The sequence below is a fragment of the Kocuria sp. MNB10 genome, from assembly GCF_054073685.1.
Window position 1 is genome coordinate 806,070 of sequence record NZ_CM133411.1, and the last position, 114,978, is coordinate 921,047.

General features: G+C 69.4%; 97 protein-coding genes, 1 tRNA gene and 4 pseudogenes (2 of these 102 running past the window's edge). 55 read left to right on the forward strand and 47 right to left on the reverse strand.

Features of this window, described 5'->3' with window-relative positions:
- The 5 genes from ACW9PK_RS03545 to ACW9PK_RS03565 form a co-directional block, all read right to left on the reverse strand.
- Positions 1–493: the start of an ABC transporter substrate-binding protein gene (locus ACW9PK_RS03545; protein ID WP_331253939.1), read on the reverse strand. The gene continues 1,115 nt to the left of window position 1, outside the view; 493 of the gene's 1,608 nt are visible here — the first part of the coding sequence; its start codon is at positions 491–493; its stop codon lies off the left edge, out of view.
- A 436-nt stretch (positions 494–929) separates the two neighbouring features.
- A complete protein-coding gene (locus ACW9PK_RS03550) occupies positions 930–1,829 on the reverse strand; it encodes a glycerophosphodiester phosphodiesterase family protein (protein ID WP_457016543.1) in 900 nt (299 codons plus the stop codon).
- The gene (locus ACW9PK_RS03555) at positions 1,822–2,691 is read right to left on the reverse strand and encodes an HAD family hydrolase (RefSeq protein WP_167318853.1); all 870 of its coding nucleotides are present in this window, start codon (positions 2,689–2,691) and stop codon (positions 1,822–1,824) included. The genes ACW9PK_RS03550 and ACW9PK_RS03555 overlap by 8 nt, the downstream gene beginning before the upstream one ends.
- Positions 2,692–2,694: 3 nt before the next feature.
- The gene (locus tag ACW9PK_RS03560) at positions 2,695–3,216 is read right to left on the reverse strand and encodes a YbhB/YbcL family Raf kinase inhibitor-like protein (protein WP_457016545.1); all 522 of its coding nucleotides are present in this window, start codon (positions 3,214–3,216) and stop codon (positions 2,695–2,697) included.
- Between the two features lie 71 nt (positions 3,217–3,287).
- On the reverse strand, positions 3,288–4,220 hold the full coding sequence (locus ACW9PK_RS03565; RefSeq protein WP_457016547.1) for a carbohydrate kinase family protein: 933 nt from the start codon (positions 4,218–4,220) through the stop codon (positions 3,288–3,290).
- A gap of 204 nt (positions 4,221–4,424) precedes the next feature.
- Here ACW9PK_RS03565 and ACW9PK_RS03570 point away from each other — a divergent pair, with 204 nt between their 5' ends.
- Entirely contained in the window at positions 4,425–5,840 is a 1,416-nt protein-coding gene (locus ACW9PK_RS03570; RefSeq protein WP_098055803.1) for a glyceraldehyde-3-phosphate dehydrogenase, read from the forward strand.
- A gap of 92 nt (positions 5,841–5,932) precedes the next feature.
- On the opposite strand, the gene ACW9PK_RS03575 is transcribed toward ACW9PK_RS03570, so the two are convergent.
- The 3 genes from ACW9PK_RS03575 to ACW9PK_RS03585 form a co-directional block, all read right to left on the reverse strand.
- Positions 5,933–7,372 (reverse strand): M18 family aminopeptidase, encoded by a 1,440-nt coding sequence (locus ACW9PK_RS03575; RefSeq protein ID WP_457016550.1) that lies wholly within the window; start codon positions 7,370–7,372, stop codon positions 5,933–5,935.
- Entirely contained in the window at positions 7,362–8,696 is a 1,335-nt protein-coding gene (locus ACW9PK_RS03580) for a CPBP family intramembrane glutamic endopeptidase (protein ID WP_457016552.1), read from the reverse strand. The genes ACW9PK_RS03575 and ACW9PK_RS03580 overlap by 11 nt, the downstream gene beginning before the upstream one ends.
- 218 nt (positions 8,697–8,914) lie before the next feature.
- Positions 8,915–9,649: a glutamine amidotransferase gene (locus tag ACW9PK_RS03585; RefSeq protein ID WP_085108798.1), complete on the reverse strand. Its 735-nt coding sequence runs from the start codon at positions 9,647–9,649 to the stop codon at positions 8,915–8,917.
- Positions 9,650–9,988: 339 nt separating this feature from the next.
- On the opposite strand from ACW9PK_RS03585, the gene ACW9PK_RS03590 reads away from it, so the two are divergent.
- The 3 genes from ACW9PK_RS03590 to ACW9PK_RS03600 all read left to right on the forward strand — a co-directional run bounded on the left by ACW9PK_RS03590 (position 9,989) and on the right by ACW9PK_RS03600 (position 14,676).
- A complete protein-coding gene (locus ACW9PK_RS03590) occupies positions 9,989–10,162 on the forward strand; it encodes a hypothetical protein (RefSeq protein ID WP_206069149.1) in 174 nt (57 codons plus the stop codon).
- A 146-nt stretch (positions 10,163–10,308) separates the two neighbouring features.
- The gene (gene aceE / locus ACW9PK_RS03595; protein ID WP_457016555.1) at positions 10,309–13,047 is read left to right on the forward strand and encodes a pyruvate dehydrogenase (acetyl-transferring), homodimeric type; all 2,739 of its coding nucleotides are present in this window, start codon (positions 10,309–10,311) and stop codon (positions 13,045–13,047) included.
- 294 nt (positions 13,048–13,341) lie between these two features.
- On the forward strand, positions 13,342–14,676 hold the full coding sequence (locus ACW9PK_RS03600; RefSeq protein ID WP_457016557.1) for an aminotransferase class V-fold PLP-dependent enzyme: 1,335 nt from the start codon (positions 13,342–13,344) through the stop codon (positions 14,674–14,676).
- Between the two features lie 58 nt (positions 14,677–14,734).
- Here ACW9PK_RS03600 and ACW9PK_RS03605 read toward each other — a convergent pair whose 3' ends face one another.
- Complete coding sequence (locus ACW9PK_RS03605; protein WP_035964809.1) at positions 14,735–15,496, reverse strand: IclR family transcriptional regulator; 762 nt, start codon at positions 15,494–15,496, stop codon at positions 14,735–14,737.
- A 202-nt stretch (positions 15,497–15,698) separates the two neighbouring features.
- On the opposite strand from ACW9PK_RS03605, the pseudogene ACW9PK_RS03610 reads away from it, so the two are divergent.
- Together ACW9PK_RS03610 and aceB are read left to right on the forward strand one after the other, a co-directional pair.
- A pseudogene (locus ACW9PK_RS03610) lies at positions 15,699–16,639 on the forward strand (malic enzyme-like NAD(P)-binding protein); the annotation flags it as partial.
- Between the two features lie 111 nt (positions 16,640–16,750).
- Entirely contained in the window at positions 16,751–18,358 is a 1,608-nt protein-coding gene (gene aceB, locus ACW9PK_RS03615) for a malate synthase A (RefSeq protein ID WP_131333490.1), read from the forward strand.
- A gap of 179 nt (positions 18,359–18,537) precedes the next feature.
- On the opposite strand, the gene ACW9PK_RS03620 is transcribed toward aceB, so the two are convergent.
- A complete protein-coding gene (locus ACW9PK_RS03620; protein ID WP_457016559.1) occupies positions 18,538–18,924 on the reverse strand; it encodes a GtrA family protein in 387 nt (128 codons plus the stop codon).
- Between the two features lie 209 nt (positions 18,925–19,133).
- Positions 19,134–20,180 (reverse strand): NAD(P)-dependent alcohol dehydrogenase, encoded by a 1,047-nt coding sequence (locus ACW9PK_RS03625; RefSeq protein ID WP_368844894.1) that lies wholly within the window; start codon positions 20,178–20,180, stop codon positions 19,134–19,136.
- A gap of 213 nt (positions 20,181–20,393) precedes the next feature.
- Here ACW9PK_RS03625 and ACW9PK_RS03630 point away from each other — a divergent pair, with 213 nt between their 5' ends.
- Both ACW9PK_RS03630 and ACW9PK_RS03635 read left to right on the forward strand, forming a co-directional pair.
- Complete coding sequence (locus ACW9PK_RS03630; RefSeq protein WP_457016562.1) at positions 20,394–21,764, forward strand: NAD-dependent succinate-semialdehyde dehydrogenase; 1,371 nt, start codon at positions 20,394–20,396, stop codon at positions 21,762–21,764.
- Positions 21,765–21,801: 37 nt separating this feature from the next.
- Entirely contained in the window at positions 21,802–22,239 is a 438-nt protein-coding gene (locus tag ACW9PK_RS03635; protein WP_052160891.1) for a DoxX family protein, read from the forward strand.
- A 27-nt stretch (positions 22,240–22,266) separates the two neighbouring features.
- Here the strand turns inward: ACW9PK_RS03635 and ACW9PK_RS03640 are convergent.
- A pseudogene (locus tag ACW9PK_RS03640) lies at positions 22,267–22,870 on the reverse strand (aspartate/glutamate racemase family protein); the annotation flags it as partial.
- Positions 22,871–23,055: 185 nt separating this feature from the next.
- The gene (locus ACW9PK_RS03645; protein ID WP_457016564.1) at positions 23,056–23,724 is read right to left on the reverse strand and encodes a hypothetical protein; all 669 of its coding nucleotides are present in this window, start codon (positions 23,722–23,724) and stop codon (positions 23,056–23,058) included.
- A gap of 105 nt (positions 23,725–23,829) precedes the next feature.
- On the opposite strand from ACW9PK_RS03645, the gene ACW9PK_RS03650 reads away from it, so the two are divergent.
- From ACW9PK_RS03650 to ACW9PK_RS03675, 6 genes and pseudogenes are all read left to right on the forward strand, one after another.
- Entirely contained in the window at positions 23,830–24,615 is a 786-nt protein-coding gene (locus ACW9PK_RS03650; protein WP_457016566.1) for a hydroxypyruvate isomerase family protein, read from the forward strand.
- A 178-nt stretch (positions 24,616–24,793) separates the two neighbouring features.
- Positions 24,794–25,924, forward strand: coding sequence for a glycerate kinase (locus ACW9PK_RS03655; RefSeq protein WP_167318863.1), 1,131 nt, complete (start codon positions 24,794–24,796; stop codon positions 25,922–25,924).
- A 152-nt stretch (positions 25,925–26,076) separates the two neighbouring features.
- Positions 26,077–27,208, forward strand: a pseudogene (gene allB, locus ACW9PK_RS03660) (allantoinase AllB); the annotation flags it as partial.
- Between the two features lie 50 nt (positions 27,209–27,258).
- Complete coding sequence (locus ACW9PK_RS03665) at positions 27,259–28,521, forward strand: M24 family metallopeptidase (RefSeq protein ID WP_144931548.1); 1,263 nt, start codon at positions 27,259–27,261, stop codon at positions 28,519–28,521.
- 4 nt (positions 28,522–28,525) lie between these two features.
- Entirely contained in the window at positions 28,526–29,809 is a 1,284-nt protein-coding gene (locus ACW9PK_RS03670; protein ID WP_144931550.1) for an aminotransferase-like domain-containing protein, read from the forward strand.
- A 59-nt stretch (positions 29,810–29,868) separates the two neighbouring features.
- Entirely contained in the window at positions 29,869–31,083 is a 1,215-nt protein-coding gene (locus tag ACW9PK_RS03675; protein WP_457016570.1) for a M20 family metallopeptidase, read from the forward strand.
- 9 nt (positions 31,084–31,092) lie between these two features.
- Here ACW9PK_RS03675 and ACW9PK_RS03680 read toward each other — a convergent pair whose 3' ends face one another.
- A complete protein-coding gene (locus ACW9PK_RS03680; RefSeq protein WP_457016572.1) occupies positions 31,093–32,493 on the reverse strand; it encodes an MFS transporter in 1,401 nt (466 codons plus the stop codon).
- Between the two features lie 179 nt (positions 32,494–32,672).
- Between ACW9PK_RS03680 and ACW9PK_RS03685 the strand changes: the two genes are divergently transcribed.
- On the forward strand, positions 32,673–33,335 hold the full coding sequence (locus tag ACW9PK_RS03685; protein WP_064847449.1) for a GntR family transcriptional regulator: 663 nt from the start codon (positions 32,673–32,675) through the stop codon (positions 33,333–33,335).
- A gap of 12 nt (positions 33,336–33,347) precedes the next feature.
- On the opposite strand, the gene ACW9PK_RS03690 is transcribed toward ACW9PK_RS03685, so the two are convergent.
- From ACW9PK_RS03690 to ACW9PK_RS03700, 3 genes are read right to left on the reverse strand one after another with little or no spacing between them, the layout of a single operon-like run.
- On the reverse strand, positions 33,348–34,838 hold the full coding sequence (locus ACW9PK_RS03690) for an NAD-dependent succinate-semialdehyde dehydrogenase (RefSeq protein WP_400698759.1): 1,491 nt from the start codon (positions 34,836–34,838) through the stop codon (positions 33,348–33,350).
- Between the two features lie 53 nt (positions 34,839–34,891).
- Entirely contained in the window at positions 34,892–37,915 is a 3,024-nt protein-coding gene (locus ACW9PK_RS03695) for an FAD-binding and (Fe-S)-binding domain-containing protein (RefSeq protein ID WP_457016575.1), read from the reverse strand.
- Positions 37,912–39,201 (reverse strand): aspartate aminotransferase family protein, encoded by a 1,290-nt coding sequence (locus ACW9PK_RS03700; RefSeq protein WP_457016577.1) that lies wholly within the window; start codon positions 39,199–39,201, stop codon positions 37,912–37,914. Before ACW9PK_RS03700 ends, ACW9PK_RS03695 begins: the two co-directional genes overlap by 4 nt.
- 63 nt (positions 39,202–39,264) lie before the next feature.
- On the opposite strand from ACW9PK_RS03700, the gene ACW9PK_RS03705 reads away from it, so the two are divergent.
- The 7 genes from ACW9PK_RS03705 (at position 39,265) to ACW9PK_RS03735 (ending at position 45,422) form a co-directional block, all read left to right on the forward strand.
- On the forward strand, positions 39,265–40,374 hold the full coding sequence (locus ACW9PK_RS03705) for a D-2-hydroxyacid dehydrogenase (protein ID WP_457016579.1): 1,110 nt from the start codon (positions 39,265–39,267) through the stop codon (positions 40,372–40,374).
- Positions 40,375–40,655: 281 nt separating this feature from the next.
- Positions 40,656–40,949 carry a peroxiredoxin gene (locus tag ACW9PK_RS03710; RefSeq protein ID WP_457016581.1) on the forward strand — a complete coding sequence of 98 codons (294 nt, stop codon included), beginning with the start codon at positions 40,656–40,658 and terminating at the stop codon, positions 40,947–40,949.
- Positions 40,950–41,105: 156 nt separating this feature from the next.
- Complete coding sequence (locus ACW9PK_RS03715) at positions 41,106–41,330, forward strand: hypothetical protein (RefSeq protein ID WP_144998457.1); 225 nt, start codon at positions 41,106–41,108, stop codon at positions 41,328–41,330.
- Between the two features lie 71 nt (positions 41,331–41,401).
- Entirely contained in the window at positions 41,402–42,181 is a 780-nt protein-coding gene (locus ACW9PK_RS03720; protein ID WP_457016584.1) for a hypothetical protein, read from the forward strand.
- Between the two features lie 559 nt (positions 42,182–42,740).
- On the forward strand, positions 42,741–43,676 hold the full coding sequence (locus tag ACW9PK_RS03725; protein WP_457016586.1) for a VOC family protein: 936 nt from the start codon (positions 42,741–42,743) through the stop codon (positions 43,674–43,676).
- An 84-nt stretch (positions 43,677–43,760) separates the two neighbouring features.
- The gene (locus ACW9PK_RS03730; protein WP_457016588.1) at positions 43,761–44,723 is read left to right on the forward strand and encodes an aldo/keto reductase; all 963 of its coding nucleotides are present in this window, start codon (positions 43,761–43,763) and stop codon (positions 44,721–44,723) included.
- Positions 44,724–44,867: 144 nt separating this feature from the next.
- A complete protein-coding gene (locus ACW9PK_RS03735) occupies positions 44,868–45,422 on the forward strand; it encodes a type 1 glutamine amidotransferase domain-containing protein (RefSeq protein WP_457016590.1) in 555 nt (184 codons plus the stop codon).
- 240 nt (positions 45,423–45,662) lie between these two features.
- Here ACW9PK_RS03735 and ACW9PK_RS03740 read toward each other — a convergent pair whose 3' ends face one another.
- From ACW9PK_RS03740 to ACW9PK_RS03765, 6 genes are all read right to left on the reverse strand, one after another.
- Positions 45,663–46,754, reverse strand: a complete 1,092-nt coding sequence (locus ACW9PK_RS03740; RefSeq protein ID WP_270451654.1) for a pyridoxal-phosphate-dependent aminotransferase family protein — start codon at positions 46,752–46,754, stop codon at positions 45,663–45,665.
- A 188-nt stretch (positions 46,755–46,942) separates the two neighbouring features.
- A complete protein-coding gene (locus ACW9PK_RS03745) occupies positions 46,943–48,172 on the reverse strand; it encodes an MFS transporter (protein WP_457016592.1) in 1,230 nt (409 codons plus the stop codon).
- Positions 48,173–48,441: 269 nt separating this feature from the next.
- Positions 48,442–48,906 carry an SRPBCC domain-containing protein gene (locus tag ACW9PK_RS03750; protein WP_085106507.1) on the reverse strand — a complete coding sequence of 155 codons (465 nt, stop codon included), beginning with the start codon at positions 48,904–48,906 and terminating at the stop codon, positions 48,442–48,444.
- On the reverse strand, positions 48,899–49,843 hold the full coding sequence (locus ACW9PK_RS03755) for a glycosyltransferase (RefSeq protein WP_085106508.1): 945 nt from the start codon (positions 49,841–49,843) through the stop codon (positions 48,899–48,901). The genes ACW9PK_RS03750 and ACW9PK_RS03755 overlap by 8 nt, the downstream gene beginning before the upstream one ends.
- On the reverse strand, positions 49,840–51,174 hold the full coding sequence (locus ACW9PK_RS03760; RefSeq protein WP_457016595.1) for a PIG-L family deacetylase: 1,335 nt from the start codon (positions 51,172–51,174) through the stop codon (positions 49,840–49,842). The genes ACW9PK_RS03755 and ACW9PK_RS03760 overlap by 4 nt, the downstream gene beginning before the upstream one ends.
- Complete coding sequence (locus ACW9PK_RS03765; protein WP_260850635.1) at positions 51,171–52,265, reverse strand: acyl-CoA dehydrogenase family protein; 1,095 nt, start codon at positions 52,263–52,265, stop codon at positions 51,171–51,173. The genes ACW9PK_RS03760 and ACW9PK_RS03765 overlap by 4 nt, the downstream gene beginning before the upstream one ends.
- 92 nt (positions 52,266–52,357) lie before the next feature.
- Here ACW9PK_RS03765 and ACW9PK_RS03770 point away from each other — a divergent pair, with 92 nt between their 5' ends.
- Positions 52,358–52,726 (forward strand): GntR family transcriptional regulator, encoded by a 369-nt coding sequence (locus tag ACW9PK_RS03770; protein WP_068468289.1) that lies wholly within the window; start codon positions 52,358–52,360, stop codon positions 52,724–52,726.
- A gap of 44 nt (positions 52,727–52,770) precedes the next feature.
- Here the strand turns inward: ACW9PK_RS03770 and ACW9PK_RS03775 are convergent, their stop codons facing one another.
- Genes ACW9PK_RS03775 through ACW9PK_RS03795 form a run of 5 tightly spaced genes read right to left on the reverse strand, consistent with a single transcriptional unit; the run spans position 52,771 to position 61,044 of the window.
- Positions 52,771–53,994 carry a nitrate/nitrite transporter gene (locus ACW9PK_RS03775; protein WP_368835821.1) on the reverse strand — a complete coding sequence of 408 codons (1,224 nt, stop codon included), beginning with the start codon at positions 53,992–53,994 and terminating at the stop codon, positions 52,771–52,773.
- A 42-nt stretch (positions 53,995–54,036) separates the two neighbouring features.
- Positions 54,037–54,858, reverse strand: coding sequence for a respiratory nitrate reductase subunit gamma (gene narI, locus ACW9PK_RS03780; protein ID WP_368835820.1), 822 nt, complete (start codon positions 54,856–54,858; stop codon positions 54,037–54,039).
- Positions 54,855–55,550, reverse strand: coding sequence for a nitrate reductase molybdenum cofactor assembly chaperone (gene narJ, locus ACW9PK_RS03785; RefSeq protein ID WP_368835819.1), 696 nt, complete (start codon positions 55,548–55,550; stop codon positions 54,855–54,857). Before narJ ends, narI begins: the two co-directional genes overlap by 4 nt.
- Positions 55,550–57,310, reverse strand: a complete 1,761-nt coding sequence (gene narH, locus ACW9PK_RS03790; RefSeq protein WP_145011151.1) for a nitrate reductase subunit beta — start codon at positions 57,308–57,310, stop codon at positions 55,550–55,552. The genes narJ and narH overlap by 1 nt, the downstream gene beginning before the upstream one ends.
- Complete coding sequence (locus tag ACW9PK_RS03795) at positions 57,310–61,044, reverse strand: nitrate reductase subunit alpha (RefSeq protein ID WP_368835818.1); 3,735 nt, start codon at positions 61,042–61,044, stop codon at positions 57,310–57,312. Before ACW9PK_RS03795 ends, narH begins: the two co-directional genes overlap by 1 nt.
- A gap of 409 nt (positions 61,045–61,453) precedes the next feature.
- Between ACW9PK_RS03795 and ACW9PK_RS03800 the strand changes: the two genes are divergently transcribed.
- The 3 genes from ACW9PK_RS03800 to ACW9PK_RS03810 are packed head-to-tail and all read left to right on the forward strand — an operon-like array spanning position 61,454 to position 63,869.
- Positions 61,454–61,843, forward strand: a complete 390-nt coding sequence (locus ACW9PK_RS03800; RefSeq protein ID WP_239321675.1) for a hypothetical protein — start codon at positions 61,454–61,456, stop codon at positions 61,841–61,843.
- 3 nt (positions 61,844–61,846) lie between these two features.
- A complete protein-coding gene (locus ACW9PK_RS03805; RefSeq protein WP_368835817.1) occupies positions 61,847–62,455 on the forward strand; it encodes a molybdenum cofactor guanylyltransferase in 609 nt (202 codons plus the stop codon).
- Between the two features lie 22 nt (positions 62,456–62,477).
- A complete protein-coding gene (locus tag ACW9PK_RS03810) occupies positions 62,478–63,869 on the forward strand; it encodes a molybdopterin molybdotransferase MoeA (protein ID WP_457016601.1) in 1,392 nt (463 codons plus the stop codon).
- 285 nt (positions 63,870–64,154) lie between these two features.
- Here the strand turns inward: ACW9PK_RS03810 and ACW9PK_RS03815 are convergent, their stop codons facing one another.
- Positions 64,155–64,658, reverse strand: a complete 504-nt coding sequence (locus ACW9PK_RS03815) for a DUF456 domain-containing protein (RefSeq protein WP_457016603.1) — start codon at positions 64,656–64,658, stop codon at positions 64,155–64,157.
- A gap of 245 nt (positions 64,659–64,903) precedes the next feature.
- On the opposite strand from ACW9PK_RS03815, the gene ACW9PK_RS03820 reads away from it, so the two are divergent.
- Entirely contained in the window at positions 64,904–67,651 is a 2,748-nt protein-coding gene (locus tag ACW9PK_RS03820; RefSeq protein WP_457016605.1) for a multicopper oxidase domain-containing protein, read from the forward strand.
- Between the two features lie 53 nt (positions 67,652–67,704).
- Here the strand turns inward: ACW9PK_RS03820 and ACW9PK_RS03825 are convergent, their stop codons facing one another.
- Positions 67,705–72,786, reverse strand: a complete 5,082-nt coding sequence (locus tag ACW9PK_RS03825) for an NAD-glutamate dehydrogenase (protein ID WP_457016607.1) — start codon at positions 72,784–72,786, stop codon at positions 67,705–67,707.
- A gap of 353 nt (positions 72,787–73,139) precedes the next feature.
- Between ACW9PK_RS03825 and ACW9PK_RS03830 the strand changes: the two genes are divergently transcribed.
- The gene (locus ACW9PK_RS03830) at positions 73,140–73,973 is read left to right on the forward strand and encodes a formate/nitrite transporter family protein (RefSeq protein ID WP_085106519.1); all 834 of its coding nucleotides are present in this window, start codon (positions 73,140–73,142) and stop codon (positions 73,971–73,973) included.
- Positions 73,974–73,986: 13 nt separating this feature from the next.
- On the opposite strand, the gene ACW9PK_RS03835 is transcribed toward ACW9PK_RS03830, so the two are convergent.
- Positions 73,987–74,532, reverse strand: a complete 546-nt coding sequence (locus tag ACW9PK_RS03835; protein ID WP_167318881.1) for a histidine phosphatase family protein — start codon at positions 74,530–74,532, stop codon at positions 73,987–73,989.
- A gap of 196 nt (positions 74,533–74,728) precedes the next feature.
- The gene (locus ACW9PK_RS03840; RefSeq protein ID WP_064845575.1) at positions 74,729–75,175 is read right to left on the reverse strand and encodes a YsnF/AvaK domain-containing protein; all 447 of its coding nucleotides are present in this window, start codon (positions 75,173–75,175) and stop codon (positions 74,729–74,731) included.
- Positions 75,176–75,280: 105 nt separating this feature from the next.
- Here ACW9PK_RS03840 and ACW9PK_RS03845 point away from each other — a divergent pair, with 105 nt between their 5' ends.
- The 3 genes from ACW9PK_RS03845 (at position 75,281) to ACW9PK_RS03855 (ending at position 77,697) form a co-directional block, all read left to right on the forward strand.
- The gene (locus ACW9PK_RS03845; protein ID WP_368844870.1) at positions 75,281–75,916 is read left to right on the forward strand and encodes a tetratricopeptide repeat protein; all 636 of its coding nucleotides are present in this window, start codon (positions 75,281–75,283) and stop codon (positions 75,914–75,916) included.
- The gene (locus ACW9PK_RS03850) at positions 75,913–76,962 is read left to right on the forward strand and encodes an aldo/keto reductase (protein WP_457016611.1); all 1,050 of its coding nucleotides are present in this window, start codon (positions 75,913–75,915) and stop codon (positions 76,960–76,962) included. Before ACW9PK_RS03845 ends, ACW9PK_RS03850 begins: the two co-directional genes overlap by 4 nt.
- A 183-nt stretch (positions 76,963–77,145) precedes the next feature.
- The gene (locus tag ACW9PK_RS03855; protein WP_064845577.1) at positions 77,146–77,697 is read left to right on the forward strand and encodes a DUF2617 family protein; all 552 of its coding nucleotides are present in this window, start codon (positions 77,146–77,148) and stop codon (positions 77,695–77,697) included.
- A 33-nt stretch (positions 77,698–77,730) separates the two neighbouring features.
- On the opposite strand, the gene ACW9PK_RS03860 is transcribed toward ACW9PK_RS03855, so the two are convergent.
- A complete protein-coding gene (locus ACW9PK_RS03860; protein ID WP_085106522.1) occupies positions 77,731–78,207 on the reverse strand; it encodes an acyl-CoA thioesterase in 477 nt (158 codons plus the stop codon).
- Between the two features lie 117 nt (positions 78,208–78,324).
- Between ACW9PK_RS03860 and ACW9PK_RS03865 the strand changes: the two genes are divergently transcribed.
- From ACW9PK_RS03865 to ACW9PK_RS03875, 3 genes are all read left to right on the forward strand, one after another.
- Positions 78,325–78,963, forward strand: a complete 639-nt coding sequence (locus ACW9PK_RS03865; RefSeq protein ID WP_457016613.1) for a YdcF family protein — start codon at positions 78,325–78,327, stop codon at positions 78,961–78,963.
- Between the two features lie 288 nt (positions 78,964–79,251).
- Positions 79,252–80,115, forward strand: coding sequence for a metal-dependent hydrolase (locus ACW9PK_RS03870; protein WP_144931586.1), 864 nt, complete (start codon positions 79,252–79,254; stop codon positions 80,113–80,115).
- Between the two features lie 119 nt (positions 80,116–80,234).
- Positions 80,235–80,318: transfer RNA gene (locus ACW9PK_RS03875), tRNA-Leu, on the forward strand.
- A gap of 178 nt (positions 80,319–80,496) precedes the next feature.
- Here ACW9PK_RS03875 and ACW9PK_RS03880 read toward each other — a convergent pair.
- From ACW9PK_RS03880 to ACW9PK_RS03890, 3 genes are all read right to left on the reverse strand, one after another.
- Positions 80,497–80,709 (reverse strand): DUF2087 domain-containing protein, encoded by a 213-nt coding sequence (locus ACW9PK_RS03880; protein WP_064845580.1) that lies wholly within the window; start codon positions 80,707–80,709, stop codon positions 80,497–80,499.
- Positions 80,710–80,877: 168 nt separating this feature from the next.
- A complete protein-coding gene (locus ACW9PK_RS03885; RefSeq protein WP_457016616.1) occupies positions 80,878–82,341 on the reverse strand; it encodes a hypothetical protein in 1,464 nt (487 codons plus the stop codon).
- A 236-nt stretch (positions 82,342–82,577) separates the two neighbouring features.
- Complete coding sequence (locus tag ACW9PK_RS03890; protein WP_457016618.1) at positions 82,578–83,417, reverse strand: arylamine N-acetyltransferase family protein; 840 nt, start codon at positions 83,415–83,417, stop codon at positions 82,578–82,580.
- A 129-nt stretch (positions 83,418–83,546) separates the two neighbouring features.
- Between ACW9PK_RS03890 and ACW9PK_RS03895 the strand changes: the two genes are divergently transcribed.
- Complete coding sequence (locus tag ACW9PK_RS03895; RefSeq protein ID WP_368844637.1) at positions 83,547–84,290, forward strand: hypothetical protein; 744 nt, start codon at positions 83,547–83,549, stop codon at positions 84,288–84,290.
- Between the two features lie 88 nt (positions 84,291–84,378).
- On the forward strand, positions 84,379–85,518 hold the full coding sequence (locus ACW9PK_RS03900; protein WP_368844638.1) for a trans-acting enoyl reductase family protein: 1,140 nt from the start codon (positions 84,379–84,381) through the stop codon (positions 85,516–85,518).
- Here ACW9PK_RS03900 and ACW9PK_RS03905 read toward each other — a convergent pair.
- Positions 85,496–86,626 (reverse strand): DUF808 domain-containing protein, encoded by a 1,131-nt coding sequence (locus ACW9PK_RS03905; protein WP_144998483.1) that lies wholly within the window; start codon positions 86,624–86,626, stop codon positions 85,496–85,498. The two genes, ACW9PK_RS03900 and ACW9PK_RS03905, sit on opposite strands and share 23 nt — an antisense overlap.
- Positions 86,627–86,755: 129 nt before the next feature.
- Positions 86,756–87,226: a MarR family winged helix-turn-helix transcriptional regulator gene (locus tag ACW9PK_RS03910; RefSeq protein ID WP_368844639.1), complete on the reverse strand. Its 471-nt coding sequence runs from the start codon at positions 87,224–87,226 to the stop codon at positions 86,756–86,758.
- A 295-nt stretch (positions 87,227–87,521) separates the two neighbouring features.
- Here ACW9PK_RS03910 and ACW9PK_RS03915 point away from each other — a divergent pair, with 295 nt between their 5' ends.
- From ACW9PK_RS03915 to ACW9PK_RS03925, 3 genes are read left to right on the forward strand one after another with little or no spacing between them, the layout of a single operon-like run.
- The gene (locus tag ACW9PK_RS03915) at positions 87,522–88,034 is read left to right on the forward strand and encodes a carboxymuconolactone decarboxylase family protein (RefSeq protein ID WP_206479094.1); all 513 of its coding nucleotides are present in this window, start codon (positions 87,522–87,524) and stop codon (positions 88,032–88,034) included.
- On the forward strand, positions 88,031–89,041 hold the full coding sequence (locus tag ACW9PK_RS03920; RefSeq protein WP_457016622.1) for a pirin family protein: 1,011 nt from the start codon (positions 88,031–88,033) through the stop codon (positions 89,039–89,041). Before ACW9PK_RS03915 ends, ACW9PK_RS03920 begins: the two co-directional genes overlap by 4 nt.
- A gap of 29 nt (positions 89,042–89,070) precedes the next feature.
- Positions 89,071–89,418, forward strand: a complete 348-nt coding sequence (locus ACW9PK_RS03925; RefSeq protein ID WP_206479861.1) for a GNAT family N-acetyltransferase — start codon at positions 89,071–89,073, stop codon at positions 89,416–89,418.
- A gap of 33 nt (positions 89,419–89,451) precedes the next feature.
- On the opposite strand, the gene ACW9PK_RS03930 is transcribed toward ACW9PK_RS03925, so the two are convergent.
- A complete protein-coding gene (locus ACW9PK_RS03930) occupies positions 89,452–90,057 on the reverse strand; it encodes a class I SAM-dependent methyltransferase (protein ID WP_167318892.1) in 606 nt (201 codons plus the stop codon).
- 120 nt (positions 90,058–90,177) lie between these two features.
- On the opposite strand from ACW9PK_RS03930, the gene ACW9PK_RS03935 reads away from it, so the two are divergent.
- From ACW9PK_RS03935 to ACW9PK_RS03980, 10 genes are all read left to right on the forward strand, one after another.
- Positions 90,178–91,509: a DUF2254 domain-containing protein gene (locus ACW9PK_RS03935; RefSeq protein WP_457016625.1), complete on the forward strand. Its 1,332-nt coding sequence runs from the start codon at positions 90,178–90,180 to the stop codon at positions 91,507–91,509.
- A 167-nt stretch (positions 91,510–91,676) separates the two neighbouring features.
- Positions 91,677–92,288: a hypothetical protein gene (locus ACW9PK_RS03940; RefSeq protein WP_457016627.1), complete on the forward strand. Its 612-nt coding sequence runs from the start codon at positions 91,677–91,679 to the stop codon at positions 92,286–92,288.
- Between the two features lie 330 nt (positions 92,289–92,618).
- Entirely contained in the window at positions 92,619–92,921 is a 303-nt protein-coding gene (locus ACW9PK_RS03945) for an urease subunit gamma (protein ID WP_035964916.1), read from the forward strand.
- A 13-nt stretch (positions 92,922–92,934) separates the two neighbouring features.
- Entirely contained in the window at positions 92,935–93,258 is a 324-nt protein-coding gene (locus ACW9PK_RS03950; protein ID WP_085106537.1) for an urease subunit beta, read from the forward strand.
- Positions 93,255–94,982, forward strand: coding sequence for an urease subunit alpha (gene ureC / locus ACW9PK_RS03955; RefSeq protein WP_144931617.1), 1,728 nt, complete (start codon positions 93,255–93,257; stop codon positions 94,980–94,982). Before ACW9PK_RS03950 ends, ureC begins: the two co-directional genes overlap by 4 nt.
- Before the next feature lie 146 nt (positions 94,983–95,128).
- Positions 95,129–95,614: an urease accessory protein UreE gene (gene ureE / locus ACW9PK_RS03960; RefSeq protein ID WP_368844643.1), complete on the forward strand. Its 486-nt coding sequence runs from the start codon at positions 95,129–95,131 to the stop codon at positions 95,612–95,614.
- On the forward strand, positions 95,614–96,435 hold the full coding sequence (locus tag ACW9PK_RS03965) for an urease accessory protein UreF (protein WP_368844644.1): 822 nt from the start codon (positions 95,614–95,616) through the stop codon (positions 96,433–96,435). The genes ureE and ACW9PK_RS03965 overlap by 1 nt, the downstream gene beginning before the upstream one ends.
- Positions 96,436–96,469: 34 nt before the next feature.
- A complete protein-coding gene (ureG, locus tag ACW9PK_RS03970; protein ID WP_085106540.1) occupies positions 96,470–97,081 on the forward strand; it encodes an urease accessory protein UreG in 612 nt (203 codons plus the stop codon).
- A 113-nt stretch (positions 97,082–97,194) separates the two neighbouring features.
- Positions 97,195–98,079: an urease accessory protein UreD gene (locus tag ACW9PK_RS03975; protein ID WP_457016632.1), complete on the forward strand. Its 885-nt coding sequence runs from the start codon at positions 97,195–97,197 to the stop codon at positions 98,077–98,079.
- An 18-nt stretch (positions 98,080–98,097) separates the two neighbouring features.
- Complete coding sequence (locus ACW9PK_RS03980) at positions 98,098–99,159, forward strand: HoxN/HupN/NixA family nickel/cobalt transporter (protein ID WP_457016634.1); 1,062 nt, start codon at positions 98,098–98,100, stop codon at positions 99,157–99,159.
- Here ACW9PK_RS03980 and ACW9PK_RS03985 read toward each other — a convergent pair.
- Positions 99,120–100,135, reverse strand: a pseudogene (locus ACW9PK_RS03985) (urea transporter). The gene ACW9PK_RS03980 and the pseudogene ACW9PK_RS03985 sit on opposite strands and share 40 nt — an antisense overlap.
- A 149-nt stretch (positions 100,136–100,284) precedes the next feature.
- On the opposite strand from ACW9PK_RS03985, the gene ACW9PK_RS03990 reads away from it, so the two are divergent.
- Positions 100,285–101,034: a TSUP family transporter gene (locus ACW9PK_RS03990; RefSeq protein WP_457016636.1), complete on the forward strand. Its 750-nt coding sequence runs from the start codon at positions 100,285–100,287 to the stop codon at positions 101,032–101,034.
- A 79-nt stretch (positions 101,035–101,113) separates the two neighbouring features.
- On the opposite strand, the gene ACW9PK_RS03995 is transcribed toward ACW9PK_RS03990, so the two are convergent.
- The 3 genes from ACW9PK_RS03995 to ACW9PK_RS04005 form a co-directional block, all read right to left on the reverse strand.
- The gene (locus ACW9PK_RS03995; protein ID WP_368844650.1) at positions 101,114–102,337 is read right to left on the reverse strand and encodes an MFS transporter; all 1,224 of its coding nucleotides are present in this window, start codon (positions 102,335–102,337) and stop codon (positions 101,114–101,116) included.
- A complete protein-coding gene (locus tag ACW9PK_RS04000) occupies positions 102,334–102,945 on the reverse strand; it encodes a GntR family transcriptional regulator (RefSeq protein WP_064845601.1) in 612 nt (203 codons plus the stop codon). Before ACW9PK_RS04000 ends, ACW9PK_RS03995 begins: the two co-directional genes overlap by 4 nt.
- Before the next feature lie 261 nt (positions 102,946–103,206).
- Positions 103,207–103,734, reverse strand: a complete 528-nt coding sequence (locus tag ACW9PK_RS04005) for a rhomboid-like protein (protein ID WP_368844651.1) — start codon at positions 103,732–103,734, stop codon at positions 103,207–103,209.
- Between ACW9PK_RS04005 and ACW9PK_RS04010 the strand changes: the two genes are divergently transcribed.
- The 3 genes from ACW9PK_RS04010 to ACW9PK_RS04020 are packed head-to-tail and all read left to right on the forward strand — an operon-like array spanning position 103,711 to position 105,922.
- Entirely contained in the window at positions 103,711–104,112 is a 402-nt protein-coding gene (locus ACW9PK_RS04010) for a hypothetical protein (protein ID WP_368844652.1), read from the forward strand. The genes ACW9PK_RS04005 and ACW9PK_RS04010 overlap by 24 nt on opposite strands.
- Before the next feature lie 44 nt (positions 104,113–104,156).
- Positions 104,157–105,386, forward strand: a complete 1,230-nt coding sequence (gene manD / locus ACW9PK_RS04015) for a D-mannonate dehydratase ManD (RefSeq protein ID WP_457016640.1) — start codon at positions 104,157–104,159, stop codon at positions 105,384–105,386.
- A gap of 5 nt (positions 105,387–105,391) precedes the next feature.
- Positions 105,392–105,922, forward strand: coding sequence for a gluconokinase (locus ACW9PK_RS04020; RefSeq protein ID WP_239321268.1), 531 nt, complete (start codon positions 105,392–105,394; stop codon positions 105,920–105,922).
- A 167-nt stretch (positions 105,923–106,089) separates the two neighbouring features.
- Here ACW9PK_RS04020 and rlmC read toward each other — a convergent pair whose 3' ends face one another.
- Positions 106,090–107,229 (reverse strand): 23S rRNA (uracil(747)-C(5))-methyltransferase RlmC, encoded by a 1,140-nt coding sequence (rlmC, locus tag ACW9PK_RS04025; protein WP_457016642.1) that lies wholly within the window; start codon positions 107,227–107,229, stop codon positions 106,090–106,092.
- Positions 107,230–107,353: 124 nt separating this feature from the next.
- Here rlmC and ACW9PK_RS04030 point away from each other — a divergent pair, with 124 nt between their 5' ends.
- Positions 107,354–108,307 (forward strand): serine/threonine-protein kinase, encoded by a 954-nt coding sequence (locus tag ACW9PK_RS04030; protein WP_240505614.1) that lies wholly within the window; start codon positions 107,354–107,356, stop codon positions 108,305–108,307.
- 215 nt (positions 108,308–108,522) lie between these two features.
- Positions 108,523–110,274 carry an alpha/beta hydrolase gene (locus ACW9PK_RS04035; protein WP_085106549.1) on the forward strand — a complete coding sequence of 584 codons (1,752 nt, stop codon included), beginning with the start codon at positions 108,523–108,525 and terminating at the stop codon, positions 110,272–110,274.
- A 162-nt stretch (positions 110,275–110,436) separates the two neighbouring features.
- Here the strand turns inward: ACW9PK_RS04035 and ACW9PK_RS04040 are convergent, their stop codons facing one another.
- The 3 genes in view from ACW9PK_RS04040 to ACW9PK_RS04050 are tightly spaced (at most 5 nt apart) and all read right to left on the reverse strand, a layout consistent with a single transcriptional unit that may run on beyond the window.
- A complete protein-coding gene (locus ACW9PK_RS04040; RefSeq protein ID WP_457016645.1) occupies positions 110,437–113,205 on the reverse strand; it encodes a hypothetical protein in 2,769 nt (922 codons plus the stop codon).
- 5 nt (positions 113,206–113,210) lie between these two features.
- On the reverse strand, positions 113,211–114,317 hold the full coding sequence (locus tag ACW9PK_RS04045; protein ID WP_368844658.1) for a DUF1839 family protein: 1,107 nt from the start codon (positions 114,315–114,317) through the stop codon (positions 113,211–113,213).
- Positions 114,314–114,978, reverse strand: the 3' portion of a protein-coding gene (locus ACW9PK_RS04050; protein WP_085106552.1) for a class-II aminoacyl-tRNA synthetase family protein. The gene runs 277 nt beyond the window's last position; the window shows 665 of its 942 coding nt (coding positions 278–942); the start codon falls outside the window, past its right edge — the gene reads right to left on this strand; its stop codon occupies positions 114,314–114,316. Before ACW9PK_RS04050 ends, ACW9PK_RS04045 begins: the two co-directional genes overlap by 4 nt.

Consider the following 114,978-nt stretch of genomic DNA (forward strand, 5'->3'; position numbering starts at 1 on the left):
CCAGCCCGGACGCGCCCGTCTTGGGGTCCTTCGGGTCGGTGACCCGGTCGTATGTGGCCACGACGTCCCGCGCGGTGAACGGACGCCCGTCGTGGAATACCACGCCCTTGCGCAGCCGCACGAGCCACTCGCGCCCGCCGTCCTGCGGCGTGGCCGACTCGGCGAGCACGGGCACGGGGACGTAGTCGGCGTCGAACTCGTAGAGCCCGTCGTAGAGGTTGATCACGCGCCCGGCATCCGCGGTGCCCACCGGGACGTGGGCGTCCACGCTGTCGGACGCACCGCCGCCCGTGAGACCCACACGCAAGATGCCCCCGCGCTGCGGTGCGCCCGTGGCGCGGATCGCCGCCGCGCCCGGCTGCTCGCCCGCAGCGCAGCCGGCCAGGGCGAACGACGCCGCCGCGGCGCCCAGTCCCATGAACCCGCGCCGGGAGAACGCGCCGTACCGCGCGGATCCACCACCGGGACCCCGCGCCGCAGGGACCCCGGCCACCGGGGCCGACGGCGGGCAATCGGGTGGAGGTAACTCGGACGGTGCGGTGCGGGGTGGACGGAGTGACGGTCGTGGGTTCATGGTTCCTCGCAGGGGTGAACGATCCCGGGCACGCAACAGGGCGGCGACGAGCGTGACGCTCGGAGGGTGTCGCGGGACGCGCGACACCGATTGAGGGGCGAGCTTCGTCCAGCTACGGGATCTTGCTCAGGCGGGGGGCCATGATCCGGCGCCCGGCCGGCACGCATTGCGATGTCAGATGACGCAGCACGGACTTGCGGAACAGAGCGGACATGTTGGACGTGCGTCGCATACTTCCTCCCTGTGATCGAGGCCGACGGGTCGGTTCACCCGGCGGGAACGGCCCACCGGTGCTCTGGATCACATTCAACCTACCCCGGAACGGCGCACAAGGGTGCGCGATCCGGGGTAGGTGTCACAGTGGGTCGGGCGGCCATTGACCCCGGCATTGCAGGACGTCCTTGAGCAGATCGGCCCGATCCGTGATCAGCCCGTCCACCCCCATGTCCAGCAGGCGCTTCATGTCCGCGGGGTCGTTGACGGTCCACACCTGCACCGACAGCCCCGTGCGGTGGGCCAGGTCCAGGAACGCGGGCGTGACGATCCGCAGGGTCAACCGGTGCCCCCCGGGCAAACGCACCGGGTGCTGTTCGGGCAATTGGAGGGTGTCGAACGGTGCCACGAGGCGCGACCACGCCGCGATGTGCGCCCGCCACAGCGCGGGCGCGATCTTCCGGGACACCCGGTCGGTCAGGGGTGCCACGACGGACACGGCCAGGAATCCCGCGGTGCCCAGGGTCCCGGCCGAGGACCGGACCCGTTCACCGGTGAGCCGGGTGATCCCGGCGAGCGCGCGGCGTCGTCGTGATTCGGAGAAGGACGTGACGCGCAACCGGTGCGCGGCGTGCTCGCGCGCCACGACCCCGGGCAGGGCGGCGACGGACGCCTCGTCCTTGACGTCGATGTTCAGGCACGCCTCGGGCAGCGCCCGCAGCAGCTCGGTGAGCGTGGGGATCTCCTCGGTGCCGCCGATGCGCACTTCCCGCAGTTGCTCCCACGTGAGGTCGTTGACGTTGCCGCTCGTGCCCGTGACGCGCTCCAACGTGGGGTCGTGGAATGCCACGACCACGCCGTCCAGGGTCGTGTGCACGTCTGTCTCGAGCCACACGAAACCGAGCTCCGCGGCGGCCCGGAACGCGGCCAGCGTGTTCTCGTGACCGTCCGGGGAGAACCCACGGTGGGCGAGCGCGGCGGGGTGCCGCCGTGCACCGGGGTCCTGGCGGGCGGCCGGAACGGAACGGGACGACTCAGACATGGCGACCCTCCCGGGCCACGGGAACGATGTGTTCGTGCTCCAGGTAGGCCTCGATCACCTGCGCTACGCCGTCCTCGGTGAACGCCGGTGCGGTGCGTCCCACCGTGGCGACCACATGCGGGTGCCCGTCCGCCATGGCGTAGCCGCGCTCGGCCCACGTGAGCATCTCAAGGTCGTTGGGCATGTCCCCGAAGGCCATGACCTCCCGGTGGGAGATGCCGTGCTCCGCGGCGAAGTGTTCGAGCGTGCGGGCCTTGGTGAGCCCGCGCTGCCCCATTTCCACGAGGGGTGCGGCGGCCACCGAATGCGTCACGGACAACCGCCCCGCCACGATCTCACGGACGTGCTCGAAGTATCGATTGGGATCGGCGCCGTCCAGCTTGGCCAACAGCTTGACCACCTCGGTGCCGGGCGCGAGTGACTCCTTCACGGGCGCTTCGGTGATGTGGCGGATCTCCATACGGTCCGTACGGGACCAACCGTGATCCGTGTAGACGCGCTCCAGGGTCTCCGCGGCGAACAGAGAATCCGGGAACTCGCGGGCCACGTCCGCCATGACGGGCAGGGCCTCGCTCACGTCGAACAGGCTCGCCTCCAGGACACGCTCCGCGCCGGGATCGTAGATCACCGCCCCGTTGGAGCAGATCACGACCCCCACGTCATCGAGTTGTTCGTGCAGGGGGTCCAACCACCGCATGGGACGCCCGGTCACGAAGACCACGTGAATCCCGGCGTCCCGCGCGGCGGTGATCGCGGCGACGGTGCGCGGCCGGAACCGGAAGTCACGGCCCAGCACTGTCCCGTCCAGGTCACTCGCGATGAGCCGGACGGGTGGCTGGTCCGCGGCGTGTTCCGGCGCCACGGGTTACTTCACTTCGTAGACGGGCGTGAGGAACGCGCGTCCCAGGGCGTGCGAGAACAGGTTGAAGTTGACCATTGCGGGGCTCGCGGACTCGTCCACCTCGAGCTCGGGAACGTCCACGGCCGTGACGCAGACGATGTAGCGGTGCGGGCCGTGGCCCTCGGGGGGTGCGGCGCCCAGGTATTCGTCCGTGCCGCCGTCGTTGCGGTGCTTCACGGCGCCCTCGGGCGGGTTCGACGCCGCCCCGGTCGCCAGTTCGGTGACGTCCGCCGGGATGTTGGACAGGCACCAGTGCCAGAACCCGCTGGGGGTGGGGGCATCCGGGTCGAACATCGTGACCACGTAGGAACGGGTGCCCTCCGGGGCACCGCTCCACGACAGCTGCGGGGAGACGTCCCCTCCCCCGGCGCCCATGATCCCGGAGACCTGGGGCGTGTTCATGCTCTCGCCCTCGGCCACGTCCGTGGACGTCACTGTGAACGTGGGCAGTTCGGGCAGATCGGCGTAGGGGTGACGGTCGTACATGGGAGCGTTCCTTTCCTCGTTACGGTCATGACATAGCTGGGGGCCTCGCACGGCCACGGGAAAGCGGCGGATCAGGCGTGGTCGATCAGGTCCGAGCGCGTGGGCAGATCCGCGCCGGAGCGCGAGACCGTGACCCCGGCAGCGGCCGCGGCGTGGCGCAACAGCTCCGTGAGTTGCGCGCTGTCCAACTCGTCGAGGGCGCTCGCCGCAGTGGGGCCCAAGATGTTCCGGTCCGCGAGTCCCGAGAGCAGGGCCGCCATGAAGGAGTCACCCGCGCCCACGGTGTCCGCGACGGTGACCCGGGCGGCGGGGACCTCCACGCCATCGCGTCCGGTGCCGCGACTGACAGCCCACGGCCCCATGACCCCGCGGGTCACGACCACAAGCCGTGCTCCGGCCTTGAGCCACGCACGCGCGGAGTCCTCGATGCTGCGGTGCGGGTAGAGCCACAACAGGTCCTCGTCGGAGGCCTTGACCACGTGGGACAGCGCCACGATCTTCTCCGCGCGGGCGCGCGCGTCCGAGGAGTCCGGGATGATGGACGGGCGGCAATTGGGGTCGTAGGAGATCAATGCGTGGCCGCGAGCGCGTTCGAGTGCCTGGCCCACCACGGTGGCGCCGGGTTCCAGCATGGCCCCGATGGATCCGGCGTGCAGGGCGTCGGTGTCCCGCAGGAGCTCGTCGATCCGCTCCGGGGAGACGTCCAGGGACCAGTCGAGTTGGAAGTCGTAGCTCGCGGCACCGGTCTCATCCAGGGTCGCCTGGGCCACGGAGGTGGGCAGGGCGTCCGCGTCGAACGGCAACCGCACCCCGTTGCCCGTGAGGTGATCGGCCACCTGACGGCCGTACTCGTCCCGGCCGTAGCGGCCCAGGAACTGGACGTCGTGACCCAGCCGGGCCAGTCCCACGGCCACGTTCATGGGGCTGCCACCCACGTGGGCCCGGGGTTCTTCACCCTCGCGGGACACCACGTCCACGAGGGCTTCACCGATCACCGTCAACATGACCCCACGTTAGCAAAGCGTGCGGAGAGTCACCGGGGTTGTCACGACGCCGCACGGGCGGGAGAAGACCCCCGTGCACCGTAAACTTGGGGCCACGACGAGCAGCGCCGCTCCCACGCGCGCCATCACTCGAGTCAGCGCACCGCCGCGCGACCCCCAACACGGCCCTCACGACGACGTCCGGGCCGAGGAAGAAGGATGCTCATGAGCGCCACGTGGTCCGAACGAGAAGCCCTTGCCGAGCAGCTGGTCCCCCTGGTGGGTCAGCTGCACCGCGGCAACAAGGTGGTCACCACGGTGTTCGGCCGTTCCCTGGTCCACAAGTCCGTCACGGAGATCATCAAGGTCCACCGCTTCACGCGCCGCATCCTGGGCGAGGAAATGCCCATCGACAAGACCCTCGAGATCGTCCACACGCTGGGCGAGCTCAACCTCGGCGTGTGCAACGTGGACGTGGCCAAGCTCTACCAGGGCTACACCGTGGCCGGCAGCGGTGACCTGCAGGCGTACCTGCGCGAGGCCCTTGCTCCCGCCGTGGACCAGCGCGGGCGCAACGAACCCGGGTCCCGCGACGTCGTGCTCTACGGCTTCGGGCGCATCGGGCGTCTGCTCGCGCGCATCCTGCTCAACCGCAACGACGGCACCGGACTGAACCTGCGCGCCGTGGTGGTGCGCCGCAAGCCCGGCAACGACCTCGTCAAGCGCGCCTCGCTGCTGCGCCGCGACTCGGTGCACGGCCCCTTCAACGGGACCATCACCGTGGACGAGGACAAGAACGTGATCACCGCCAACGGTGTGCCGATCCAATTCATCTACGCCAACTCCCCGGCGGAGATCGACTACACCGAGTACGGGATCGACAACGCCCTGGTCGTGGACAACACCGGCGTGTGGCGTGACGAGGAAGGCCTCTCCCAGCACCTGCAGTCCAAGGGTGTGGGCAAGGTCCTGCTGACGGCCCCCGGTAAGGGCGACATGAAGAACATCGTGTGCGGCGTGAACGACAAGGACATCTCCCCGGAGGACACCATCCTCTCCGCGGCGTCCTGCACTACGAACGCCATCACACCCGTGATCAAGGTCCTCAACGACGAGTACGGGATCATCCAGGGTCACGTGGAGACCGTGCACTCCTACACCAACGACCAGAACCTGATCGACAACTGGCACAAGGGTGACCGCCGCGGCCGTTCCGCCGCCCTGAACATGGTCATCACCGAGACCGGTGCCGCCAAGGCCGTGGCCAAGGCGCTGCCCGTGATGAAGGGCAAGCTCACCGGTAACGCGATCCGCGTCCCCACCCCGGACGTGTCCATGGCGATCCTCAACCTGCAGTTGGAGAACGCCCCGGAGTCCAAGGACCAGATCAACGAGTTCCTCAAGGACATCTCGCTGAACTCGCCGCTGCGCAAGCAGATCGACTACGTGGACTCCCCGGACGTGGTCTCCACGGACCTCGTGGGCTCCCGCCGCGCCGGCGTGGTGGACGGACTCGCGACCATCGTGAACAACAACTCCGTGGTGCTCTACGTCTGGTACGACAACGAGTTCGGTTACTCGTGCCAGGTGGTGCGCGTGATGGCCCGCATGGCGGACATCTCTATGCTCCAACTCCCGTAAGGATCACGGTCCCGCGCGCCGCTGGTGCGCTCGACGACGACGCCGCCCCGGCCACCTTCCGCGTGAAGGTCGCCGGGGCGGCGTCATTGCGCTCACGGGCGCCAGAACGCCGCGACCGCCCCGTGCAGGGCGTACAGGTCCCCGGTGTGCACGAGTTCGCGCGCCGAGTGCATGGACAGCAGCCCCACGCCCACGTCCAGCGTGCGGATGCCCAGGCGGGTCGCGGTGATGGGTCCGATGGTCGATCCGCACGGCACGGTGTTGTTGGAGACGAACTCCTGGTAGGTCACTCCGGCGCGTTCGCACACCCGGGCCCACTCGGCCGCACCCGTGGCATCGGTCGTGTAACGCTGCTGCGCGTTGATCTTGAGCAGCGGCCCTCCCCCGGGTTCGGGGGTGTTCACGGGATCGTGGTGGCCCTGGTAGTTGGGGTGCACCAGGTGCCCCGCGTCCGAGGACAAGCACACGGAGGCCGCGAGCGAGCGCCGATAATCGTCCGTGGTCTCGCCCCGCGCGGCGCTGATGCGCACGAGCACGTCCTCGAGGAACGGGCCGGCGGCGCCCGAACGGGTGGCCGAACCGACCTCCTCGTGGTCGAACGCGGCGAGCACGCTCACGTGCTCCGCGCTCTCGAGGTCGTGGGCGTGTCCGATCAGGGCGCGCAGGCCCGCGAACACGGAGGTCAGGTTGTCCAGACGGCCGCTCGCGAGCAGCGTGCGCTGCGCGCCGATGAGTTCCGGGGCCTGGGAGTCCGCCACGACGATGTCGTAGCCGAGGATGTCCGAAGCCGTGATCGATTCGGCCACCGCTCCGTCGCCGGCCGCGGCACTCGGCGCACCCGTCACGGTCGTCCGGCTCATTTTGCGCGACTCGTTCGCGGCATCCGCGAGCACGGTCAGGACGTCCGCGTCCTGGGCCTGCCCCACGCCCCACACGGGTTGCACGTGGCGCTGCTTGTCGAGCGTGAGACCCTCGTTCGCGCTGCGGTCCAGGTGGATCGCCAACTGCGGGATCCGGGCCACGGGGTCGGTCGCGGTGAGGACCTGCCGGGTCCCGCCGTCACGGCCACGCACCACGAGCCGACCGGCGAAGCGCAGGTCCCGGTCCAGCCACGAGTTCAACAGCGGACCGCCGTAGATCTCCACGCCGGCCTGGTACCACCGGTGCGTCACGGTGGTGGGGCGGGGCTTGAGCTTGAACCCCGGCGAATCGGTGTGGGCCCCCAGGATCCGGTACCCCGCACCCGGCACGGCACCGGACGGGAGTACCCAGGCGATCAAGGCGCCGTCGCGCACGGTGTAGTAGCCACCCGCGGACAACTCCGACCACGGCCGGGTCTCGTCCAGGGCGGTGAACCCCGCGGCGTCGAGCGCAGCGGCCGCCGTGGCCACGGCGTGGAACGAGCTGGGCGAGGCCGTGACGTACTCGCCCAGTGCACGCGCGAAGCCGGCCTCGGGTGTTCCGGGGCCGGGCTCCGGCGTTCCGTTCGCGGGGTCGGCCGGGGTGGTGGATTCGTGCGAGCTATCCGTCATGACGCCCAGTGTAGGTGGGGGTGTTGTCGCGCTCGCCCGGGCCGGCGGGCGGGGGCGTCGTACCGCGCGGAAGCGGCGTCGTCGTACCGTGCGGGTCGGGGCCGTGGACCCGGGGGCCGCTTTCGTCCGAGGTACTGCCCGAGGGCTCGCCCAGCGCCACGGGGGCGTCGTCGTGCCCCGCGTGCGCGCCGTGGGCGGTACGAGTGTCCAGCAGACCCACGTAGCGGCCCTGCCCGTCCCGCACGGAGTACGGACCGTACTGCGGCGGCAGGACCAGGTAGCGCTGCGTGGCCGGGTCCAGGACGTAGGCCGCCAGGCCCGAGGCGTCCGCGGCCAACCGAGGGGGCCGGTGGCCGAGCTCGGGCAGCCGGGCCGGTTGCGGGGGTGGCGGCAGGACGATCGTGCGGGTCACGGCCACGGACCGGTTGCGGCGCACGAGCCAGAACACGAGTGCCACGTAACCACCGTTGATCAGCGCCACCGCGATCAGGTCCGTGGGCGCCCCGGAGGTGTCGTTCATGTCCGTGAGCCCCACCATGGCCATGAGGGACACCGTCATGTTGTTCACGGCGTGCAGTGCGATCGCCGCTTCCAGACCACCGGTGCGCCACGTGATGATGCCCATGGCCACGGCCATGATCCCCACCGAGGCCTGACCCCAGATGTCGTACGCGTGACCGAGCACGAACAGCGGCACCGGGAGCAGGATGGCCCACGCGGGGTGCTTGAGCCACCGGCCGATGGTCTGGGCCAGGTAGCCGCGGAACACGACCTCCTCCGCCGCGCATTGCAGGGGCACCACGAAGATCACCGAGGCCATGAGCCACCAGAAACCGGGGGCCGGTTGCAAGGACACGGGCCTGCCGCCCGCGGCGAGTTCCAGACCCACGGCGATCGCGTTGATCAGGGCGTAGATCGCGACCGCCGCCACGAAGCACGTGAACAGCCACTTCCACCGGATCCGCCCGGTCACGGAGAAGATCAACCCCAGGGGACGCGGGCCCAGTACCAGCCGGGCCAGCAGGGCGCTCGGGAGCATGAGGACCACGGAGCCGAAGAGGATGAAGAACACCACCGGATCCAGCTGATCCATGGCCAGGATGTCTCCTTCGATCCGTCCCGGGGCCGCGAAGACCATGATCAGGAAGAACCCGATGGTCAGGAGCAGGAGCACGGCCAGCAGGATGAGCCCCTCCACGAGCGGCATCCACCAGCGGTGCCGGGGATCCGCGTGCGCCAGGCGGTGGTAGAAGAGGGTGCAGGTCCGGGGCGGCTCCTGGACGGGGGGCGACGGACGGGACCACGGGGCGCTGGCGTGACTCATGACTCCACGGTAGCCGTCACGGGTGACGCTCAGGGCCCTCTGTGCAGGGCGCTGGCCGTGAATCCGGGGTGGCTCCGACGGGGAACCGGCGAATTCCGACCGCGGTATGAGATGCCAGCCCGGGGCGGATCCGCCCGATGGTACCGGAAGTCCCGGGTGGTCCGCCCCCCGGGGCGTTGACGACCGGGCTCGTGATCAGACGCCTCGACCCGGGCGGGTCAACGCCGGTAACGCTCCACGAACGCCCGTAGGATCCGCGGGGCCTGGTCCACGGCGGGGCCGTTGACCACCCGGTCGATCACGGTGTCTGTGTCCTCGGGCCGGAAGTACCCCAAGTCCTTGTACGCGCGCACGCGGCTCACGAGCCCCTCGGGGTCCAGTTCGGGGTGGAACTGGGTGGCGTAGAGGTTGTTCTTGATCCGGTACATCTGCACGTGGCACGCGGTCCCGGTGGCGAGCAGCACCGCGTTGGGCGGCAGCACACGGGTGCCCTCCTTGTGCCCCACGTACGCGCTGAACTCGCGGGGCAGTTGCACGAGTAGGGGATCCCGAGCCCCCTCGTCGGTCACGCTCACGGTGATGGGACCCACGTCCTCGTGGCACGACCGGTCCACCTTGGCCCCCTGGTGGATCCCCAGGGTGCCCACGCCGTAGCACGCGCCGAGGAACGGGAAGTCTCGGGCCACGACGTCGTCCAGCAGGGCGCTGATCCAGGTCTCAGCGACGCGCTGCGCCCTAGACTTCTCCTCCGGCGGGTCCGAGGAGTTGAACGGCGACCCGCCCACGATGATCCCGCTGTACCTGTCCAGGTCCAGCGCGGGCCACTCACCGGACTCCAGACGGATGCGTTCGAGTTGGTCCTCTTCGAGGCCCCCGAAGTGGGCCACGGCCCGGTATTCCTCGTCCGCGAGGACGTTGTCATCACGGGTGGCCAGCAGCACGAACGGTTTCATGGCTTACACCTATGTCATGGGGGCCTCGGGATGCAAACTGCCCGGGGACGAGGCCGCTTTCCGACGCTTCGATGACACCCGTGGAAGAGTCCGGCGGTTACTCGGAAGAAACGTGGTTCCACTCGGTGACTTACCCCGTGTGACCCAGTTCGCTGTTCCTAAATGAAATTTAGATTTCACATCACAAAATATTTGAGGATGGATCGTGGATTTAACCGAGTTCAACAGCCTCGATCGTGAAGCCGCCGTCGCGGCCGTAGGACCGGCCCTGGACGTCCAGCACTGGATCGAGGAACTCGTGTCCGGGCGCCCGTACGGGTCGAGGCCCCGCCGCGCTTCGTGCCCATCGCATCCATCGAGCACCTCCAGAATCACCTGCGGGAAGGTGACACCGTCAAGGATGGTAAGCTCGTGGACTCCGAGAGCAACGAGATCCCGTGCATTATCGCATCCGGTGAAGTGGTCCCGGCGCCCCTGGACTCCAAGAAGTCCGGGACCGCGGGCGAGCACTGATTTCCCGCCGCCAACCGTGTCCTCACGCGGTGAGCGGAAGGACACGGTTCGCACATATCCTTCACGTGCGGTGGCCGGACCCCCACCCGGGGACCGACAACCGCACGGTCAGAACTGCCCCGCCTCTCATGGCAGGAGAACAACACATGCAGCCTTCAAGCAATCACCACATTTTGAGTGGGTTGACGAATAATCTTCAGGACGCTGATGTTCAGGAGACGCAGGAGTGGATCGAGTCGTTTGACGCGTTGATCCAGGCGCAGGGTACCGCGCGGGCGCAGTACGTGATGCGGGCGTTGTTGCAGCACGCGGGCACGCATTCGGTGGGTGTGCCGATGGTGACGACCTCGGATTATGTGAACACGATCCCGGTGGATCAAGAACCCGAGTTCCCCGGTGATGAGGAGATCGAGCGCCGCTACCGGGCTTTCCTGCGCTGGAACGCGGCGGTGATGGTCCACCGCGCTCAACGCCCGGAAGTCTCTGTTGGCGGGCATATCTCCTCGTACGCGGGGGTGGCGACGTTGTATGAGGTGGGGTTGAACCACTTCTTCCGCGGACCTGGTCATCCCGGGGGCGGGGATCAGGTGTTCTTCCAGGGTCATTCCTCCCCCGGTAACTACGCCCGCGCTTACCTCGAGGGCCGGCTCACGGAGGAGCAGTTGGATGGGTTCCGGCAGGAGAAGACCCACGCCCCCAACGGGTTGCCCTCGTACCCGCATCCGCGGTGTTTACCGGATTTCTGGCAGTTCCCCACCGTGTCGATGGGGATCGGGCCGATGAACGCGATCTACCAGGCCCAGTTCAACCGGTACCTGCACAACCGTGGTATCAAGGACACCTCGGACCAGCACGTGTGGGCGTTTTTGGGCGACGGGGAGATGGATGAACCCGAATCCCGTGGTGTGCTGCAGTTAGCGGCGAATGAGAAGTTGGACAACCTCACCTTCGTGATCAACTGCAACTTGCAACGCTTGGATGGTCCGGTACGCGGGAACGGGAAGATCATCCAGGAGCTGGAAGCGTTCTTCCGCGGTGCGGGGTGGAATGTGATCAAGGTCGTGTGGGGCCGGGAATGGGACGCCCTACTGGAAGCGGATCACACCGGGGAGCTGGTGCGGATCATGAACGAGACCCTGGACGGGGACTACCAGACCTTCAAAGCCGAATCCGGTGGGTTCGTCCGCGATCACTTCTTCGCCCGCTCCGCAGCCACCAAAGAACTGGTGGCCGATTACACGGATGAGCAGATCTGGAACCTCAAGCGCGGCGCCCATGACTACCGCAAGGTGTACGCGGCGTACAAGGCGGCGGTGGAACACACCGGCCAGCCCACGGTGATCCTGGCCCAAGGCGTCAAGGGCTACGGGTTGGGTCCGCACTTCGAGGCCCGTAACGCCACCCACCAGATGAAAAAACTCACCCTCGAAGACCTCAAGGCCTTCCGGGATCACTTACGGATCCCGATCAGTGATGAGCAACTGGACTCGGATCTCTACAACGCCCCCTACTACCACCCCGGACCCGACTCCCCCGAAATCAAGTATTTGTTGGAACGCCGTCAGGAGTTGGGTGGGTTCCTCCCGGATCGCCCCCACACCCAGCAGGCGCTCACCTTGCCCTCGGACAAAGCCTTCGCTTCGGGGAAGAAGGGCTCGGGCAAACAACTGGCGGCCACGACCATGGCGTTCGTGCGGATCCTCAAAGACCTGATGCGGGAGAAGGACTTCGGGCACCGCATCGTACCCATCGTCCCGGACGAGGCCAGAACGTTTGGGATGGACTCCTTCTTCCCGACCGCGAAGATCTATAACCCCAACGGGCAGAACTACCTCTCCGTGGACCGCGAACTGATGCTCGCGTACAAGGAATCCGCCCAGGGTGTGATCCTGCACCCGGGGATCAACGAGGCCGGGGCCACCGCTGCGTTCACCGCCGCGGGCACCTCCTACGCCACCCACGGTGAAACCATGATCCCGGTGTACATCTTCTACTCCATGTTCGGGTTCCAACGCACCGGGGATGAGTTCTGGGCAGCAGCCGATCAGATGGCCCGCGGGTTCGTGATCGGCGCCACCGCCGGGCGTACCACACTCACCGGTGAGGGCCTGCAACACGCTGACGGGCACTCCCCGATCCTGGCTTCGACCAACCCCGCGGTGATCCACTACGACCCCGCCTACGGGTACGAGATCGCCCACATCGTCAAACGCGGGATCGAACACATGTACGGGCACGCGGATGAGGATCACAACGTGATGTACTACCTCACCGTCTACAACGAACCCATCCACCAACCCGCCGAACCCGAAGACGTCGATGTGGACGGGATCCTCAACGGTATCTACCTGCTCAAACCCGCCACCAACGAAGGCCCGCGCGCCCAGTTGCTGGCCTCCGGGGTCGGGGTGCCCTGGGCGTTAGAAGCCCAACGGATCCTCGCCGAGGAATGGTCGGTCTCCGCCGACGTGTGGTCGGTGACCTCGTGGACGAACCTACGCCGGGATGCTCACGCCGCCGAACATGAGGCGTTCCTCAACCCCGGTGAAGGAGCCCGCACCCCCTACATCACCCAAGCACTAGCAGGGGCAACGGGACCGGTGATCGCTACCAGTGATTACACCTCGGCCCTACCGGACTCCGTGCGTCAGTACGTACCCAACGACTGGGCCTCGTTGGGCGCTGACGGATTCGGGTTCGCTGACACCCGCGCCGGAGCACGCCGGTACTTCACCATCGATGCGCACTCAATGGTCGTACGCACCCTGGAAATGCTGGCCAAACGCGGAGAGATCGACTGGTCCGCCCCCACAGAAGCCATCACCCGCTACGACCTCACCAACCCCGCCGCCGGCACCAGCGGTAACACCGGAGGCGACGCCTAACCCACCAACCCACCACCACGACGCCCCCACACCGCGCGGCACAGTGACGTACCGCCGCGCGTTCACCGTGCCCGGGCCGTGATGGGCCGGCGAGAAGCACCCCGTATGACTGCCCGATGAGTCGATTGGTTCGACGACGCAGCCCGCAGGCTAGGGCCCCGCCCGCGTGGCACCGTGATGCGCAGCCGAATTTCATCTGCGGATCGTCCATTGGAAATTTTCAGTTTGACTAGTGGCGATGTCCGGGATCCAGGCTGTGGTGCACATCAGCACACTTCCGGGGGCCTGCACATCATGGAACTCAATCGCCGAAATCTGGTCGCGGGAACAGCAAGCCTGGGCGCGCTGGCGGCGGGCGGCCTCGTCACCTCCCCCGCCCACGCCCACCAGGGTGGGCGCCATGGTCGAGACCCCTCCGGACTGCCCACTGCACCGCGGACCCCCGCAGGCCGCCTGGCCCGTGACGAGAAGTACTGGCGCACCGTCGCACGGCATTTCCGCATGGACATGCCCGTCACCAACTTCGAGAACGGGTACTTCGGAGCGAACCCTCAGAACGTACGAGATGCCTATGCCCACGCCAACCGGACCATCCAGGAACAGAACTCTTGGTTCCTCCGCAACGCGTACGAGGAGCGCATCACAGATGTGCGGGCTCGACTGGCGGAAGCTGTCGGGTGCTCCGTGGAGGAAATCGCCATCACGCGCGGCGCTACGGAGGCGCTACAGGCCCTGATCGGTGGCTACAACAAGCTGAAGCCCGGTGACGCCGTGGCCTACGCCGATCTCGACTACGACTCCATGCAGTACGCCATGAAGTGGCTCAAGGACCGCCGCGGGGTGGACGTGATCGCCACCGCGATCCCGGAACCCGCGACGTACCAGAACGTGATCGATCATTACACCAAGCTGCTCCGGGACAATCCGCGGATCACATTGCTCCTACTGACCCATATCTCCCACCGCACGGGCCTCAAGCTGCCAATCGCGGAGATCAGCCGGATGGCCGCGCAGCACGGGGTCGACACAATCGTGGATGCCGCGCACTCGTGGGGCCATGTGGATTTCAGCGTCAGGGATCTCGAGAGCCCCTTCGTGGGGTTCAATCTGCACAAGTGGATCGGCGCACCGCTGGGCTGCGGCTTTCTCTACATCAAGAAGGATCGCCTTCCCGATATCGATCGTCACTTTGCGGACGAGGACCACGACGCCGATGACGTGCGATCACGGATTCACACGGGAACCGCCAATTCGGCCAACTACCTGGCGGTCCCGGCGGCTCTGGACTTCCACCGAGCCGTGGGAGCCGCCAACAAGTTCGCGCGCCTGCAGTACCTGCGTGATCGCTGGGTGCACCAGGTCTTGGACGTGTCCAATCTGACCATCATGACTCCGGAGGATCGGCGCATGTACGGCGCACTGACGTCCTTCCGGATCGACGGGAACACGACCCGGGAACGCAGCGTGGCCATCACGGACTACCTCACCAGGACGTGGGGGATATTCACGGTGCGTCGCGGCGGTGTGACGAACGGCGAGGTCATTCGTGTGACCCCCGCCCTGTACAACACACCGCAGGACAGCGACCGCTTGGCGCGGGCATTGAGGGCTGCCGCCAGGCGGTTCTGAAGCCCGTGGACCAAACGGTACCGGGACCGACGCGGCGTCGAGACTCGGACGAAGTCGCTCAACCGGCCTGGGCCAGCTGTCCGCACAGCCGCTCGGCGGCCTCGCGCAACAGGGGCACGGCGCGGTCGCCGAAGTCCCAGTCCACGCGGGACGTGGGCCCGGACACCGAGATCGCAGTGGGTGTGGGTGCATCCGGCAGTGCCATGGCAAAGCAGCGCACGCCGATCTCCTGTTCCTCGTCGTCCACGGCGTAGCCGCGTTCTCGGATCTTTTCGAGATCGGCGAGAAGCTCGTCCACAGTCCCGAGGCTCTTCTCGGTGGGGGTAGGCATGCCCATGGACGCCACGATGGACACGACCTGCTGTTCGGGCAGGGTCGCCAGGATCGCCTTGCCCACACCGGTGTCGTGCACGTGGGCGCGCCGGCCCACCTCGGTGAACATGCGCATGGAGCGGGAGGACTGCGCCTGACCCACGTAGACCACCATGTGACCGTCCAGCACCGCCATGTTGGCAGACTCCCCCAGTTCGTTCACGAGCCCCTGCAGGACTGGTTGCGCGTAGGTGCCCAGTTGCAGGCCCGCCGCATAGCCGAGGCGGATCAGTCCGGGGCCCAGCGCGTAACTGCGGTTGGGCAGCTGACGCACGTAGCCCAGCGGGATCAGGGTGCGTAGCAACCGGTGGATGGTGGGCAGCGGAAGATCCGCCCGGGATGCGAGCTCGCTGAGGGAGGACTCCCCTCCGGACGCGGTGATGATGTTGAGCAGGTCGAAGACCCGCTCCACCGATTGCACGCCGCCCGCACTCTTGCCTTCGGCCATGGCCGTTCTCCCTCTGCTGCCGGAGCGATCACCGCCCCGCGTGGGGTCGCGTACGGTGACCGCAATGTGAAACAAGTCTCACGAAGACCTTGTCATGCCTCGTACTCTACGCCTAGGATTCAATTAATGAAATTTATTTTCCACAATACGGATAGGTAGCGGGCCACCGCGGTTCCGCTCGACTCGGAAGGAAACCCGTCACATGGCGGCTCCCCACCCCGGCTACTCCATGGTCCTGCGCATGGAAGCGCCCGCGACCTTCAACTCCACGAGTGAGATCACCACGGCGGCGGCCGCCGCCGCTGCCCAGGTGACCGCACTGGACATCGTGGAGTCCTTCCCCCACAGCGTCGTCGTGGACATCAGCTGCAACGTGTCCAACGCCGAGCACCGGGACGAGGTGCGCGACGCGCTCAACGCCCTGGACGGCGTCAAGGTCCACAAGATCTCCGACCGCACCTTCCTGATCCACCTGGGCGGCAAGATCGAGGTCACCCCGCGCGTGTCCCTGCGCAACCGTGACGACCTCTTCCGCGCCTACACAACGGGCGTGGCCCGCGTGTGCATACCCGTCCGAGAGAGCCCCAAAGACGTCCGGCGGCTGACCGTCAAGCGCAACACCGTGGCCGTGGTCACGGACGACACCGCGGTACCGGGCCTCGGTGACATCGCACCAGCCGCGGCCCTGCCAGCCATGGAGGACAAGGCCGCCCTGTTCAAGGCGTTGAACGACGTCAAGGTGGTCGTCTCCGGCGTGGGTGCCGCGGACGTGTTCATCGGCGTCTCCGCCCCCAATGTCCTGGACGGCAACGACATCGCGACCATGGCCGACGACGCCATCGTCTTCGCCATGGCCAATCCGGATCCCGAGGTCCACCCCCGTGGAAGGTGCCGAGCACGCGACCGTAGTGACTACCGGCCGGCCGGACTTCCCGAACCAGATCAACAGCGTGCTGGCCTTCCCCGGGCTGCTGGACGCGGGCGCTTGCGAGATCACCTCAGAGGTGGTCGCGGCCGCCGCGAGGGCCATCGCCGACTGCGTGCACGAGGACGAGCGCAACGCGAGCTTCATCGTCCCCAGCGTGTTCGACCAAGAACGTCGCCCCGGCCGTGGCCGAGGCCGTGAAGTCCGTGGCGGAGGCCGCCAGGCCGGCTGACGGGAACGACCGGGTGCGGCGGCGTCGTACCGAGTGCAGGGCCTGCCGCACCCGCAATGAGCAGTACAAACTACACCGAAAATCCAGGAGGCAACCCATGAGCATCACCCACAACACACCCGACAACATCCCCGCCGCGAACGAGATCCTCTCATCCGACGCCCTCGCATTCGTGGAGGCGCTGCACGAGAAGTTCGCGGACCGTCGTGAGGAGCTGCTCGGCAAGCGCGAGACCGCCCGCGCGAAGGCCGCCGAGAGCGGCACCATGGACTTTCTCCCGGAGACGCGCGAGGTTCGGGAAGGCGACTGGAAGGTCGCCCCGGCCCCCGCGGCCCTGCAGGACCGGCGCGTGGAGATGACCGGACCGGCGTCGCCCGCGAAGATGGCCATCAATGCCCTGAACTCCGGCGCCAAGGTGTGGCTCGCGGACCTCGAGGACGCCGCCTCCCCCAGCTGGGCCAACCAGGTGGACGCGATCGCCAACCTGCGCGACGCCGCCCGCGGCACCCTGGGCTTCACCTCCCCGGAGGGCAAGGAGTACAAGCTCCGCGAGGACGTGCCCCTGGCCGTGGTGGTCATGCGCCCGCGCGGCTGGCACCTGCCCGAGTACAACATCACGGTCAACGGGAAGACCGGTTCCGGTTCCCTCACGGACTTCGGGCTGCACTTCTTCCACACGGCGAAGCAGCTGATCGAGAACGGCCAGGGGCCGTACTACTACCTGCCCAAGATGGAGTCCTACCTGGAGGCGCGACTGTGGAACGATGTGTTCACGTTCGCGGAGGACTACCTGGGCATCGAGCACGGCACCGTCCGCGCGACCGTGCTGATCGAGACCATCCCCGCCGCGTTCCAGATGGACGAGATCCTCTACGAGCTGCGGGACCACGCCTCCGGGCTCAACGCCGGACGCTGGGACTACCTGTTCTCCATCATCAAGTACTTCCGCGACGCCGGGGAGAAGTTCATCCTGGCGGACCGCTCCGCCGTGACCATGACCGCTCCCCTGATGCGCGCGTACACGGACCTGCTGGTGCAGACGTGCCACAAGCGCGGCGCGTTCGCGATGGGTGGCATGGCCGCGTTCATCCCGTCCCGCAAGGATGAGGAGGTCAACCGGGCCGCCTTCGAGAAGGTCCGCAACGACAAGACCCGCGAGGCCAATGACGGCTTCGACGGCTCGTGGGTGGCCCACCCGGACCTCGTGCCCGTGTGCCAGGAGGTCTTCGACGGCGTGCTCGGCGAGAAGCCCAACCAGGTGGACCACCAGCGCCCCGACGTGGACGTGACCGCCGAGATGCTGCTGGACGTGCCCTCCGCGGGGGACCAGCGCACCGAGAAGGAGCTCAACGCCAACCTGTACGTGGCCATCCGCTACGTGGCGGTGTGGCTGTCCGGCAGCGGCGCGGTGGCCATCCACAACCTGATGGAGGACGCCGCCACCGCGGAGATCTCCCGCTCGCAGATCTGGCAGCAGATCAAGAACGGCGTGGTCTACACGGACACCGACAACACCGCCACGCGCGAGCTCGTCTCCGACGCACTGGACACTCAGCTCGAGGTGCTGCGCGGTGAGATCGACCAGGAGAACTACGAGAAGTGGTTCGTGCCCGCCGGGCGGCTCATCTCGGACATGGTGCTCAGGGAGGACTACCCGGCGTTCCTCACGCTGTCCGCCTACGACCTCATGGAAGGCAGCAAGTAACACCGGCGCACCTGGACGCCACCCCGGCCCCCGCCACGACCGCCCCGCGCGGCGGGGGCCGCCCCCTCTCTGCCAGCGGGCTTCGGTCACCGCGCGGACCTGCTGCTCGCGGGCACGGACGCTGACCTCGCACGGTTCCTCCCCAAGGACTCCGGGACCCGCCAGCCCGTGCACACGTGCTACGTCCTGGCGGACCTCGTCACAGAGCGGACGCCCGCCGAGTGAGGTGCCGCGGCGTCGTCGGCGACCGGGGAAGCGGGTGGTCTTGCGGCCCCGGCTGAGCTCGCCGGGATCGACGCCTCGGTCGCACCCGATCTCGTGGCCCGCGTCCACAAGAAGCTGCGCACCGAACCGGTCGAGGACACGAATGCCTCCGATTCCGGGTGCCTGCTCCCCCGTGAGCTGAAGGCCCACCGTTTGTTCGGCGAGCAGGAGACCACGCTGGCGATCGTGGTGGCGATGAGCAGCGCAGTGGTGGGCTTCTCTTCCAGCACCGTCCACTTGAGGAGGACGTTGATGCCGATGGTGGTGAGGTAGCAGATGCCGCCCACCGTCAGGAACCGCATCTGACGTTTGCCCCGGGTGGTCGAGGTCGATCCGGTGCAGGCGGACTGCGTCGTGGTGCCTTCCCTGTCAACGTGTCAGGCCCGTGTTCAGGAGTGCTTTCAGCGGACGGGAGCGGCTCCACAATCCACACGGGGGCGGGACACGGCCCGTGCACGCACAACGCCCCGGACCGTAGTGGTCCGGGGCGTTGTGCGTGCTGCGCGGTTGCTCAGATGGTCTTCGCGTCGATCACGAAGCGGTAGCGGACGTCCGAGTCCACCACGCGGTCGTAGGCCTCGTTGATGTCCTCGGCGCTGATCAGCTCGATCTCCGCGGTGACACCGTGCTCGGCGCAGAAGTCCAGCATCTCCTGGGTCTCGCGGATGCCGCCGATGTTGGAGCCCGTGAGGGACTTGCGGCCGCCGATGAGCGAGCCCGCGCTGACCTCCAGGGCCTCGGTGGGCAGCCCCAGCAGGACCATGGCACCGTGCGGGCGCAGGGTGGCCATGAACTCCTGCACGTCCACGTGGGCGGAGACGGTGTTGATGATGACGTCGAACTCGCCCTTGTGGTTCTTGAGGGCCTCGGGATCCTCCTTGCGGGCGATCCAGTCGGTGGCGCCGAAGCGGCGGCCGTCCTCCTCCTTGGAGCGGGTCTGGCTGATCACGGTGACCTCCGCGCCCATGGCGGCGGCGAGCTTCACGGCCACGTGGCCCAGACCGCCCATGCCCACCACGGCCACCTTGGAGCCCTCGGTGACGCCCCACGTCCGTAGCGGGGAGTACGTGGTGATGCCCGCGCACAGCAACGGCGTGGTCGCGGCCGGGTCCAGGTTCTCGGGGATGTGCAGCGCGAAGGCCTCGGAGACGAGGATTTCGGTCGAGTACCCGCCGTCGGTGGGGCGCCCGTCGAAGCGGTCCTTGCCGTTGTAGGTGCCCACGGCCTTCGGACAGTTGTTCTCCTCGCCCTTCAGGCACCACTCGCACTCGCGGCAGGAGTCGACCAGGCAGCCGACGCCCGCGCGCTCGCCGACCGAGAACTTCGTGACCTCGGAACCGACCTCGGTGACGCGGCCGATGATCTCGTGTCCCGGGACCATGGGGAACTTGATCGGTCCCCACTCCTCGCGCACGGTGTGGATGTCGGAGTGGCAGATGCCGGCGAACTCGATTTCGATGCGGATATCGTCCGGGCGCAGGTCCCGGCGCTCGATGGTGCCCTTCTCCAGCGGGGCGTCGGAGGCGACGGCCTGGTAGGCAGCAACATTGGTAGTCATGGGCCGTGACTCTAGACCCCCGCCGTGGCCTTGTCACGTCACTCCTTTCACAGGGGACCGTATCCGCAGACAGAACAACATGGACCCGGCCGTTGCTCGCCCAGCCCATCCTCGAATGCCCCACCGTGCGGGGCGTTTCGAGCAGCCGGGAATATCCGCGGGCACCTCCCCGCTGTTATTGATGAGTTTCATCGAGATGAGTGAGGAGTCATCATGGCTTTCCGTACGGAGAATCCCGCCACCGGCATTGTGGAGCAGGAGTTCACCTCGGCCACCGATGCTGATGTCACCCGCGCGATCGAGCGCGCCGACACCGCATTCGCTTCCTGGCGCAAGACCCCGGCCGCTGACCGCGCCAAAGCGCTGGCCGGTGTCGCCCAGGCGTTCCAGGACCGCGGGGACGAGCTCGCGCGCGTGATCAGCACCGAGATGGGCAAGCCCTTCGCCCAGGCGCAGGGAGAGGTCGCACTCTCGGCATCGATCTACCAGTGGTACGCCGACCACGGCGAGAGCCTGCTGGAGGAGGAGACCCTGGACGTGGGTGACGACGCCAAGTCCGTGGTCGTCACCGAGCCCATCGGTGTGCTCATGGGTGTCATGCCGTGGAACTTCCCGCAGTACCAGGTGGCGCGTTTCGCGGCCCCGAACCTCATGTTGGGCAACACCGTTCTGCTCAAGCATGCCTCCATCTGCGCCCGGACGGGTGAGCTGATCGAGGAAATCCTGCACGCCGCGGGTATCCCGGAGGACGCCTACATCAACCTGTTCGTGAGCACCGACCAGGTGACCACGATCATCGAGGACCGGCGGGTGCGGGGCGTGTCCCTGACCGGCAGCGAGGGCGCCGGTGCCGCGGTGGCCACCACGGCCGCGCAGAACCTGAAGAAGAGCGTTCTGGAGCTCGGCGGGTCCGACCCGCTGATCGTGCTCGACGATGTGGACGTGAAAGAGACCGCTACGACCGTGGCAACGGCGCGGATGAGCAACGCAGGCCAGGCCTGCAACTCGCCCAAGCGCATCCTGGTGCCCGCCGGCATGTTCGACGAGTTCGTGCAGACGGTCGTCAAGACCGTCGAGGGCATGCCGGTGGGGGACCCGCTGGCGGAGGGCACCAAGATCGGCCCCCTGTCCTCCGTGCAGGGCCGCGACGACGCCGTGTCCCAGGTCGAGCGCGCGGTGGAGCAGGGTGCGACCCTGCACACCGGTGGTAGGGCTCTGGATAAGGACGGGGCGTGGATGTCCCCGGCGGTGCTGACCGGTGTGACCCGGGAGATGGATGCGTTCAAGGAGGAGATCTTCGGTCCGGTGGCGGTGATCTACTCCTACGACTCGGTGGACGAGGCGGTGGAGATCGCCAACGACTCCGACTTCGGTCTCTCCGGCTCCGTGTGGAGCAAGGATGAGGCGAAGGCTGAGGAAGTCGCGCGTCGTCTGGAGGTGGGCATGGCCTACGTCAACGAGCACGCGACGACGAAGGCGGGCCTGCCCTTCGGCGGCGTGCGCCGCTCCGGCTACGGCCGTGAGCTGGGCCGCTGGGGCTTCACCGAGTTCGCCAACACCAAGCTGGTGCGCGTCGCCGGCTGACACCCGCCCGGCGCCCACCACGAGAGAGGTTTGCACTATGGCTCGCATTACCAAGGCTCTGCAGTCCCTGACCGCACCGTCTCCCAAGCCCACTGCGACGGAGACGGCAGCGCGCCTGGCCCTGGGAGCGTTCATGTCCACCGCGGGCATATCCCACCTGACCTTTGCCCGGGAGGACTTCCAGGCACAGGTTCCGGACTGGTTCCCCATGGACAAGGACACCGTGGTTCTGGCCTCCGGTGTGGTGGAGATCGCCTTTGGTGCCGCACTGTTGGCGCTGCCCAGGCAGCGCGCAGCCGTGGGCGCCGGTCTGGCCGCGTTCTACGCCGCGATCTTCCCCGGCAACATCAGCCAGTACGCCGAGCGGCACGACGCATTCAATCTGGACACTGATGCCAAGCGGCTGGCCCGGCTGTTCGGTCAACCGGCCTTGATCGCCGCGGCCCTCCGGGCCGGGGGCTTCCCCCGGAAGTAGTCGGAAAGCGCAGGACGCGAGCCGACCTCACCGCCCGAACGGGAAACCCTTCAGGTCCTTCGGCAGAGGGTTCGCGTATGTGCGGACCTTGGAGGTCCTCAGCCCCAGCCACACCAGCGACTGCGCCACGGTGACCGCAGCAGCCACGCCGTCCGTCACGTGCACGCCGCACCACTCGAGCACGGCGTGCTCAAGGGCGGCCATCCCGCCGCAGCCGAGGACAACCACCTCGGCTGCGGCCCTGTTCGATGGCCCGCTGCGCTTCAGCGACGATCGTCTCGACCGCCACGTTCTCATCCCGCTCCAGGTCCAGCGCGGAGGTGTTCGACGCCCGCACGGACGCGCAGCGCTCCATCAGCCCGGCCAGCCGCAACCGGTCCTCGATGAGTGGCACAGTGCGGTCCAGGGTGCTCACTCCCGGTGTAGCTGCGCCTCATGAAGATGGCGATGGAAGCGGCCGCCTCGGGATGTCCACGACGGGCTGGTCGAGGAGCTCCTGTAGACCTTCCCGCCGGTGCTCGCCGAACCTGGCCTGGATCACAGGGTTGAAGGGCGGGTCGTAGGTCAGCACCGCGTCCATCACCCCCACCGCGGCGAGGTAGGACTTCACGTTCCCTTCGCACGACGACGCCGTGCTCCACCCTGCGGGGCGAGCGGGAGGCAGCCTGCGGCGGCGTCGTTGGGCGCGATCTCGTGCGAGACGCAGGGTCGGTGCGAAGTGGCGACTACGATGGCCCCACCGTGCTGGTCGCTGCACTCGAGCTCGCGCTTGGCGGTGACCAGGTAGCACCGGGCGCCCAGGTCGGCCCCAATGAACTACGAGAACTCGCCGACGGCCTGGAAGACGGGCAGCAGGGCGACCGCCAGAGAGGCCAGTATCGTGGGGACGAACGCCCCGATTGCCCGGGGGTCACGCCGCCGCGGTAGACGTACTCGCCGTCGTGGGTGTCCATGGGGAGCTGGGGCACGTTCACGCTGGAGCGGCGGATCAGCCAGTAGTCCACCATGATGATCCCGAAGAGCGACCAGAGCAGCGGCACCCAGCCCACCCAGGAAGCACACGATCACCACGGGCGAGGTGTAGAGGTTCCACGGCAGGATCAGCAGCGCTAGGGACGCGAGCACCTGCAGCGCGCCCACACCCAGGACCGTGAGCACCTGCCCCGCACCGAGTCCGAGGGCGAAGAGGCCGATGGCGAAGCCGTAGTTGACCAGGGAGTGCACGTCGTTGGCCCTCATGGTGAAGATGCTGTACGCGCTCCACGTGCGCCCGTAACGGCTGGTGGGAGCGAGGTCCACGTTGTAGAGCCTGTCGCTCGTGTCCGAGCGCGGCTCGTAGGCGACGCCGGGCGGTGCGTGCGGGCGCCCGGGCTCGGGGCGCCCGCCCGCCTGCTCCGTGGTGCGAGGGAAGTCCTGGAGAAAACCGTGAGACGACGTCGCACCGTTCAGCTCCCAAATCTCACACCACGGGTTGACGCGCATCACACCCGGTCGATAACTTTTTCATTCATCAGAACTCGAATTTCACTCCATGGAATCAAAGCGTAAGAAAACAGGGCGGCCGCGCCACCGCCCCGGGGAGGGCCCACCGTGCGGTACACCGTGAATGCCTCGATCATGCTGACCGACCTGCCCGTGCTGGAGCGCCCCGCCGCCGTGGCACGCGCAGGCTTCTCCGCGGTCGAGTTCTGGTGGCCGTTCCCCGCCACCACCCCGTCCGAGAGGGAGATCGAGGACTTCGCCCGGTCGCTGGAGGACGCGAACGTCCAGCTCACGGGCCTGAACTTCTTTGCCGGGGACATGCCTGCCGGTGAGCGGGGAGTCCTCTCCCACCCCACGCGCACAGATGAGTTCCGGCGAGGCGTGGACTCCCTGGTGCGCGTGGCCCGGGCCACGGGCTGCCGGGCCTTCAACGCCCTCCACGGCAACCGCCTGCCGGACGTGCCCGTGGCCGAGCAGGACGACGCCGCCGTCGAGAACCTCCGGTACGCAGCGGACGCGGTCGCGGTCTTCGGCGGGACGGTCCTGGTGGAACCGCTCTCCGGCGCCTCGACGTATCCTCTGCGCACCGCCGCGGACGTCATGGCCGTGCTCGACCGCGTGGACTGCCCGAACGTGAAGCTGCTCGCGGACTTCTACCACCTGGCGGTCAACGGGGAGGACGTCGAGGCCCTGATCGAACGGCACGCCGCGGAGTTCGGGCACATCCAGCTCGCGGATGCTCCCGGCCGCCACGAGCCGGGCACGGGCGATCTGCCGCTGCTCCGGTGGGTGGCCCGGGCCCACGAGCGCGGCTACCACGGACCGGTGGCGCTGGAGTACGTCCCCTCCCAGGACGACCCCTTCGCGTGGCTCCCCCGCGACCGGCGCGCGTGAGCCCGCAAGCCGACCCCACCCACAGAGGCCGCGCGGGTGAGCACCGCGTGGCCGGGCCCCGAGCGGGCGGGCACGCCGGGCGGGTGCCACTTGAACAGGTACCGAGCGAGCGGGTACCGCGCGGGCGGCGTCGTGCTGGAATGGTCCCGGAACCGGACATCCACAGAAGGAGGACACCGTGCGCGTCGTCGTGGCACCGGACAAGTTCAAGGGGTCGGTGACCGCCCACGAGGCGGCGGCCGAGCTTGCGGCGGGCATCGCCGAGGTGCGCCCGGACGCCGTCGTGGAGGTCCTCCCGGTCGCCGACGGCGGAGAGGGGACGCTCGACGCCGCCCTGGACGCGGGCTTCGAGCGCCACGACCTCACCGTCACCGGACCCGCGGGAGGTCCCGTCCCCGCCGCGTGGGGTCGACGCGGAGACGAGGCCGTGGTGGAGATGTCGTTGGCTTCGGGCCTCGCTGTCCTCCCCATCCAGGACGGCCGCCCCGTGCTCGCACCCCGCACCGCCACGAGCCGCGGCACGGGCGAGCTCGTGGCCGCCGCGCTCGATGCCGGCTGCACCCGCGTGCTGCTCGGCGTGGGCGGCAGCGCGACCACTGACGGCGGCGCGGGGATGCTCGCCGCGCTGGGGCTGCGCCTGCTGGACGTGAACGGCCGCGACCTGCCCACTGGCGGCGCGGCGCTCGCCGAGTTGCATCACGTGGATGCGGCACAGCTGCACCCACGCATCCGGGACGTCGAGTTCGTCCTTGCCGCGGACGTCGACAACCCTCTGCTCGGCCCGCACGGTGCCGCCACGGTCTTCGGCCCGCAGAAGGGCGCCTCCGAACGAGATGTCTTGGACCTCGACGCCGCCCTGGCCGTGTTCCGCGACCGCCTCGCGGACGTGCTCGGCGAACCGGCCCGCCAGGCCGCGGATGCCCCCGGCGCGGGGGCCGCGGGCGGCGTCGGATACGCGGGACTCGCGGTGCTGGGGGCGCGGCGCAGGCCGGGGATCGACGTCGTGCTCGACCTTGTGGGGCTGGATGCCGCCGTGGCCGGCGCGGACCTGCTGCTCACCGGCGAGGGCAGCCTGGACGAGCAGAGTCTCGGCGGGAAGACGCCGCTGGGCGTGCTGCACGTGGGGCGGCGCCACGGCGTGCCCGTGGTGGCCGTGTGCGGGCGCACCACCCTGGATGCCGCGACACTTCGCGAGGCGGGGTTCGCCGCCGTCCACGAACTGCGTGCGCTTGCAGCGGACCCAGAAACGTCGATGCGAGAGGCACCTCGCCTGCTCCGGGAGGTCGGTCGCCGCATCGCCTCGCAGTGACGGAGCTTTCCATTTCCACGGGCACTCGAGAGCGAGCAGCCCCTCACGCACCGCACCGCCCGGCCACGAGCGCCGGAACGCGCCAGCGGAAGGGCACCACTTCCATGAATGCCTCCCCGCAGCACGGTTCACCTCAAAAGAAGACCCCCGGCCCGGGGCGACCGCAGACCCGGAGGTCGACGAGGAGCGCGCGAACGAGCGGGTGCGGGCGACGGTGGAGCAGGCGCATGCCCCTGAACTCCGTGCCCGCCACCGTGAACATGCCCGCCTTGGAGTACGAGCGACTGTTCGCGGCGCAGAACGCGTTCGTGGACATCGGCTTCTGGGGCGGCGCCGTCCCCGGCAACAAGGAGGACCTGCGCCCCCCGCACGATGACGGCGTGTTCGGCTTCAAGTGCTTCCTACTGCATTCCGGGGTGGACGAGTTCCCGCACCTGGAGGCGGACGAAATGGAGGAGGCGCTCGAGGAGATCAAGACCTTCGACTCGCTGCTGATCGTGCACGCGGAGGACTCCCGCACGATCGCCAAGGCCCCGCAGCCCAATGGCAACGTGTACGACACGTTCCTGAAGTGACGCCCGCGCGGCGCGGAGAACATCGCGATCGCGGAGAACATCGAACGCACCCGCTGGACCGGGGCGCGCTCGCACATCCTGCACCCGTCCTCCTCGGACGCCATCCCCATGATCCGCTCCGCGAAGAACGACGGCCTGGACATCACCGTGGAGACCCGCCCCCACTACCTCACACTGCTCGCGTAGGAGATCCCGGACGGCGCCACCGCGGGCAAGTGCTGCCCGCCCGTGCGCGAGGTCTCCACCCGGGAGATGCTGTGGGGGGGGTCTGTTGGACGGGACCATCGACTTCATCGTCTCGGACCACTCCCCCTCCACGCTGGACCTCAAGGACCTGGGCAACGGCGACTTCGGCGTGGCGTGGGGCGGCGTGTCCTCCCTGCAGCTCGGGCTGTCCCTGATCTGGACCGAGGCACGACGCCGCGGCGTGGGTCTGGGCCGCGTGTTGCAGTGGATGTCCACGCGCCCGGCCGAGCGCGTGGGTCTGCGCTCCAAGGGCCGGTTGTCCCTGGGGTACGACGCGGACATGGCCGTGTTCGCGCAGGACGAGAGGTTCGTGGTGAACGCCAAGGCCCTCAACCACAAGAACCCCATCACGCCGTACCAGGGCAAGGTGCTCTCCGGGAAGATCCGCAAGACCTTTGTGGGCGGCCAGGAGGTCGACTACCAGACCCCCACGGGTCGTCTACTCGGCCGCGGCCAGGTGTGAGCCGATCGCCGGATTGTTGACAATAGGCGGATTTTTTTCAATCATGAACCATGAACTCGTGGGATGAGACCGAGAATCATGGTTCCCCCGATCCGGTGTCCACGGATGCCGGATCGGGCTCCCCCGACGTCCGTGAGCCCCTCTTCTCCGAGCAGGAATACGCGCACCGTCTGCACCGCGTCCGCGAGAAGATGGCGCACCAGGGACTGTCCGCCCTGATCGTCACGGATCCGGCCAACCTCTTCTACCTCACCGGCTACGACGCGTGGTCCTTCTACGTCCCGCAGATGCTGTTCGTCCCCGCCGAAGGCGACATCCTGTTGTTCCTGCGCGAGATGGACGCCCGGGGCGCCTTTCGCACCTCCTGGCTGCCCGAACACCAAATCATCGGGTACCCCGAACGCTATGTGCAGCGCCCCCACCTGCACCCCTTCGACTGGGTCGCCTTCGCCCTGCGGCGCCGCGGACAGATCGCCCCGTCCGCGCACGGCTGCGTGGGCCTGGAGATGGACGCCCACTTCTTCTCCCCCAAGGGCTACCGGGCCCTGGTCAATGCCATCCCCGAATGGTCGTTGGTCGACTGCTTCGAACTGGTCAACTGGGTTCGCTCCGTGAAGTCGGACGCCGAGATCCACTACATGCACGTGGCCTCGCGGGTGACCACCGCGGCCATGACCGCGGCGATCGACGCGATCGAACCCGGGGTCCCGCAGAACAGGGTGGCCGCCCGCATCGCGGCCGCCCAGGCGGAGGGGGACGGCGAGGCCTGGGGTGACTTCCCGGCCATCGTGCCCATGCTGCCCACCGGTGCGTCCGCGGACACACCCCACCTCACGTGGTCCGACCGTGTCCTGCGCAGCGGCGACGCCGTGGTGGTCGAGTTGAGCGGTGTGCATCGGAGATATCACGTCCCCCTGGCGCGCACCGTGACCCTCGGTCCCCCGAGCGATGCGATGGACCGCTTGGAGGAGGCGGTCGCCGACGGTCTGCGCGCCGTCCTGGACGCGACCGCCGCGGGCGTCCCCATCCGTGAGCTGGCGAGCGCCTGGAACTGGAAACTGGCCTCGTACGGGCTCGAGAAGCCCAGCCGTCTGGGGTACTCCGTGGGCATCGGGTACCCGCCGGACTGGGGCGAGCGCACCATCAGCATCCGCTCCGAGGACGAGACGGCCCTCGAGGAGAACATGACCTTCCACCTCATTTGCGGCATGTGGATGACGGGATACGGCTACGAAGTTTCGGAGACCATCCGAGTGACCAGCACGGGGGTGGAGACCTTCACGTCCTTCCCCCGCCAGATCATCAGGAAGTGAGCTCATGACCACGACCCCGCACGTCACCACCGTCCGGTCCCTGGACCCCTGCCCCACCGCGGGTGTCTCGGGACCGGCCACCCAGGGCCTGCTCCCGCTCGCGTCCCGCTCGGACGGGCTCGTGGGCTCGGTCATCGATTCGTCCACCTCGCTGCTGGCCGCCCAGACCCACGACATCGTGCGTTTCGCGATGGGCGCTCCCGCGGCGGAGGTGATCCCCACGGAGGAGTTCCGACGGATCGCCGGGGAGATCCTCACGGACGCCAGTTTCACGTACGGCGCCACCGAGGGTGAACCGGACCTGATCGACACGGTCGTGAACCACTTCTCGGACAGTGCCTCCGATCCGGAGCGCATCGTGATCACCTCCGGCGGGATGCAGGGTCTGGATCTCGCGTTCAAGCTGTTCGTGGACCCCGGTGACCTGGTGGTCGTGGAGAGCCCCACCTACACCAACGGTTCCGGCACGGCGCTCAGCTACGGCGCGGACGTCCTGGAGGTCCCCGTGGACGACGACGGCATGGACGTCGACGCCCTCGAGACGCTCGTGGCCGAAACGGGCCGCACGCCCCGGATGATCTACACGATCCCCAACTTCCAGAACCCGTCCGGCACCACCCTGAGCGAATCCCGACGGCGCCGCCTGCTCGATCTCGCGCACACGTGGGGCGCCATGATCCTCGACGACGACCCGTACGGCGAGCTGCGCTTCTCCGGCGATCCCGTCCCCGGGTTCCGCGAGCTCAGCCCGGACGACCCCCTGGTCTTCTCGGTGCGCACGTTCTCCAAGATCCTGGCCCCGGGCCTGCGGGTGGGCTGGGTCGACGTCGATCCCCGGCTGCGCGAGCTGCTGATCGCCGGGAAGCAGGCCATGGACACGTGCGCGAACGTCCCCGCCCAGCACATCGTGGCCGAGTACATCGCCCGCGGCGGCTACGACGAGCACCTCGCCGGGTTGCGCACCGAATACAAACGCCGCAAAGAGGCCATGGACGCCTCCATCGCCGCCCACCTGGGCGATCGAGTGCGCACCACGGACCCGGACGGCGGCTTCTTCCTATGGGTCACCCTGCAGGGCGACGACGCACGGGTGTCCTCCTCGCGATTGTTCGAGATCGCGTTGGCCGAGGGGGTCGCGTTCATCCCGGGCCCGGCGCTTTCACCCTCGGGGCGGTTCCAGGACGCGTTCCGGCTGTGTTTCGCCTCGAGCACCCCCGAACGCATCGAGGAGGGACTGCAGCGACTCGCACGGGCCCTGGACATCGCCCGGGGAGAGCTCGACCGATAGCTCCGACCCGGCCACCTCGGCGCAGCGCCACCCATTCGGACTGGATAAGGAGACCCATCATGAGCCGCGACGGCGTGCGGTGCAGCCCGCAGGAGCAGGCCGTGCTCGACCTCATCGACACGGACGAGCTCGTGGACCTCACGTGCGCCCTGGTGAATGCCGCCGGCGAGAACCCCGGGGGCACCGAGGAGGACACCGCCCACGTCCTGGAGCGAGCGGCGAGCGAGCGCGGATTGACTGCTCGCAGCGACGTCGTGTCCCCCGGTCGGCCGAACGTGGACGTGGACCTGCCCGTGGGCGGTCCCGTGGCGGACGGGCCGGGGCTGCTGTTCCTGGGCCACTCGGACGTCGTGCCCGCGGGGCCCGGGTGGATGCGGGCGCCGTACGACGCGGTGGTCGACGGCGACCGGCTGTACGGGCGCGGGGCCACGGACATGAAGGGCGGGCTCGCCTCGGTGCTGTGTGCCATGGACGCCCTGCGCCGCTCGGGTGTGTGCCTGTCCGGACCCGTGAGGCTGTCGTCCACCGTGGACGAGGAGGACCTGGGTCTCGGGATCCGGCAACTCACCGCGCGGGGGCTGGGGCGTGCGTTCCTCGGCTGCGTGGTGGCCGAACCGACCGACCTGCAGACCGTGATCGCATGTCGTGGGGACGCGTACCTCGAGGTCGAGATCACCGGGGTCCCCGCGCACTCGGGGCGCCCCGCCGACGGGCGCAACGCAATCGATGCCGCGGCGGCCCTGCTGCGCCTGATCCGGCGGGACCACGAGGAACACGCCCGCCGCAGCGATCCGCTGCTGGGGTCGCCCACGTGGAACGTGGGCAAGATCGAGGGCGGTCGGGCCACCTCCATGGTGGCGCCGTCCTGTCACGTGTGGTTGGACCGGAGGCTCATGCCGGGTGAGGACCCCGAGCGCATCGTCGCCGAGCTGCGCGCGGCGGTGGACCGTGCGGGGATCACCGGCGACGGGATCTCCCTGGACGTGGAAATCACCATGTCCATGCCGGGTTTCCGCACCGACCGGGAGCACGAACTCGTCACCATCGTGCACGACGCCGTGGCGGACGCGGGCGGCCCAACGTCGATCGGCGGGTGGACGGCCGCGTGCGACGGCGGGTTCATCGCGCGGGACCACGGCGTGCCCACGGTGGTCATGGGACCCGGAGGACTCAACGACCAGGCGCACCAGGTGGACGAGTCCGTGAGCGTGGAAGAACTTTCGCAAGCGGCCAGGGCGTACACCCTGACCGCGTTGCGTCTGCTGTCCCGCTGAACGGACCGGCTACCGCCGGGCGACCACGGGCATCTTGCCCGTCTCCGGGATCTCCGTGCCGCGCAGGGACGCCCCCACGGTCTCCTTCATGAACTTGGCGGCGATCAGGCCGATCACGCATGCGCCCATCATGTAGAACGCGGGGATCAGCGGGTTGCCGGTCGCCTCGATGAGCGCCTCGTTGACCAGCGGTGCGGTGCCGCCGAAGATCGCCGTGGACACGTTGTAGGTGATCGCGAACCCGGCGTAACGCACCTGCGTGGGGAACATCGCCGGGAACGTGGCGGAGATGCACGCCAACTGGGGGATGTAGAGCAACCCCAGCACCGCGAAGCCCAGCAGTGCCCACCAGAAGCCGTTGGCCATGAGCATGTACATGGGGATGGACATCACGATCAGACCGATGAGCGAGAAGTACCACATGGGTTTGCGCCCAAGCTTGTCAGAGAGTTTCCCGGCGAACGGGATCACGAGCATCATGGCGAACTGCGCGATGAACATGATGGTCAGCACCGTCTGCGAGGACATCTCGGTCTGACCCTCGAGGTAGGTGGGCATGTAGCTCAGCAGCGTGTAGTTGACCACGTTCACGGACACGACCAACCCGGCCATGATCAGCATGGGCTTCCAGTAGGTGGTGACCAATTCCTTGAGGGCCATGCCCGCGGATTCCTCCGAGTGGCCGGCTTCCTCGAGCTCCAGGAACACGGGCGAATCCGCCAGCTTGGACCGCAGGTACAGGCCGATCAGGCCCAGCGGGCCGGCCAGCAGGAAGGGGATCCGCCAGCCCCACTCCATCATGGCGTCGTTGCCCAGGGTCACCTCGCCCATCAACACGATCAGTGAACCCAGCGCGAAACCGCCCAGGGTGCCGAACTCCAGGAAGCTGCCCAGGAAGCCGCGCTTCTTGTCCGGGGCGTACTCGGCCATGAACGTGGCGGCACCGCCGTACTCACCGCCGGTCGAGAAGCCCTGGATCACACGCAGCAGCACGAGCAGGACGGGTGCCACGAAGCCGATGGTCGCGTGGGTGGGCAGGATGCCGATGCAGAACGTGGCACCGGCCATCAGGATGATGGTCAACGCAAGGATCTTCTTGCGTCCCAACCGGTCACCGAGCGGGCCCCAGAACAGTCCGCCCAGAGGGCGGACCAGGAACGACAGGGCGAACGTACTCAGAGCCAGCAGCGTGCCGGCCTCCCCCGGGAAGAAGTTCTGGGTGATGTACATGACCGACACGGCGTACACGCCGTAGTCGAACCACTCCGTGGCATTACCGATCGCGGAGGCGGCCACCGCGCGGCGCACGGTACTCGCGTCCGGTTCCGGGTGTGACGACGCCGCGGGGGACGTCATGTCGCGCGGGTCCCGCGATTCGTGGGGCAGATCGGATTGATGTTGCGAATTCATGGAAACCTCCATGGTGCAATCGGTGGGCGTCGGCGCGCCCGGGATCGGTCCGGCATCGAGAGATCATGGAGCCTGGCGGCCCGTGGACCGTTTGATTGTCGACAATCCTACCCATAGGCTGTGCGATACGTAAGACTTGGATGCGCGGACCTTCGGGTCTGCCAGGACCGGAGGCGGCCATGCCCGGCAATCTGCTGCGACCCGTGGTACAGGAAACCACCCCGTCCTTGTTGGCCCGGCAATTGCGTCAAGCCATCGGTGCGGGCGAGCTGGCCCCCGGCCAACAACTCAACGAGATGGAGTTGAGCCGCGCCCTGGGCGTGAGTCGGGGTCCGTTGCGCGAGGCCATGCAGCGCCTCACCCAGGAAGGCCTTCTGCTCAGCGTGCGCAACCGCGGGGTGTTCGTCACGCAGATCACCGACGACGACGTCCGGGACCTCTATCTCGCCCGCGGCGCCGTGGAGCGCGCGGCGGCCGCCCGGGTGATCACGACCGATCCGGAGGCTGCGGCACAGCGTCTGGGTGAGAAGGTCGAGGCGATGTCCCGGGCGATCGATCACGGGGACACCGCATCGCTCACGGAAGCGGACGTGCAGTTCCACGCGTTGCTCGTGGAACTCTCGGGCAGTCCCCGTCTGATCCGCATGCACGACACCCTCATGGTCGAGACCCGCATGTGCATGACCGCTCTGGAAACACGGTACGCGTCGCACAGTTTCCGCCTGGAGGAGCACCGCGAGATCACGGAGGCCATCGGGGCGGGCGACGCTCCCCGCGTGGACGCGCTGCTGCTCGAGCACATGCGCGACGCCGTGATGCGGTTGACCTCGAGCGACGACTGACCCGCCCCCAGCTCAGCCGCGCGGCACGGCCACGTACTTGTACTCGAGGAACTCCTCGATCCCCACGCGCCCGCCCTCGCGTCCGAGCCCGGACGCCTTGACGCCGCCGAACGGTGCCGCGGGATTGGAGACGATGCCCGTGTTCAGGCCCACCATCCCGACCTCCAGGGCGTCGCTCACGCGGAAGCTGCGATCCACGTCCTGGGTGAACAGGTAGCCCACGAGTCCCCACGGCGTGTCGTTGGCCAGTTCGAGCACCTCGTCCTCCGAGTCGAACGGGATCACCGGCGCCACGGGACCGAAGATCTCCTCACTCATCAGTTTGGAGTCCGGGTCCACACCGTGCAGCACGGTGGGGTCGTAGAAGAATCCGGGTCGGTCCGGGCGGGAGCCGCCGCACTCCACGGTGGCGCCGCGGGCCACGGCGTCGTCCACAAGTTCCTGGACCTTGTCGAGCGCCTTGGCCTCCACGAGGGGCCCGACGTCGGTGCCGTCCTGGGCGCCGTCGCCCACCGAGAGTGCCCCTAGCCGTTCGGCGAGCTTCCGGGAGAACTCGCTCATCACTGAGCGGTGCACGAACAACCGGTTGGCCGCGGTGCACGCCTCCCCCATGTTGCGCATCTTGGCCGCCACGGCGCCGTCCACGGCGCGATCCAGATCCGCGTCCTCGAAGACGATGAACGGGGCGTTGCCACCCAGTTCCATCGAGGAGCGCATCACGTGGTGCGCCGCTTGTTCCAACAGCCGCACGCCCACCTCGGTGGATCCGGTGAAACTGACCTTCCGGGCGATCCCGCTGGACATCCACGGGCCCACGACCGAGGACGCCTTCTTGGTGCACACCACGTTGAGCACCCCGCGGGGCAGACCCGCCTCGATCAGGATGTCCACGAGGGCCAGCGAGGACAGCGGGGTGAGGTTGGCGGGCTTGAACACCATGGTGCACCCCGCGGCCACGGCCGGGCCGATCTTGCGGGTGCCCATGGCCAGGGGGAAGTTCCACGGCGTGACCAGGACGCACGGCCCCACGGGCTCCTTGGACACCATGATCCGGTTCTTGCCGTCCCCGGTCATGGTCTGATCACCGCCAATCCGCACGGCCTCCTCGGAGAACCACCGGAAGAACTCGGCGGCGTACGCCACCTCGCCCCTGGCCTCGGCGAGCGGCTTGCCCATTTCCGTGGTCATGACGAGGGCCAGTTCGTCCTGGCGCTGCATGATCAACTCATAGGCCCGGCGGAGGATCTCGCCGCGCTCGCGCGGGGGTGTGGCCGCCCACTGCTTCTGCACGCGTCCCGCGGTCTCGATCGCGCGCTGGGCGTCCTCCGGGCCGCCGTCCGCGACCGTGGCGATGACCTCCTCGGTCGCGGGATTGACGACGTCGAACCGGGCGCCGGAGGCGGCCTCGCCCCATTGGCCGTCGATGAACGTGCCCGTGCTGACCTTGGCCACCGCATCGAGGGCGGCCCGGGAGGTGCGGTGTTGGGTGGTGTGTGCGCTCATGGGATTTCCTTCGTCGGTCGTGGGTACATGTCGGAGGGTGTCGGCGGGCCTGATCACGCGGTGCCCGATGGCTGGGGTCCGGTCGCTGCGGGTCCGGGGTCCAGGATCTGTGCGATGTGCAGGCCGCGAGCGCGGGGATCTACGTGGCCCACCTGCATCGCGCACGAGAACCCGTCCGTGAGAACGGCGGTGTCCGGTGCGGCCGCGCGCAGTGCCGGCGCCAGGGACGTCTCCGCCACGAGCATGCTGACGTCGTAGTGCTCGACCTCGAAACCGAAGTTGCCCGCGACGCCGCAGCACCCGTTCGCCTCGCTCACCTCGGCCACTCCCGCGACGGCCAGGGCCCTGCGCTGGGTCGCGGGGCCGAACACGGAGTACTCGTGACAGTGGGTCTGGACCACGGCGCGCCCCGGTACCGGCGCGGCCGGTGGGGCCATATGACGCTCACCCGCCCACGACGCGACGTAGGCGGCGAAACTCGTGACCCGCCGTGCCACCCGCCGCGCCTGTTCCGTGGGGACGAGTTCGGGCAGGTCCTTGCGCAGTGCCGCGGCACAGCTGGGTTCCACGACGACGATGGGGCGCTCGGACCCGTCGTCCAGCGCGGCCGCGGCACGGGTCAGCAGCTTCTTGGCGGTGCGCAGCTGTCCTGTGGAGATCCAGGTCAGCCCGCAGCACACGTCCGCCGAGCACTCCACCGCGTCCCCCGCCCCGGCGAGGACGCGCGCGGCGGCGCCGGCCACCTCGGGCCGGAAACCGCGGGTGAACGTGTCCACGAACAACACGACGTCCTGCCCACCGGGCGCGTCCGCGACGTGGGCCCCGGCGGGAGCCAGAACACCGGGGCGCTGGGAGGGGACACCGGTGCGCAAAGCGGGCCGAGCGGTGTCGTCGACCTCCCGGCGCCACTGCCCGGAACGGGCGAATCGCGGCAGGGCACGGTGCGGGGTGAGGCCGCCGAGCCGTGCGGCGAGTCCGCGCAGCGGCGTGGCCAGGATCGCATTGACGAGCGGCGCGATCCGCCCCGCGATCCCGAGCCACCGCGGCAGCCAGCCCAGGGAGTAGTGGGAGCGCGGTCGGAGCCGGCGCGCGTAGTAGTGGTCGAAGAACTCGGACTTGTAAGTGGCCATGTCCACCCCCGCGGGGCAGTCCGTCGCGCACGCCTTGTACGAGAGGCACAGGTCCAGGGCCTCGCGCGCGTCGTGGGACCGCCAACCCTCGGCCACGGTCGCGGCGCCGCGGACCATGTCCTGCAGCACCCGGGCGCGCCCGCGCGTGGAGTCCTTCTCGTCCCGCGTGGCCCGGAAACTGGGGCACATCACGCCACCGCTGTCCGCGCGGCACCGCCCCACACCGATGCACCCCTGGACGGCGTGCACCCAGGGGTCGGGCTGGGCGTCCCGCCCCGATTCGCGGGCGGTCTCCGCGGCGCCGACCGGTTGCAGGTCGAAGCTCGTGCGCCACTGCCGGTCCGGGACGCCCTCCAGTGCCAGGTGAGCGTCGATCGGTGCCGGATCCACGATCGAGCCCGGGTTCAACAGCCCCTCGGGATCCCATGCGCGCCGGAACGCGGCGAAGGCCTCGAGCACCTCGGGCGAATACATGAGGGGCAGCAGCGCGGAGCGGGCCCGGCCGTCCCCGTGTTCCCCGGACAGCGAGCCGCCGTGGCGCACCACCAGGCGGGCGGCGTCCCGGGTGAACTCGCGGTACACCTCGCGGCCGCGTTCGGTGCGCAGGTCGAACGTGATGCGGATGTGCATGCACCCGGCGCCGAAGTGCCCGTACATCACACCGTCCAGGTCGTACTCGCCCATCAGGGTGCGCAGCTCGGCGAGGTAGGCGGCCAGGTTCTCGGGGGCCACCGCGGAGTCCTCCCACCCCGGCCAGGACTCACCTCCCGTGGCCAGCCGCGACGAGAGCCCCGCGCCGTCCTCGCGGACCCGCCACAGGTTCGCACGTCCCTCGGGATCCGCGACGGCGATCCCCTCCACCAGGCGGCCGTTCCCACCGAGTCGTGTGAGCAACTCGTCCGCCTGCCCGGCCACGGCTTCGCGCGTGTCACCGTCCAGGTCCACGAACAACCACGCATTGCCATCCGGCAGTCCCGTCACGGAATCCGGTCCGCGCCGCCACCGCATGGTCTCCACGATGGCCTTGTCCGTACCCTCCACCGCTGCGGGTGAGAACTCGAGGATCGTGGTCACGTCACGAGCGGCGTCGACCACGGTGTCGTACCCCAGGCAGACCAGCAGCGCGCTCGCGGGCTTGGGGACGAGCCGCATGCGCGCGCCCACGATCAACGCGCACGTCCCCTCGGACCCCACCAGGGCGCGGGCCATGTCGAAGCCCTTCTCGGGGAGCAGGTTCTGCAGGTGGTACCCGGACACCTGGCGCGGGATCCGGCCGAGCTCGAGCCGGAACGCCGCGAGGTGCTCACGGGCCAGCGCACGCAGCTCGCCGCTCAGCTCGCTCGCCCGCAGCACCGAGGCGCGGTCGTCGGGGTCCGTGGCGCGCAGTCCGGTCGCGGTGGCAGTGAGCCGTGCGCCGTCCGCGGTCACGACGTCGATCTCGACCGTGTGATCGCTCGTGCGCCCGTACCGCACGGAGTGGTTGCCACACGCGTCGTTGCCGATGGCCCCGCCCACCGTGGCGCGGTTCTTGGACGAGGGGTCCGGCGCGAAGGTGAGCCGCTGACCGGTCGCGGCCTCGACCTCGCGGGTGAGGGTCGCAAGGACCACACCGGGTTCCACGGCGACCGTTCCCGCGCCCGGGTCGATCTCCAGGATGCGGTTCATGTGCCGCGAGAAGTCGACGACGACGCCGCTGCCCACCGCATTGCCCGCCATGGACGTCCCGCCGCCCCGACTGACCACGGGGGTGCGGGTGTCCGCGCACGCGCGCACCGTGGCCACGACGTCGTCCACGGTGCGCGGGAACACCACGGCCAGCGGACGCACGCGGTAATTCGAGGCGTCGTAGGCGTACTCGGAGGTGCGGCGCTCGGACGCGTCCACCTCCACACCCGAGCCGCGCAACCGGGAGACCACGGCGTGCTCGGTGACCGGCGCGGCCGTCATCGGCTCCCTCGGTCCCCGGTGGTCGCGCCGGACGGCGACGTGACGGCGGCCAGAGCGGCGCCGAACCGCTCGAGACCCTGCTCGATCTCGCGTCCGGTGACCACGAGCGCGGGGATCAACCGGACCACGTTGCCCGCGGGACCGCACGTGAGGGTGAGGAGGTCCTGGTCCACCGTGGCCTGCTGGACCGCCGCGGCGGTGGCGGCGTCCGGTGACCCGTCCTCGGCGGTGAACTCGATGCCCTGCATCAGCCCCAAGCCGCGCACGTCCCCGATGACCGGGTAGCGGGTCTTGATCTCCTCCAGCCCGGCTCGGAGCTGCTCACCGCGCACCCGGGAGTTCTCGACCAGGCCCTCCTCCTCCACGACCCGCAGGGTGGCCACACCCGCCGCGGCGGAGACCGCGTTACCGCCGTAGGTCCCGCCCTGGGAACCGGGCCACCCCTGGGACATGAGCTCGGTGGAGGCCGCGATCACGGAGATAGGGAAGCCGGAGGCGATGCCCTTGGCCATGATCTGGATGTCCGGGGAGGCGGTGGAGTGCTGGTGCCCCCAGTACTTGCCGGTGCGGCCCACGCCGGCCTGCACCTCGTCGAAGATCAGGAGGATGCCGTGGCGGTCCGCCCGTTCCCGCAGTCCCTCGAGGAACCGCGGGGGCGTGGGGATGTAGCCGCCGTCCCCCAGCGCGGGTTCGATGAGGAACGCCGCGGTGTCCTGGGGCGCGGTACGTGTCATCAGCAGGTAGTCGAGTTCCTGCAACGCGAAGTCCACGGCGGTGTCCATGTCCCAGCCGTAGCGGTAGGCGTAGGGGAACGCGGACATGTGCACGCCGGCCATGAGCGGCGAGAAACCGGCGGAGAACTTGGTCCCGGCGGTCGTCAGGGATGCCGCCGCCACCGTGCGGCCGTGGAACCCGCCCTGGAACACCACGATGTTGGGACGACCGGTGGCCATGCGTGCCAAGCGGATGCCGGCCTCCACGGCTTCCGACCCCGAATTGGCGAAGAAAAGAGAGTCCAACCCCGCGGGCAGCACCTCCCCCAGGCGCTCGGTGAACTCGAGCAGCGGCGGGTGCATCACGGTGGTGTACTGCGCGTGGATCACCTTGCCCACTTGTTCGCGTGCGGCCTCCACCACCCGGGGGTGGCAGTGACCGGTGCTGGTCACGCCGATGCCCGTGGTGAAGTCCAGGTACTCCCGCCCGTCGGTGCCGTGGATCCAACTCCCGGACGCGTGATCGACCACGACGGGAGTTGCCTGCTTGAGAAGAGGGCTCAGGGATGCCATGCGTCACATTCTCCGAGCCGGATCGAATGATTGTCAACAATCAGCGGATTGGCCTAGGGTGCGATGATGACGCAGCAACGGCCACTCGCCCAGCCCTCCCACGACATGCACGCATTCCCCGATGCACCCCGCGCCGAGGCCGGTCGTCCGACTCGCGATCACCGAGGGTCCGGTGACGACGACGCCGCAGCGCACAGGGCACGACGCCGCCCCCGCCTCGTGGTCCTCACCTCCCCCGACGCGCCTCCCCTACCCAATGCTGCACGCATCGAGGACATGGTGGAGGTGGTCTACACGCACGCGGACGATCTCGAGTCCGCGCTCCCCGGGTCCAGGGCGTTGCTGGTGTGGGACTTCTTCTCCACGGCACTGCTGGACGCGTGGCCCGGGGCGACCGACCTCGAATGGATCCACGTGGCCGCGGCCGGCGTGGACTCACTGCTGTTCGACGAGTTGCGTGCCTCGGACATCACCGTGACGAATGCACACGGCGCCTTCGACGTGCCCATCGCGGAATTCGTGCTCGCGTCCGTCCTGGCCCACGACAAACAGCTCCACCGCAGCAAGCGGTTGCAGAACGAGCGGACGTGGCAGCACCGACAGTTGCAACAAACGAGCGGTCAGCGTGCCCTCGTGGTCGGTACCGGCGGGATCGGCCGGGCGACCGCCAGACTCTTGCGAGCGGCCGGCCTGCGAGTCACGGGAGCCGGGCGCACAGCGCGCGAGCACGACGAGGACTTCGGCACGGTGGTCGAGAGCAGTCGACTCGCCGAGCACGTGGCGGACGTGGACCACCTCGTGCTCATCGCGCCGTTGACGGACCGGACCCGAGGACTCCTGAACGGCGAGGTCCTCGCGAACATGAAACCCACGGCGCACGTGATCAACGTGGGCCGCGGAGCCCTCGTGGATGAGGACGCCCTGGTGGAAGCACTGCACGAGGGGCGCATCACGGCGGCATCGTTGGACGTGTTCGACCAGGAACCCCTCCCCCGCGACCATCCGTTCTGGACGATGCCCACGGTGCACATCTCGGCTCACATGAGCGGGGACGTCATCGGCTGGCGGGACACCCTGGCGGAACAGTTCGAGGCTAATCTGGTCCGCTGGCTGCGCGGCGAGGAGTGGGAGAGCGTCGTCGACAAGCAGCTGGGGTACGTGCGGGGACGTTGAGGCGGGGGCCACCCAGACGTATCAATCCTTCGGGAACGCTGGCCACACGGTGATTGCCGCCCCTGCACCACGCCGAGCCCGCCCCCGAACCCGGACCCTCGGACCCCGGATCCCGCAGGACATCGCAGGCACACCACACCGTTGTCATGGCCCGAGAAATTTGCCGTCCACCCCTTGACGCGTGATGTGGATTACAGGAGATTTCATATCTCGCATCTTCGCGCGCTGAACCACGCCTAACCTCAGCGCCGCAGCCCGTCCCCGACCCACGAAGAGCCCAGATGTCACGCGAACTCTCCACCGGAGACCCCGCCCCCACGCTGCGACTGACCGCACACGACGGCAGCACCGTGGACCTTGCCGACGCCACCCGCAACGGCACCGTGGTGTACTTCTACCCCAAGGCCTTCACGCCGGGGTGCACCACCGAGGCATGCGACTTCCGGGACAACCTGGCCGCCTTGAAGGGCCAGGGCTACGACGTCTACGGCGTCTCCGGGGACGACCCCCAGGAGCTCCAGCGCTTCGTCACCGAGTACCACCTGCCCTACACGCTTCTCTCCGACGCCTCCTGAACCGGGACGCGTCCCTCATACTCCGCGCGGGCAGTGGCCTCCTGGTCGCACGGTGACAGCGGCAGCCACCTCCGGGTGGCTGCCGTCCTGTCGTCTCCCGTCGGGTCGGCGCGAGGGCACGCCGCTGGATCACCGCGGGCTCCTGTTCGTCCCGTCATGACGACGACGCCGCGGGCCTGGCGAGGACGGCCCCGCCCCGCTCACGTCACCACGGCGCCGCGTGATCAGGCCCTGCGAGACCATCAAGTCGAACGCGACGTCGCCGGGCACGTGGACCTCGCCTCCTGGGTAGACGCGCTGCTCGCCTTCCTGCTGGGCACCCAGATCGCGGCGGTCCTGGACCCCGCGAACGTCACCCCTGCGCACCTGGAGCGCAGCTGACGGCGCAGCTGGCGCTCGTGCGCGTTTCCGCCGGGGCCACCGGTGGCGGGCAGGTCACGTACCCTACTGGGATGCGCTCGCCCCGCCCGCTTCCCGCCCGCCCCGACGACCACGACGACGGGCCACCGCCCGAGAGCCGCTACCAGCACCTGGACGACCAGGCCGTGCGCGCGTCCGCGGCCGCCCTGCAGCGCCGGATCTACTCCCGCTTCCCCCAGCGCAGCCTGTGGGAGGTCTGCGGTGAGCTGATCGCCCTGGTGGACGAGGTCACCGAGGGCGGTGGCATCAGCCGGCGCCGGATCCGCACCGCCCGCGCCCTGTCCCGGCTGGGCGTCCTGGTGGTGCTGCTCGTCTTCGGCACGGCCATCACCCTGGCGGCGCTGAGCATCTGGGCGGACCCGGACGCCCTCGGCCCGGTGGACTGGCTACCCCTGCTGGAGACGGTGGTCAACGACCTCGTCTTCGCGGGCATCGCCATCTTCTTCCTGCACGCGGTGCCGCAACGCCTGGAGCGCGCCCACGTGCTGCGCGTGGTGCACCGACTGCGCTCGCTCGCCCACGTGATCGACATGCACCAGCTCGTGAAGGTCCCGGAGCGCCTGCCCGCCGCCAGGGTCTACACCGAGGACGCGCGGGAGGACGAACCGGCACTGACGCGCACACAGATGACCCAGTACCTGGACTACTGCACGGAGATGCTCTCGCTCGTGGGCAAGACCGCCGCACTGTTCGCAGAGGACACCACAGACGCAGACGTGCTGGACGCCGTGGAGGGCATCGAGGCCCTCACGTCGGACATGGCGCGGAAGGTATGGCAGAAGATCGCGATCATCCAGGAGCAGGGCGGCTGACCACCCACCGCGGGGGTGCCCGCCCCGCCGTGAAGACCCGTAGAGCCGGGAGCACCGCACAGGCCATGAGGCCCGCGACCGAGGAGCAGACCCCGAAGCCCGGGACGCACGCCAGCAGCACCATCAGACCGATGGCGGGTGCCTCCCTCTCCGATGCCCGCGGCCACGAGCACGGGACGCCCGAATCGACGCAGCGGGCCGCGGGTCAGTGCAAGGCCCAGGGGAAGGACGAGCACGAGGGCGATCACCGTGGCCAGCGCCGTGAGGCCCAGGTGCTGCCAGCAGGCGGCGAGGAACTGCTTGGGGCGCCGGTCCAGAAACTCTCCCACGGGTCTGCCCCCTCTCTGCTCGACACACCCAGACCCGTCGACCAGGGCTCGGCCGAGTGGTCAGGGTCGATTGGCCGCCCGAGGGGCGACGTGATGATTGGCCCATCACAAGGTGGCTTTTTGTTGACGTGCATCCATGTTTTTGTCCGGATGTACTTGCTACAGTAACTATTTCTTAGGTAATGTGTTGAGTATTCCGGCGGCCTCCTGGGCCGTCCCCCGACAAGGAAGTGGTTCCCGTGTCCCTGCTCACCCAGCGCCCCGATCCCCGCAGCCTGCGCCGCCGCCCGGCGGACGACCTGCTCTCCGACGGCACCACCATGGGCGCCGTGGAGCTGCTCGTGAAGGACCTGGACGGGATGATCGCCTACTACTCCACCGGCGTGACCCTGGACGTGCTGCAGCACTCTGGGAACACCGCCGTACTGGGCCACGACGGCCGCATGGTCCTGCGCCTGCGCCGCGTCACGGACCTGCCGTCCTGGCGCCCGAACCAGGCGGGCCTGTTCCACACCGCCGTGCTCTTCGACGACGACGCCGCCCTGGCCCGCGCGCTCGCCTCGATGGCCCGTTTCGCACCGGGCACTTTCACGGGCTCCGCGGACCACCTCTACAGCCAGGCGTTCTACTTCACGGATCCCGAGGGCAACGGCGTGGAGCTCTACGCGGACCGCCCCCGTGAGACGTGGCAGCGCGAGGCGAACGGCCTGCTCAGCCTGGCCTCCAACTATCTGGACCCGAACGAGTTCTTGCGCACGAATCTGCCCCTCGAGGCACCACAGCCGACCACGGCACCGGCCTCCACGCTGGGTCACGTCCACCTGCAGGTAGGCGACATTTCCACCGGGCGCGAGTTCTACGTGGACACGCTCGGCTTCGAGGTGATGAGCGACGCCGGGTCCGCCCTGTTCATCTCCGCCGGCGGCTACCACCACCACATCGCTCTGAACACGTGGAACAGCGCGGGCGCCGGTCCGCGCGCCGCGTCCCTGGGCCTGGGCCAGGTCAACATCGACCTCCCCACCGGCGAGGACATCGCCGCGCTGGAGGAGCGCCTCACGGACCACCGCGTGGCCACCCGCCACGACGGCGCCGTGCTGCGCTTCGAGGACCCCTGGGGCACTCTCATCCAGGTCGCGCAGGCCCCCGAGCCGGGCGTCGTCTGACACTACCCGCCCCGTAATGTCGGCTTGCTACAGTCGCCAGGGAAAAGGCCCCGACCGGCCACCACACCACCGCAGGAGGTTCCCATGAGCCAGCACGCACCCACCACCGCACGGATCGCCGGGATCGAGCAGGAGATCTTCCGGCTGAACCTGGGCGGGAACACGTTCGGGTGGACGAGCGACGAGCAGCAGTCCTTCGACGTCCTGGACACCTTCGTGGCCGCGGGCGGAAATTTCGTGGACACCGCCGACATGTACTCTGTGTGGGCCGAGGGCCACGAGGGCGGGGAATCCGAGACGGTTCTGGGGCGCTGGTTCGCGGCGCGCGGCAACCGTGACTCCGTGGTGCTCGCGACCAAGACCGGTGCGCACCCGCAGTTCCGCGGCCTGGCCCACGACACCGTGGTGGCTTCTCTCGAGGCGTCCCTCGACCGGTTGCAGACCGGCTACGTGGACCTCTACTACGCGCACTACGACGATGCGGACACGCCCATCGAGCAGCAAGTGGAAACCTTTCACGAGCTCGTGGATTCCGGGCGCGTGCACGCGGTAGGGCTGTCCAACTACTCGCCGCAGCGCATGCGCGAGTTCTTCACGGTGGCCCGCGAGCGCGGCTTGGCGGTGCCCGCGGCCATCCAGCCGCAGTACAACCTGGTGCACCGCCGCGATTTCGAGCGGGACTACGCCGCGATCGCCCGGGAGTACGACGCTGCCGTGTTCCCCTACTTCGCCCTGGCCTCCGGCTTCCTCACGGGCAAGTACCGCACCACCGATGACCTCGAAGGAGCGGCCCGCGAGCAGATGGCCCGGGAGTACGTCTCCCCCGAGGGTTTCGCGGTTGTAGAGGAACTGGTCTCCGTGGCGGACAGGCACCGCGCCGAGCCGGCCACCGTGGCCCTCGCATGGCTGCTCGCCAAGGGCGTCACCGCACCCATTGCTTCCGCATCCTCCGCCGCGCAGCTGTCCTCGCTGGTGGCGGCGCCCGCACTGCACCTGGGCGCGGACGACGTCGCCGCACTGGACCGGGTGTCGCAGCCCTTCGCGTGAGGGGACGCTGGGTGCACGCAGCAGACGCCGCGCGGCGGCGTCATGATCGTGTCGCTGATAGCGGAACCGGCGGGGACACCCTTGCCAGGGAAAGTGCCGCGGTGCCACAGTGGAACCACCAACCAAGAGAAAGGATTCTCGACAATGGCTGAACTATCCGGCAAGAAGATTCTCGTTCTGGTGACCAACCAGGGCGTGGAGCAGGACGAGTTGAAGGTGCCCCTGGAGAAGTTGCGGGCCGACGGGGCGGAGGTCACGGTGGCCGCCCCCGAGACCGGCGAGGTGAAGTCCCTCGTGGGCGACTGGGACCGGGGGGAGACCTTCCCCGTGGACCAGACCATCTCCAGCGTCAACGAGTCCGAGTACGACCTGCTGCTGCTGCCCGGCGGCACGCTCAATGCGGACGCCCTGCGCCTGAACGAGGACGCGCAGGAGATCGCGAAGTCCTTCGCGTCCTCCGGCCGCCCAGTGGCCGCCTTGTGCCACGGCCCGTGGCTGCTCGTGGAGACCGGCCTGGTGGACGGCAAGACCCTCACGTCCTACGCGTCGCTGAAGACCGACATCACCAATGCCGGCGGCAACTGGGTGGACCAGGAGGTCAAGGTGTGCCCCGCCAACGAGTGGACCCTGATCACCTCCCGCGACCCCGGTGACCTTGAGGCCTTCGTGGGTGCGATCAAGGAGCAGTTGAGCATCTGATCCCCTCTTTGCACAGATGCACAGTGGGCCCCGCCGGATCCGGCGGGGCCCACTGTGTCGTTGGGGGCCGTGTGCGGTGGACCGCTGTCCGTGGGGGTGGTGTCGGACCGGCGAGGGTGCCTGCGGATGAGAGTGTCGGCGGGTGCGCACACCATTTATGCTGCGCCGCGCACACCAGAGCCCCGATTTCGCCTCTTATCGCAGCACAGATGCCCCCTTGTCCAGGGCGGGTAGCGCCCGTTACCGGCCCAGCACCTCCCGCAGCGCACCCAGGATCAGTGTGACCGACTCCGGGGCAGCATTCGGACCCATGAGCCCGATGCGCCACACCGTGTTCGCGTACTCCTTCACACCGGCGCCGATCTCGATGTCGTACTTCTCGAGCAGTTCCCTGCGCACCGCGGCCGAGTCCACGCCCTCTGGCACCTTGACCGTGGTCAGTTCCGGCAAGCGGTGTCCCTGCGCCGCGAACAGTTCCAGGCCCATGGCCTCCAAACCGTCCTGCAGCGCGCGGCCGGCGGCCTCGTGACGCTCGCGAACGGCGTCGAGCCCCTCGTCGAGGACACGGCGCAGACCCGCCTCGAGGGATGCGACCATCGCCACGGGCGCGGTGTGGTGGTAGGTGCGGCTGGAACCGGAGGCCTCCCCCACGTAACCGCCCAGCATGCCGAGGTCCAGGTACCACGAGCGCGGCTTCTCGACCCGGCGCTGCCACGCGCGCTCGGACACCGTGAACGGCGCGAGCCCCGGAGCCACACCCAGGCATTTCTGGGTCCCGGCGTAGCCGATGTCGATGCCCCACTCGTCTGCCTTGAGCTCGATGCCGCCGATCGAGGTCACGGCGTCCACGAGCAGCAGTGCGTCACCCTTGATCCGGCCCAGGGCGGCGATGTCCGAGCGCACGCCCGTGGAAGTCTCCGCGTGCACCGCCGCGATGATCTTGGGCGAGGGGTGGGCCGCGGCGACCTTCTCCGCGTCCACGGCTTCGCCGAAGGGGAAGTCCACGCGGATCACGTCCGCGCCGCACCGGCAGGCGACGTCGCACATGCGCTCCCCGAACAGACCGTTGACCGCGATCACCACGGGGTCTCCGGGGTTCACGAAGTTCACGAACGCCGCTTCCATCCCGGCCGAACCGGTCGCGGAGAGCGGAAGCGTACGGCGGTTCTCGGTGCCCCACACCGCGCGCAGACCGTCGCATGCACTGTCCATGATCTCCAGGAACTGCGGATCGAGGTGGCCCAGCAGCGGCCGGGCCAGCGCCTCGGTGGCTTCCGGATACGGGTTGGTGGGGCCGGGTCCGAAGAGGTGACGGATGAGGATCTGGCTCATGACTGGGTCTCCTTGCTGGCACCGCCGCGGCGGACCGGGGTTCGCCCGCGGAACGTGCGGGCCCATCGGACGTGTTCCGGGTTACGTCCAGCGCAGGCCCAGGGCCCCGGGCCGCGCGATTCACCACCCGGTGGGTATCACACGACGACGCCGCTCGGGTTCCGTCGTACGTTACCCGGCGGCACACCTCAGTTCCCGCTGGGTACCACCGGGCGGCGTGGCAGGAAGATGGCGGCCAGGACGATCGCGATCACGATCAACGCACCGATGCACAGGGCCGCCCCGCCCCAGCCCGCGCCCGTGAACGCGATGCCGGCGGCGTACCCCAGCGCGGAGGAGCCGCCGTAGTAGAAGAGCGTGTAGAGGGAGGACGCCTGGGCCCGCCCCTCGGTGGCCATGGCGGGAACCCATCCGTTGGCCACGGAGTGCGCCGCGAAGAATCCGGCGGTGAACACCAGCAGCCCCGCGACGATCACCGGCAGCCACGGGACGACCGTGAGCAGCAGACCGCCCAGCATGATCAGGGCCGCGGCGATCAACACGGGGCGGCGGCCGAAGCGATCGGCGAGGCTTCCCGCCCGCGCGGAGGACCACGTCCCGGAGAGATAGGCCAGGAACAGCAGGGACACCACGCTCTGGGGCACGTTGAACGGTTCATCCCCCAGGTGGAAACCGATGTAGTTGTACACCGCCACGAAACCACCCATGAGCAGGAACCCCTGCAGGTAGAGGGTTACCAGGCGCACGTCCTTGAGGTTGACCCACAGGTGCGCGATCATCCCCTGCTCCCCCGTGAGCCGCACGGGCTGGGGCGTGAAACCGCGCTGACGCGGGATCAACAGGATGAAAGTCACGGCTGCGGCGGCGGCGATCAGCGCGACGACGCTCGTCCCCACGCGCCAACCGAAGAAGTCCGCGAGCGGGGCGGCCACGATGCGCCCGGAGAGCCCTCCCAGACTCGTCCCGGAGATGTAGGTCCCGGCTGCCACGGCCCCGTAGCGCGGATTGACCTCTTCCGCGAGGTACGCCATGGCCACCGCGGGAATCCCGCCCAGAGCCACGCCCTCCAGGAACCGAAGGCCCACGAGGGATTCGAACGTGGGCATGACGTTGATGAGCACGCCCAGGACGGCGGCGCAGCTGATCGCGGCGACCATGGCGCAGCGTCGTCCCCAGCGGTCCGAGACGAGCGACCACGGGATCACCCCCACGGCGAGACCCAGCGTGGCGGTGGAGACGGCGAGCGCGGCCTGGGCGGCGTCGATGTCGAGGTCCTGGGCCATGATGGGCAGCACGCCCTGCACGGAGTAGAGCTGGGCGAACGTGGCCACGCCGGCGCACAACAGGGCCACGAGGATCCGCTTGTATCCCGGACTGCCCTTGTCGTACCCCTCCCACACCCTGCGTGACGATCCCATACCCGGGTGCACCTCCTGCTACGACTGTCCTGCCCGGGCAGCTGCGTCTTCCCGGGCCCGGCCGTACCATGCGTGCACGACCTCGGCCAGGGTACGCCCGGTGCGCGCCCGGGCCCGGGCCGCTCCCGCGCCAGGTTTCCGTGCGGCGTCGTGCGGGAGTCACGCGGAAGCGGCGGCACCGCAGCCGGACACGACGACGCCCGCGTCCTCCCTCGGGAGGACGCGGGCGAACGGTCATTCTGGCGCGGGGCACACCGCTCCGCGGGGTGTCAGGAGCCGGCGACGGTGGAGGCGAGCCGTTCGAGGGACTCCTCCAGAACCTTCTCGCCGAAGAGCGGGAAGCTGATCTTCTTCGTCACCTTGGGGTTGGCGTGCTCCCACGAGTAGGTGAGGGTCACGGTGGTGGAGTCCGAGCCCTCGGGCTGCAGCTCGTACACCCATTCCCAGCCGTTGTCCTCCACGGAGGTGCCCTCGGGGCAGGGCTTCCACGCGATGAGCTTGTTGGGGTCCAGACCGGTGACGTGGTTCTCCGTCTTGTAGTCCCCGCCCATCATCTCGGCGTTCATGTTCATCACGAAGACGTCGCCGACGTTCTGGATGCGCTGGTCCGTGCCAGAGATGACGGTCCCGGAGGCGTCCAGGCTGGGGTGTTTGGCGGGCAGTGTCAAGATCTCGAAGATCTCCTCCGCCGGGGCGTCGATGAGACGGCTGACGGTGATGGACTTCTCACTCATGGCATACCTCCTGATTGACGATGCTGATGGTTTCTACGTTAGCCACGGGAGAGGGAGGCCCTTCAAGCGTTTTTGCGATGGGCGAAGCGGGCGCGCGCCACTCCGATTCCTCCCGCGGCAGTGAGAGCGTCCGCAGGTGATGCGCGAACCCGAGCTCCGCACGTCCTTCGAGCCGCCCCGACGTCACCGCACGGATCCGGTCCGTGGCCTCGACCCGTGCGCCCACTCGGTGCAGTGCAGCCAGGAGGGCTTCATCCTCGCTGCACGCCAGGGGCGGGAAACCGCCCGTGTGCTCGTAGAACGAGGCGCGCACACCCATGTTCGCCGCGTGGATGTGGGGGTGGCTCTCTACGAGCGTGTGTTCGCGCTGCCACAGCTCGTACACGTGCGGCGGGCACTCCGCCGGGTCCGGTTCCACGGTCCCGAGAATCGCATCCACACCGTCGCCCGCGCGCTGCACCTGGTAGCGCAGCCAGTTCTCGGGCACCATCGTGTCCGCGTCCGTGGAGGCGATCCACTCCGGGTCCGACGCCGCGAGCGCCTGCCGGGCTGCCGCGGCGCGCGCTCCCCCGGCGCTGTGCCATTGCCCCGAAACGATCTCCAGTCGGGCTCGGCCACCGTCCCGGTTCGACACCGCCCACGCCTGGCGCGCGCGCTCCACCGTCCGGTCCGTGCAGCCGTCCGCGGCGAGCACGACCGTGACCTCGACGTCGCCCGTCCCCACACCGCGCGGCGCCCCCCGCAAGGCCCGCATGGCATCGATTCGGGACGTGCCGGGAGCGGGCCCGGCGACGTCGTCGGCGGACGCCCACTCGGACCGTGCGAACGACGGATCATGACCCAGCCCCGCGATCGCACCGGCGACCGACTCGAGGCACCGGCCCACGCGGTCCTCTTCGTTGCACGCCGGGATGATCACGGCGATCCGGCGGATCATGTGTCCCCCGCGGGAACGGGCGCGAAGACCTCGATCACGAAATCGGTTTCGCGGTGGCTCAGCACCCCGCGCAGCCCGGGAGTGCGCCGAGCCTCGCGGTGGACGTCCGCGCCGTCGAGCGGCCAATCCGCGATCGGGTGCCGCCAGTGGCACAGCACGAGGTGCCCGCCGTCCGCGAGCGCCGCCACGCAGCGCCGCAACAGCTCGCGCCATTGCTCGGGCGAGCAGAAGTACCCCATTTCGCTCACCACGATCAGCTCTCGCGGGGACCAGTCCTCGTCCCAGTCGCGCGGCAGCACGGCGCTGACGAGTTCCACGTTCGGCACGCCCTTCCGTTCGAGCCGGGTGCGGGCGGCGCTCAGGGCGACGTCGCTTGCGTCCACCGCGGTCACGGAACGCGCGCGCCGGGCCAGTTCCACCGTGAGGGCGCCCGTGGAGCACCCCAGATCCAGGACGCTGCCGTAATGCTCCCGCGGCAGGCACGCGAGTAGCACGTCCCGTTTGCGCCGCTCGTACCACGAGGTGTCCACGGCCCAGGGGTCCGCGCTCGCGGTGTGCACACGGTCGAACACGGTCCGCTGATCGGGCGTGCCGAGCACGAAAAACTCGACCGAACGATCGAAGTGTTCGAGCACGTGGGGGCCTAGGAGCACTTCGTCCCCCCGCCGGTCGGACAGCGGCTGCACCTGGGTCACGTGGTGGGCCAGGGCGGAGCGCTTGGCGGCGCGAGCGGCGTCGTCCAGTGGGACCCGCACGAGCCCGCGCGGCAGGCGCGTGGGGGAACCCCAGTGCCAGAACCACACGGGGTACTGCAGGCAGCGCACCCCCCACGCCCCGGCGGCCGCGACGACCGTGCGGGCCAGGACCTCGTGGTCGGTGTGCCCGTCCTCCTCCCACGTGACGATCACCAACGGCTGCTCCCCCTGCTCGAGCCATTCGAGATGACGGGCCACCGGCTCGGACAGTTCATCCTCGGTCAGGCCGCCGTCGGTCAGGGCGAGGTACTCCGGCGGGGTGTCCGTGCTGGTCAGGGTGTGCACCGCGGCGGCGAGCTCTTCGTGGCGCAATGCGGCCAATCGTTCGGGCGTGTGGGTCGGTGAATCCGGGTGGGAGTTCTCCCCCAGGGTCGCCACGACCACCCGCACATCCGCTCCCGCGTCCGCGAGCCGGTGCACGGTGCCGCCGGCCCCCAAGGTCTCGTCGTCCGGGTGGGCCGCGAACACGACGACCCGGTCCACGCCGGTCAGGTCCACCTCGGGGGCGCGGTGCAGAGCGCCGCAGCGGGCCCAGTCGGCCTCGGGCGTGCCCGGATCATGGTGGTCGAAGCTCACCACGGGGTCTCCTCCGACCCATCCTGGACCAGCTCCAGCAGGGTGCGTCCGAGGGCGGCGGTGTCCCGCTCGGCGTGGTCCTGGCGGATGTAGACCTGCAGGGACTCGACCCGCCGCACGTGTGCGGGGTCCCCCGTGAGCGGACCGGGCCCGGTGGCGCGGGAGACCACGCGGATCACGGTGTCGGCGGCGTCGGCCACCGTGCGGCGCACGCGCAACGCCCATGCGGCGCCGTGCTCACCCGTGGCCTCGCCGCGGTCCACCGCCGCGGCCGCACGGTCCAGGACGGCCTGAGCCGCGCCGAGCGTGAGGTCGAGCTGCCCGAGGGCGGTGCGAGCGACGTCGTCGACGGGGCGTGCGGGGCGCACGAGTTTGCACCACAGCAGATCCGCGACGGACTGTGCGCCGCCGAGCCACACGGCCGCCACGCCCATCCCGCCCCACGCGAAGCCCGGGCGGGTCAGGTACCACTCGTCCGCGCCGAGCGGTTGCGCCGGAACGCCCCCGAAACGGACGGGTACCGTGACGACCTCGGCGAGACCGCGGGACGTCCACCCCGCGGCGGCTTCGGGCCGGAATCTCGGGTGGTCCGTGGCCACGACGAACGCCCGACGGTGTCCCGTGGGTTCCCCGACCTCGTCGGTGACGTGCGCGGTCACGACGGCGCGTGAGACGGAACCCGCGAGCGAGCACCAGGGCTTGGTCCCGGTCAGGGTCCAGTGCGGACCGTCGGCGGCGTCATCATCGGCCGAGTGCGCAGCGGACGACGGCGTGGCCAGCAACGGCTCGCCCGACCCCTCCGCGGCCCACACGCCCCACGTGTCGCGGTCGGTGATCAGGTCGGTGCGGCCCGCCTGGCGCAGGATGGCCAAGGCATCCAGGTGGGGTTCGATGATCCTCGCGTAGGCGAGGTCCATCCGACCCAGTGCGCTCAGCTCGCGCCACAGTTCACGCGTGGCGCCCTCACCCGGGGCGGGCAGGTCGCGTCCGAGTACGCGCGCCCGGCCCAGGGCGTGATCGACGAAGCGTTGCACGGCCCGGGGATCGGCCGGAGCCGCGGCGGGGACGGGAAGTTCTGGGTGCTCGGACACCCCATCAGCCTACGTGTCGGGGCGGACACCCACCCCACCTTTTCAGCGGTAGGCCACCTACCATGAGGGGAGTCGATCGAAGGGGACAAGGCATGTTCACGGTGGATCCCGCCGCTTCCACACCGGTGTACGAACAGCTCGTGGAATGCGTCCTGCGGGACGTCTCCTCCGGGGAACTCATGGTGGGTGACCGCATCCCACCGGTGCGCGCGCTCGCGTCCGAGCTGGGGCTGTCCGCGGGCACCGTGGCCAAGGCCTACCGGGAGATGGAGACCCACGGCGTGATCGAGACACGCGGGCGCAAGGGCACGTTCATCGCGCAGGGCCGGGACGACCGCGACGCCGCCGCGGCACGCGCCGCCGCCCGGTACCTCGACGAGGTGGCCGGGCAGCTGCACTACTCCCCCGAGGAGTGCATGGCGCTCGTGCAGCACGCGCTGCGCGCCCGTTCGGAGGGGTGACAGCGGCGTCGTCGTCCATGCCTCGGACAACGACGCCGCCAACCTCACTTCTCGGCCTTGCGCCCCCCGTGCCGGACCACCAGTGCCAGCAGGAACGCGGCAAGGCAGAACACAGCGAGCAGGGTGAGCCCCACGAAGTAGGAGTTGCTCTCGGGGTCGTAGGTGGCACCCATGACCAAGGGCGGGAAGTAGCCGCCCAGACCACCGGCCGCGGCGATCACGCCGCCCACGGTGCCCACGTTCGCCGCCGGCGTCGCCCGGCCCACCCACGCGAACACGCCGCCGGTGCCGAGGCCCAGGAACAGTGCCATGAGCAGGAACAGCGGACCGTACACGTGCTCGCCGCTGGGCTGGAACGCCACGAGCACCGCGCACACGATGGTCCCGGCCAGGGACAGCAGCGTGATGACCTTGGGCCCGAGCTTGTCCGCGAGGGTGCCGCCCACGGGGCGGGCGATCACGGCCGCGACCGCGAAGCCCGCGGTGCGGGTGCCGGCGGCGGTGGGGTCGTACGAGTAGACGTTGGCGAGGTACGTGGGCAGGTAGTTGGAGAACGCCACGAACGCGCCGAAGACCACGGCGTAGAGGAAGCACAGCTGCCACGTGACCTTGAGCTTGAACGCCGCCTTCAGCTTCGGCACCACCGGCTCCACGGGGACGCCCGCGCGCGCCGGGGAGTCACGCAGCATGAGCCAGCACAGCACCGCGCTGACGGCCACGATCGCGGCGATGATCACGTGCGTCGTGAAGTACCCGGTGGCCGCCACGAGCCGCGGGGTGAAGAACGCGGAGACCGCGGTGCCCACCATGCCGGCACCGAACACGCCCGTGGCGAAGCCCTTGCGGTGGGACTCGTACCACGCGGAGCAGAACGGGATGCCGATCGCGAAGACCGTGCCCGCGATGCCCAGGAAGAACGCGACCACCACCAGCAGCGGGAAGTTGTGCATTCCCCCCACCACGCCGGTGAGCAGCACGAGCGGCGCGGTGACCCCCAGGATCACCGTGAACATCAGCCGCCCGCCGAACTTGTCCGTGAGCGCCCCCACGGGCACGCGGGCGATCGAGCCCACGAAGATGGGCATGGCCACCAGGATGGCCGTCTGCCCCGGGCTCAGGTGCATCTCCGTGGCGTAGCGCTTGGACAGCGGCCCGATCACGGTCCACGCCCAGAACCCCACGGTGGAGGCCAGGGTGGCCAACACGAGGTTCCTGAGCTGGCCCTGCTTCAGGTTCGGTGTCGCCGCGGCGACGGGGGCGGTGGACATGGTTCTCCTCGCTGGGTGCGGTGGGACAGGGCGGGTGTGGTGCTACTTGGCGCGCGTGGAACCGGAGCCTGTGGAACCGGAGTGCTCGCGCGGAGGGCGCGTGCGGCGTCGTGTGCTCGCGCGGTCCTGGGTGCCGATGGGCTCCCAGCCGCGCCGGTAGTTCACCGAGCCCGCGCGGAGCGAGTCCCCCCGGGAGCGGTAGACGATGTACGGGCGGAAGAGGTAGTGCAAGGGCGCGGTGAACGCGTGCACCAGGCGGGTGAAGGGCCACACGGCGAACAGCGCCATGCCCCACAGCACGTGCACGTGGAAGCTCGTGGACGCGGCGGCCATGGCGCCCACGTCCGGCTGCAGGATCCACAGCGAGCGGAACCACGGGGAGACCGTCTCGCGATAGTCCACGGTGGAGGGGTCGAACACGGAGAGCACCGTGGTGGCGAGCCCTGCCAGCAGGGCGCCCACGAGCATCACGTACATGAACTTGTCGTTGTTGGTGGTGGCCATGAACACGGGACCGGTCAGACGGCGGCGCACGATCAGCAGCACCAGGCCCACCAGGGTGCCCACACCGGCCACCGAGCCGATGGACAGCGCCAGGAAGTGGTACGCGTGCTCGGACATGCCCACGGCCTCGGTCCAGGACTTGGGGATCACCAGGCCCATGATGTGTCCCGCCAGCACGGCCAGGATGCCGAAGTGGAACAGCGGGGACGCGATGCGCAGCAGACGGGACTCGTAGAGCTGCGAGGAGCGGGTGGTCCACCCGAACTGGTCGTACTTGTAGCGCCAGATCAGCCCGCCCACCAGGGTCAGCATGACCACGTACGGCAGGACTCCCCAGAGCAGGATGTCGATCACGTTCACGGGTTTCCTCCGGTCATGGGCAGCAGGCGGGGGTCGTAGGCGTCCAGGCCCACTTCCTCGGTGGGCGGGCCGTAGCCGGCCATCCGGGCCACGGCGGACTCGTCCTCGGGCGAGGGCCCGGGCAGGGTGGAGCAGATCAGCTCCACCGCGCAGGCCTGGGGCAGCTCGTCCCGGACCAGCGCCAGGCGCAGCAGCTCCAGGGACGGGCGGTAGCGCTGCAGCAGCTCGAAGCCGTCCTCCGCGGAGACGCGCGCGGCGAACTCGAGCACCACGGGGAGGTGGTCCGGCAGTTCCTCGTCCCCGAACTCGCACCCGTGCGCGCGGTAGACCTGCTTGAACGCGGACAGCGCCTCGCCGCGGCGTCGGGTGTCCCCGTCCGTCCAGTAGGTCAGGTGCAGGCTGTGGCGGCGGGAGAGGTCGAACTCCTGGACGTACTCGCCCTGGATCTCCCGCAGGTCCGGCCCGCGCAGCCATGCGGTCAGCGGCGCGATCCGCTGCGGGTCCACGCCCACCTCTTCGAGCGCACTCTCCAGCAGCGGCAGCTGCGCCACGAGCTCCGGGCTCGGGTAGCTCAGCAGTAACCCGGCGCACTGGCGCACCACCGCGGAGCGCTGCGGCGTGCGGTCACGGTAGCCGGGGACCTCCACGGTGCCCTTGCCAGGCTTGCCCAGCAGGTTCGCGAGCAGGCCCATCACCGCGCCCCGTCCGCGCCGGCAGTCCCCTGGTCCGGACGGGAGCCGGGGTTCGACGACGTCGCCGCGAGGCTCGCCGCATCCTCCCCGGCCTCCGAACCCTGCCCGATCCGGGCGGGGAACAGGCCGGAGGGTGTGCCGTTGCCGTCCCAGTTCAGCAGGTTCACACGCCCGGCCAGCTGGTCGTTGCCCGTGGGGTCCTCCCCACGCTGGCGGGCCTTGAGCGCCGCGAAGTTCTCCACCGCCACGGGGGCGGGGCGCCCGGAGGCCTCCCCGAACACGCCGGTCTGGCCCATCCCGGGGCCGCCGTCCACGTCCAGGGAGCAGCCGATCTCCTCCAGGTTGTGGGCGTCCTCCACGTGGGCGGCGGGGATCACGTAGCGCTCGTCGTACTTGGCGATCGCCATGAGCCGGTACATCTGCTTGATCTGCGCACCGGTCATGCCCACCGCCTCCGCGATGCTCTCGTCCGGCTCGTCCCCGAGCGTGATGTCCCGCATGTACGCCCGCATGGCCGCGAGCTTGCGCAGCACGTCCGTGATCAGCTCGGTGTCCCCCGCGGTGAACAGCTCCGCGAGGTACTCCACCGGGATCCGCAGGGACTCGATCGCCCCGAAGAGGTTCTCCGGGTCCTCGCCGTCGTGGCCCTGTTCCTTGAGGAGGTCCACGATGGGCGAGAGCGGCGGCACGTACCAGACCATGGGCATGGTGCGGTACTCCGGATGCAGCGGCAGCGCCACCCGCAGGGTCTTGGCGAGCGCGTACACCGGCGACTTGCGGGCGGCGTCCAGCCAGTCCTCGGGGATCCCGTCACGCCGGGCGGCCTCGATGACCTCGGGGTCGTTCGGGTCCAGCATGAGGTCCAGCTGCGCCTCGTACAGGTCCTGCTCGTTCGGGGTCGCGGCCGCCTGGGTGACCTTGTCGGCGTCGTACAGGAAGATGCCGATGTAGCGCATGCGGCCCACGCACGTCTCCGCGCACACGGTGGGGATGCCCACCTCGATGCGGGGGTAGCAGAACGTGCACTTCTCGGCCTTGCCGGACTTGTGGTTGTAGTAGATCTTCTTGTACGGGCAGCCGGTGATGCACTGGCGCCAGCCGCGGCAGCGGTCCTGGTCCACCAGCACGATCCCGTCCTCGGTGCGCTTGTAGATGGCACCGGAGGGGCACGAGGCCATGCAGGAGGGGTTGAGGCAGTGCTCGCACAGCCGCGGCAGGTAGAACATGAACGTCTGCTCGAACTCGAACTTGATGCGGTCGTTCGCGTCCTTGCGCAGCTTCTCCACCACGGGGTCCAGGTGACCCATCTCGGTGGCGCCGCCGAGGTCGTCGTCCCAGTTCGCGGACCACTCGATCTTGGTGTCCTTGCCCGTGATCAGGGACTTGGGGCGCGCCACGGGGAAGTCGTCGCTCGCCGGAGCGTTGACCAGGTTCTCGTAGTCGTACGTCCACGGCTCGTAGTAGTCCTTCAGCTCCGGCTGCACCGGGGACGCGAAGAGCTGGGCCAGCTTCTTGAGCCGCCCGCCGGACTTGAGCTTGAGATTGCCCCGCTTGTTGAGCTCCCAGCCGCCCTTCCATCGGTCCTGGTCCTCGTAGCGGCGCGGGTAGCCCTGCCCGGGGCGGGTCTCCACGTTGTTGAACCACACGTACTCGGTGCCCGCCCGGTTGGTCCACGCCTGCTTGCACGTGACGGAGCACGTGTGGCAGCCGATGCACTTGTCCAGGGTCATCACCATGGCAACTTGCGACATCACACGCATCAGTACTGAACCTCCTGGGAACGTTTGCGGACCACGGAGACGATGTCCCGCTGGTTTCCGGTGGGCCCCATGTAGTTGAAGGCCCAGGACAGGTGGGCGTAGCCACCGATCATGTGGGTGGGTTTCACGAGGATGCGCGTCACGGAGTTGTGGATGCCGCCGCGCTTGCCCGTGGTCTCGGACTTGGGGACGTCGATCGTGCGCTCCTGCGCGTGGTGGACGTAGACGACGCCGGGCGGCATGCGGTGGGAGACCACGGCGCGTCCCACGAACACACCGTTGGTGTTCACGCACTCCACCCACTCGTTGTCCGAGACCTCGATGGCCTGGGCGTCCTGCGGCGCCATCCACACCGTGGTGCCGCCGCGCGAGAGCGAGAGCATGAACAGGTTGTCCTGGTACTCGGAGTGGATGGACCACTTGTTGTGCGGGGTCAGGTACCGCACGGCGATGGACAGCTCCCCCTTGTCGCCGAGCTGCGGCTCGCCGAAGAGCCGGTGCATGTCCAGCGGCGGGCGGTAGACGGGGAGCATCTCTCCCATGTCCTTGAGCCAGTCGTGGTCCAGGAAGAAGTGCATCCGCCCGGTCAGGGTGTGGAACGGCTTGAGGCGCTCGATGTTCACGGTGAACGGCGCGTACCGGCGCCCACCGGTCTCGGAGCCGGACCACTCCGGGGAGGTGATCACGGGCACCGGTGCCTGCTGGGTCTCCTTGAAGGTGATGAGCTTCTCCTCGGAGCCGCGGGCGAGGTCCGCCAGCGGCTTGCCCACCCGCTTCTCGAGGGTCTCGAAGCCCTGCGTGGCCAGCGCGCCGTTGGTGGTGCCGGACAGGCTCAGGATGGCCTCGGCCATGCGGGCGTCCGAGTCCAGGGCGGGCCTGCCCTCCGCCGCACCGGAGTCGAAGACGCCGTGCTGGCGGCCCAGCCGGTCCACCGTGGCGGAGACGTCGAACGTCACGTTCTTGGTGGTCAGCCCGAGCTTGTCCGCGAGCGGGCCGAGGGCCACGAACTTGTCCCCGATCGCCGTGTAGTCCCGCTCCACGATCTTCATGGGCGGCAGGTTTTTGCCCGGCACCGCGGGGATGTCTGTGCCCTTCCAGTCAGGGACGTGACCGCCCGGCTGGGCGATCTCCCCGGGGGTGTCGTGCTGCAGCGCGGTGGCCACCACGTCCTTGCGGGTGTCCAGGTGCCCGGCCGAGAGCCTGCCGACCTCGTCCGCGAGCAACTGGAACAGCTTCCAGTCCGTCTTGGCCTCCCACGGCGGGGTGATCGCCGGGGTGAACGCGTGCACGTACGGGTGCATGTCCGTGGAGGAGAGGTCGTACTTCTCGTACCACGTGGCCGCGGGGAAGACGACGTCGCTGAGCAGCGTGGAGGACGTCATGCGGAAGTCCGCGGAGACCAGCAGGTCCAGCTTCCCCTCGGGGGCCTCCTCCCGCCAGCGCACGTCCTGCGGCTTGGCCTGCGCGTGGTCCTCGCCGCGCACGCTGTGGTGCGTGCCCAGCAGGTGCTTGAGGAAGTACTCCTCACCCTTCGCGGAGGAGCCGAAGAGGTTGGAGCGCCACAGCACGAGCGTGCGCGGCCAGTTCTCCGGGGCGTCCGGGTCCTCGACGGCGAAGTTCAGCTCCCCGCTCTTGAGCTTCTGTGCGATCCACTCGGGTTCCGACGCCGCCTCGCCGCGTTCCACACCGGCGATCGCCGCGTCCGCGACGTCCAGCGAGTTCTCGTGGAACTGCGGGTAGAACGGCATCCACCCCAGGCGGGTGGACTGGGCCACGACGTCCGCGGTGTGCATGCCTCTCAGGTGACCCTCCGCGAGCGGCGACTGCAGGGAGTCGGAGGAGTACCCGTCCGAGCGCCACTGGTCCGTGTGCATGTACCAGAACGCGGTGCCGATCATGAACCGCGGGGGACGCATCCAGTCGTTCGCGGACGCCATGGCCGCCCACCCGGTGATGGGGCGGGCCTTCTCCTGGCCCACGTAGTGCGCCCAGCCGCCGCCGTTGCGGCCCTGGCAGCCGCACAGCATGAGCATCGCGAGGATCGCCCGGTAGGTGGTGTCACCGTGGTACCACTGGCAGATGCCCGCGCCCAGGATGATCATGGACCGGCCGTGGGACTTCTCCGCGTTGGCAGCGAACTCCCGTGCCGTGCGGATCACGGCCTCCGCAGGGACGGAGGTGACCTCCTCCTGCCACGCGGGGGTGTAGGGGGTGGCGGCGTCGTCGAGGCCCGCGGACCACTCACCGGGCAGGCCGTCGCGGCCCACGCCGTACTGCGCGAGCATGATGTCGAAGACCGTGGTGACCGTGCGCCCGGCCACCGTGGTGGTGGGAACGCCGCGGTGGATCACGGAGCCCACACCCGTGGGGTCCGTGAACGCGGGCAGCTCCACGGCGCTGACCCCGCCCTCGTAGCCCGCGGAGTCCGCCACGGACAGCGCCGGCAGGGTGTCCCCCAGGTCCAGGTTCCAGCGGCCCTCGTCCTGCTCGTTGTAGCGGAAGCCCATCGAGCCGTTGGGCACCACCGGGCGGTGGGTGTGCCGGTCCAGCAGCACCGTCTTGAACGCGGGGTCGGCCTGCCCCGCGGCGTCGTCGTCCCCCGCGGCCGCGAGGTCCTCGGCCGTCACGAACTTGTCCGGGACCACCGTGCCGTCCGCCCGCTGGTCCAGCGAGACCAGGAACGGGAGGTCCGTGTACTGCAGGACGTACTCCTCGAAGAACCGCACCCGGCGGTCCACGAAGTTCTCCTTGAGGATCACGTGGCCCATGGCCATCGCGAGCGCGGCGTCCGTGCCGGCCTGCGCGGGCAGCCACTCGTCCGCGAACTTGGTGTTGTCCGCGTAGTCCGGGCTCACCGAGACCACCTTGGTGCCGCGGTAGCGGACCTCCGCGAGCCAGTGGGCGTCCGGGGTGCGGGTCACCGGGATGTTCGAGCCCCACATCATGAGGTAGGTAGCGTCCCACCAGTCCCCGGACTCCGGGACGTCCGTCTGGTCCCCGAAGACCTGCGGGGAGGCCACGGGCAGGTCCGCGTACCAGTCGTAGAAGCTGTTCATCACCCCGCCGATGAGGTTGATGAACCGCGCGCCAGCGGCGTGGGAGACCATCGACATGGCGGGGATCGGCGAGAAGCCGGTGCAGCGGTCCGGGCCGTAGGTCTTGATGGTGTGCACGTGCGCGGCCGCGGTCATCTCCACGGCCTCCTGCCAGCTCGCGCGCACCAACCCGCCCTTGCCGCGGGCCTGCTGGAACTCGCGACGCTTGACGGGGTCGTTGACGATCGACTCCCACGCGAGCACCGGATCGTGGTGGAGCTGCTTGGCCTCGCGGTACATCTGCAACAGCACGCCCCGGATGTACGGGTAGCGCACGCGGGTGGGCGAGTAGGTGTACCACGAGAACGCCGCACCGCGCGGGCACCCGCGGGGCTCGTACTCGGGGCGGTCCGGGCCCACGGAGGGGTAGTCCGTCTCCTGCGCCTCCCACGTGATGATGCCGTCCTTGACGTACACCTTCCACGAGCATGACCCCGTGCAGTTCACACCGTGGGTGGAGCGCACCACCTTGTCGTGGCTCCAGCGGTTGCGGTAGAAGGCGTCACCCGCGCGACCACCCTCACGGAAGACGGCGCGGCCGTCCGGCGTCTCCTCCCAGCGGGAGAAGAAACGTCCCATTTTCAACAGCGCATCTGATGCCGGTCCGTCGATCCCGGCGGGGGTCTCGGTGGTTGCCATACCGGCATGCTAAGTCGATTTGGTATCGAAAATGCGTATTTTGTTCGGCGTGGCTCGGACATTGCGGTGAACCTGTGTGACGTGCGGGAATACGGCATATTTAGCTGGACTAATAAGCCTGGGTGCTGCCGCTGGTTCCCGAGGTTTTCTGGAGCGGTCTCGCGGTTCGCCGTCCCGGTCCCGACGGCGGCCGCACGGACGGTCCCCCAAGACTGCCGGGTGATTCCCGACGGCGTCCGCGCACCGGTTCCCGGGGGCTCGCGAGGCAACCATGCGACGTCGTTCCCGGATGTCCGTGCGAACGGCTCCAGGCGCTCGCGGGGCGACCGAGCGACGTCGTCCCCTCCCGGCCGACGGTGCCCGACCCGGTCGCGGAGGGCCGGGACCCGCGCCCGTAGACTGGTGCCCCATGAAGTCGTTCGTCGCTCCCGTGCTGCTCGTGATCACCGCGCTCGTCCAGGCTATGGGCATCTACCCCTACGTCCAGGACGGCATCACGCTCACTGGGCAGCTGCTGTTCCCCATCCTCTTCGCGCTCGCGGCCATGTACCTGGCCCGCAAGGGTCGCCCCGGCGCGTTCGGCACGGCGCACATGGTCATCCTGGTGCTGTCCGTGGTCCTGGTGGTGCTGTCCCTCGTGGGCATGAGCCAGCAGCTCCCGTACTTCTACCCCACCATGATCCTGTACTACATCGCGTTCGTGCTCGTGGCCGTGGAATGCGCGCTGCGCATCGCCGGGTTGCCCAAGAAGTCGAGTGCCGTGGGTGCGGAGTCCGACGACGCCGCCCCCACCCACTGAGCCGTGCCCTCCTCCCCGAACGCGTCCTTGCAGCTGCCCTTCGACACCGTGGTCGTGGCAGGGGGCCGCTCCTCCCGACTCGGAGGCGCCCCCAAAGCCCAGTTGTCCTTCGAGGGCTCCACGCTGGTGGCCCACACGGTCGCGGCGGTGCGCCTGTTCGGCGCCGTGGTGGTCGTGGGGCCCGAGGATCCGCGGCTGCCGCCGGACGTATTACGCGCCCGGGAGGATCCGCCCTTCTCGGGACCGGCGGCGGCGGTGGCCGCGGGCGTCATCGTCCTGGACGGCGTGAGCGGACGTCACGAGTGGACGGCGGTGCTCGCATGCGACATGCCGCATGTCGACCGCGCACTGCCCGCGCTCGTGCGGGCTGCGCAGGACGTCCCCCCGGAGGTCGACGGCGTGATGGCGTTGTCCGACGAGGGCCGGACCGAGAACCTCGCCGTGCTGATCCGTTCTGCGGCGCTGAGCGCGGTGCTGCGCGAGGTGCCCACGGTGGACGTGTCCGTGCGCTCGGTGTGGCGTCATCTGACGCTGGGCTCCGTCCCCGTCCCCCACGCCAGCACGAGCGACGTGGATACATGGGAAGATGTGCGTAGATTCGACCTGCACTGAATCGCCACGTCGAGGAGACATCATGCCCGGACTTCCGCACCAGCACGATCCCGCCGCTCACGAGGACGACGACCAGCGCGAGAACCGTTCGGCGGCGTCGGAACCGACCGTGCGCTGGGCCTCGTGGGACGAGGCCCGACGGATCGCCTACGGCACCCCGCACTCCCTCCCCAACATCCTGTTGCCGCTGGCGAAATGCCTCGACGAGATCCTCGCCGAGTCCGTGACCGCCGAGATGCCCGTGCCCCACTACCCCTCCGCCGCGGCGGACGGCTGGGCCGTGGCCGGGGAGGGCCCGTGGCGGATCCGCATGCCGCGCCCCGCCGAGACCGACGAGCGCCTGCTGCTGACCCTGCCCCCGGACCAGCGCATCCTCCCGGTGGTGGAGCTCAAGCCGGGTGAGGCCACCCACGTCAATGCCGGGGACGCCGTCCCGTTCGGGACCCGCGCGGTTCTCGAGGCCCACCGGGGCCACGTGGTCCCCGCCGACCCCGCGGCCCGCGACATGCCGACCGGTGAGCACGGCCGCGGACCCGAGGAGGGCGACACCCTCGAGGACGCCACACCCGCAGCGACCCTCGTGAAGAACCAGGACGTCCGGGCCGTGGGCGAGGAGATCGAGCAGGGGGACCTCCTGCTGCGCGCCGGTCGCAAGCTCAACCCCGCCCACCTCGGTCTCGCCGCGAGCGCGGGCCACGACATGCTCCCCGTACGACGCCGCCCGCGCGTGACCGTGCTGCTGGGTTTCGCCAACGTGGTCGAGGACGGCATTCCCGGCCCCGGTGAGGTGCGCGACGTCCTCGGACTGCAGCTGCCCGCCGCGCTGCGCGAACTGGGTGCGAACGTGGATCAGGTCCGGCGCGTGGCCGACGGCGCGGACGGAATGATCTCCGCATTCACGGAAGCCCCCATGGGTGCGAGCTCGCTGCTCGACGCCCGTGCGGAGATCGTGGTCTCCACCGGCGGCACGGGTCACGGGGAGGACGATCACGTCCGTAAGGCCCTCGAGGATCTCGGGGCCCACCTCATCATCGACGGCGTGGCGCAAGAACCCGCCCACGGGGTGATCGTGGCCCAGCTGCCTGACGACGGTCCCGTGGTGCTCGCGCTTCCCGGTTCACCGCTGTCCGCGATGACCGGTCTGCTAAGTGTGGGGCACGCCCTGATCGCCGGGGCCAAAGGTGAGGCCATGCCGTTCACGCGCCGCGTCACCGCGGGTCAGGACCTCGAGGCCACAGGCCGCACCCGCGTGATTCCCGCCTACCTTCAGGACGGCCGTGTGTTGCCGGAACTCACCGTGGGCCCCACGATGCTCTCGGGTCTCGCCCACGCGGATGTGCTCCTGGTGGTTCCGGAGGACGGCATGAGCGCGGGCCAAGACGTGGAGGTCATCCCCCTCCCCTGGCGGGGCTGAGGCGGGGGCGTCACGGGGTGGGCCTACGGGGTGCGCCCGGCCCGCCAGGGACTTTTGGGTGCCCTGACGCCCCCGCGCAATTTTCAGGCGCCGTGAGGCCATGGAGCCCAGCCGATGGTGGCTCCAGAGTAACTCGGAATTCGCGGGTGGCCTTGGAATGACTGATATGTCCAGGACGGCTTTGGAACGCCTGGGAGTTCCTCAGCGGCCCGGGCATGACTGAGAGTTACAGCGTGGCCCGGGGTGACTCATAAATTCGCCCGCGGGCGGGCACCGGGGCGGACCTCAGTTCACGGTGACGAAATAGACGATCGCCCCGATGATGAACGTCAGCGAGGCCAGCAGGGCGCACGACAGTTCCACCAGGATGCCCACGCCCATGGCCTTCGCGGCCACCCAGGATGTGCTCAGTGCGGTGTTGAAGTCTTTGTTGCGCACGGTCTCGGACAGCAGGAGCCCCACCACGAAACCGATGAACAGGCCCACCACGGGGATCACGAACATCCCGATCACCGCGCCCACCACACCGAAGAGCAGCGTGCGGTTCGGGATGGCCCGGCGTTTGAGCTTGCTGCCGGTGAGCACGAGACTCGCGGACATCCCCGCGAGGAGGAGCGTGCCGCCCAGGGCGAGCACGACCCACCCCTCGGGGGCACGCACCACGAACGCCCAGATGATCAACCCGATCAACGCGGTGATGGAGCCCGGGAGCACCGGGACCACGATCCCCACGCAGCCGATGACGATGAGGGCGGCTGTCGCGATGGTGGAGATAATGTCTGCGGTCACGCCCTCATCGTACGGGCAGGGCCGCTGACGAACGGCCCGCCGCTGCGGAACGCGGCGCGCGCGGGGGCCGTCATCGACTGCGCAACCCATGCACAACACCCGGTGGCACCGGTGGTTCCGCAGACCCATGGCCCGTGAACCGCGATCCGAACAGCGGTCCCCGTGGCGCTCCGGGCGGCGGTCCGGGCGGCACTGGCAGCCGCCTATTATGGTATCTCATACACCAATTAAGGAACGGATTCAGCGTGCCCCCCATCAGTGCCCCGCAGCGGCCCAGCACCTCCACCGCCCGCAGGGGCCGCTCATGGCACCGCACCGCGGGCAAGCCCGTGCGCTGGTGGCTCGTGGCCCTCGTGATCGTGATCGCAGCGCACCGGTGGATCCCGGACACCCGATGGCTCATGGTGCACATGGTCACGCTCGGGCTGATCACCACGTCCATCATGGTGTGGTCCCAGCACTTCACCGAGGCACTGCTGCACCACAAGCTCCCGGACTCCGGCCGTCCGCGGCAGATCGTGCGGATCTACGGGGTCACGGTGGGCACCGCCCTGTTGATCGTGGGGATGCTCGCGGGGTGGTGGTGGCTCACTGTGGCCGCGGCCACCGTGATCGGCGTGATGCTCACCTGGCACGGCCTGGCCCTGCTGGCACAATCGCGCACCGCACTGCCCGCGAGATTCGGACTCACCGTGCGCTGGTACGCCACGGCCGCGTTCTTCTTACCCGTGGGGGCGGTGTTCGGCACGATCCTGGCCCGCGACCTCTCCGCGACGTGGCACTCCCGGCTCCTGCTGGCCCACCAGGCCGTCAATGTCCTGGGTTTCGTGGGCCTCACCGTGTGCGCGACCCTGCTGACGCTGTGGCCCACGATCCTGCGCACCCGGATGCGCGACGACGCGGTGCGGTTGTCACGCATCGCTCTGCCCCTCATGGCCGCGGGCAGTCTCCTCGCTGCCGTGTTCGCGGTGCTCGGAACGGCCTCGCTCACGGCCGCCGCGTTGCTGCTCTACGCCGCCGGCGCGGCCACGGTGGGGTGGCTCATGCTGCGCACCGGGATGCAGCGCCGCCCCGAGGGTTACATGGGATGGTCCGTGGCCTCGGGCATTGCCTGGCTCGTGATGACCACGGTGCTGGCCGCGTGGCTCGTGCTGACCCGCGGGGTGGAGACCTCCGTGGCGCAGTCCCTCACGATCCCGTTCGTGGCGGGATTCCTGGTGCAGACTCTCTTCGGCGCCATGAGCTACATCCTGCCCTCGACCATGGGCGGCGGCCCCGCAACCGTGCGCGCATCTCTGGCCGCCATGAACCGCGCCGGGGTCTACCGCGTCACGGTCGCCAACCTGTGCATCACGTTGTTCGCCCTGCCCGCCGGGGTCCTGCCCTCGTGGGTCCGCGCGCTCGTGTCGATCGTGGGGGCCGTGGTCCTCGCGGCCTTCATCCCGCTCATGATCTCCTCGGCCAAGGCGGCCATCGCCGCACGACGCCGCGCCGTCGCCGAACGCGCGGCCGGCACAGCACCCACGGACCGGACCGGGGCAACCGCTGCCGAGTCCTCCCGCCGCGGGATGGGAACGGCCACCCAGTTCCTGGCCGGGGTACTCACGGTGCTGCTCACGATCGCGGCGGGGATCGCCGTCGCACCCCAGTCCGCGGGTTTCTCTCTCACGGGCAGCAACAGGTCGAGCGCGGAGGGCACCGGGGAAACCACCGAGGTCAGGATGCATGCCCAGCAGGACATGCGTTTCGACCCGTCCGAGATCCGGGTACCCCAGGGAAACCGCCTGGTGATCCACCTGACCAACGACGACCCCACCACGGTGCACGATCTCGTCGTCGCCAACGGCGCCACCTCCGGCCGCCTGGACCCGGGAGCCTCCGCGACCGTGGACGTGGGAGTGATCACCGACAGGCTGGAAGGCTGGTGCTCGGTGATCGGTCACCGCTCCATGGGGATGACCGTCGACGTGATCCCCGTGGACGCACAGGGCCAAGAGGTCACCGCCACCGGAACGGATGGCGCCCACGGTTCACACGGGCACGCGGAGCACACCGGAACGGACCCGGCGCAGGCGGCGGATCTCAACGCCGCCCCCGGTGAGGGTTTCACGACCCGCTCCCCCGAACTGGCCCCCGCATCGAACGAAACCGTGCACCGGATGACGCTGGACGTCCAGGAAGTGGCCCGCGAGGTGGCCCCCGGCGTGACCCAGGACGTGTGGACCTACAACGGTCAATACATGGGGCCCACGCTGCGCGGGAAGGTGGGTGACACCTTCGAGATCACCCTGACCAACGGCGGCACCATGGGTCACTCCGTGGACTTCCACGCGGGGGACATCTCCCCCGACCAGGCCATGCGCACGATCGCCCCCGGCGAATCGCTCGTGTATCGTTTCACGGCCCTCCGTTCCGGGATCTGGCTCTACCACTGCTCCACCATGCCCATGAGCAGTCATGTCGCAGCGGGCATGTTCGGCGCGGTGATCATCGATCCCCCGAACCTGCCGAGCGTGGACCGTGAGTACCTGCTCGTGCAGAGCGAGACGTACCTCGCGGCCCCGTCCCCGGATCAACCCGGTCTCCCGGAGGGGGTCAACGCGGTTGTGGATCCGGAGAAGATCGCCGCGAAGCAACCCTCGTTCACGATGTTCAACGGCCATGCCACCCAGTACATGCACGACCCGCTCACGGCCCGCCCGGGAGAGCGCGTACGGATCTGGGTGCTCGCGGCCGGCCCGTCCGAGGGGTTGAGCTTCCACGTGGTGGGCGGCCAGTTCGACACCGTCTACACGGAGGGCGCGTACCAGCTCTCTCCCGATGGACCCGGTAATCCCGGTGGGACGGGTGGCGCTCAGGCCCTGGATCTCGCACCAGCGCAGGGCGGCTTCGTGGAACTCGACTTCCGCGAGCCCGGGACCTACACGTTCGTCAATCACTCGTTCGCCGAGGCCGAGCGGGGCGCCCGGGGGCTGATCCGGGTCCAGGAGTGAGCGGGGCCCGGGCGACGTCGCATCGTCACCCGGGCCCCCGGTCACGTCCCGACTCAGTCGGTCAGTGCGCTGCGCAGCGTCCGTAGCGCCACGGACAGCGCGGCGAGTTCGACGCCGGCGTCTCCGCTGTCGGCCATGGACTCGATCTCGTCCAGGACCTCCCGCAACCGCTCGAGCCGGTCCGCGTTCTCCTGCTCCCACGCCTGGACCTTCTCCTGGGCGTTGTCCCCCGGGGAGTCCAGTGCCTGACCCGCGAGCGCCACGAGCGTGGAGTACAGGTCCTCGCGCATGGCGATCCGGGCCATGTTCTCCCACCGCGTGGTCTGCGGCAGGGCCGTGATCCGGTTGAGCAGGTTCTCCAGGCCGTAGCGGTCGAACAGGGCGAAGTACACGCGGGCGATCATCTGCACGGTCACGCCCTCGCCGGAACCCTGCGCGGTGTCGTCCGGCGACGCCGCGGCGTCGCCGGGCTCGTACGCCGCGATGCCCTGCGCCTGGGCGAGCCGGGCGACGTCGAGCAGTGCGAACGCGTCGAGCAGTTCCGCCCATTCCACGGCGAGTGCGCGGGGCACGCCCTGGCGCTCGGCGAGCTCGGCCTCGGTCCGGGCGCGCTCGGCGGATTCCTCGCCCAGCAAGCGGTCGTTGCCGAAGCGCAGTGCCACGATGGGCCGGTACATCTCCACGAGCTCCTGGATTCCGGAGTCGGTGTCCTGGCGGTGCAGGAACCAGCGGACCACGCGGTCCAGCAGCCGCCGCATGCGCAGCGACATCCGGTTCCACAGCTCCAGGGGCACCTCCGCGTCCAGCTGGGCGTGGCGGGTGGCATAGCTCTCGAGCTCGAAGATCTCCATGGCCACAGTGAACGCGCGGGCCACGTCCACGAGGTCCGAACCGGAGTCGTCCACCACGCGGTACGCGAAGGCGATCCCGCCGTAGTTGATGATCTGGTTGGCCACCACGGTGGCGATGATCTCCCGGCGCAACGGGTGGGTGTCCAGCTTGTCATCGAAGCGCTCCCGGATCTGGGCCGGGAAGTACTGGGACAGCGTGCGGTGGAACCAGGGGTCGTCCGCGAGGTCGCTGTCCACGAGTGCCGCGGAGAGCTGGATCTTCGCGTACGCCGTGAGCACGGACAGCTCCGGGCCGGTCAGGGGCTGGCCCTGGGCGGCCCGCTCGCGCAGCTCGGAGTCGGAGGGCAGGAACTCCAGCTCCCGGTTGAGGTCCGCGTGCTCCTCCAACCAGTGCATGAGCCGGATGAACGTCTCGGTGAATTCCACACCGCGAGCGCGCTCGGTGGTCAGCAGGACGTTCTGGGCCACGTTGGTGCGGAGTACGAGTTCGGCGACCGCGTCCGTCATGGACTCGATGAACTCCGCGCGCTCGTCCGTGGAGAGCAGGCCGGCCTGGACCATGCCGTCCACCAGGATCTTGATATTGACCTCGCGGTCGGAGGACTCCACGCCGCCGGAGTTGTCGATCGCGTCCGTGTTGACCAGGATCCCGTTCAGCGCGGCCTCGGTGCGCCCGAGCTGGGTGGCCCCCAGGTTGCCGCCCTCACCGATGACCTTGACGCGCAGGTCCTCGCCGTTGACGCGGATGGCGTCGTTGGCCTTGTCCCCGACCTCCTGGTTGGTCTCGGTGGACGCCTTCACGTAGGTACCGATGCCACCGTTGTACAAAAGGTCCGCGGGCGCGAGCAGCACCCTGCGCACGAGTTCCTGCGGGCTGAGCGACTCGACGTCGTCCTCGATCCCGAGCGCCTCGCGCACCTGCGGAGTGATGGGCACGGACTTGTCCCGGCGCGAGTACACGCCGCCGCCCTCGGAAATCACGTCCCGGTCGAAGTCCTGCCACGAGGTGCGCCCGGCGGTGAACAGCCGTTCGCGCTCCTGGTAGGAGGCCGCGGCGTTCGGGGCGGGGTCCAGGAAGATGTCCCGGTGGTCGAACGCGGCGATCAGGTGGATGTGCTCGGACAGCAGCATGCCGTTGCCGAACACGTCCCCGGACATGTCGCCCACGCCCACCACGGTGAACGCCTCGGACTGGGTGTCCACGCCCAGCTCGAAGAAGTGGCGCTTCACGGACTCCCACGCGCCGCGGGCGGTGATGCCCATGGCCTTGTGGTCGTAACCCACGGACCCACCGGACGCGAACGCGTCACCGAGCCAGAAGCCGCGCTCCAGGGAGATCGCGTTCGCGGTGTCGGAGAACGCGGCCGTGCCCTTGTCCGCGGCGACCACCAGGTAGGAGTCGTCGTCGTCGCGGCGCACCACGTTCTCGGGGTGCACCACGGTGTCCCCGGCCACACCGGAGGTCTCGGCCGACTCGCTCGCACCGCCCTCGGAGCCCGGGGTGGCATCACCGCGGGACGACGACGCCGTGTCCCGCGCGGTCTCGCCGGTCCCGTCCTGCGCGGTGCCGGTCTCGGCATCGCGCTCGATGTTGTCGGTGACGTCCAGCAGGGAGGTAATGAACAGCTTGTAGGCCTCCCGACCCTCGGTCAGCCAGCCCTCGCGGTCGGTCGCGGGATCCGGCAGCTGCTTGGGGAAGAACCCACCTTTCGCACCCGTGGGCACGATCACCGCGTTCTTGACCATCTGCGCCTTGACCAGCCCCAGCACCTCGGTGCGGAAGTCCTCGCGCCGGTCGGACCAGCGCAGACCGCCGCGGGCCACCTGGCCGAAACGCAGGTGCGTGCCCTCCACGCGCGGGGACCACACCCAGATCTCGAAGGCCGGGCGCGGTTGCGGGGCCGCGGGGATGGCCGCCGGGTCCAGTTTGAACGCCATGGTGGGCCGGCTCTGGAACACGTTGGTGCGCAGCGTGGCCGTGACCACGTCCGCGAGCGCGCGGAACAGCCGGTCCGCATTCAGGCTGGGGACCTCGTCGAGCACCCCGGCCAAGCGCTCCAGGGCGCCGTTGCGCGCCTCGTCGCGGGCGGCGTCGTCGTCGGTGAAGCGGGAGGGGTCGAAGCTCGCCGAGAACAGCTCCGCGAGCTCGTGGGTGGCCCGCGGGTAGTCCACCAGAGTGTCCGCGATGAACTCGAACGAGTTGGGGTAGTTCAGCTGCAGCAGGTAGCGCACGTAGGCGCGCAGCACGGCCACGGTGCGCCAGCCCATGCGCTCGGTGAGCACCAGGCGGTCCAGGCTGTCCGACTCGGAGCGGTTGGAGAGCACCGCGCACAGGGTGTGCTCGATGAGGTCCTCCGTCTTGGCGTCCTCGGGGCCCTGGGGGTCCACACCCTCGGGCAGCTCCACACCGAAGTCGTAGAGCTGGAACTCGCGCCCGTCCGCGGGGGTGACCGTGTAGGGGCGCTGGTCCAGCACGGTCAGGCCCATGTTGTGCAGCAGCGGCAGCAGCTCGGTGAGGGACAGCGCCTGGGTGAGGTAGATGTTCAGCCGGACCTGGCCGTCCGCCGTCTGCGCCACGCGCACCTCCGCGGGCAGGTCAGGGTCGCGGCCCCACAGCTCCTCGCAGCGCTTGAGGTCCTGGATGGCCTCCTCGATCTCGTAGTCCTCGCGGTACGAGCCCGGGAACGCGTTCTCCCACACGGGGCCCAGCGCACCGGCCTTGTCATCCTCGAACTCCAGGCCGATCGCCCGGCCCAGGGACTCGGGCCAGGAGCGCACCGCCGCGCGCAGGCGGGCTTCGAGGTCCTCGTGGTCGAAGTCCCGCACCTCACCCGTGTAGGGCAGCCGGATGCGGAAGAACAGGCGGGCCAGGGAGGAGGAGGTCAGGCGCACCTCGAAGTCGATGGCCTCGGCGTCGAAGACCTCGAACAGCTGGGCCTCGATGCGCTGGCGCACCGAGGTGTTGTAGCGGTCCCTGGGCAGGAACACCACGGCGGACATGAAGCGCCCAAAGGTGTCCTGGCGCAGGAACAGACGGGTCTGGCGACGTTCGTTGAGCCCCAGCACACCCCCCGCGGTCTCGTAGAGCTTCTCCGCGGACATGTGGAACAGCTCGTCCCGTGGGTAGTCCTCGATGATGCCCATGAGGTCACGGGCGGAGTGGGAGTCCGGGAGGAAGCCGAAGCGCTCGACCACCCGCTGCACCTTCTCGCGCACGAGCGGGGTCTGCTGGGCCGGGACCGAGTAGGCGTGGCGGGAGAACAGCCCGAGGATCAGGTACTCGCCATCCACATCCCCGTTCTCGGCGAACGTGCGCACCCCGATGTAGTCCAGGTACTCGCGGCGGTGGATCGAGGAGCGGCGGTTGGCCTTGGTCACGAACACCACCTGGTGGTCGCGCGCGTGGGCGCTGCCCAGGCCCGTGAGCTTCTGGGCATGGCCCTCGGTGCCCTGCTCCCGCAGTAGCCCCAGGCCCGTGTCCGGTCGCGAGTGCAGCACGGCGTCCTCGCCGTCCACCTCGAGGTCGTAGCGCTTGATGCCCATGAACACGAAATTGCCGCCGCGCAGCCACTCCAGGAACTCCTGGGACGCGCCCACGTCCGGCAGCCGCGAGCCGTCCTCGAACGTGATGTCCTCCAGGGGCGCGAGGGAGTCGGCGATGCGTCGGGCCTGCTCCAGCATGGCCTCCTGGTCCTCCGCAACCCGGCGCACGTCCGCCACGAGCGCCTCGATGTGGCGCGCGAGCTCCCCGCGGGCCTGCTCGTCCAGGGTGCGGTGCAGCTCCACGCGGATCCAGGACTCCACGGCGGTGTGTGAGCGCCCACCGGCGGCGCCGCCCACGAGCTCGTCCGTGATGGGGATCGAGGTGGTGTCCCCGGAGGAGACCGCGGAGATGTTGGGGACCTCCCCCAGGGATCTCAGCACGTCCTCGGAGTCACGTGCGGCGAGCAGCAGCGGGTGCAGCACGAGCTTCGCGCCACCCCAGTTGGCGGCGATCTCCGTGGTCAGCGTGGACACCAGGAACGGCATGTCCGTGGTGACCATGTACAGCACGGTGTCCCCGTGGTCCTCCCGGACCTCGATGCACAGTTCGTCCGTCCGGCGGCTGCGCCCGACCTCCCGGTGGCTCTCCGCCCGTTCCGTGAGCACCTGCTGGTCCGTGCCCGCCATGTCCGCATCCGGGACCGAGCGGTAGTACTCGTTGAGCCACGCCTGCTCTGCACTCCATCGCGGCCGCTGCCACACCGTGGGGATGGCCTGGGTGGTGGCTTGAGGAGAGGTCACTGCTGCATCACGCCTTAGCTGTCGTTGAGTTGGGATGTCACTCCACGGCGTGGCTCGTGGTGCCCGGTGGGGCACGGCACACAGACCTCCGCCGGACCGCTCGCCCCGGAACCCATGACGTCTGCCTAACCCACGGCCACACTGCCGCATGTTCCACCACCATAGGACCCCGCGAGCACCGGGACCAGGCGCCGCGCGTGTTCGCGCGAGCGTTGCACGGCCCTACACTCATGCAGTTACGGTTTTCCCCTCGCACCCCGCCCACCGGCGACTGCGGGTGCCCGTGACCCCGCAGCCAGGGCGACCCCGCAGCCGGGGCGCAGCCCCCCCCCACGACAGAAAGCAGAGCAGTCATGACCAACGTGAACCCATTGGATGTGGTGGCGAACGCCGTCACCGCCGGGGAGGCCAAGGCCACAGCGCCCTCCGGCGCCCTCGTGCTGCGCGGCGTGCTGGGCGGTGCCGTGCTCGCGGCCACCACCTCGTTCGCGGTGTCGGCCACCGTGAGCTCCGGCTCGCCCGTGGTGGGCGCCCTGCTCTTCCCCGCCGGCATCACCATCGTGATCCTCATGGGCATGGAGCTGCTCACCGGCGGCTTCGCCCTGACCCCCATGGCCGCGCTGCGCGGACTCGTCCCGTGGTCGGCCGTGGCCCGGTACTGCCTGATGGTGACCATCGGCCACATCATCGGGGCTGCGCTGTTCGCCCTGCTCTACGCGGGCACCCTCACGGGCTTCGGCTCCCACGACGCCGGCGCGCTGGGCAAGAAGTTCGCCGACACTGCTGCGGCCAAGACCACTGCCTACCAGGCCATGGGCTTCGCGGGCATGGTCACGGTGTTCGTCAAGGCCGTGCTGTGCAACTGGCTCGTGTCCCTGGGCGTGTTCATGGGCATGGTCTCCAAGGACACCATCGGCAAGATCGCCGCCATCTGGCTGCCCATCATGGCGTTCTTCGGCCTGGGCTTCGAGCACGCCGTGGTCAACTTCTTCATGATCCCCATGGGCATGCTCATGGGCGCGGACGTGGGGCTGGGCGACTGGTGGATCTGGAACCAGATCCCTGTGCTGCTGGGCAACCTGGTGGGTGGTTTCGTCTTCACCGGACTCGCGCTGATGTACGCGCACCGTCCGGCCCGCACGGAGGCCACCGAGACCGCGGCCGCTCGCCCGGGCGCAGAGCAGTAGTCCGGTAGGTCGGTCAGGGGGCGGCAGCCAGCTGCTGCGTGGTCACCTCGACCACTTCCCCGTTCTGCAGGCTCGGCAGCTCGACCCCCAGGATCCGGCCCGCGGTCAGGCGGATGAACGTCCCGTGGGCCACGATCATCACGTCCTGCTGCGGGTACCGCGCGGCGATCTCGCGCAGTACCGCGATCCCCCGCTGCACCACGTGCTCGGCCGCCTCACCGTGCTCCTCCATGAACGCGTGCCGCTCGTCCTCTGTCATCCCGGTGCAGTCGTAGCCCTCCGCGTCCCCGAAGGAGCGCTCCGCGAGGTCCGCGTAGGTCCCCGCCGGCGCGAGTCCGAGCTGCGCCCCGATGATCCGGGCCGTCTCCCGTGCGCGCTGCAGGGGAGAGGAGACCAGCGCATCCCAGTGTCGCCCCGACGCCGCGAGTTCCCGGCCCACCGCGCGGGCCTGTTCCCTGCCCGTGTCGTTGAGGGGGATGTCCGTGCGGCCCTGCAACAACCGTTGCAGGTTCCAGTCCGTCTGGCCGTGGCGGATCAGGGTCAGGGTCGTTTCGTTCACCCCACCAAACTACCCCGCGGGCACCCTGATGCCGCAGCGGCGTCGTCACCCTGTGACGCGGACGCGGACGACGCCGCATCCACCGCGGGTGCCGCTGGCCGGGGGTTCCGTCGCGAGGGCGGACGACGACGGACCGGCACCCCGCTCGGAGATGCCGGTCCGTTGGAAGCTCTTGCCGCGGGCGACGCCGCGTGGCTCAGTGCGCGGGGCGCTCGTCCGTCTCGATGTCCACGCGCTCCTTGCGGAGGGTCTCCTCGATCACCTCGGTGCGCTCGACACGCTCGGCGACCAGGCGGACACGCTGGTACGGGACCCGCATGGTCTGCACCACGGGCTCGGTGCGGTACAGGATCAGTTCGTCCTCACCCACGGGCAGCTCGCGACCGTCCAGGAACGCCTGACGCTCCTCCTCGGTGATGGGGGTGCGCACCACGTTGGCCTCCTCCGAGGCGAGGGTGACCTCCTGGCGGACGGGCTCACTCACCACGTACTTGCGCAGCCGGGCACGGCCGGTGACCTCCTCCTCGCGGTTGATCACCAGACGCTCCTCGTGACGGATCACGGAAGCATGCTCGTCGTCCGGGGCTGCTGCGTGGCGGGGATCGCGCGAGTCCTGCCCCGGTGCGGTGTTCTGTACTGCCATCCTGACCTCCTGGGAGAGTGTGGTTTTGAGATTAGCAGCCGGGTTCCGAATCGGCCCACCATGTAGCATCCTTAGATTCTTACTGGGTCCCGGGAGGTTGATCTGATGAGTTACTCGGATGACGGCAACGGTTATTTCACGCGTGCTCTGGACGCCGAGGACCGCGGTGAGCACGACCTCGCGGAGACCGCGTACCGACAGGCCATCGAGCTGTTCCACGAATCCGGCGACACCGCCAAGGAACTCGCCGCGTGCCACTACAACCTGGGCCACATCTACGTGGTCATGGAACGCACCAGCAAAGCCGTGGCGGAATACCGCACCGCGCTCGAGTACTTCTCCCAGCTCCCGGGCAGTGGCAAGCATAAGGCCCGCGCGCACCTGATCCTGGGGTCCCTGCTGGTCGAGACCGGGGAGTTGCGCGCGGCCGAGACCCAGTTGTTGGACGCCCTGGGCCAGTACCTGGACGCCCCCCACGAACCCCGCGACCAGGCCGACTGCTACAGCAACCTCGCACGGGTCTACCGCGAGACCCAGCGCAACGCGCAGGCTGTGACCGCGTACAACCGCGCCGTGGACTTCTACGAGGAGGTCCCCGATTCCCTGCGCGACCGCTCCGACTGTTTCACGGAGCTCGGAACGGTCTACGAGAGCACGGGCAAACTCGACGAGGCCGCCGCCGCGTTCGCCGAGGCCGCCCGCCTGCGCCGCGGCGCCGAGCAGCAGGGCGGGCGCCCGTGAGCAATCCCCTGATCTACGGGTGCATGACCCTGGGTGGCTCCTGGGGTCAGGAGTCCGTCCCGGCGTCCCAGTACGACGTCGCTCGCGAGGCCGTGTACGCCGCGCACCGGGCCGGGTTCGAACTCTTCGACCACGCGGACATCTACATCGGCGGCGCCTCTGAAACCCTGTTCGGTCGCATCCTGGCCGAGGACGCCCTGCTGCGGCGCGCGGTGCGGATCCAGACCAAGTGCGGGATCAAGCTGCCGGGTAACACCGGGCCCCAGGGCTCACCCGTCCACTACCGACTCGACCGTGACTCCGTGCGGTCCTCCCTGGAGGGGTCCCTGCAGCGGCTCGGCGTGGACCACGTGGAGCGGTTGTTCCTGCACCGCCCGGATCCGCTCACACCCCTGGGCGAGACCGCGCGGGCCCTGGACGAACTGCACCGTGAGGGCCTGATCGGTTCCGTGGGGCTGTCCAACATGACGCCGCATCACGTGGCCGCGTTCCAACAACTGTTGAGCGTGCCCGTGACCGCGGTGCAGATCCAGATGAGCCTGGCGCACCGCGATTTCGTGGAGTCCCAGGTGCTCGCCAATCACCCGGAGGGGACCGGGGTGTCGTTCCCCGGTGGGCTGCTCGCCCAGTGCATCGCGGACGAGATCGAGTTGCAGGCATGGGGTGCCATGGCCGGCGGGATCTATTCGGGTGCACCCGCGCCCGCGTCCGGAGCTACGTCCGCGCCGGCTGCCTCGTCCGGGGAGGACGGGATGGGCGGTGCGGAGACCGGGGGTGCGGCGTCGTCCTCCGGCGGTGCGAACGAGGACCCCGTACGGCGGACGAGCGCCCTCGTGGAGCAGCTCGCCCAGCGCATGGGCGTGTCCCGCGAGGCCGTGGTGGTGGGTTGGTTGCTGCGCCACCCGTACGGTATCCGCCCGATGGTGGGGACCTTGAACCCGCAGCGGATCGCCGCGTGCGCGCAGGCGCCGCGGGCCGCCGAGCTCATGACCCACGAGGACTGGTACGCACTGTGGACGGCGGCGCGGGGCCGTCCGCTGCCCTGATCCAGCCCCTGTCACCGCAGCCGTTCCGGCACGCACCGCGTCCGTGTGGGCCCGGGTGGCATATATGCGTCGTCATCAAACGGTGACCTTCCGGTGCTTGCTCGCGCACCCGCTTGGTGGATATTTTCTTCTGTAAAGCCGATGCGGCGGACTGCCGCGGGGCCGAAGAGGGAGAACAAGGCTATGGAGCATCGCTGGCTGACCCCGTTGCACGGGCATGTCGTGTGCCGCCCGGAACAGTTCGGGTACCGCACGGACCTGGGCGTGCTGGACGCACCGGCCGGGCGCTCGCTGCGAGTGGACGAGCACACGGTCGTGGAACTGCGTGTGGGTTCCTTGCACCACCAGTGCGTGATCACCCACGCCGGGGAGCAGTGGGTCGAGACCGTGGGTCTGTTCGAGGACACCGCAGCGCAACTGCCCACGCTGTGCAGCATCGCCCACCCCACGCCGTTCGCCTCGCACGTGGAAGTGGGCTGCACGGTCACCGAGCACTCCCCTCGCGGTCTGCAGCGGGAGCTCGCGCGCCTGCACGACACCCTGGATGCGGCGCCCCTGGCGGTGTGCGTCCAGGACACCGAGGACCCCGCGGCGGTCACCGCTGCCACGTGCCACGCGGACCCGGACTCCCACGCCGTGCTGTGGTGGACGTGGCGGGTCTTGCCGGAAAGCGGCCACATCCTGCGCACCCGCGCGCAGCTGCGGTTGCGGACCCCGGTGAAGCTCGCCGCCTGAGCGACGTCGGCGCGGTGCGCGGGTGTGCGCAGGTCAGAACGGCGACGGCGCCGTATACGGTTCCAGCAGTTCGCGTTGTTCGGGGGTCAGGCGCACCACCGTGCGCGTGCTCGGGAGGTAGAACGCGAGCTGGGTCTGCGCGCGGACGCAGGGAGCGCCGTCGGCGAAGTCTAGGATCTCGAATCCCAGGACCAGGGTGGCGGCCCGGGCGGAGACCACCCACACGCGCACATCCACGGGGACGTTGCGGTACGCCAGGGGGCGCAAGTACTTGACCCGATGCTCGGCGATCAGCGCCTGGGTGCCCTCCGGGAGCACTGAGAACAAGGGGATCTTGGCCGGCAGGACCTGCTCGCCCGTGCCTACGGGGACGCCGAACGCGGCGATGCGCGCTTCCTCGAGCACACGGACGACCTCCACGTTGTTCACGTGGCCGTACGAGTCCATGTCCCCCCACCGGAGCGGAACCTGGCAGATCATCGAACGTTCGAGGTGGTCGTTCGAGCGCATGAGCTGACTCCTTGGTGGGTGTTTACCGGTACGAGATGCAGAAGCCTCGGAAGGGGTTCCGCTGGATGAGATGATATCCGCGGCATTCCTGTAAAGCCCCACATCGGAAGGACATCCGTGGCACACGCGGCCCCCGGGCAGACCCTCGCCAAGAAGCGGCGGTGGCCCCTGCTGGTGTTGACCGTCCTGACGATCCTCATGGTGCTGTGGCTCGCGGTGTGCCACGCCGTGCTGGACAACCCCCGCGTGGATCCGCCGAAACGATCTGACGCGGTGTTCGTGCTCGGACCGCCGGACACGTCCCGCATGGCCTACGCGGAGGACCTCGTGTTCAACCAGCACGTGGCGGACACGCTGGTGATCTCCGCCCCGGACCCCCAGCCGTACGAACCACCGCAGATGCAGGAGTACTACTCGACCCGCCCGTTCTGCGCGCCCCGGGAGGGCGTGGAGGTGATCTGCTTCAAACCGGATCCGTCCACGACCCAGGGCGAGGCCATGGAGCTGCAGAAGCTTTTCGAGGAACGCGGGTGGGACACCGTGACCGCCGTGACCTTCACCCAGCACGCGCCCCGATCGCGGCTCATCCTCTCCCGCTGTTATCCCGGTGAGCTACGCATGTCCGCCGTGGACTTCCACATCACGGGCAAGAGCCTGCTCATGCAGTACCTGCACCAGACGGGCGGCTTCATCAAGGCCTGGCTCACACCGGGGTGCGATCAGCAGCTCCCCTGGAACCCCAAGTCTTTGGACTGACGCTTCACGCTCACGAATCGAGGGGTGGTGCGCGGACCCACCCACGCTGGTTCGGCAGGGCAGGACATGGCCCCACGCGGGTGACTGAGGCGCGGTGCACCGACCGTCGTGAACGGATGGCGCGGGGCATGGACGCGCGGTGGTCGACTGCCGCGCACAGTGCGGATCCGAGCAGGTCGCCGAGGCGGCCTCCGCAGCCGCTTATGCAGGTCGGAACCGGTTCCTACCCTGGGGTCTGCTTCTTCCCCGAGGTCTTGAGAGGACCACCACCATGCCCAGGTTCCCCCGATGATGGGCCCCAGCCATGCCGCGTGCGGTGCAGCCGCGTGGGTGGCGCTGACCGGTACCTACACCGTGCACCTCGCCGACGTCTCCGTTCCGGTGGGTTTGGGGGTGATGCCCGTGGGCGACCCCGGCGTCATCACCGGCGCGCTGATCTGCGCCGGCGCGGCCCTGCTCCCGGATCTCGACCACCCCGGGGGCACGGTCGCCCGCTCCCTCCCGCCACTGTCCACGTGGGTGGCCCGGGCGGTCGGCAAACTCTCCGGGGGCCACCGCAGGGCCACACACTCGCTCGTGGGGCTGCTCCTGATCATCGTCCTCGCGCTGTTGTCCCAGCGCGCGTCCGTCCCCGTGGGGGACGCCCTACGCTGGAACTCCTTCTCCTGGCCCGGGGCGGAAGGTCAGGCTGGAGAGATCCCGGACGCCGCGGCGTCGTTACCAGGACAGGTGTGGCCCCTGGCGGCGGTGCTGTCCGTGCTGCTCATCGCGTGCGCGGTGAAGGTCCTGGCGTTCGTCCCGGACCGGCTCTCCCACGCGAACTGGATCGTGGGCATCCTGCTGGGGGCGTTCGTCGCGGCGAATCCCCCGCAGAACCCGCGCTGGTTCGTGGTGGCCGTGGGTCTCGGGTGCGCCGTGCACATGCTGGGGGACCTGCTCACGACCCAGGGGATCCACCTGTTGTGGCCCCTGCGCACGTCCCTGCCGCTGCCCACCACGTTCTACAAAGGCCGCTCGTTCGTGCGCTTCCCCGTGCTCGGCAACGCGGGCTCCGCCCGGGAGATCGCCCTGCTGGTCCCGGTGACGCTCTACGCGCTCGCCGGACTGTTCTGCGCCGGCGTCACGTGGGCGGGACTCACGGTGAGCATCTGAGGCGCCACAGCGCCGTCGCCCCTACCGAGAGTTCGACGACGCCGCGATTCGCCAAACGTCGCACGCGTCAGGTATTCTTTTCGACGTTGCTCACCGGCGAATGCCGCGTGGAACAACGAGCGCGAGTGGCGGAATAGGCAGACGCGCACGGTTCAGGTCCGTGTGCCCGAGAGGGCGTGGGGGTTCAACTCCCCCCTCGCGCACCGCAAGAAGTCCCGTTCGACCGGAAGGTCGGGCGGGACTTCGTCATTCGCGGGCCGGTCCAAGGCAACCGTTATCCGGCGCTCCCCACCGGACGGCTCCGTAGAACCGAAGCCGACGGAGGCCGCGGGAACCCTCCGTATCGATGGTGCGGCCGGCCCCTCGCGCCGCGGCCCCCGCTCAATCCTCGGTCAGTTCGTACCGGGTCCCGTCCGGGGCGCGCCTGAGCACTCCCATGTCCACGGCGTGCCGGCGGAAGAACGCGACGTCGAGCACGAACATCCGCAGCCGCTCGTTGAGCGCGGACTCCGCGACGGCTTCCCCGGGGCGCACGACCCGCCGGGCCACCGCGGCCACGACGTCGTCGACCCAGCGCACGGGCAGGCCCGGCACGCTGCGGATCAGATCCGCGCGCTGGCCGAGAAACTGCAGGCGCCGGTCGTGTCCCTGCGCGGGGGCCGGGGCATCACGCCCTCGTCCGGACCATGGACGCAACACCCCGGGTGGCACGCCCCGGACGCACGGTGGTTGCCGTGCGTCCGGGGCACCGGTCGGGTACCGCTACCCCCGACTCACCGTGACCTTGCCGGTGGAGCGGTGCCACGTGGCCACCACACCGCGGGAAAAGCGCTGGGCCATACCGCCGGAGACGGCGTACTCGTCGGTCGCGGGGTACCCCCACGCGTGTTCGTGCCCGGCCTTCTGCCAGGCCGTACCGATCCCGCCGCTGAGCTTGATCACGCGGGTGCCCGTGGCCGGGGAGTACATGGCGCGGTAGCGGGCGTTGCCGTTGCGGAAGTCCTGGTAGGCGCCGCCGGGGATCTTGCGCTCCGCCATTACGGGATAGCCCCACCCGCGCTCCAGACCGGCAGCCTTGTAGGCGTTACCGATGCCGGTCCCCCACTTCACGGGGTGGGCGCCGGTCGCGGGGCTCCAGTAATACGTGTAGTTCTTCGTGAAGCCCTGGTAGACCCCGCCCGCGCGGCCCGTGGGCTTCTCCGCCGACGTCGGTTGCCCATATGTCCCCATCCCGCCCGTGGCGACGTAGTCGGTCCGGATGGCCCCGCGCAGCCAGGACGTCTGAGGGGTGCCCAGTGTGGCGGTCTGGCCCGTCGTCGCCGGCGCGGGCGGCAGCGTGGCCAAGCCCTGGGCGATCAGGCCCACGATGTCGTAGTCGTCGTGGTTGTAGCCCTGCAGGGTCTTGAGGGAGGTGCGGGTGAACCCGTCCGCCCGGAACCGCTTCATGCCCTGGGTTGCGGCGGCGGACGCGGACCACGTGGGCGGGTTGGTGCTGCCGGCCACGTCCTTGGTCCCCGCGTGCCACGTGATCGGGAGGGAGCGCACCGCGGCACTCGGCGCGGTCTGCATGCCGCTGGCACCGCCGCCGCCGATGATTGTCGCACCGCCGCCACGGATCCAGTTCTGCCGATCGGCCAGCAGCTCGTACGTGATGAACTCCGCGCCACCCGAGTAGCCGGCGAGCCACACGCGGGAGGTGTCCAGGTCGTAGGTCTTCACGAGGCTGTCCTTGAGCGCGCGAAAGTAGTCGCCGTTGCCGTCCGCGTCCTCCCACCACGTGATGCCGTTGGGCTTAAGCTTGTGGTCCGGGGAGATGGGGACCACCAGGATCATGTTCTTCTTGCGGGCCTGAGCGGCCAGTGCTGTGAGCGCGGTCCCTTGGGGGCTGTGCACCCAGGTCTCGCCGGGGTTGTCGTAGTCGCCGCCCAGGTAGAACAGCACACCCACGGCCTTCGAACGGTCGATGCCGTTCGTGTAGATGTGGTAGCTCGAGTTCTTGCCCGCGGCCTTGAAGGGTTTGTGATGGGCGGTCGCGGGAAGGGCGGGGGCCTGAGCCGCGAGCACGGGCGCCTCGGGAACCCGCGGCGCGGTCCGGACCGCGGGAGCGGCCACTGCGGGAGCGGCGTTCGCCGGGGCCAGGAATGACGGGGAGAGCGCCAACGGGGACAGCGCCGTGACCACGGCGAGGGCCGCCGCGGGCACCACGGAGGAACGGAAGAAACGCATGGGGGGCTGCTTTCTACATGGGGGGGTATTCAGTTGTGGCCCGCCCGGTCAGCTCATTCCGGGCGCAGCACTGGCCGAGCATCGGGGGAAATGCTCAGCCAGGTGAAGATCATGCCATCGGCGTGATGGAATTTTGCGAACGCGAAGCCCGTGCCGCGTTAATTTCTGGTGTCCCGGCCGCTCGCAGCCGTCGCCCCCCCACGACTGGCCGCCTGCGGCCGCCGATCCCGCCCCGATCAGCCCCTCATCCGGGTCACGACGTCGGTGAGCTGCGCGTCTTCCTCCTCGGTGATCCGCACGCCCAGATCCCGGACCTCGGTCACGATCTCCGGGGCCGTCAGTTCCCGCTGCCGGGTCGGCCGCCCAGGGGTGCGCACGGTGGTGCCGTGTTCGGTCACGGTCACGTGGCCCCGCGGGGTGTGCTTCATGACCATGAGGTGATGGCGGAATATGGACTCCGCACCGGTCGAGGTCTGCAGGTGGCCCATCCGCACGTCCGCGGGGTGGATGGTGGACTCGTCCAGCACGTGTTCCATGTCCCCGTCCCGCTCGAACGACCACACGGGCCAGCCCTCGTCCGTGACCCGCCCGATCGAGAAGGTGCGGTTCCCCTCCACGCGGCGAGCGCCGTCGTGCAACGGGATGGGACCTGTGATGCTGAAACCGAAGCCGGGATCGCACAGGTAGCGTGTGCCGGCGAGGTCCACGAGCACGGTCATGTGGGTGCGGGGGCTGTCGAACGAACGCACGCGGCCCAGGGCGCGGCGCACGGTGAAGCCCAGCGTTTCCAGAACGGCCGCGAACAACTGCGAGTGCTCGAAGCAGTATCCGCCGCGGCGGCGTCGGACGAGTTGGTCCTGCGCGGTCGCCAATTCCACCCCGGGATGCCGTCCGAGCAGCACCTCCACGTTGCTGAACGGGAACGTGAAAACATGGGCGCGGTGCAGCCGTTCGAGCAGGCCCAGGTCCCGCGGGGCGGCGGCGAGCTGTGGGGCGTCGACGTCCAATGCCGCGAGGTAGCCGGGGACGTCCACGTCCTCGATCCGCCACGGGGACGCGGGGCGTTCGTTCATCATGACCTCCGGTGGCACGGGAGCGGGCCGGTACGCGGGGCGCGGCAAGGTTGACCCGGCATCATGGTGACACACGACCGCACCCCGACAAGGACCCGTCATGCATCCGCACACCACGTCCCCGTCCCCCTCATGAGCCGCGCTCCGGGACGCGCCGTCGGCTGGACGTTGGGTCTGCTCGTGGTGCTGGCCCTCGTGGTGGGTGCCGTGTGGGCCGGTTCGGGACCGCTGCGTTCGCTCGTGTCGAGTGCCCCTCCCGCACTGGGCAGGGCGGAATGCACGGTGACCACGCAGGACGGGGACGTCCCTCTGACCCGCGAGGAGGCCAAGGCCGCGACCACCGCCGTCGTGCGCGGTGCGGACGCCTCCGCGGTACCCGGCGTGGAGCCGACTGTCATGGAGCGTCTCACGCACGGCCCGCCCGACGACGCCGGGCCCAGCCTGCGCTGCCGCGGGCACAGCAGCGAGGGACTCCAGGCGCAGGAGATCACCCCCTCCGGGCTGACGCCCCGGGCCGAAGCGGTCCGGGACGCGATGATCGAGGTCTTCGGCCCCCTGAGCCTCGGCGGTTACGCCCCGGGCGGTGTGGGCCACGGACATGGCGAGAATTCCACGCACTACGACGGGCGCGCCGTCGACGTGTTCTTCCGCCCCGTGACGGAGGAGAACCGCCGGCAGGGGTGGCAGCTCGCGCACTGGCTCGTGGCCCACGCCGAGGACCTGGACGTCCAGTACGTGATCTTCGACGACATGGTCTGGGGTTCGCGCTCCCCCGCCGGGCGCTGGCACCCCTACAACGCGCCGCCGCCCGCGAACGAGATCCTGCGCCACCTGGACCACGTGCACGTGGACGTGGTGCGCGGAGAGCCCGCGTAGTCGTCGCGCACTCCGGCCCGATCCCGTAACGTGACGAACCAGCCCGCACGGCACCCGTTGCGGTCCGTCTCAGCGCAGGAGGACACCCATGAACGCTCACGTGGTGGTTTTCGGAGCCACCGGATACACCGGCCGCCTGGTGGTCGAGTCCCTCGTGGAACGGGGAGTGCGCCCCGTCCTCGCCGGGCGCCGCGAACGGCCCCTGAACCAGCTGGCCTGCACGCTGGGCGGCCTGGACGTGCGGACCGCGGACCTGGCTGAGCCCGATTCCGTCCGCGCGCTGGTCTCCGAGGGGGACGTCCTGGTCACCACCGTGGGTCCCTTCGAGCGACTCGGGGACGTGGCCGCGGACGCCGCCGCGTCGCAGGGTGCCCACTACCTGGACTCGACGGGTGAGGTGGGCTTCGTGCGTCGACTCCAGAAGCGCTATCCCGCCGCCGCGTCCGACGACGCCGCTGCGCCGGGTGATGCGCCCCGCGGCACCATGCTGCCCGCATTCGGTTACGACTACGTGCCCGGGATCCTCGCGGGATCCCTGGCTCTGGAACGCGCCGGGGACCGCGCCGAGACCCTGCGGGTGGGCTACTTCGCCCCCGGGGCGGGCCCTACCGGGTTGAGCGGCGGGACCATGACCACCATGCTCGAAGAGCTGAGCAAACCGTTCCTGGTGTGGCGTGATCACCGGTGGCAGAAGCCGGGGCGGATACCGCGGCAACACACGTTCACGGTAGACGGGGCGAAGCGCAATGCGGTGATGGTCCCCGGGAGCGAGATCGTGTTCCTGCCGGAGGCGTTCCCGGAGGTTGCGAACATCGAGGTGTTCAACGGGTGGTTCTCCGCGCCGGGGCCAGTCATGAAGGCTGCGCTGCCCGTGATGGCCGTGGCCGGTTCCTCGTCCCTGGCCCGCAAGGCGCTCGGCAAGGGCATCACCGCCCTGACCGGGTCCGAGGGCGGGCCGAGCGCGAGTGAGCGGGCGAAGTCGTCCTCCCTGGCCATAGCAATGGTCACCGACTCCCGGGGCGAGACCGTGTCCGAGGTCCATGTGGCGGGTCCCAACGTCTACACGCTAACGGGTCACCTCTTGGCGGCCGGGGCGGAGCACGTGCTCAAGGACCGTTCACGGGCGCGCGGGGTGGTGGGCCCGCTGCAGGCCTTCGGCATGGAAGGCCTCGTGGAGCTGTGCGCTTCGGCGGGGTTGCGGGAGGTCAGCCCCGGGGCGGCTCGCTGACCGCGGTCGAGCCGCCTTCCACGTGAGGATCTGCCGATGACGACGCCCCGGTCGCCGAGACCCCGGACGACGGCGCTCCGCGCACCGCGGCGACGTTCCCCCGGTGGGTAGACACGGCGTCGTCGGCATCCGAGGACTCACGGCCGGCGGCATCGGAGGAGTGAACGTCGTCGTCGCCGTGCTTCTTGCCGAAGGGCAGTACGTGGACGATGCCCACGATGATGGAACCCCACACGATGCCCAGCACCAGGGCACAGAACGTCTCCACGAGCCACGCGAGCGCGGGGCCCACCCCGGCCACGTGGTGCACGGACTCGCCCAGGTGGTGGACCCAGTCGTACACGGGGGTGAACCCGAGGTCGGCCATGCCCACCAGGATGATGTGCCCGCCCACCCACAGCATGGCGAAGACACCCACGATCGAGATCACGGACAGCACCGTGGGCATGGCCTTGACCAGGCCCCGGCCGAACTTCTGGGCGCCCTCGGAGTCCTTCTGGGCCAGGGCCAGGCCGATGTCGTCCATCTTCACGATCAGGGCCACGACGCCGTAGACGAGCACCGTGATGAAGATCGCCACCACGATCAGGATGAGCGTGCGGGTCAGGAACGGCTCGTGGGAGACCTCATTGAGCGCGATCACCATGATCTCCGCGCTGAGGATCAGGTCCGTGCGGATCGCCCCGGAGGTGATCTTCTTCTCTGCCTCCGGACCGCGGTCCGCGGCGGGTTCGTTGGGGGCGTGCTCCTGGTGGGACAGGTGCTCGATCACTTTTTCCGCGCCCTCGAAGCACAGGTACGTGCCGCCCAGCATCAGCAGCGGCGTGAGCAACCACGGCGCGAACTGGCTCAGGATCAGGGCCACCGGCAGGATGATCAGCAGCTTGTTGCGCAGGGAGCCGATCGTGATCTTCTTGATGATCGGTAGTTCCCGCTTGGGGTTAACACCCTGCACGAATCGCGGGGCCACCGCGGTGTCGTCGACGACGACGCCCGCGGCCTTGGCGCTCGCACGCCCCGCCGCCCCGGCGACGTCGTCCACACTCGCGGCGGTCAGCTTGGCGAGTGCCGCGATGTCATCCAGCAGCGCAGCCAGTCCAGCGGCCATCAGGCTCCCTCAATCCTTGTGCTCAGCCATCTCGATTAAGGACAAGCGTAAAGGGTGCCGCGGCCGGCGCGAACCACGAGCGGCATCGGCCCCTGTCCGAGGTGGTTCGCGCCTCGGTCGCCGAGACCGCTACGCACGGTCGAGGCCGCTGCGGTGCAGATCGGCCATCGCCTGTGCGACCACGACGGCGCGTTCGGGGCCCAGGACGTCCACGAACGTGGCCGTCATTGTCTCGGCCACGAGATCACGGACCTTCCCTGCCGTGGTGCGGCCTTCGGCGGTGAGCTCGAGGTAGACGACGCGCCGGTCCTCGGGACACGGGGCACGCCGGACCAGGCCGCGCTTGGTGAGCCGGTCCGCAACCTTGGTGAAACCGCCGGTGCTGAAGGCCACCTGACGGGCCAATTCGGCCATGGGCATGCGCTGGTGCGGGGTGCGCGTCAGACGCAGCAACGCCTCGGCCTCCGCGGCGTTCAACGCATGGGCCGCGGCCACCTCTCGGTGCAGGTTCTTGTTGGCGCTCTGGAACCCCTCGATCACCTGGCCCCACAGGGTCACGGGGTCCACCGCCTGGGCAGCGGTGTCGGTGTGCGCGGTCATGATCTCCCCTTTCAAGCCCTTAGAACTCGTTGAGCTGAGGGATGATTTTACCTCGCCTCAAAAACATTTGTCTAAGAATCTTCTTGCGCAGCCATCTCCAGCCTCGCACCCTGTCCCGCCCCCTTGAGCGGACCCCGACCGCAAGTTAGCCTTGCGAGGAAGATATTTCTGTTTAAACAAGTTCATCTCCACCCGGACCGCCCCGTCGCATCCCGGACCCGCGCCGGGTGGCCGCGACAGCAGCGTCGTCGACCCCGGCGAATACAGTCGGCGCACGAAACCACGAGGAGCCGCCATGACCGAGCAGGACCGTTTCTTCCTGGACAAGTCCGACCCCTCCAGCTGGCGGGCGGTCAACGCCTTCTCCCGCAAGGTCGGTGCCGCTGCAGAGGATGCGGGCACCCCCGCCTCGGTCGTGGAGCTGGTCAACGTGCGAGTGTCCCAGCTCAACGGGTGCGCGTTCTGCCTGGACCTGCACGTTCGCAAGGCCGAGGCTGCCGGGGTGACCGCGCAGCAACTCGCCGTGCTCCCCGCATGGCGTGACACCGTTCTTTTCAATGCCGTGGAACGGGCCGCCCTGATTATCGCCGAAACGGCCACCCTGCTGCCCGACGAGAACACGCGGCACGCCGAGCAGGCCGCGGCCCGGGAAGCACTGAACGACGAGCAGTACTCCGCCCTGCAGTGGACCGCGATCGCAATCAACGCCTTCAACCGGATCTCCATCCTGTCCGGACACCCCGTCCGTCCCCGTAAGACTGCGTCCGCGCCGGCCGGTGCGACCACGAGCACCGGAGGTGCGCGATGACCAACTTGGAACGCAACCCGCAAGAGGTCCTGTGCACCGAGGCGATCGGTGCCGGGGCGGCCCTGCTGACCCCGCGGGACGTGCCCCTGGGTGGCCCGCGGGCGATGACCGTGCGCCGCACCCTCCCCCAGCGCCATCGCAGTCTCATCGGCGCGTGGTGTTTCCTGGACCACTACGGCCCCGATCCCGTGGCGGACACCGGGGGCATGTCCGTGGCGCGCCACCCGCACACCGGCCTGGCCACGGTGAGCTGGCTGTTCACCGGCGGCATCTCCCACCTGGACTCCGCCGGGTACAGCGCGGACGTGCGCCCCGGGGAGGTCAACCTCATGATCGCCGGGCGCGGGATCTCCCACCAGGAGTTCTCCACCCCGGACACCACCACCCTGCACGGCGTGCAGCTGTGGTACGCCCTGCCGGACGACACCCGTCACATGGCACCGACCTTCGAGCACTACACGCCAGAGCCCGTGAAGAACCACGGCGCCGAGCTGCGGATATTCATCGGTGAGCTGGCCGGATCCACGTCCCCGGTGAACACCTACACACCCCCGCTGGTGGCCGCCGAGATCCTCATGGAGCCGGGAACGGAACTGGACCTGGACCTGGACCCGTCCTTCGAGCACGGGGTCCTGGTGGACACCGGGGACCTGAGCGTGAACTCGGCGCCGATCCCGGAGGACCACCTGGCCTACCTCCCCACGGGGCGGGACAGCGTGGTCCTAACCGCCGGTGAGAAGCCCGTGCGGGCCATGCTCCTGGGCGGGGAGCCCCTGGGGGAGCAGATCGTGATGTGGTGGAATTTCGTGGGCCGCACCCACGAGGAGGTCGTGGCCTACCGTGAGCAGTGGCAGGCCGAGATCGACGCCGAACCGGCCCCCACCCCAGAGTCCGGAACTTACTCGGACGGGACCCCGTGCCCGCGCTTCGGCCCCTTTCCCGACGGTCAGCCCGCGCCACTGCCGGCCCCGACTTTGCCCACCGTCACTTTGCGACCCCGCGGCTGAGCCCGCCCGATCCCACCCAGGAGAGTCCCGTGGAAACCGAATCCGACATCACCGTCCGCCACAACGCCGATGGGCACCGCTACGAACTCCTCGACGGTGACGCGGTCATCGGCGAGGCGCACTACCTGCCGTTCGACGGCGCCGACGAGCCGCAGCGGATCTTCTACCACACGACCGTCGACGACGCTTACAGCGGTCAGGGTCTCGCCTCCAAGCTCGCGCGGGGGGCCTTGGACGGCACCATCGCCGACGGGAAGACCATCGTCCCGGTGTGCCCCTACATCAAATCCTGGCTCGGCAAGCACGACGACTACCAGCCCCACGCCACTGCGGTCCGCCCGACGCACTTGCAGGCGTTGTCGGGGATGAATCGGTAACTTCTATCGGCGCCTCAGCACAGCCACTTCCACTCACCCGTCCGCGGCGCCCAACACGGTCACGAGGAACTCGCTGTCCGGGGACCAGGGGCGTACGTCCCACCCCGCCAGGGTGAGTTGCGGTGTGAGACCCTCCGCAGCGGCGTCGGCGAAGAACTCCTCGGCGGAGTAGCCGCGCCCCGCGCCGAAACCGACCACCGCGCGGCCGTCCTGACCCAGGTGACTGCGGAAGCCGCGCAGCACGTCCCGCCGGGTGTTTTCCGCTAGGAACGTGACCACGTTGCCCGCGCACACGATGGCGTCGAAGGCGTCCCCGAGGTCCATGTCGGCCAGTACGGCGAGATCGGCCACGCGATACTCAGGGCCCGGGTAGTCCTGCCGGGCGGCGTCGATCAACTCGGGATCCACGTCCACCCCGACCACCCGATGCCCGGCCGCGTGTAGGTACCCGGACAGCCGCCCCGCTCCGCACCCGGCATCCAGGATGCGAGCGCCGCGGGGAACCATGGCGTCGATGAGCCGGGCCTCCCCCACGATGTCCTCCCCGCGCGCGGCCATGGTGCGGAACCGTTCGATATACCACTGGGAATGCCCGGGGTTCCGAGCCACCTGGGCAAGCCACTTGTTCTGTTCCGTCATGGGGCCAGGCTATCGAGGTGCCGCCCCCTTGCCCACGCTCCGCGCGCCCGCCTCCGTGAACGGTCTGGGTAGGCTGACGATCGGCAGGCTCGTCGGCGAACAATGCTCGGAGGACAGACAGTGGCTGGACGTGGAGGCGTCTCGTGGCGGCTGCGCCTCGCGGCGCTGCGGTACCGATTCGAGGAGAGCCTGTTCCTCTATCCCGCCATCATCATGCTGGGCGGGATCGTGTTGGCAATCATCGCGACGTCCGTCGATCATGCCCTGGGGTACGACACCCACGTGCCGTTCACGCTGGAGATGAGCAGCAACGCGGCCACGTGGTTGCTGGCCACCGTGGCCGGGGCGATGATCACCACCGTGGGCGTGGTGTTCTCCCTGACCGTGGTCAGCCTGCAGTTGGCCAGCAGCCAGTTCTCACCTCGGGTCATGCGGTCCTTCATCCGGGACCGGCTGAGTCAGCGCGTGATCGGCCTGCTCGTGGCCACCTTCTTCTACTGCGTGCTGGCGCTGCCCAGTGTCAGCGGGGAGACCACGGACCCTGCGCCGAAGGTGTCGCTGACGCTCGCCGTGGTGCTGACGCTGATCACCGTGATCGGCATCATCGTGCACCTGGATCACCTGGCCCACGGGCTCCAGGTGGGCAACGTGGCCCGGGTCATCGCGGACGAGGGAGAGAAGGTGGCCGCCGCACTTGACGAAGTGCCCTCCGGGATGTGTGAGGTCGACCCCCGGGACTTCCACGATGCCCCCGATGACGCCGCAGTCATTCCCGCCACACGCAGCGGATGGATCAGCCAGGTGGACATCCGCCAGCTCCTCGCGGCCGCCTCCCCCGACACCACCGTGCGCATGGACACCCGCGTGGGTGCTTACATCCACGCCGGTGAACCCCTGTTGACGGTGTGGCCCCGCCCCTCGGCCGCCAGCAGGAAGGGTCTCGCCGAGTCGATCGGCGTGTCCGACATGCGCACCACCCTCCAGGACGTCGACTTCTCCATCCGCCAGCTCGTGGACATCGGGCTGCGTGCCCTGAGTCCGGCCGTGAATGACCCCACGACCGCCGTGGAGGTCATCCTGCGGCTGGGGAGTCTGATGCGGACGTTGCTCATCACTCCACTTCCGCCCCCGGCGTTGCAGGACGGATCCCGCCGGGTGCTCGTCCAGCCCTGGAACCTCTCCCATGAGGAATACATCGCCCACGCCTTCGATCAGCTCCGGCAGACGTGCCTCGATCAGCCGGACGTGGCCGCCACCATGTTGCGGGGGCTGCGGATGCTGATCACCCACCTGCGGGACCAGGGGCACCCCGATCTGGTTCCGGCGCTGCAGCGACAGATGCAACTGCTGCTCGACGGGCTCGAAGCGCAGAAGGACATGCACCCCGAGGATCTACGCCACCTCCGCTCCCTGTCCTCCGACCACACGGATCCCGCCGACCACAGTCGGTGACCCGCCCCCGCCGGACGCCGCGCCTCCGGCGCCCTGCGCTTACTCGGGCGTAACATTCGCGTCAGATCACCGCATGTGCGAGTGCAAAGTTATTCTCTCCCTCATCGGCTGTCCCTGAGGACAACCCCGCGGGCTGCGTCCCATGCCCCCCGACCGGAAGGTTCACCATGAAAATCTCGGCTCAACTGCTGGCCGTACCCGTCCTGCTCCTCGGACTCACCGCGTGCGCGGGATCCGGCGACGCACCCGCGAGCGCCCCCACGGCGCCGAGCGTGGAGCCTGCGGTTGCCGAGACCACGCAAGCTCAGCCCACTCCGGGCCTGTCCGAGCGGGGGAACCTGATGAAGCGCGTGGGTGAATCCTCGTCCATCACCATCAACGGCCAGGAGAGCACCCCGGTCGTGAATTTCGTGGTGAACGGGATCGAGGTGGATCCGAAGTGCACCAATCCTTACGCGGAGAAGCCCGAGAACGGACACTTCGTGACCCTCGATGTGTCCGCTGAGACCGGCCCGAGGGAACAGTTCCAAGAGGCCTTCTACGGCACTGATTACATGTTCAATCCGCACGAATGGAAATTCATCACTCCGGCCGGGACCACGGCGAACTCGGTGGCATCAGCCGCGTCCTACATGTGCTTGCCCGATGCAGAGCGGATCCCGGAGATGGGGCCCGCCGAGCGTGCGACCGGCAAGATTGTGTTGGACGTGCCCGCGAAAACGGGAACCCTGGTCTATGCGCCCGGTTTCGTGGACCAGGCCTGGGAGTGGAAGCTGTAGGCTCCATCCTTCGTGGTGCCCGCGCGTAGCGAACGCGCCACGACCACTGCACGACGACGACGCCCGGGTTCCGCACACGAAGCCCGGGCGTCGTCGTACCCGCGGAGCGCACCCAACGCGGCGTCGGGCACTGCGCGGCGTCGTCGACCGGGCCCGACGACCTGTGCCACTCGGGCACCTCCGAGCGCAGGCCCGGACGGCTCCCGGGCACCTCCTAAGAACACGACGGAGCACTACGGGGTGTGTTTTCACACGTCAGGCGTAGCATGCCGATTGTTAGGTAGTCTTCTTTCCCTGCCGGACGTCCTTCTGACCATCCTTGGAGCCGCAATGCACTTGATCCCTCGCGAGCAGGAGAAACTGCAGATCGTCGTCGCCGCGGACCTCGCACGCAGACGCCAGGCCCGGGGCCTGAAGCTCAATTACCCGGAGGCCGTGGCGATCATCAGCTACGAACTGATCGAGGGCGCCCGGGACGGCCGCACGGTGGCGGACCTCATGAGTTGGGGGACCACCATCCTCGGCCGGGATGACGTCATGGAGGGTGTGCCCGAGATGATCTCGGACGTCCAGGTGGAGGCCACCTTCCCGGACGGCACCAAGCTCGTCACCGTCCACACCCCCATCCGATAGGCAGGAGACTCCCATGATCCCTGGCGAATACGTCCTGGCGGACACCCCCGTGGTGTGCAACGAGGGCCGCGACACCGTGGAGCTGGACGTCACCAACACCGGCGACCGCCCGGTGCAGGTGGGCTCCCACTTCCATTTCGCGGAGGCCAACCCGGCGCTGCGCTTCGATCGGGACGCCGCCCGCGGCTTCCACCTCGACATCCCCGCCGGCACGGCCGTGCGCTTCGAACCGGGGGACAAGAAGACCGTCCGCCTGGTGGCGATGGCCGGTGACCGTGCCGTGTTCGGATTCCGCAACGCCGTCAACGGCCCCCTGGACAGTGAGGAACGCTCATGAGCTTCGAGATGTCCCGTCAGCAGTACGCCGGTCTGTACGGCCCCACCACGGGGGACGCCGTCCGGCTCGCGGACACGGACCTGTTCCTGGAGGTGGAGAAGGACCTCACGAGCCACGGTGACGAGACCGTGTTCGGCGGCGGCAAGGTCATCCGCGACGGGATGGGTCAGGACGGCAACACCGTCCGCGACGGCGCCCCGGGTGACCTGGCCGTGGCGGACACCGTGATCACCAACGTGATCGTCCTGGACCACACGGGCATCTACAAGGCGGACGTGGGGCTGCGGGACGGACGGATCCTGGCCATCGGCAAGGCCGGCAACCCCAACATCATGGACGGCGTGGACGTGGTGATCGGTCCCGCGACCGAGGCCGTGGCCGGTGAAGGCCGCATCCTCACCGCCGGGGGCCTGGACACCCACATCCACTTCATCAGCCCCGACCAGTTCGCCACCGCCCTGAACTCGGGGATCACCACCATGATCGGTGGCGGTACCGGACCCGCGGAGGGCACGAAGGCCACGACCATCACGCCCGGGTCCTGGAACCTCGCGAACATGCTGCGCGCCGTCGAGAACTTCCCCATGAACGTGGGCCTGCTGGGCAAGGGGCACGCGAGTGCGGTGGAACCGCTGGCCGAGCAGATCAAAGCCGGGGCCATTGGGCTCAAGGTGCACGAGGACTGGGGCGCCACGCCCGCGGCGATCGACAACTCCTTGAAGGTGGCCGACCATTACGACGTGCAGGTGGCCATCCACACGGACACCCTCAACGAGGCCGGGTTCGTGGAGGACACGATCAAGGCCATCGACGGGCGGGTCATCCACACGTACCACACCGAGGGTGCCGGCGGCGGCCACGCCCCGGACATCATCAAGATCGCCGCGTTCCCCAACGTGCTGCCCGCCTCCACGAACCCCACGTTGCCGTTCACACGCAACACGGAGGAGGAGCACCTGGACATGCTCATGGTGTGCCATCACCTCAACCCGGACATCCCCGAGGACGTGGCGTTCGCGGATTCCCGCATCCGCCCGGAGACGATCGCTGCGGAGGACGTGCTGCAGGACATGGGCATCTTTTCCATCACGAGCTCTGACTCCCAGGCCATGGGCCGCGTGGGGGAAGTGATCCTGCGGACGTGGCAGGTCGCGGACAAGATGAAGAAGCAGCGCGGCAAGCTGGACGGGGACACCGAGCGCGGCGACAACTTCCGGCTCAAGCGCTACATCTCCAAGTACACGATCAACCCCGCGCTCGCCCACGGTGTGGGTGACTACGTGGGCAGTGTGGAGGCCGGGAAGTTCGCGGACCTGGTGCTGTGGGAACCTGCGTTCTTCGGCGTCAAGCCGTTCATGGTGTTCAAGGGCGGGCAGGTGGTCTCCTCCCTCATGGGTGATTCCAACGGGTCCATCCCCACGCCCCAGCCCATGACCATGCGCGGTTCGTTCGGCGGGTTGGGTTCCGCGGTGCACTCCTCCTCCATCACGTTCATGTCCCAGGCGGCCGTGGACGCGGGCGTCCCGGAGCAGCTAGGTCTGCGGAAGACCGTCAAGGCGGTCCACGGCATCCGGTCCCTGCGCAAGTCCGACCTCGCGTTCAACGGCGAGACCCCCGAGCTGGACGTGGACCCCGAAACCTACGAGGTGCGCGTGGACGGCGAGAAGGTCACGTGCGAGCCCGTGGACGTGCTCCCCATGGCCCAGCGGTACTTCCTGTTCTGAGCCCACGCGGCCGCCGGCAATCCGCGGACGACGGCGCTCGGCGGGCACCCGGCGCCGCCAACCAGTCGTTGCGGGCCCGTCGTTGCCGCCCCGGCACCGGCACCCCGAACAACCATTCCTGACACGTTCCCGACAAGGAGGATCTCGTGATCGTCGACCGCGTCCTGGGCAACCTGGCCGATTTGTCCCCCTCCGAACGGCAGGGGCTGCACGTGGAGAAGGTGGTGCTGCCCAGTTCCGAACTCGTGAAGCGGATCCAGCGCGTGACCACGGATCACGGCCGCACCCTGGGGTTGCGCCTGGACAGTCCGCGCGGCGCGGCCGGCGACCTCCAGGACGGGGACATCCTGCTCCGGGACGAGCGCGGCGTCGTCGTCGTGTCCGTCGAGGCCACGGACGTGCTCGTGATCGCCCCGCGCACCATCACCGAGATGGGCATGACGGCGCACGGGCTGGGCAACCGGCACCTGCAGGCCCAGTTCTTCGACGCGTCCTCCGAATACGGCGCAGAGGTCATGGTGGTGCAGCTCGACCACACGGTGACCCAGTACCTGGACGAGCACGGCGTGCCCTACGAGCGGCAGGAGCGCGTGATGCCGGTCCCGTTCCGCCACGCGGAGCATACGCACTAATGACCGGGGACGCACAGGACTGGGCGGGATCTCTCCTGCCGCTGCTGCAGATCTGCGATTCCGCGCTGCCCACGGGGGCATTCGCGCACACGTTCGGCATGGAGACCTACCTGGAACGCGGCACCGTGTCGGACCAAGCGAGCTTCCAGGACTGGCTCGAACGTTTCCTCGACCACCAGCTCGTCTACGCGGACGGTCTGGCCGTGCGGCTCACCGCGGAGTTGTTCGCGGGGACGACGGCGAACGGAGCCTCGGCGGGCACGGCACCTTCCGCGCTGGCGGCCGCCGATGGCGCGGCGTCGCCCGCGGATCCCCCCGCAGCCCCGGCGGACGCGACACCCGACTCCGACATCGACGCCGGCCTCGTCCGACTCGACGCCCTCATGTTCGCCCAGGCCCTACCGGCCCAGGTGCGACAAGCCGGGCTGACCATGGGACGCCGGCTGCTCGAGATCGGCACGCTGTCCCTACCCGGCCCGGGACTGGAACGCTACGCCCGCCTCGTGGCGGAGGGGACGTGCCACGGCCACCAGGCGATCGTGTTCGCGCTGATCGGGGTGGACCACGGTGTGCCCCCGGCAGCGATCACGCAGGCCTTCCTGTTCTCCACCCTCACCTCGCTGACCCAGAACGCGGTGCGCGGGATCCCCATCGGGCAGAACGCGGGCCAGCGCACCCTGGGAGCACTGCGCCCCCGGGTCGCGGCCGCATGGGAGCGCATCTCCACGCTGGACATGTCCGATCTGGGCGTGGTCTCCCCGGGGTTGGAGATCGCCCAGATGCATCACGAAACCCAACGTGCGCGCATGTTCATGAGCTGAACCGCGCCACCGAACGTACGGAGGAATAAACCACATGACGGCAGTGAAGATCGGGATCGGCGGACCGGTGGGCGCGGGCAAGACCCAGTTGATCGAACGCCTCACCCGGGCGCTGAGCCAGGACATCTCCATGGCGGCGATCACCAACGACATCTACACGATCGAGGACGCCAAGATCCTCTCCCGCAACAGCGTGCTGCCCCTGGACAGGATCGTGGGACTCGAGACCGGCGGGTGCCCCCACACCGCGATCCGCGAGGACACCTCCATGAACCAGGCGGCGATCGACCGGTTGGAGCAGGAGCACCCGGACCTCGAGGTCGTGTTCGTGGAATCCGGCGGGGACAACCTCTCCGCCACGTTCAGCCCCGAGCTCGTGGACTTCTCGATCTATATTATCGACGTGGCCCAGGGCGAGAAGATCCCCCGCAAGGCCGGCCAGGGCATGATCAAGTCCGATCTGTTCATCATCAACAAGACGGACCTGGCGCCGCACGTGGGGGCGGACCTCACGGTCATGGAGACCGATTCCCGCCAGTTCCGCGGGGACAAGGCGTTCTGCTTCACCAATCTGAAGACGGACGAGGGCCTCGAGCACGTGATCGAGTGGTTGCGCCACGATGTCCTCATGCAGGACCTCGCGTGAGCCCAGCCGCACCGGTGACCGACACGCACGCCTCCGCCGCGCCGACGGCCACGCGGGACGACGCGTCCGAGTCAGCGTCGCCGACCGCGGGGACAGCTGCGACCACACTGACTGTGGCGGCATCGGCGAACACGGTGGCCGCGGCGTCGTCGTCCCCCGGAACTGCGCGAGAGACGTGGCGCGGTGAACTGGAACTGGGAATCACGGCGCGCCCGGGGCGTTCCGTGGCAACCCACCAGTTCCACCGCGGGGCGCTGCGCGTGCTGCGCCCGCACTACCTGGACGCGAGTGGGCAGGTGACCTACACGGTGGTCAATCCCGGCGGCGCGTACCTGGACGGTGACCGTTACCGCGTGGCCGTCACGGTCGGGGACGGCGCGGACCTGCTGCTGACCACCCAGTCCGCGACCAAGGTCTACCGCACCCCCGTGGGTCTTTCGACCCAGGAGATGACGGTGCGCCTGGGGTCGGGCGCGCGGCTCGAGTACCTGCCGGACCAATTGATCGCCTACCGGGACTCGCGCTACCGGCAGCACACGCTCGTGGACATGGACCCGTCCGCGACCCTGGTGCTCGCGGAGGTCGTCACGCCCGGCTGGTCCCCCACGGGCGAGCCGTTCCGCTACGACAGTGTCCGGTTGCGCGCCGAGGTGCGGATATCCGGGCGCCCCGTGGCGCTCGACAACATCCGTCTGGAACCCTCCGGGGATGAGTCGGGGTTTGGCGGTGTGGGCTCGTTCGAGGGGTTCAGCCACGTGGGTTCGCTGCTGGTCCTGGATCCCCGCGTGAACGACGCCGCTCTGGCAGCCGTCCGCGCGCTGCTCACCGAGCGCGCGGGGCACCTCCGTGGCGGCGCCTCCGCCCTGGCCGTGCCCGGGTTCGCGTTGCGTGTGCTGGGCAACTCGACGCAGGAGATCGACGAGCTGATCCTGGCCGCGGTGGCCGTGGTTCGTGAACGGTACTTCGGCCAGGGGCCCGTGAACCTGAGGAAGTACTGACGTCCGTTGGAGGTAGAGATGACGCGCACCGGTGGAAGTACGGCGGTGACCCGCACGGCAGTGAGTGAGTGGAGTCTGCGCTCCCGGGTGCTCGCGACCCTGGGCGCGGTGGTGCTGCTGCATGTCCTCGCGCTGGGCATGTTGGGTGCCGGGGCCCTGGAGAGTTCCGTTCCCTTGTCCATCGGACTCGTGGTCACGTGCTACCTCACGGGGGTGAAGCACAGTTACGACTGGGACCACATCGCCGCGATCGACAACTCGACCCGCCGGTTCATCTCCCAGGGCAAGCGACCGGCGAGCGTGGGTCTCGCATTCAGCCTGGGGCACAGCTCGGTCGTGATCCTTGCGGGAGTCCTGGTGGTGCTCGGGGCCACGTTCGTGTCCTCGTTCATCGAGGAGGGCACCACCGCGAACACCGCGCTGGGGATCATCGGTGGCACGGTGTCCGGGGTCTTCCTGCTGGTGCTAGGAACGTACAACGCCACCGCGAGCGTGCGGTCGTGGCGGCTGCGGCGCGCGGTGGCGGACGGGCAGCAGATCACGGAAAAGGACATGCGGTCCCAGGGGTTGATCGCCCGCGTCCTGGACCGGCCGCTGCAGCGGGTCAAGAGCCCGCGCAACATCTACGTGCTCGGTTTCCTCTTCGGTCTGGGTTTCGACACCGCGAGCACCGTGTCCCTGTTGATCATCACGGCGTCCGCGTCCGTGGCAGGGGTGTCCACGTGGACCCTGATCTCCCTGCCGTTCTTCTTCGCCGCGGGCATGTGCCTGTGCGATTCCCTCAACGGACTGGCCGTGCTGCGCATGTACGGCTCCACGTGGCGCAATCCCATGCGCAAACTCGGGTTCAACGCGGTGATCACGGGCATCTCCGCGGTCTCCGCCCTGTTCATCGCCTTCATCACGGTGGGCGCGGTGCTCAACACCGCGTTCGACCTCAACGATCCGCTCACCACTTTCCTGGCCTCCGTGGACCTGGGCCACGCGGGACTGTTGTTGATCGCGGGGCTGCTCGCGGTGTGGGGCATCTTCGCCCTGGTTCACCGCTCGTCGTGGCGGGCCTCCCCCGCCCTCCACTGACGGGAGCGCAGCGCCAGAACGGTCCACGTGACGAGCACGAAGGGCCACGTGTACGGCGCGACCCCCACGGCCGTGATGACCCACCACAGCGGCACGGTGAGCGCGGCGGCCAGGACGGGCACCCCGATCCGCAGGATGCGGGACCCCCGCGCGGGGAACGCGACACCGAGCGCCACGGTCACGAGCAACGCGCCGTAGCCCAGCAACCCGGATGCGGCGGGGCCCCGCCCGATCCCCACGAACCCGGCGAGCGTGCCCACCAGGGTCCCGGCCGCCGCCCACACACCGGCCCGCCTCCCGGCGGCGAACATCCCGCGAGCACCAACAGCCCGCCCAGCACGGAACCGCCCAGGATCACCTGGTGCGCTCCCCACACGGCCCCGGCGAGTACGTCGTGCACGGGGGAGCCCAGGGGCACCACGGCTCCCTGGGCCCGTTCGAACGGGACCGCTACGGCCACCGCGATGCTGTTGACCAGGCAGAACGGCCCCGTGAGCAGCGGAAGGGATTCGGGCCACGAGAGCTTGGGGGCGCCCCACACGATCAGCGCGCAGACCGCCGAACCCGCGAGGGTCCACAACGCCGCGGGGATCCCGGGCCCGCACGAGAGCACCGCGGCACACCCCGTCAGGGCACCGTTGAACCCGTGCAATCCCTGGTCTACCTCTGCGGGGATCACCCCGGCTCGGCTCCGGGCCAGGGCCTTTGCACCGACCCGTGAGCTCTCGGGATCGTGTCCCGGGATGCCACTCCGGGCCCGGGTCCCGCCCTCCCGGAGACGGTGCAGGCCCCGCGCGTCGTCCCACCTGGCGAGCGCCAGCGCACACCCTGCCTGGACCGCCGCCCCCGCGAGCGCGGCGAGCGCGAACCACGCGGACGCCACCGTCATGGCGGCGAGCGCGAACACCGCGGGGCCCCATCCGGCCTGCAGGAAGATCTGGCCTTGGGCCCGGACGATGCCGCGGAGGAATTTCATACCCCTACCCTCCTACCGTCATCCCCAGGTCGCGACCCATGTCCCGGGTGCAGCACCCATGACATGCGCCACGGATCCCACGTGGTGCCACCCGCCGGCGCACACACGGATACCCTCGAACCACCGACCCCGCTCACCGGAAGCCGCCCATGTTGATCCTCATCGCCGCCCTGCTCGCCGTGCTCATGGGTACCGTCCTGCAACGGGTGTCCGGCACCGGGGTGGGCCTCGTGGTGGCACCGGTGCTGTCCCTGATCATGGGTCCCGGCCCGGGAGTCCTCGCGACGAACGCGGCCACCACGTGCTCCGGTTTCCTGATCACCCTGTCCGTGCGCCGATTCGTGGAATGGCGGCACGCGGCGGTGCTGGTCGCGTCCGCCGTGCCCGGGATCGTGGCCGGAGCGCTCGTGGTGCGCTGGGTGCCGAGCGCGTGGTTGCAGGTGGCCGTGGGTGCGGTGGTGCTCGCGGGCCTCGCCGTCACGCGCTTCTCCCCCGCGACCCCCGAGCTCTCCCGCCGCAAGGCCATGGTCCCGGCCGGGGTGATCGGGGGATTCTTCAACTCCACCGCGGGTGTGGCGGCCCCCGCCATGGTGATCTACTCGCGCGTGACCCGCTGGGACCAACACCGGTTCGCGGCCACGATGCAGCCCGTGTTCATGTCCATGGGGGCCTTGTCGGTGGTCTCCAAACTCGCGGCCGGGGTGCACTTTGCCCTGCCCGTCCCCGCGCTCGCGGCCGTGGGCGCGCTCGTGCTCACGGTCCTGGCCGGGATCGCGGTGGGGACCTGGCTGTCCCGCCACCTCACCAAGGCGACCGCGCAGAAACTGGCCATGGCGCTCGCGGCCGCGGGCGGCGTCGTCGTCCTGTTGCGCGGCGCGGCGACCCTGGTCCTCGGCTGAGCACGGCCGCCCCGCGACGACCCGGCATCACCCGCCGTACGGGCGCATTCGTTACGGGACGACGACGCCGCTGCCCCTGCTACCGCGCGGCCGCCGCCTCGAGCGCGTCCAGGTCGCGCACCTCGTGCCGCCGCCCGTAGGCCATGATGCCCAGGCACAGGGCCGCGATCACGGCACCGGAGGCGAACAGCCACGGGTAGGACGTGAACCGGGCGATCAGCGCGAGGACCATGGGCACGAAGAAGCCCACGTAGGTGAGGGAGTAGAAGACCGCGGTGAGTCCCGCGAGGTCGTCCGGGCGGGCGATGCGCTGGACCTCCTGCAACCCGGAGACCAGCACGAGACCGTAGCCGCAACCCAGGACCGCGGAAGCCGCGAGGACCACAAGGATGTTCAGGGTCGCGGCGGAGGCCACCGCGGTGAGCATGCCCAGGATCACCGCGACCATGCCCACGGCGAGCGAACGGATGGAACCGTCGCGGTCCAGGTGCCGGCCCAGGGGCTGGATGAAGAACCCGCAGCCCAGGCCCACCAGGCACATGAGCCCCGAGAACGCGATGCCGTAGTCCGGGCCCACGACGTCCGCCATGAGCGCCGGGAGGATCGCGTACGAGGACGCCGCGCATCCGAACACCCAGGGCGCGGACGGCGCCACCACGAACCAGAACCTGTGCTGACGCGTGGCCGGGATCTTCAGATCGGACAGGAGGGAGCCGTGCGGTGCGCTTGCGTGGCGGGTCTCGGGTGCTCCCGCGACCAGCAGGACCGCGGGCAGACAGATCAAGAGGTTGATCACGTACGGCAATACGGTTTGCAGCGGGGCGAACTGGGCGAGCATCGCTGCGATCACGGCACCCAGGGCGAATCCGGCCGTGAGCGACAGGGACGCCCTGCGAGCGCCCGAGACCCGCTCCGGGTGCTCCTCGTACGGCCGGTCGGAGAGCTCCTTGATCCACGAGGTCCCCACGGCCATGCCCAGTCCCAGGGCCAGCCCGGAGAAGACCCGGCCCACGAAAAGCAGCACCAGACTCCCTGCCCCCATGGCCAACAGGATGCTGCCCACCATCGCGAGGATGGGCGCGGGGATCATCAGTGCCCGCCGCCCGTGCCGATCGGACAACGGCCCGCCGATCAACAGGGCCGGCACGATCCCCAGGACGTACGCGGCCAGGAGCATGTCCACGGCCACCTGTTCGTACCCCTCCACCGTGCGGTACATGACGAGCAACGGGGTGAACTCGTTACCACCCCACGCCACCGCCAACAGCGCCGAACTGACCCTCATCCAGGGTTTCACACTCATGACACGATCCCTTCGTACACGCGCTGCAAATGCTCCGCCAACAGGGCTTCCACCCGTTCCGTATCTTTTTCCCGAACGCCCGCCACGATCTCCGCGTGCTGCGCCAGGATCTCGTCAGACCGCTCCTGGGCCGTGCGCACCGCGGTGGCGATCAACCGGATCTGCCGGTCCCGCAGCCCCTGGTAGAAACCGCTCAACAGACTGTTGCCCGCGGCCTCCACGAGAGCGGTGTGGAACGCGGCATCCAGCTCACCGAATCGCGGCGTGCCCGCAGCCTTTCGCTGCTGTTCCAGGAGGTCGGCGAGGGTGTCGGGCAGATCGGGATCCCCGATCGCCTCCTTCACGCTCGCGCATTCCACGACCCGCCGCGCAGCGAGCACCTCGCGGGACTCGTGCGGGCCCACCGGCACCACGAGCGCACCACGCTTGGGGTAGAGCCGCATGAGCCCCTCCACCTGGAGCCGCAGGAACGCCTCACGGACCGGAGTCCGGGAGACCCCCAGCTCCGTGGCGAAGACGCCCTCGGACAACATGTGCCCGTCCAGCTCACCCGTGAGGATCCTGGCCTTGACGTGCTCGTACGCGCGCTCGGCCGCGTTGTACGCCATGGTGCTCCCTGTTCGACGTCGCTCCGGCCGGTTCCGTACCCGCTGGCACGGCCGCGTGCCCCGGGGTGTGGGGCGAGCGGCAACCCGCGGCGATCAGTCCGCGGGTTGCATAGATACAAGCTGCATACTAAGTGTCACACGTCACGCGGGCAACCGAGACGAGTGGCTCCGCAGCGTCGTCGAACTCTGCTACGCCGTCGCAATCCGTAGCGCGGTGGAACTCAGCCGATCCGAACCCACGGGACCGAGGCCCGTGCCGGATCAGTGCTCCATCTCGTACAACCGCCGGGCCCGGACGCGCGCCTCGTGGTGCACCGCGGCGTCGGGATTCACGAGTCGGTAGCACGCGAGCCCCAGCAGCACCGCGATCGCGTGCCCGATGGCCGTCCATCCGAAATCCAGGACCACTCCCCCGGCCGCCGCGGCCACGAGCCCGGCGGCCCACAGGAGCCTGCGGCGCGCGGAACCGTGATAGGTGGCCAGCGCGGCGAACGCGAAGAACCCGTAGCTCGCGACCACGTCGATCCGTTCCGGGATCAAGTCGGGGTTCGGGAAGGCCTGGGCCTCCCACATCTGCAGTGCCGCGGTGGACACGGTGGCACCCACGTGCCCGATCACGAAGCCGGCGAACACGCGCCGCCACCCGAAGCGATGTTCCCTGGGCGCCACGACCAGGGAGAACGCGATCCACCACACCGCGAGCTCGATGGGTGAGACGCACATGGCGCTGCGCAGCAGAACGGTCACCGGATTGATGCCCAGCTCATGCAGACTCGTGGACTGCTCCACGAGGAACGCTCCCTCGCCGAGCGCGCCCTGCCGCTCGTGGTCGTGGCGTTCGACCAGCACGCCCCGCAGCAGAGCCCGGACACCGTGAACGGCATGGCGGTCGCGGGCGGGTTGATCCCCGCGGTGATCTTCCTGATCGTCATGCTCATCATGGCCGGCTACCCGCTCACGGAAGCAAAGTTCAAGGACATCATGAAGTCCATCGAGGCCAACCGTTCGCTGCGCCACGAGCAGCTGCACCCCGGTGAGGTCCCGGCTCCCGCGGGGACCCGCACCGACCGCCCCGGCCCCACGGCCCGGGATTCCCACCCCATGACCACCCAGGGCCCGTCCGTGCCGTCCGAGCGCGGCGACGGGTCCGGCCCGTCCACACGCTGATCCGCCATAATCGAGCGGGCCCACCGTTCCAGAGAGGAAACACCATGAAGATCACCGAAGCCAAGGTCATCGTCACCAGTCCCTCACGCAACTTCGTGACGCTCAAGCTCACGACCGACGAGGGTGTCACCGGGATCGGTGACGCGACCCTCAACGGCCGCGAACTGGCGGTGGCCACGTACCTGTCCGACCACGTGGCACCCCTGCTGATCGACCGCGACCCGGCAAACATCGAGGACACGTGGCAGTTCCTGTACCGCTCCGGCTACTGGCGCCGCGGCCCCGTGACCATGGCCGCGATCGCCGCGGTGGACATGGCCCTGTGGGACATCAAGGGCAAGGTGGCCGGCATGCCGGTGTACCAGCTGCTCGGTGGCGCCTCCCGCCGCGGGCTGTCCACGTACGGCCACGCCTCCGGGCGGGACACCGAGGAGATCTTCGACTCGATCCGCTCCGAGCAGGAGCACGGCTACACCGCGATCCGCGTGCAGTCCTCGGTCCCGGGGATCACCGCGCTGTACGGCGTGGCCGCCCAGCCGCAGGCCCCCGGCGAGCGCTCCGACTACCAGCCGGCACAGCGTGCCGCGCTGCCCGCGGAGGAGGACTGGGACACCCGCGCGTACCTGCGCCATATTCCGTGCGTCTTCGAGGCCGTGCGCAACGAGTTCGGCCCGGAGCTGCCCCTGGTGCACAACGGCCACCACCGCATGACTCCTATCCAGGCCGCCAAGCTCGGCAAGTCGCTCGAGCCCTACGACCTGTTCTGGCTCGAGGACTGCACCCCGGCGGAGAACCAGGAGGCCCTGCGGCTGGTGCGTCAGCACACCACGCAGCCGCTCGCCATCGGCAAGGTCTTCACCACGATCTGGGACATCAAGGACCTGATCTCCGAACAGCTGATCGACTACGTGCGCTGCGCGTCCACGCACTTCGGCGGGATCTCTCCGCTGAAGAAGGTCATGGACTACGCCGCGATGTACCAGGTCAAGTCCGGCTTCCACGGCTCCACGGACGTCTCCCCCGTGGGCTTCGCGGCGCAGCTGCACGTGGGCATGGCCATCCACAACTTCGGCCTGCAGGAGTACATGCCTCACTCGGAGAAGACCAACCAGGTCTTCCGTCAGTACATGACGTTCGAGAACGGTCTGCTGCACCCCTCCGACACCCCGGGCCTGGGCGTGGAGATCGACGAGGATGAGGCGGAGAAGTACGAGTACACCACCGCGCACCTGCCCTACAACCGCCTCACCGACGGCACGGTGCACGACCGGTGAGCGGGGTGAGCACGGACATCGCACCGCTCGTGGTGGTCATGGGCGTCTCGGGGTCGGGCAAGACCACGATCGGCACGCTCGTGGCCCACGAGCTGGGTGTGGACTTCGTCGACGGGGACAGCCTGCACCCCATCGAGAACGTCCAGAAAATGGCCTCGGGCACGCCGCTCGACGACGACGACCGCTGGCCCTGGCTCGAGATCGTGGGCCGCACACTGCACGAGCGGGGTGAACAGCACGAGGGCATGGTGATCGCGTGCTCCGCGCTCAAGCGCAAGTACCGGGAACGGATCCGCTCGCAAGCGCCGTCGGCGTTGTTCCTGCACCTGGATGGGTCCGTGGCGGTGCTGACCCGGCGGATCGAGGGCCGCAGCGGGCACTTCATGCCGGCCACGCTGCTGCAGTCCCAGCTGGACACCCTCGAGCCGCTCGCGCAGGAGGAGGGCGGCTACAAGCTCGACATCGATCAGTCCGTGCCGGACATGGTGAACGAGGCGGTGACCAAGCTGCGGGCCATGGCGGCGGCGAACTCGTAGTCCGCGCCTTCGCGGTAAGCATCCGAAGCGTCCCCGGGTGCTCGACAGGGCACCCCGGGACGCTTCTTCGATGCGCGTGCCCGTCCGCGACCCGGGACGACGGCGCCGGGCCCGGCGCCGTCGTCAGCCTCGCCGGGTCGCCGGCATCGAACCGGTAGTCCCGCCCCTCACCCCCTGCGCAGCAGGACCGCGACCTCGTAGTGTCCGGTGTGGGGGAACATGTCCAGCAGTCGTGCTTCCACGGGCCGCAAGGACGGCATCCGGCCCAGGTCCCGCGCGAGCGTCGTGGCGTTGCACGACGAGTACACGACATGATCCACCGATGAGTTCTCGAGCCACGCACACAGGGACGCTTCCAGCCCGCGGCGGGGCGGGTTGACGATCGCGAGCTCCGGGGTGCCGGGCAGATCCGCGGGGGTCGCGGCGGCGTCGTCGGCGAGGAAACGCACGGAGCCCGGACCCTCATCCGGTAGCCCCATGGCGCGGGCGGTGTCCCGGGCGGAGGCCACGGCCTCGGCGGAGATCTCGGTGCCCACGACCTCGCGCGTGGGAGCGGCGACATGCAGCGCGAAACCCCCGACCCCGCAGTACAGGTCCCACACGCTCGCCGGGTCCACCGCGTCCACCCAGTCCGCGACCTGGCGGTACAGCTGCTCCGTGACCCGTGTGTTCGTCTGGAAGAACGAGCGCGGCCGGACTCGCAGGTCGATGCCGTTGACCGGCATGATCAGCTCGCCCTGCCGCGAGAGCAGGATCTCCTCGGCGCCCTCGATCACGGCCTTGTGCTCGGGCTGGATGTTCACGGAGAGCACGTCCGCGTGCGGCAGGAGCTCGCGCAGCAGATCCGTGTTGTCCCGGATCTTGGCCAGCTGCCCGGTGCTGCGCAGCACGAACCGGATCATGAGCCGCCCGTCCGGGTTCCCCGTGACGATCAGGTGTTTGAGCTCACCGCGCCGCTTGGCCACGTCGTACGGCAACAGCCGCACCCGCGCGATGAACTCGGCGAGCGCGTGGATCGCGCGCGTCACGGGTTCGGGGTAGAGCGGGCAGTCGCGCAGGTCGACCCCGCGGCCCCCGCGGTCCAGGATGCCTAGGGTCGGTGCGCCGACCTTCCCGGCCACGACCATCTTGGCCTTGTTGCGGAACCCCGCCTCCACGGACGCGACCGGCTCGAGCCACCGCGGCTCACCGTGTGAGTCCACGAGGTCGCGCACGAGCTGTTGTTTGCGAGCGAGCTGCCGCGCGTAGGGCACCTCGATCACCGTGCAGGATCGGCACAGGTCCCGGTCGTAATATCCGCATTCCACCCGCTCGATTCTACGACGACGCCGCACGCGCCCCTTCCCCGCTCGGGCCGCCCACCCGCTGGTAATCCCGGCGGTATCGTGACAGCGTGGCACGGACACCGCCCCTTCCGCCCGAGGACCTGCCATGAGCACCCCACAACCCTCCCCCGCCGCGATGCGCGGCCGCAAGGACCCCGCACTGGGCGTCCGCCCGGTGGACTACACCTCGTGGCGCCCTTCCGAGCGGCAAGGGGACGCGGACGCCGTCGGCGATGACTCCGAACCTCGGGCCGGAGCAGCGCCGGACGGGACGCCTCGGTCAGGTCCCGGGCCCCGAACAGTTCCCGGCGCGGACGGCACCCGTGCTGTTCCTGCCGCGGGCGGGGCACCCAAACCGGGCCCCGGGCCGCGCACGGTCCCCGCCGGGGAACCCACCACGCCCATCGCGTCCGAAGCACCACGCGAGCTCACGGTGGACCCGCAGCTCGCGGAGTTCGTTCGCCTGTTGCGCGCGGGCATTACCCCCGACACCACTGCCCCCGAGCGTGCGTTCTACACCGTGGACTCCGATCTGTCGGGGGCCCCGGCGCTCGAGGTGCCCGCGGACGGCGTCGTCGTACAGGGCGTGTGGGACGTGAGCGAGAGCGCGCTGCAAGCCGTCGTGGCGGACCCCGAGGACACCTGGACCGCGGACCTCGGGCGCACCGACTACTACGTGCGCGGCCGGCTGTGCGTGCAGGTGACCCGGGCGGAGCACCGCGTGGTGGGGATCTACCGCAGCGGGTGGGCGATCGCCCGGCGCCCGGACGAGACCTGGGCGGACACCCCCGACTCCCTCGAGCACACCGGCGCGAAACCCGGGGGCAGCGGCACCCGCTATCCCACCAACCGCAGGGAACTGCTCGAACGGTTGCGCGGGGCGGGCTTCGAGGTCACCACGTCCGGGCCCACCCACGGGAAGATCACCCACCCGGACGTCCCCGGTAGGTTCCTGCCGTTCTCCTCGACGCCGTCCTCGCAGCGCTATGGCCGCCACGTGACCACCGCGGTGAAGCGGGTCTTCGGGATCGACCTGCGAGACCCCACGAAAACCCGGTAACTGCCCTAAGTACCCCCTAAAGGGAGGGCAGGCATTTCCCCTCGGGAACCCCGGAATCACATGCCAAAGGCGTATGCTTTTGCACAGTTCACTCCGCCCGTCCCGGGGAAAATGGTTAGTCTGGGCAAAAGTTCGTCAGGGAGCAAGCGCGCCGAGGTTCTTGGGGAAGAACCGGACGCCCGCGGCGGAGACACGTATTACTTGGGGGATCATTCATGCTCACGTACTCGCAGCTGCGCCGTTCCAGGCCCGGCCACCGCTCACGCGTTCGCGAGGAGGACTCCGTACGCCACGGGTGGGTGCCTGCCGGGAACCGGTGGATCGCTGTGGACGTGCACGAACCCACGGCCACCGAGCGCGGCGGGACCGTCATCGTCGTGGGGTCCCCGGGACGCGAGCGCGTGACCCTGACCCGCAGCATGATCCACACGGCCCGGGCGCTGGCCGCTCACGGGTGGCGTGTGGTGCGCCTCGACTGGTCCGGGACCGGTCAGAGCCCCACCGCCGAGGAAGCCGTGGACGCCGGACTGTGGGTCGACGACCTAACCACCGTCCGCGATTGGGCGAGCTCCCACGGTCCCGTCCACGGGGTGGGCTTCAGCCTGGGCGGCACCGTGCTCGCCGCCACCGAGGATCATGGCTGGGCCTCCCGGCTGGTGCTGGCCCCCGTGTCCGGTAAGCAGTGGGTGCGCCACCAGAGCGCGCTGCGCCGCATGGGCGGGCCCGACCTACCGCCCCGCGTGAGCGAGGGCACGGAACTGATGAACCTGCAGCTGTCCTCGCACGGCGCGGCCGCGCTCAAGGCGCTTCCCGAGCCCGCGGACGGTCCCGATCGTCGAATCCGCATCCTGTCCGACGAAGAAGCAGGCGCACTCCCGATCAACGTGCACCCCCGCGCGGCTGCCGTCCCCGCCCGTCTGATCGCCACCGTGCGTACCGCGCTGGACGCCGCCCCGGCCGGGACGACGCCGGATGACACCGCTCGTCCCGACGGGGACGGCCTGGTCCCCGAGCAGGAGATCACCGTGGACGTGGCCGGGACACCCGTGGTGCTGCGGCGCTCGACCAGCGGGGCCGCCCGACGCCCGGCCATCATCACCGAGCCGGTGACCCGCGACCACGATGCCCCCGGGCTGGCGTTCATCTCCCCAGGTTCGGAGGTCATGGAGGCCTCCGGCGGTCTGTGGCTGCGCACCGCGCTGCTCGCGTCCGCGCGCGGCGCCGTGTGCTTGCTCGCCGAACGCTCCGACACCGGCGAGCTCGTGCGCTCGGACATCACGCAGGACTCCAACCCGTACGCTCACCACACGCTCACCGAGTCCCGGGAACTCGTGATGCACCTGAGCGAGCTCACGGACGGTCCGCTCCTGGGGGCAGGCATCTGTCTGGGCGCGTGGGGCCTGGTGGCCTCGGCCCACGAACTGCCCGCAACGGTGAGCGAACGACTCACGCTCATGGTCATCAACAACGTCGCGTGGCAGCGGGCACCGTGGCGCTACTGGCGCCAGGGCCTGCGCGGCGGCCCCCTGGCCCCGACCCTGCCCGGGCAGGATGAGGCGGCGGCAGCGCCGTCGTCCGCTCCCGCCGCCGACGACGCACCTGCCGGCTCCCGCTGGGATGCCGTCCTGGCCGGGCTCAACGCCTACGTGGGGACGACGGCGCGCACCGTGGTACGCGGCACCCGTCACCGCGCCCGCAACGCGTCACCTCGGGTCAATGCGCTCGCGGCCGGGGTGGGGGTCATCGACGTCCCGCAGCCCACGCTGCGCCGGCTCGCCAAGATCCCCGGACTTACGGTGGACGCGGTCTTCGGACCCGCCGATGCCAAGCACTGCGGGGTCACACCCCAGCGCCTGGGCCCGCGCAGCACGCTCACCGTCCTGGACCCGTTGGACCACTCGCTGTTCGCCACGGAATCGTGCCGCCGGATGGTGGATTACGTCCTGGCGTACGTACCCGAGGTGTGAACCGCGGCGCGTACGGGACAGCGGGCCGATGACAGCCGCCGGCAAATGACTCAGGAGCCCCGCACGGGTGGCGTTGCCAGCACGTGCGGGGCTCTCTCGTCAATACGGCTCATGGGGCCGTCATGAGGTGACGCTTCACCCGGCCCGTTGAGAGATCGTCGGCTACTCGGACTCGGCGCCCACCGGTACCGATGGGACGCCCAGCGCCCGCACCCGCGCGGCCGCACGACCCTCGTCGGTGAGGGCTCCGCTGACCGGAACGTGCACCGTCTCACCCGGGAGTACATGGACGTAGCCGTCCTCGGCCACGGCCCCGCGGGGCAGGTCCAGGGCCACGAATCGCGCAAGTCCGAACGCCGTCACGGCCACCGACCACTCCCCCTGTTCCGTCCTGACCCAGTGAGCGTCGAGTCCCGGATCGGGTGCATCGTTGCGTCGCGGTCCGCCGGTCAGGTGGACGTCCCGGGCGAGCACGCGACCGGAGGGGTTCACGAGCTGGGCGGACACGGCGTCGTACTCCCGCTCGCCGAAACCGTACGCGTGGTCAAGGTCCCGGAACGTACCGTCCGCGAGGTCCGCGCGGATCACGGTCTCGCCGCGCGCGGGCACCGTGACCGGGATGTCGAGGGGTTGCTGGCAGCCGCCGTGCACCGTGGCCACGGTCAGTCGCAGTGTGGCCGTGAGCGGGGTCGGGCCGTCGTTCCAGACATGGACGGGTAGTCCGTCGCCGCCGGCGGGGAGGAAGGACACGGCCACGGGCGCGCACGCCCGGCGCATCCCGTACCACGCGGCGGTGGGCCGCCCGGAAGCATCCAGGACACCCCACCCGGGGCCCGCGGCCATGGACAGCGCCGAGAGCACGAGCGCTCCCCGGCACGGCGAATCCCTGCTGCGCCACTGGGCGAAAGTCCGCTGGAACACGTGGGCGAGCGCGGCGCGCTCGTACTCGAGGCGCTCGACGTGACCCGTCCCTGCGCCGTCGGACGCTGGCTGCCCCGGGGTCGCCAGACCGGCGTCCGGATCGCTGTCCCGGTCCAGGAACAGTCGGTGGACATAGATCGCGGTGGTGTCCTCGAAGGTCCATTCCGCCCCCGGGTCGTGGGCCACACCGGCGCGCCACGCGTCCGTGGAATCCCCATCGTCCAGCGGACCGTCCGTCCCGAATTGCTCCCGCACCGCGGCGGGTTCCGGCGGCACCGCGAAGGCCAGCGCCTCCGCAGCGAACCGCACCCCGCGGGTCACCGCGTCCTCGAGCGGTCGCCCGTAGGCCCCCACCCCGAAATAGTGGGACACGCCATCGGCCGCGTCCGTGGGAGCGACGGTCGGCACCGACGACGACGACGCCCGCTCCCCCGAGGCCTCGCCCGTCTCGTACGCGTGCTGCGCGGCGTCCAGGTCCGCGTCCGAGCACGGAGAGGACGGGACGACCACCACGTCCGCATCGGCCTCCCCGACCGCGCGGGGAACGTCCCGCAGGACCACGTCTGTGCGCCACTGCTCGGCGGGCCGGCCCGCGAGCACGGGGGCCTGGATGACCTCGGTGCCCCCGGAGATCACGACCGTGGACGGATGAGAGGCCAACCGTGAGGCGAGGTATCGGACCTCGTGGCGCAGCCCGGCGCGCCACTCGGGATCGTCCGGCGGGTCCTGAGGCCCCAGGGCCACGTCTTGCCAGACCATGAGACCCAGCTCGTCGCACGCGCGGTGGAAGTCCTCGGTCTCGTAGCACGCCGTTCCCGGGACGCGGATCATGGTGCTGCCGCCCGCGTGCAGGCGTTCCAGCACGTCGCGGGTGCGCTGCGGGTCCGCGGCCACCTCGAAGGGGTCCGCACCGGCCCACACGGCACCCCTCGCGAACACGGGGACGTCATTGATCCGCAGGGCCAAACCGCGATGGTCCCGGTCCCGCGGTTCGGCACACACCGACCGGAACCCCACGGCGTACGTGCATTCCCCCTGCCCGGTGCGCACCCGCACCCGGTACAGCGGTTGCTCGCCCATCCCGTGCGGCCACCACAGCGCGGGGTCGGGCACGGCCACGTCCACGGTGAACGTTTCGCGCGATGTGGCATCGGACGCGGTCACGACGCACTCGGCGGTCACCGGCTGCGCGTCCACCTCATAGGGAGGCTCCACGGTGATGTGTACGGTTTCACGCGCATGTTCCACCGCAGCGCCGCGGGCCACCAAAACATCCGGGTCCGCTGAGCATCCGACGCACGCCAGCTCCGCGGCCGCGCCCGCGCTCCCGGCCGTGTCCGCGTAAAGATCCGGGGTCGTACCCGTGGTCGGGCCGAGTTCCACGGTCACGACGCCGCTACCGTCCTCCCCGACCCGCGTGCGCACCGCGCGCGGTACGAGTCCGAGCGAGGGGTGGGGAGTGTCGTCGTCGGCGGAAGAAGGAAGTGGGACAGCGCGCAGGCCGCCCCACGGACCCAGGACGGGCAGCGCACCGGGCCAGTCGATCGAGCCGATCAGCGGGGTGCGGCGCCACCGCAGGGAGCGGTCGGACACGAGCGGCGACAACCAGCGGGCGCGCGGCTTGCGCGGCACGCTCACGGACGCCGTGGGCAGGACCCGCAGGGCGATCTCACACGGCCCGGACGGCAGCTCCACGATCACGTCCCACGGTGCGAAGGCACTGTGGGACTCGTGCACGACCCGGTCCGCGACCAGCAGCTGCGCCACGGTGGCCACGCCCGTGGACATGAACCGGTGCCGACCACCGGCGGTGGTGACCCGGGTGCGGTACTCCCACACGGTGTCGGGACCGTCAGTGGCCAGCACGGTGGCCACGCGGTCCTCCCCGAGGGCGTCCCGCAGGGCACCGGACACCGTCCCCGGGACCCGCGCGGGAATCCCACGAGCGAGGGCATCGCCCGGGTCCTGCGACGGGTCGAGGCGCCGGAGCGTCCACGCGGCGTCGCGCACCCCGGTCACTCCCCCAGGCCCAGGGCCTCACGCACCGCGCGCATGCCCGCGGTGTGCCCGGCCACGAACGCCTCCGCGGACGAGTCGATGCGCGGTGTCCTGCCCGAGGCCGCCCGGGCGAGCTTGAACTGCAGGGCCTTGGCGGCGCCGGCGGCGGCATCGAACTGCTCGGCGGCCTCGATCAGCTGCTCCGCGTCCACGTCGCTCGGCCACTCCTGCGCACCGCGGGACAGGTACCGGCACGCGTGGGCGGCGAGCCCGGACGTGAGACCGGCCTGGCGCGTCGTCGCGAACGAGTACTGGTGGAAGTACTCCATGCCCCGCTCGGCGAGCACCGGGACGTGCTCCCGGATCGCGGCCACGAGCCGGTCGGCCGGATCGGGGCGCGCGGAATTCCCCGCCCCGGCATCAGGAGCGCGGCGCACGTGCCCCCGCGCGATCTCGACGGCGCGCTGCCACAGCGCCTCGGGCGCCAGGGACCGGATGCCGTCCAGGCGCACGAGTTCCACGTACGGGTACGGGACCCACCCGGAACCCACACCCGTGCCCAGCGCGTTGTCGAGGTCCTCCCCGTGCAGCACGTGGACACCGTCGTTGTGCAGGTAGATGAGTTCCCCCGCGACCGGATCCAGGCGCAACGGCACGATGGACGTCTTGGTATGGGCCCGTCCGTAGGACACGCCCTCGGTGTCCGGGAGGTGGTAGGCGTCCACCTCCACGATCAGGGCGTCCCCGCGGGACATCACCAGCTGCACGTGTTCGGCCAGGGGCCGCCACGTGTCGTACTCCCCCACCGTGAGGCCGTAGAGCGTCTCGAGGTCCTCCTGCCGGGGCTTGAGGAACTCCCACTGGTCCCCCAGGAAGTCCGCGCTGAACGCGGCCCCGAGCATGGGCAGCGGGTCCAACCCGAGGGTCGCGGTGAGACCGATCCACACGTCCATGTAGCAGTTCGTGGGTGACCACGGTTCCGCCGGGTCGTGCAGGACGGAGCGCGGTGCGTTCGCCACGGTGAGCGACTCGCACCCGCGCACCGCCAGGACCTCGTGGCCGAAGGGCTCCCGCACGGACGCGGTATCCGCCGGCCCACCGTGGTTCACGGTCACGGCGGTCATGGCAACCCCAGTTCCTGACGCACGGTCACGGGCCACGCGGCGGTGTCGAAACCGTGGCGCATGGCCAGGGCCAGGGCCACCCGCTCCAGACCGAAGCCGAAGCACGCGGAGTGGGCCACGGCACCGTCGGCGGTGTGCATGCTGAAAGCCTCGCCGAAGTGGTCCTCGTGCAGGTTCGCCGAGGCGATCGCCGTGGGGTGGCCCGGGTAGACCTCCGTGAGGATCTCGAACTTCAGCTGCGCCTCACGCTGACCCGCGCTGAGCAACTTGCCCGCGCGGCCGAAGAACGGGTCGTTGGCGGTGTCCGCCTGGACCTCGAGCCCCAGGGAGCTCAGCAGGTTGGTCCCCGCCTCGAGCCACTTCTCGCGGTGCTCCCGGGCCTCCTGCGGCGTGCCCAGGCACACCGCCTCGAACATCCGGAAGGTCACGAAACGCATGGGGTCCGGGCTGGGCTCGTGGCGGTAACACTCGCCCACGAGCTCGAACACCGAGCCGTCCACCTGCGAGCCCTCGAGGTACGCGTACAAGGGGTGGCACACCGCGGGGACCAGCGCGTGGCCGGCCGGGGTGAGCTGGGCGGACCAGTCACCGTGCTCCTCGTACGTGGCGAGCAGCTCACGGTGGGCCTTGTTGTCGCCCTCGAACGCGGAGATGGTCCCGA

Coding starts and splice junctions, on each gene's coding strand:
- ACW9PK_RS03550 (WP_457016543.1), bottom strand. CDS start 1,829: ATGTCTGAGTCGTCCCGTTCCGTTCCGGCCGCCCGCCAGGACCCCGGT.
- ACW9PK_RS03560 (WP_457016545.1), bottom strand. CDS start 3,216: ATGTACGACCGTCACCCCTACGCCGATCTGCCCGAACTGCCCACGTTC.
- ACW9PK_RS03565 (WP_457016547.1), bottom strand. CDS start 4,220: ATGTTGACGGTGATCGGTGAAGCCCTCGTGGACGTGGTGTCCCGCGAG.
- ACW9PK_RS03570 (WP_098055803.1), top strand. CDS start 4,425: ATGAGCGCCACGTGGTCCGAACGAGAAGCCCTTGCCGAGCAGCTGGTC.
- ACW9PK_RS03575 (WP_457016550.1), bottom strand. CDS start 7,372: ATGACGGATAGCTCGCACGAATCCACCACCCCGGCCGACCCCGCGAAC.
- ACW9PK_RS03580 (WP_457016552.1), bottom strand. CDS start 8,696: ATGAGTCACGCCAGCGCCCCGTGGTCCCGTCCGTCGCCCCCCGTCCAG.
- ACW9PK_RS03585 (WP_085108798.1), bottom strand. CDS start 9,649: ATGAAACCGTTCGTGCTGCTGGCCACCCGTGATGACAACGTCCTCGCG.
- aceE (WP_457016555.1), top strand. CDS start 10,309: ATGCAGCCTTCAAGCAATCACCACATTTTGAGTGGGTTGACGAATAAT.
- ACW9PK_RS03600 (WP_457016557.1), top strand. CDS start 13,342: ATGGAACTCAATCGCCGAAATCTGGTCGCGGGAACAGCAAGCCTGGGC.
- ACW9PK_RS03605 (WP_035964809.1), bottom strand. CDS start 15,496: ATGGCCGAAGGCAAGAGTGCGGGCGGCGTGCAATCGGTGGAGCGGGTC.
- aceB (WP_131333490.1), top strand. CDS start 16,751: ATGAGCATCACCCACAACACACCCGACAACATCCCCGCCGCGAACGAG.
- ACW9PK_RS03620 (WP_457016559.1), bottom strand. CDS start 18,924: ATGCGGTTCCTGACGGTGGGCGGCATCTGCTACCTCACCACCATCGGC.
- ACW9PK_RS03625 (WP_368844894.1), bottom strand. CDS start 20,180: ATGACTACCAATGTTGCTGCCTACCAGGCCGTCGCCTCCGACGCCCCG.
- ACW9PK_RS03630 (WP_457016562.1), top strand. CDS start 20,394: ATGGCTTTCCGTACGGAGAATCCCGCCACCGGCATTGTGGAGCAGGAG.
- ACW9PK_RS03635 (WP_052160891.1), top strand. CDS start 21,802: ATGGCTCGCATTACCAAGGCTCTGCAGTCCCTGACCGCACCGTCTCCC.
- ACW9PK_RS03665 (WP_144931548.1), top strand. CDS start 27,259: ATGAACTCGTGGGATGAGACCGAGAATCATGGTTCCCCCGATCCGGTG.
- ACW9PK_RS03670 (WP_144931550.1), top strand. CDS start 28,526: ATGACCACGACCCCGCACGTCACCACCGTCCGGTCCCTGGACCCCTGC.
- ACW9PK_RS03675 (WP_457016570.1), top strand. CDS start 29,869: ATGAGCCGCGACGGCGTGCGGTGCAGCCCGCAGGAGCAGGCCGTGCTC.
- ACW9PK_RS03680 (WP_457016572.1), bottom strand. CDS start 32,493: ATGAATTCGCAACATCAATCCGATCTGCCCCACGAATCGCGGGACCCG.
- ACW9PK_RS03685 (WP_064847449.1), top strand. CDS start 32,673: ATGCCCGGCAATCTGCTGCGACCCGTGGTACAGGAAACCACCCCGTCC.
- ACW9PK_RS03690 (WP_400698759.1), bottom strand. CDS start 34,838: ATGAGCGCACACACCACCCAACACCGCACCTCCCGGGCCGCCCTCGAT.
- ACW9PK_RS03695 (WP_457016575.1), bottom strand. CDS start 37,915: ATGACGGCCGCGCCGGTCACCGAGCACGCCGTGGTCTCCCGGTTGCGC.
- ACW9PK_RS03700 (WP_457016577.1), bottom strand. CDS start 39,201: ATGGCATCCCTGAGCCCTCTTCTCAAGCAGGCAACTCCCGTCGTGGTC.
- ACW9PK_RS03705 (WP_457016579.1), top strand. CDS start 39,265: ATGATGACGCAGCAACGGCCACTCGCCCAGCCCTCCCACGACATGCAC.
- ACW9PK_RS03710 (WP_457016581.1), top strand. CDS start 40,656: ATGTCACGCGAACTCTCCACCGGAGACCCCGCCCCCACGCTGCGACTG.
- ACW9PK_RS03715 (WP_144998457.1), top strand. CDS start 41,106: ATGACGACGACGCCGCGGGCCTGGCGAGGACGGCCCCGCCCCGCTCAC.
- ACW9PK_RS03720 (WP_457016584.1), top strand. CDS start 41,402: ATGCGCTCGCCCCGCCCGCTTCCCGCCCGCCCCGACGACCACGACGAC.
- ACW9PK_RS03730 (WP_457016588.1), top strand. CDS start 43,761: ATGAGCCAGCACGCACCCACCACCGCACGGATCGCCGGGATCGAGCAG.
- ACW9PK_RS03735 (WP_457016590.1), top strand. CDS start 44,868: ATGGCTGAACTATCCGGCAAGAAGATTCTCGTTCTGGTGACCAACCAG.
- ACW9PK_RS03740 (WP_270451654.1), bottom strand. CDS start 46,754: ATGAGCCAGATCCTCATCCGTCACCTCTTCGGACCCGGCCCCACCAAC.
- ACW9PK_RS03745 (WP_457016592.1), bottom strand. CDS start 48,172: ATGGGATCGTCACGCAGGGTGTGGGAGGGGTACGACAAGGGCAGTCCG.
- ACW9PK_RS03750 (WP_085106507.1), bottom strand. CDS start 48,906: ATGAGTGAGAAGTCCATCACCGTCAGCCGTCTCATCGACGCCCCGGCG.
- ACW9PK_RS03755 (WP_085106508.1), bottom strand. CDS start 49,843: ATGATCCGCCGGATCGCCGTGATCATCCCGGCGTGCAACGAAGAGGAC.
- ACW9PK_RS03770 (WP_068468289.1), top strand. CDS start 52,358: ATGTTCACGGTGGATCCCGCCGCTTCCACACCGGTGTACGAACAGCTC.
- ACW9PK_RS03775 (WP_368835821.1), bottom strand. CDS start 53,994: ATGTCCACCGCCCCCGTCGCCGCGGCGACACCGAACCTGAAGCAGGGC.
- narJ (WP_368835819.1), bottom strand. CDS start 55,550: ATGGGCCTGCTCGCGAACCTGCTGGGCAAGCCTGGCAAGGGCACCGTG.
- narH (WP_145011151.1), bottom strand. CDS start 57,310: ATGCGTGTGATGTCGCAAGTTGCCATGGTGATGACCCTGGACAAGTGC.
- ACW9PK_RS03795 (WP_368835818.1), bottom strand. CDS start 61,044: ATGGCAACCACCGAGACCCCCGCCGGGATCGACGGACCGGCATCAGAT.
- ACW9PK_RS03800 (WP_239321675.1), top strand. CDS start 61,454: ATGAAGTCGTTCGTCGCTCCCGTGCTGCTCGTGATCACCGCGCTCGTC.
- ACW9PK_RS03810 (WP_457016601.1), top strand. CDS start 62,478: ATGCCCGGACTTCCGCACCAGCACGATCCCGCCGCTCACGAGGACGAC.
- ACW9PK_RS03830 (WP_085106519.1), top strand. CDS start 73,140: ATGACCAACGTGAACCCATTGGATGTGGTGGCGAACGCCGTCACCGCC.
- ACW9PK_RS03840 (WP_064845575.1), bottom strand. CDS start 75,175: ATGGCAGTACAGAACACCGCACCGGGGCAGGACTCGCGCGATCCCCGC.
- ACW9PK_RS03845 (WP_368844870.1), top strand. CDS start 75,281: ATGAGTTACTCGGATGACGGCAACGGTTATTTCACGCGTGCTCTGGAC.
- ACW9PK_RS03855 (WP_064845577.1), top strand. CDS start 77,146: ATGGAGCATCGCTGGCTGACCCCGTTGCACGGGCATGTCGTGTGCCGC.
- ACW9PK_RS03860 (WP_085106522.1), bottom strand. CDS start 78,207: ATGCGCTCGAACGACCACCTCGAACGTTCGATGATCTGCCAGGTTCCG.
- ACW9PK_RS03870 (WP_144931586.1), top strand. CDS start 79,252: ATGATGGGCCCCAGCCATGCCGCGTGCGGTGCAGCCGCGTGGGTGGCG.
- ACW9PK_RS03885 (WP_457016616.1), bottom strand. CDS start 82,341: ATGCGTTTCTTCCGTTCCTCCGTGGTGCCCGCGGCGGCCCTCGCCGTG.
- ACW9PK_RS03890 (WP_457016618.1), bottom strand. CDS start 83,417: ATGATGAACGAACGCCCCGCGTCCCCGTGGCGGATCGAGGACGTGGAC.
- ACW9PK_RS03895 (WP_368844637.1), top strand. CDS start 83,547: ATGAGCCGCGCTCCGGGACGCGCCGTCGGCTGGACGTTGGGTCTGCTC.
- ACW9PK_RS03900 (WP_368844638.1), top strand. CDS start 84,379: ATGAACGCTCACGTGGTGGTTTTCGGAGCCACCGGATACACCGGCCGC.
- ACW9PK_RS03905 (WP_144998483.1), bottom strand. CDS start 86,626: ATGGCCGCTGGACTGGCTGCGCTGCTGGATGACATCGCGGCACTCGCC.
- ACW9PK_RS03910 (WP_368844639.1), bottom strand. CDS start 87,226: ATGACCGCGCACACCGACACCGCTGCCCAGGCGGTGGACCCCGTGACC.
- ACW9PK_RS03915 (WP_206479094.1), top strand. CDS start 87,522: ATGACCGAGCAGGACCGTTTCTTCCTGGACAAGTCCGACCCCTCCAGC.
- ACW9PK_RS03920 (WP_457016622.1), top strand. CDS start 88,031: ATGACCAACTTGGAACGCAACCCGCAAGAGGTCCTGTGCACCGAGGCG.
- ACW9PK_RS03930 (WP_167318892.1), bottom strand. CDS start 90,057: ATGACGGAACAGAACAAGTGGCTTGCCCAGGTGGCTCGGAACCCCGGG.
- ACW9PK_RS03940 (WP_457016627.1), top strand. CDS start 91,677: ATGAAAATCTCGGCTCAACTGCTGGCCGTACCCGTCCTGCTCCTCGGA.
- ACW9PK_RS03945 (WP_035964916.1), top strand. CDS start 92,619: ATGCACTTGATCCCTCGCGAGCAGGAGAAACTGCAGATCGTCGTCGCC.
- ACW9PK_RS03950 (WP_085106537.1), top strand. CDS start 92,935: ATGATCCCTGGCGAATACGTCCTGGCGGACACCCCCGTGGTGTGCAAC.
- ureC (WP_144931617.1), top strand. CDS start 93,255: ATGAGCTTCGAGATGTCCCGTCAGCAGTACGCCGGTCTGTACGGCCCC.
- ACW9PK_RS03965 (WP_368844644.1), top strand. CDS start 95,614: ATGACCGGGGACGCACAGGACTGGGCGGGATCTCTCCTGCCGCTGCTG.
- ureG (WP_085106540.1), top strand. CDS start 96,470: ATGACGGCAGTGAAGATCGGGATCGGCGGACCGGTGGGCGCGGGCAAG.
- ACW9PK_RS03980 (WP_457016634.1), top strand. CDS start 98,098: ATGACGCGCACCGGTGGAAGTACGGCGGTGACCCGCACGGCAGTGAGT.
- ACW9PK_RS03990 (WP_457016636.1), top strand. CDS start 100,285: ATGTTGATCCTCATCGCCGCCCTGCTCGCCGTGCTCATGGGTACCGTC.
- ACW9PK_RS03995 (WP_368844650.1), bottom strand. CDS start 102,337: ATGAGTGTGAAACCCTGGATGAGGGTCAGTTCGGCGCTGTTGGCGGTG.
- ACW9PK_RS04000 (WP_064845601.1), bottom strand. CDS start 102,945: ATGGCGTACAACGCGGCCGAGCGCGCGTACGAGCACGTCAAGGCCAGG.
- ACW9PK_RS04010 (WP_368844652.1), top strand. CDS start 103,711: ATGCAGACTCGTGGACTGCTCCACGAGGAACGCTCCCTCGCCGAGCGC.
- manD (WP_457016640.1), top strand. CDS start 104,157: ATGAAGATCACCGAAGCCAAGGTCATCGTCACCAGTCCCTCACGCAAC.
- ACW9PK_RS04030 (WP_240505614.1), top strand. CDS start 107,354: ATGAGCACCCCACAACCCTCCCCCGCCGCGATGCGCGGCCGCAAGGAC.
- ACW9PK_RS04035 (WP_085106549.1), top strand. CDS start 108,523: ATGCTCACGTACTCGCAGCTGCGCCGTTCCAGGCCCGGCCACCGCTCA.
- ACW9PK_RS04045 (WP_368844658.1), bottom strand. CDS start 114,317: ATGACCGCCGTGACCGTGAACCACGGTGGGCCGGCGGATACCGCGTCC.